Annotated in this window: 138 protein-coding genes, 9 pseudogenes and 1 riboswitch (1 of these 148 only partly in view); of the genes and pseudogenes, 25 read left to right on the top strand and 122 right to left on the bottom strand. The window is 41.2% G+C overall.

Annotated elements, in window-relative coordinates; all coding sequences use genetic code 11:
* A protein-coding gene (locus tag HT574_RS13590; RefSeq protein ID WP_017435193.1) for an SA1362 family protein crosses the window boundary here: on the top strand, positions 1-155 show its end. The gene continues 211 nt to the left of window position 1, outside the view; 155 of the gene's 366 nt are visible here — the last part of the coding sequence; its start codon lies beyond the left edge, outside the window; it ends in the stop codon at positions 153-155.
* Between the two features lie 97 nt (positions 156-252).
* Here HT574_RS13590 and HT574_RS13585 read toward each other — a convergent pair whose 3' ends face one another.
* The 9 genes and pseudogenes from HT574_RS13585 to HT574_RS13545 form a co-directional block, all read right to left on the bottom strand.
* Positions 253-1,134, bottom strand: a complete 882-nt coding sequence (locus tag HT574_RS13585; RefSeq protein ID WP_175245019.1) for a patatin-like phospholipase family protein — start codon at positions 1,132-1,134, stop codon at positions 253-255.
* An 89-nt stretch (positions 1,135-1,223) separates the two neighbouring features.
* Positions 1,224-1,652, bottom strand: coding sequence for a transcriptional regulator MntR (gene mntR / locus HT574_RS13580; RefSeq protein ID WP_175245018.1), 429 nt, complete (start codon positions 1,650-1,652; stop codon positions 1,224-1,226).
* 82 nt (positions 1,653-1,734) lie between these two features.
* On the bottom strand, positions 1,735-2,760 hold the full coding sequence (gene splB, locus HT574_RS13575; protein ID WP_017435189.1) for a spore photoproduct lyase: 1,026 nt from the start codon (positions 2,758-2,760) through the stop codon (positions 1,735-1,737).
* A 360-nt stretch (positions 2,761-3,120) separates the two neighbouring features.
* A pseudogene (locus tag HT574_RS13570) lies at positions 3,121-3,372 on the bottom strand (DUF2332 family protein); the annotation flags it as partial.
* A gap of 141 nt (positions 3,373-3,513) precedes the next feature.
* Positions 3,514-4,923, bottom strand: coding sequence for a glycoside hydrolase family 18 protein (locus tag HT574_RS13565; RefSeq protein ID WP_175245017.1), 1,410 nt, complete (start codon positions 4,921-4,923; stop codon positions 3,514-3,516).
* A gap of 117 nt (positions 4,924-5,040) precedes the next feature.
* Positions 5,041-6,828 (bottom strand): annotated as a pseudogene (locus tag HT574_RS13560) (vitamin B12-dependent ribonucleotide reductase); the annotation flags it as partial.
* 265 nt (positions 6,829-7,093) lie between these two features.
* Positions 7,094-7,636, bottom strand: a complete 543-nt coding sequence (locus HT574_RS13555; RefSeq protein WP_175245015.1) for a hypothetical protein — start codon at positions 7,634-7,636, stop codon at positions 7,094-7,096.
* A 123-nt stretch (positions 7,637-7,759) separates the two neighbouring features.
* Positions 7,760-8,545 (bottom strand): annotated as a pseudogene (locus HT574_RS13550) (ribonucleotide reductase N-terminal alpha domain-containing protein); the annotation flags it as partial.
* Between the two features lie 258 nt (positions 8,546-8,803).
* Positions 8,804-9,640 carry a lipoate--protein ligase family protein gene (locus tag HT574_RS13545; protein ID WP_017435182.1) on the bottom strand — a complete coding sequence of 279 codons (837 nt, stop codon included), beginning with the start codon at positions 9,638-9,640 and terminating at the stop codon, positions 8,804-8,806.
* A 191-nt stretch (positions 9,641-9,831) separates the two neighbouring features.
* Between HT574_RS13545 and HT574_RS13540 the strand changes: the two genes are divergently transcribed.
* Positions 9,832-10,206: a rhodanese-like domain-containing protein gene (locus HT574_RS13540; RefSeq protein WP_175245014.1), complete on the top strand. Its 375-nt coding sequence runs from the start codon at positions 9,832-9,834 to the stop codon at positions 10,204-10,206.
* A 169-nt stretch (positions 10,207-10,375) separates the two neighbouring features.
* On the opposite strand, the gene HT574_RS13535 is transcribed toward HT574_RS13540, so the two are convergent.
* The 5 genes from HT574_RS13535 to gcvT all read right to left on the bottom strand — a co-directional run bounded on the left by HT574_RS13535 (position 10,376) and on the right by gcvT (position 16,692).
* Positions 10,376-11,569, bottom strand: a complete 1,194-nt coding sequence (locus tag HT574_RS13535; RefSeq protein WP_175245013.1) for an ROK family transcriptional regulator — start codon at positions 11,567-11,569, stop codon at positions 10,376-10,378.
* Positions 11,570-11,975: 406 nt separating this feature from the next.
* Positions 11,976-12,701: an MOSC domain-containing protein gene (locus tag HT574_RS13530; protein WP_175245012.1), complete on the bottom strand. Its 726-nt coding sequence runs from the start codon at positions 12,699-12,701 to the stop codon at positions 11,976-11,978.
* Positions 12,702-12,779: 78 nt separating this feature from the next.
* Complete coding sequence (gene gcvPB / locus HT574_RS13525) at positions 12,780-14,237, bottom strand: aminomethyl-transferring glycine dehydrogenase subunit GcvPB (protein WP_017435177.1); 1,458 nt, start codon at positions 14,235-14,237, stop codon at positions 12,780-12,782.
* Complete coding sequence (gene gcvPA / locus HT574_RS13520; RefSeq protein ID WP_175245011.1) at positions 14,230-15,576, bottom strand: aminomethyl-transferring glycine dehydrogenase subunit GcvPA; 1,347 nt, start codon at positions 15,574-15,576, stop codon at positions 14,230-14,232. The genes gcvPB and gcvPA overlap by 8 nt, the downstream gene beginning before the upstream one ends.
* 21 nt (positions 15,577-15,597) lie before the next feature.
* A complete protein-coding gene (gene gcvT / locus HT574_RS13515; RefSeq protein ID WP_175245010.1) occupies positions 15,598-16,692 on the bottom strand; it encodes a glycine cleavage system aminomethyltransferase GcvT in 1,095 nt (364 codons plus the stop codon).
* 156 nt (positions 16,693-16,848) lie between these two features.
* Positions 16,849-16,937, bottom strand: a riboswitch (glycine riboswitch).
* 221 nt (positions 16,938-17,158) lie between these two features.
* Between gcvT and HT574_RS13510 the strand changes: the two genes are divergently transcribed.
* On the top strand, positions 17,159-18,829 hold the full coding sequence (locus HT574_RS13510; RefSeq protein WP_375154123.1) for a DEAD/DEAH box helicase: 1,671 nt from the start codon (positions 17,159-17,161) through the stop codon (positions 18,827-18,829).
* A complete protein-coding gene (locus tag HT574_RS13505; RefSeq protein ID WP_175245008.1) occupies positions 18,816-19,607 on the top strand; it encodes a YqhG family protein in 792 nt (263 codons plus the stop codon). Before HT574_RS13510 ends, HT574_RS13505 begins: the two co-directional genes overlap by 14 nt.
* 51 nt (positions 19,608-19,658) lie before the next feature.
* Here HT574_RS13505 and HT574_RS13500 read toward each other — a convergent pair whose 3' ends face one another.
* The 8 genes from HT574_RS13500 to HT574_RS13465 are packed head-to-tail and all read right to left on the bottom strand — an operon-like array spanning position 19,659 to position 23,222.
* Positions 19,659-19,838, bottom strand: coding sequence for a YqzE family protein (locus tag HT574_RS13500; protein ID WP_175245007.1), 180 nt, complete (start codon positions 19,836-19,838; stop codon positions 19,659-19,661).
* A 50-nt stretch (positions 19,839-19,888) separates the two neighbouring features.
* Entirely contained in the window at positions 19,889-20,281 is a 393-nt protein-coding gene (comGG, locus tag HT574_RS13495) for a competence type IV pilus minor pilin ComGG (protein ID WP_175245006.1), read from the bottom strand.
* A gap of 16 nt (positions 20,282-20,297) precedes the next feature.
* Complete coding sequence (comGF, locus tag HT574_RS13490) at positions 20,298-20,720, bottom strand: competence type IV pilus minor pilin ComGF (protein WP_017435170.1); 423 nt, start codon at positions 20,718-20,720, stop codon at positions 20,298-20,300.
* On the bottom strand, positions 20,717-21,040 hold the full coding sequence (comGE, locus tag HT574_RS13485) for a competence type IV pilus minor pilin ComGE (RefSeq protein ID WP_017435169.1): 324 nt from the start codon (positions 21,038-21,040) through the stop codon (positions 20,717-20,719). Before comGE ends, comGF begins: the two co-directional genes overlap by 4 nt.
* Positions 21,024-21,461 carry a competence type IV pilus minor pilin ComGD gene (gene comGD / locus HT574_RS13480; protein ID WP_175245005.1) on the bottom strand — a complete coding sequence of 146 codons (438 nt, stop codon included), beginning with the start codon at positions 21,459-21,461 and terminating at the stop codon, positions 21,024-21,026. Before comGD ends, comGE begins: the two co-directional genes overlap by 17 nt.
* Positions 21,451-21,750 (bottom strand): competence type IV pilus major pilin ComGC, encoded by a 300-nt coding sequence (gene comGC / locus HT574_RS13475; RefSeq protein WP_042408565.1) that lies wholly within the window; start codon positions 21,748-21,750, stop codon positions 21,451-21,453. The genes comGD and comGC overlap by 11 nt, the downstream gene beginning before the upstream one ends.
* 12 nt (positions 21,751-21,762) lie before the next feature.
* Positions 21,763-22,794, bottom strand: a complete 1,032-nt coding sequence (comGB, locus tag HT574_RS13470; protein WP_175245004.1) for a competence type IV pilus assembly protein ComGB — start codon at positions 22,792-22,794, stop codon at positions 21,763-21,765.
* Complete coding sequence (locus HT574_RS13465; RefSeq protein ID WP_375154122.1) at positions 22,791-23,222, bottom strand: ATPase, T2SS/T4P/T4SS family; 432 nt, start codon at positions 23,220-23,222, stop codon at positions 22,791-22,793. Before HT574_RS13465 ends, comGB begins: the two co-directional genes overlap by 4 nt.
* Before the next feature lie 599 nt (positions 23,223-23,821).
* Between HT574_RS13465 and HT574_RS13460 the strand changes: the two genes are divergently transcribed.
* Both HT574_RS13460 and HT574_RS13455 read left to right on the top strand, forming a co-directional pair.
* Positions 23,822-24,694 carry a methyl-accepting chemotaxis protein gene (locus HT574_RS13460; RefSeq protein WP_175245003.1) on the top strand — a complete coding sequence of 291 codons (873 nt, stop codon included), beginning with the start codon at positions 23,822-23,824 and terminating at the stop codon, positions 24,692-24,694.
* 18 nt (positions 24,695-24,712) lie between these two features.
* Positions 24,713-26,173 (top strand): aldehyde dehydrogenase family protein, encoded by a 1,461-nt coding sequence (locus tag HT574_RS13455; RefSeq protein WP_060476189.1) that lies wholly within the window; start codon positions 24,713-24,715, stop codon positions 26,171-26,173.
* A 344-nt stretch (positions 26,174-26,517) separates the two neighbouring features.
* Here HT574_RS13455 and HT574_RS13450 read toward each other — a convergent pair whose 3' ends face one another.
* The 26 genes from HT574_RS13450 to HT574_RS13330 form a co-directional block, all read right to left on the bottom strand.
* Positions 26,518-26,736 carry a hypothetical protein gene (locus HT574_RS13450; RefSeq protein WP_029761855.1) on the bottom strand — a complete coding sequence of 73 codons (219 nt, stop codon included), beginning with the start codon at positions 26,734-26,736 and terminating at the stop codon, positions 26,518-26,520.
* A gap of 69 nt (positions 26,737-26,805) precedes the next feature.
* On the bottom strand, positions 26,806-27,537 hold the full coding sequence (locus HT574_RS13445; protein ID WP_175245002.1) for an N-acetylmuramoyl-L-alanine amidase: 732 nt from the start codon (positions 27,535-27,537) through the stop codon (positions 26,806-26,808).
* Entirely contained in the window at positions 27,534-27,947 is a 414-nt protein-coding gene (locus HT574_RS13440; RefSeq protein WP_175245001.1) for a phage holin family protein, read from the bottom strand. Before HT574_RS13440 ends, HT574_RS13445 begins: the two co-directional genes overlap by 4 nt.
* Before the next feature lie 20 nt (positions 27,948-27,967).
* The gene (locus HT574_RS13435; protein WP_175245000.1) at positions 27,968-28,144 is read right to left on the bottom strand and encodes a hypothetical protein; all 177 of its coding nucleotides are present in this window, start codon (positions 28,142-28,144) and stop codon (positions 27,968-27,970) included.
* Positions 28,145-28,160: 16 nt separating this feature from the next.
* Positions 28,161-30,113, bottom strand: a complete 1,953-nt coding sequence (locus HT574_RS13430) for a phage tail protein (protein ID WP_175244999.1) — start codon at positions 30,111-30,113, stop codon at positions 28,161-28,163.
* 505 nt (positions 30,114-30,618) lie between these two features.
* Positions 30,619-30,831, bottom strand: coding sequence for a hypothetical protein (locus tag HT574_RS13425; RefSeq protein WP_175244998.1), 213 nt, complete (start codon positions 30,829-30,831; stop codon positions 30,619-30,621).
* Positions 30,832-30,870: 39 nt separating this feature from the next.
* On the bottom strand, positions 30,871-33,744 hold the full coding sequence (locus tag HT574_RS13420) for a DUF2793 domain-containing protein (RefSeq protein ID WP_217499534.1): 2,874 nt from the start codon (positions 33,742-33,744) through the stop codon (positions 30,871-30,873).
* A gap of 120 nt (positions 33,745-33,864) precedes the next feature.
* Entirely contained in the window at positions 33,865-34,698 is an 834-nt protein-coding gene (locus HT574_RS13415; RefSeq protein ID WP_175244996.1) for a phage tail family protein, read from the bottom strand.
* Positions 34,698-38,696, bottom strand: coding sequence for a phage tail tape measure protein (locus tag HT574_RS13410; RefSeq protein WP_175244995.1), 3,999 nt, complete (start codon positions 38,694-38,696; stop codon positions 34,698-34,700). Before HT574_RS13410 ends, HT574_RS13415 begins: the two co-directional genes overlap by 1 nt.
* 172 nt (positions 38,697-38,868) lie before the next feature.
* Positions 38,869-39,345, bottom strand: coding sequence for a hypothetical protein (locus HT574_RS13405; RefSeq protein ID WP_175244994.1), 477 nt, complete (start codon positions 39,343-39,345; stop codon positions 38,869-38,871).
* Positions 39,346-39,406: 61 nt separating this feature from the next.
* Complete coding sequence (locus HT574_RS13400; RefSeq protein ID WP_175244993.1) at positions 39,407-39,991, bottom strand: phage tail protein; 585 nt, start codon at positions 39,989-39,991, stop codon at positions 39,407-39,409.
* Positions 39,991-40,368 (bottom strand): hypothetical protein, encoded by a 378-nt coding sequence (locus HT574_RS13395; RefSeq protein ID WP_175245172.1) that lies wholly within the window; start codon positions 40,366-40,368, stop codon positions 39,991-39,993. Before HT574_RS13395 ends, HT574_RS13400 begins: the two co-directional genes overlap by 1 nt.
* A 37-nt stretch (positions 40,369-40,405) precedes the next feature.
* The gene (locus HT574_RS13390) at positions 40,406-40,804 is read right to left on the bottom strand and encodes a hypothetical protein (RefSeq protein ID WP_175244992.1); all 399 of its coding nucleotides are present in this window, start codon (positions 40,802-40,804) and stop codon (positions 40,406-40,408) included.
* Entirely contained in the window at positions 40,797-41,141 is a 345-nt protein-coding gene (locus HT574_RS13385) for a phage head closure protein (protein ID WP_175245171.1), read from the bottom strand. The genes HT574_RS13390 and HT574_RS13385 overlap by 8 nt, the downstream gene beginning before the upstream one ends.
* A complete protein-coding gene (locus HT574_RS13380) occupies positions 41,113-41,439 on the bottom strand; it encodes a phage head-tail connector protein (protein WP_175244991.1) in 327 nt (108 codons plus the stop codon). Before HT574_RS13380 ends, HT574_RS13385 begins: the two co-directional genes overlap by 29 nt.
* 10 nt (positions 41,440-41,449) lie before the next feature.
* Positions 41,450-41,698, bottom strand: a complete 249-nt coding sequence (locus tag HT574_RS13375) for a hypothetical protein (RefSeq protein WP_175244990.1) — start codon at positions 41,696-41,698, stop codon at positions 41,450-41,452.
* Positions 41,699-41,716: 18 nt separating this feature from the next.
* Positions 41,717-42,850 (bottom strand): phage major capsid protein, encoded by a 1,134-nt coding sequence (locus HT574_RS13370; protein WP_175244989.1) that lies wholly within the window; start codon positions 42,848-42,850, stop codon positions 41,717-41,719.
* 39 nt (positions 42,851-42,889) lie between these two features.
* Positions 42,890-43,633 (bottom strand): head maturation protease, ClpP-related, encoded by a 744-nt coding sequence (locus tag HT574_RS13365; protein WP_175245170.1) that lies wholly within the window; start codon positions 43,631-43,633, stop codon positions 42,890-42,892.
* Between the two features lie 19 nt (positions 43,634-43,652).
* A complete protein-coding gene (locus HT574_RS13360) occupies positions 43,653-44,786 on the bottom strand; it encodes a phage portal protein (protein WP_175244988.1) in 1,134 nt (377 codons plus the stop codon).
* A gap of 14 nt (positions 44,787-44,800) precedes the next feature.
* Positions 44,801-46,468 (bottom strand): terminase TerL endonuclease subunit, encoded by a 1,668-nt coding sequence (locus tag HT574_RS13355; RefSeq protein WP_175244987.1) that lies wholly within the window; start codon positions 46,466-46,468, stop codon positions 44,801-44,803.
* Positions 46,443-46,796: a hypothetical protein gene (locus HT574_RS13350; RefSeq protein ID WP_232509513.1), complete on the bottom strand. Its 354-nt coding sequence runs from the start codon at positions 46,794-46,796 to the stop codon at positions 46,443-46,445. Before HT574_RS13350 ends, HT574_RS13355 begins: the two co-directional genes overlap by 26 nt.
* Before the next feature lie 112 nt (positions 46,797-46,908).
* Entirely contained in the window at positions 46,909-47,220 is a 312-nt protein-coding gene (locus HT574_RS13345) for an HNH endonuclease signature motif containing protein (protein WP_175244986.1), read from the bottom strand.
* 37 nt (positions 47,221-47,257) lie between these two features.
* A complete protein-coding gene (locus tag HT574_RS13340) occupies positions 47,258-47,758 on the bottom strand; it encodes a hypothetical protein (protein ID WP_175244985.1) in 501 nt (166 codons plus the stop codon).
* 53 nt (positions 47,759-47,811) lie between these two features.
* Positions 47,812-47,991, bottom strand: coding sequence for a hypothetical protein (locus tag HT574_RS20650; protein WP_483874550.1), 180 nt, complete (start codon positions 47,989-47,991; stop codon positions 47,812-47,814).
* A 159-nt stretch (positions 47,992-48,150) separates the two neighbouring features.
* The gene (locus HT574_RS13335; protein WP_175244984.1) at positions 48,151-48,324 is read right to left on the bottom strand and encodes a hypothetical protein; all 174 of its coding nucleotides are present in this window, start codon (positions 48,322-48,324) and stop codon (positions 48,151-48,153) included.
* A 45-nt stretch (positions 48,325-48,369) separates the two neighbouring features.
* Positions 48,370-48,591 (bottom strand): hypothetical protein, encoded by a 222-nt coding sequence (locus tag HT574_RS13330; RefSeq protein WP_175244983.1) that lies wholly within the window; start codon positions 48,589-48,591, stop codon positions 48,370-48,372.
* A gap of 338 nt (positions 48,592-48,929) precedes the next feature.
* Between HT574_RS13330 and HT574_RS13325 the strand changes: the two genes are divergently transcribed.
* Complete coding sequence (locus HT574_RS13325; RefSeq protein ID WP_175244982.1) at positions 48,930-49,136, top strand: KTSC domain-containing protein; 207 nt, start codon at positions 48,930-48,932, stop codon at positions 49,134-49,136.
* Between the two features lie 196 nt (positions 49,137-49,332).
* Here the strand turns inward: HT574_RS13325 and HT574_RS13320 are convergent, their stop codons facing one another.
* Positions 49,333-50,184, bottom strand: coding sequence for a HEPN domain-containing protein (locus HT574_RS13320; RefSeq protein WP_175244981.1), 852 nt, complete (start codon positions 50,182-50,184; stop codon positions 49,333-49,335).
* 291 nt (positions 50,185-50,475) lie between these two features.
* Between HT574_RS13320 and HT574_RS13315 the strand changes: the two genes are divergently transcribed.
* Positions 50,476-50,991 (top strand): DUF1572 family protein, encoded by a 516-nt coding sequence (locus HT574_RS13315; RefSeq protein WP_175244980.1) that lies wholly within the window; start codon positions 50,476-50,478, stop codon positions 50,989-50,991.
* Positions 50,992-51,044: 53 nt separating this feature from the next.
* On the opposite strand, the pseudogene HT574_RS19665 reads toward HT574_RS13315, so the two are convergent.
* The 4 genes and pseudogenes from HT574_RS19665 to HT574_RS13290 form a co-directional block, all read right to left on the bottom strand.
* Positions 51,045-51,587 (bottom strand): annotated as a pseudogene (locus tag HT574_RS19665) (site-specific integrase).
* Positions 51,584-52,012: an ArpU family phage packaging/lysis transcriptional regulator gene (locus tag HT574_RS13300; RefSeq protein ID WP_175244978.1), complete on the bottom strand. Its 429-nt coding sequence runs from the start codon at positions 52,010-52,012 to the stop codon at positions 51,584-51,586. Before HT574_RS13300 ends, HT574_RS19665 begins: the two are co-directional and overlap by 4 nt.
* Before the next feature lie 24 nt (positions 52,013-52,036).
* Positions 52,037-52,228: a hypothetical protein gene (locus HT574_RS13295; RefSeq protein WP_175244977.1), complete on the bottom strand. Its 192-nt coding sequence runs from the start codon at positions 52,226-52,228 to the stop codon at positions 52,037-52,039.
* A 155-nt stretch (positions 52,229-52,383) separates the two neighbouring features.
* Positions 52,384-53,119: pseudogene (locus HT574_RS13290) on the bottom strand (BRO family protein).
* A 424-nt stretch (positions 53,120-53,543) separates the two neighbouring features.
* Here HT574_RS13290 and HT574_RS13285 point away from each other — a divergent pair.
* Positions 53,544-53,903, top strand: a complete 360-nt coding sequence (locus tag HT574_RS13285; protein WP_175244976.1) for a response regulator — start codon at positions 53,544-53,546, stop codon at positions 53,901-53,903.
* Positions 53,904-53,949: 46 nt separating this feature from the next.
* Here the strand turns inward: HT574_RS13285 and HT574_RS13280 are convergent, their stop codons facing one another.
* The 7 genes from HT574_RS13280 to HT574_RS13250 all read right to left on the bottom strand — a co-directional run bounded on the left by HT574_RS13280 (position 53,950) and on the right by HT574_RS13250 (position 57,110).
* Complete coding sequence (locus tag HT574_RS13280) at positions 53,950-54,336, bottom strand: hypothetical protein (protein WP_175244975.1); 387 nt, start codon at positions 54,334-54,336, stop codon at positions 53,950-53,952.
* Positions 54,337-54,600: 264 nt separating this feature from the next.
* On the bottom strand, positions 54,601-54,807 hold the full coding sequence (locus HT574_RS13275) for an XtrA/YqaO family protein (protein ID WP_161495972.1): 207 nt from the start codon (positions 54,805-54,807) through the stop codon (positions 54,601-54,603).
* Between the two features lie 59 nt (positions 54,808-54,866).
* A complete protein-coding gene (locus HT574_RS13270) occupies positions 54,867-55,025 on the bottom strand; it encodes a hypothetical protein (protein WP_175244974.1) in 159 nt (52 codons plus the stop codon).
* A 66-nt stretch (positions 55,026-55,091) separates the two neighbouring features.
* Complete coding sequence (locus tag HT574_RS13265; RefSeq protein WP_254698679.1) at positions 55,092-55,292, bottom strand: Fur-regulated basic protein FbpA; 201 nt, start codon at positions 55,290-55,292, stop codon at positions 55,092-55,094.
* A 15-nt stretch (positions 55,293-55,307) separates the two neighbouring features.
* Positions 55,308-55,508: a hypothetical protein gene (locus HT574_RS13260; RefSeq protein ID WP_175244972.1), complete on the bottom strand. Its 201-nt coding sequence runs from the start codon at positions 55,506-55,508 to the stop codon at positions 55,308-55,310.
* A 9-nt stretch (positions 55,509-55,517) separates the two neighbouring features.
* The gene (locus HT574_RS13255; protein ID WP_175244971.1) at positions 55,518-56,483 is read right to left on the bottom strand and encodes a DnaD domain-containing protein; all 966 of its coding nucleotides are present in this window, start codon (positions 56,481-56,483) and stop codon (positions 55,518-55,520) included.
* Positions 56,484-56,762: 279 nt separating this feature from the next.
* Positions 56,763-57,110, bottom strand: coding sequence for a zinc-finger domain-containing protein (locus tag HT574_RS13250; RefSeq protein WP_175244970.1), 348 nt, complete (start codon positions 57,108-57,110; stop codon positions 56,763-56,765).
* A gap of 145 nt (positions 57,111-57,255) precedes the next feature.
* On the opposite strand from HT574_RS13250, the gene HT574_RS13245 reads away from it, so the two are divergent.
* Complete coding sequence (locus HT574_RS13245) at positions 57,256-57,429, top strand: hypothetical protein (protein ID WP_175244969.1); 174 nt, start codon at positions 57,256-57,258, stop codon at positions 57,427-57,429.
* A 320-nt stretch (positions 57,430-57,749) separates the two neighbouring features.
* Here HT574_RS13245 and HT574_RS13240 read toward each other — a convergent pair whose 3' ends face one another.
* The 3 genes and pseudogenes from HT574_RS13240 to HT574_RS13230 all read right to left on the bottom strand — a co-directional run bounded on the left by HT574_RS13240 (position 57,750) and on the right by HT574_RS13230 (position 58,876).
* On the bottom strand, positions 57,750-58,271 hold the full coding sequence (locus HT574_RS13240; protein WP_175244968.1) for an XRE family transcriptional regulator: 522 nt from the start codon (positions 58,269-58,271) through the stop codon (positions 57,750-57,752).
* A 67-nt stretch (positions 58,272-58,338) separates the two neighbouring features.
* Positions 58,339-58,608: a hypothetical protein gene (locus tag HT574_RS13235; protein WP_175244967.1), complete on the bottom strand. Its 270-nt coding sequence runs from the start codon at positions 58,606-58,608 to the stop codon at positions 58,339-58,341.
* Positions 58,609-58,647: 39 nt separating this feature from the next.
* Positions 58,648-58,876 (bottom strand): annotated as a pseudogene (locus HT574_RS13230) (helix-turn-helix transcriptional regulator).
* Positions 58,877-59,048: 172 nt separating this feature from the next.
* On the opposite strand from HT574_RS13230, the gene HT574_RS13225 reads away from it, so the two are divergent.
* The 7 genes from HT574_RS13225 (at position 59,049) to HT574_RS13195 (ending at position 65,338) form a co-directional block, all read left to right on the top strand.
* Complete coding sequence (locus tag HT574_RS13225) at positions 59,049-59,492, top strand: helix-turn-helix domain-containing protein (RefSeq protein WP_175244966.1); 444 nt, start codon at positions 59,049-59,051, stop codon at positions 59,490-59,492.
* A 239-nt stretch (positions 59,493-59,731) separates the two neighbouring features.
* Positions 59,732-61,081, top strand: coding sequence for a thermonuclease family protein (locus HT574_RS13220; protein WP_254698678.1), 1,350 nt, complete (start codon positions 59,732-59,734; stop codon positions 61,079-61,081).
* Between the two features lie 272 nt (positions 61,082-61,353).
* On the top strand, positions 61,354-61,896 hold the full coding sequence (locus HT574_RS13215) for an ATP-binding protein (protein WP_175244965.1): 543 nt from the start codon (positions 61,354-61,356) through the stop codon (positions 61,894-61,896).
* 19 nt (positions 61,897-61,915) lie between these two features.
* Positions 61,916-62,992, top strand: coding sequence for a GNAT family protein (locus HT574_RS13210; RefSeq protein WP_175244964.1), 1,077 nt, complete (start codon positions 61,916-61,918; stop codon positions 62,990-62,992).
* On the top strand, positions 62,952-63,326 hold the full coding sequence (locus tag HT574_RS13205; protein ID WP_175244963.1) for an ASCH domain-containing protein: 375 nt from the start codon (positions 62,952-62,954) through the stop codon (positions 63,324-63,326). The genes HT574_RS13210 and HT574_RS13205 overlap by 41 nt, the downstream gene beginning before the upstream one ends.
* A 291-nt stretch (positions 63,327-63,617) precedes the next feature.
* Positions 63,618-64,103, top strand: a complete 486-nt coding sequence (locus HT574_RS13200; protein ID WP_175244962.1) for an ImmA/IrrE family metallo-endopeptidase — start codon at positions 63,618-63,620, stop codon at positions 64,101-64,103.
* A gap of 92 nt (positions 64,104-64,195) precedes the next feature.
* Positions 64,196-65,338, top strand: coding sequence for a tyrosine-type recombinase/integrase (locus tag HT574_RS13195; RefSeq protein ID WP_254698677.1), 1,143 nt, complete (start codon positions 64,196-64,198; stop codon positions 65,336-65,338).
* 64 nt (positions 65,339-65,402) lie between these two features.
* Here the strand turns inward: HT574_RS13195 and HT574_RS13190 are convergent.
* Both HT574_RS13190 and HT574_RS13185 read right to left on the bottom strand, forming a co-directional pair.
* A pseudogene (locus HT574_RS13190) lies at positions 65,403-65,624 on the bottom strand (ATPase, T2SS/T4P/T4SS family); the annotation flags it as partial.
* 189 nt (positions 65,625-65,813) lie between these two features.
* Positions 65,814-66,053, bottom strand: a complete 240-nt coding sequence (locus HT574_RS13185) for a DUF771 domain-containing protein (RefSeq protein ID WP_254698676.1) — start codon at positions 66,051-66,053, stop codon at positions 65,814-65,816.
* Between the two features lie 499 nt (positions 66,054-66,552).
* On the opposite strand from HT574_RS13185, the gene HT574_RS13180 reads away from it, so the two are divergent.
* Complete coding sequence (locus tag HT574_RS13180; protein ID WP_175244961.1) at positions 66,553-67,686, top strand: cation:proton antiporter; 1,134 nt, start codon at positions 66,553-66,555, stop codon at positions 67,684-67,686.
* A gap of 183 nt (positions 67,687-67,869) precedes the next feature.
* On the opposite strand, the gene HT574_RS13175 is transcribed toward HT574_RS13180, so the two are convergent.
* From HT574_RS13175 to HT574_RS13160, 4 genes are all read right to left on the bottom strand, one after another.
* Entirely contained in the window at positions 67,870-68,478 is a 609-nt protein-coding gene (locus tag HT574_RS13175; protein WP_254698675.1) for a replication-relaxation family protein, read from the bottom strand.
* Positions 68,420-69,595, bottom strand: a complete 1,176-nt coding sequence (locus tag HT574_RS13170; protein ID WP_309138304.1) for an FtsK/SpoIIIE domain-containing protein — start codon at positions 69,593-69,595, stop codon at positions 68,420-68,422. The genes HT574_RS13175 and HT574_RS13170 overlap by 59 nt, the downstream gene beginning before the upstream one ends.
* A 124-nt stretch (positions 69,596-69,719) precedes the next feature.
* Entirely contained in the window at positions 69,720-69,890 is a 171-nt protein-coding gene (locus HT574_RS13165) for a hypothetical protein (protein WP_171698550.1), read from the bottom strand.
* The gene (locus HT574_RS13160) at positions 69,887-70,270 is read right to left on the bottom strand and encodes a hypothetical protein (protein WP_175244959.1); all 384 of its coding nucleotides are present in this window, start codon (positions 70,268-70,270) and stop codon (positions 69,887-69,889) included. Before HT574_RS13160 ends, HT574_RS13165 begins: the two co-directional genes overlap by 4 nt.
* A 230-nt stretch (positions 70,271-70,500) precedes the next feature.
* On the opposite strand from HT574_RS13160, the gene HT574_RS13155 reads away from it, so the two are divergent.
* Positions 70,501-70,713 (top strand): helix-turn-helix transcriptional regulator, encoded by a 213-nt coding sequence (locus tag HT574_RS13155; RefSeq protein ID WP_017435162.1) that lies wholly within the window; start codon positions 70,501-70,503, stop codon positions 70,711-70,713.
* Entirely contained in the window at positions 70,700-71,176 is a 477-nt protein-coding gene (locus HT574_RS13150) for a PH domain-containing protein (RefSeq protein ID WP_017435161.1), read from the top strand. Before HT574_RS13155 ends, HT574_RS13150 begins: the two co-directional genes overlap by 14 nt.
* A gap of 377 nt (positions 71,177-71,553) precedes the next feature.
* Here HT574_RS13150 and HT574_RS13145 read toward each other — a convergent pair whose 3' ends face one another.
* The 34 genes and pseudogenes from HT574_RS13145 to HT574_RS12985 form a co-directional block, all read right to left on the bottom strand.
* The gene (locus HT574_RS13145) at positions 71,554-71,931 is read right to left on the bottom strand and encodes a hotdog domain-containing protein (protein ID WP_175244958.1); all 378 of its coding nucleotides are present in this window, start codon (positions 71,929-71,931) and stop codon (positions 71,554-71,556) included.
* A gap of 310 nt (positions 71,932-72,241) precedes the next feature.
* Positions 72,242-72,766, bottom strand: coding sequence for a hypothetical protein (locus HT574_RS13140; RefSeq protein ID WP_175244957.1), 525 nt, complete (start codon positions 72,764-72,766; stop codon positions 72,242-72,244).
* Between the two features lie 16 nt (positions 72,767-72,782).
* Entirely contained in the window at positions 72,783-73,679 is an 897-nt protein-coding gene (locus tag HT574_RS13135; RefSeq protein WP_175244956.1) for a DUF6731 family protein, read from the bottom strand.
* 126 nt (positions 73,680-73,805) lie between these two features.
* Entirely contained in the window at positions 73,806-74,501 is a 696-nt protein-coding gene (locus HT574_RS13130; protein ID WP_175244955.1) for an N-acetylmuramoyl-L-alanine amidase, read from the bottom strand.
* A complete protein-coding gene (locus HT574_RS13125) occupies positions 74,501-74,758 on the bottom strand; it encodes a phage holin family protein (RefSeq protein ID WP_175244954.1) in 258 nt (85 codons plus the stop codon). The genes HT574_RS13130 and HT574_RS13125 overlap by 1 nt, the downstream gene beginning before the upstream one ends.
* A complete protein-coding gene (locus tag HT574_RS13120; RefSeq protein ID WP_175244953.1) occupies positions 74,755-74,973 on the bottom strand; it encodes a hemolysin XhlA family protein in 219 nt (72 codons plus the stop codon). The genes HT574_RS13125 and HT574_RS13120 overlap by 4 nt, the downstream gene beginning before the upstream one ends.
* A gap of 14 nt (positions 74,974-74,987) precedes the next feature.
* Positions 74,988-75,215: a hypothetical protein gene (locus HT574_RS13115; protein WP_175244952.1), complete on the bottom strand. Its 228-nt coding sequence runs from the start codon at positions 75,213-75,215 to the stop codon at positions 74,988-74,990.
* Complete coding sequence (locus HT574_RS13110; RefSeq protein WP_175244951.1) at positions 75,212-76,321, bottom strand: hypothetical protein; 1,110 nt, start codon at positions 76,319-76,321, stop codon at positions 75,212-75,214. Before HT574_RS13110 ends, HT574_RS13115 begins: the two co-directional genes overlap by 4 nt.
* Before the next feature lie 2 nt (positions 76,322-76,323).
* Positions 76,324-79,137, bottom strand: a complete 2,814-nt coding sequence (locus tag HT574_RS13105) for a DNRLRE domain-containing protein (RefSeq protein WP_175244950.1) — start codon at positions 79,135-79,137, stop codon at positions 76,324-76,326.
* Between the two features lie 16 nt (positions 79,138-79,153).
* The gene (locus HT574_RS13100) at positions 79,154-84,739 is read right to left on the bottom strand and encodes a phage tail tape measure protein (protein ID WP_175244949.1); all 5,586 of its coding nucleotides are present in this window, start codon (positions 84,737-84,739) and stop codon (positions 79,154-79,156) included.
* A 13-nt stretch (positions 84,740-84,752) separates the two neighbouring features.
* A complete protein-coding gene (locus HT574_RS13095) occupies positions 84,753-84,896 on the bottom strand; it encodes a hypothetical protein (RefSeq protein ID WP_172418984.1) in 144 nt (47 codons plus the stop codon).
* 23 nt (positions 84,897-84,919) lie between these two features.
* Positions 84,920-85,261, bottom strand: coding sequence for a phage tail assembly chaperone G (gene gpG, locus HT574_RS13090; protein ID WP_254698674.1), 342 nt, complete (start codon positions 85,259-85,261; stop codon positions 84,920-84,922).
* 53 nt (positions 85,262-85,314) lie between these two features.
* Complete coding sequence (locus HT574_RS13085) at positions 85,315-85,893, bottom strand: major tail protein (protein WP_175244948.1); 579 nt, start codon at positions 85,891-85,893, stop codon at positions 85,315-85,317.
* An 11-nt stretch (positions 85,894-85,904) separates the two neighbouring features.
* The gene (gene gp17 / locus HT574_RS13080; protein WP_175244947.1) at positions 85,905-86,273 is read right to left on the bottom strand and encodes a tail completion protein gp17; all 369 of its coding nucleotides are present in this window, start codon (positions 86,271-86,273) and stop codon (positions 85,905-85,907) included.
* Positions 86,274-86,286: 13 nt separating this feature from the next.
* The gene (locus HT574_RS13075) at positions 86,287-86,673 is read right to left on the bottom strand and encodes an HK97-gp10 family putative phage morphogenesis protein (protein ID WP_175244946.1); all 387 of its coding nucleotides are present in this window, start codon (positions 86,671-86,673) and stop codon (positions 86,287-86,289) included.
* Positions 86,666-87,004: a phage head closure protein gene (locus HT574_RS13070; protein ID WP_175244945.1), complete on the bottom strand. Its 339-nt coding sequence runs from the start codon at positions 87,002-87,004 to the stop codon at positions 86,666-86,668. The genes HT574_RS13075 and HT574_RS13070 overlap by 8 nt, the downstream gene beginning before the upstream one ends.
* Entirely contained in the window at positions 86,982-87,188 is a 207-nt protein-coding gene (locus HT574_RS13065) for a hypothetical protein (RefSeq protein WP_175244944.1), read from the bottom strand. Before HT574_RS13065 ends, HT574_RS13070 begins: the two co-directional genes overlap by 23 nt.
* Entirely contained in the window at positions 87,185-87,460 is a 276-nt protein-coding gene (locus tag HT574_RS13060; protein ID WP_175244943.1) for a head-tail connector protein, read from the bottom strand. The genes HT574_RS13065 and HT574_RS13060 overlap by 4 nt, the downstream gene beginning before the upstream one ends.
* 18 nt (positions 87,461-87,478) lie before the next feature.
* Positions 87,479-88,612 (bottom strand): phage major capsid protein, encoded by a 1,134-nt coding sequence (locus tag HT574_RS13055; protein WP_175244942.1) that lies wholly within the window; start codon positions 88,610-88,612, stop codon positions 87,479-87,481.
* Entirely contained in the window at positions 88,609-89,376 is a 768-nt protein-coding gene (locus HT574_RS13050) for a head maturation protease, ClpP-related (RefSeq protein WP_309138302.1), read from the bottom strand. The genes HT574_RS13055 and HT574_RS13050 overlap by 4 nt, the downstream gene beginning before the upstream one ends.
* A complete protein-coding gene (locus HT574_RS13045) occupies positions 89,354-90,568 on the bottom strand; it encodes a phage portal protein (protein ID WP_175244941.1) in 1,215 nt (404 codons plus the stop codon). Before HT574_RS13045 ends, HT574_RS13050 begins: the two co-directional genes overlap by 23 nt.
* A 21-nt stretch (positions 90,569-90,589) precedes the next feature.
* Positions 90,590-92,305: a terminase large subunit gene (locus HT574_RS13040; RefSeq protein WP_175244940.1), complete on the bottom strand. Its 1,716-nt coding sequence runs from the start codon at positions 92,303-92,305 to the stop codon at positions 90,590-90,592.
* Complete coding sequence (locus tag HT574_RS13035; protein WP_175244939.1) at positions 92,286-92,651, bottom strand: P27 family phage terminase small subunit; 366 nt, start codon at positions 92,649-92,651, stop codon at positions 92,286-92,288. Before HT574_RS13035 ends, HT574_RS13040 begins: the two co-directional genes overlap by 20 nt.
* Before the next feature lie 126 nt (positions 92,652-92,777).
* Positions 92,778-93,122 carry an HNH endonuclease gene (locus tag HT574_RS13030; protein WP_175244938.1) on the bottom strand — a complete coding sequence of 115 codons (345 nt, stop codon included), beginning with the start codon at positions 93,120-93,122 and terminating at the stop codon, positions 92,778-92,780.
* Positions 93,119-93,520: a hypothetical protein gene (locus HT574_RS13025; RefSeq protein ID WP_175244937.1), complete on the bottom strand. Its 402-nt coding sequence runs from the start codon at positions 93,518-93,520 to the stop codon at positions 93,119-93,121. The genes HT574_RS13030 and HT574_RS13025 overlap by 4 nt, the downstream gene beginning before the upstream one ends.
* Positions 93,521-93,584: 64 nt before the next feature.
* Positions 93,585-93,890: a hypothetical protein gene (locus HT574_RS13020; RefSeq protein ID WP_175244936.1), complete on the bottom strand. Its 306-nt coding sequence runs from the start codon at positions 93,888-93,890 to the stop codon at positions 93,585-93,587.
* 46 nt (positions 93,891-93,936) lie between these two features.
* Positions 93,937-94,398 carry a hypothetical protein gene (locus HT574_RS13015; RefSeq protein WP_175244935.1) on the bottom strand — a complete coding sequence of 154 codons (462 nt, stop codon included), beginning with the start codon at positions 94,396-94,398 and terminating at the stop codon, positions 93,937-93,939.
* 470 nt (positions 94,399-94,868) lie between these two features.
* On the bottom strand, positions 94,869-96,104 hold the full coding sequence (locus tag HT574_RS13010; protein WP_254698673.1) for a hypothetical protein: 1,236 nt from the start codon (positions 96,102-96,104) through the stop codon (positions 94,869-94,871).
* Positions 96,105-96,274: 170 nt separating this feature from the next.
* Positions 96,275-96,394, bottom strand: a pseudogene (locus HT574_RS19960) (ArpU family phage packaging/lysis transcriptional regulator); the annotation flags it as partial.
* Between the two features lie 433 nt (positions 96,395-96,827).
* Complete coding sequence (locus HT574_RS13005) at positions 96,828-97,313, bottom strand: type II toxin-antitoxin system VapC family toxin (RefSeq protein WP_175244934.1); 486 nt, start codon at positions 97,311-97,313, stop codon at positions 96,828-96,830.
* 1 nt (position 97,314) lies between these two features.
* A complete protein-coding gene (locus HT574_RS13000; RefSeq protein WP_175244933.1) occupies positions 97,315-97,950 on the bottom strand; it encodes a Panacea domain-containing protein in 636 nt (211 codons plus the stop codon).
* Between the two features lie 168 nt (positions 97,951-98,118).
* A complete protein-coding gene (locus HT574_RS12995) occupies positions 98,119-98,580 on the bottom strand; it encodes an ArpU family phage packaging/lysis transcriptional regulator (RefSeq protein ID WP_375154121.1) in 462 nt (153 codons plus the stop codon).
* 104 nt (positions 98,581-98,684) lie between these two features.
* Complete coding sequence (locus HT574_RS12990) at positions 98,685-98,825, bottom strand: hypothetical protein (RefSeq protein ID WP_175244932.1); 141 nt, start codon at positions 98,823-98,825, stop codon at positions 98,685-98,687.
* 11 nt (positions 98,826-98,836) lie between these two features.
* Positions 98,837-99,331 (bottom strand): hypothetical protein, encoded by a 495-nt coding sequence (locus tag HT574_RS12985; protein ID WP_175244931.1) that lies wholly within the window; start codon positions 99,329-99,331, stop codon positions 98,837-98,839.
* Positions 99,332-99,888: 557 nt separating this feature from the next.
* Here HT574_RS12985 and HT574_RS12980 point away from each other — a divergent pair.
* Positions 99,889-100,224 (top strand): L,D-transpeptidase, encoded by a 336-nt coding sequence (locus tag HT574_RS12980; RefSeq protein WP_175244930.1) that lies wholly within the window; start codon positions 99,889-99,891, stop codon positions 100,222-100,224.
* Positions 100,225-100,241: 17 nt separating this feature from the next.
* Here the strand turns inward: HT574_RS12980 and HT574_RS12975 are convergent, their stop codons facing one another.
* The 17 genes from HT574_RS12975 to HT574_RS12895 form a co-directional block, all read right to left on the bottom strand.
* Positions 100,242-100,589 (bottom strand): hypothetical protein, encoded by a 348-nt coding sequence (locus HT574_RS12975; RefSeq protein ID WP_175244929.1) that lies wholly within the window; start codon positions 100,587-100,589, stop codon positions 100,242-100,244.
* Entirely contained in the window at positions 100,590-101,036 is a 447-nt protein-coding gene (locus HT574_RS12970; RefSeq protein WP_175244928.1) for a RusA family crossover junction endodeoxyribonuclease, read from the bottom strand.
* Between the two features lie 16 nt (positions 101,037-101,052).
* Positions 101,053-101,229 carry a hypothetical protein gene (locus HT574_RS12965; protein WP_175243687.1) on the bottom strand — a complete coding sequence of 59 codons (177 nt, stop codon included), beginning with the start codon at positions 101,227-101,229 and terminating at the stop codon, positions 101,053-101,055.
* A 120-nt stretch (positions 101,230-101,349) separates the two neighbouring features.
* Positions 101,350-101,517: a hypothetical protein gene (locus HT574_RS12960; RefSeq protein WP_175244927.1), complete on the bottom strand. Its 168-nt coding sequence runs from the start codon at positions 101,515-101,517 to the stop codon at positions 101,350-101,352.
* Positions 101,517-101,705, bottom strand: coding sequence for a hypothetical protein (locus HT574_RS12955; protein ID WP_175244926.1), 189 nt, complete (start codon positions 101,703-101,705; stop codon positions 101,517-101,519). The genes HT574_RS12960 and HT574_RS12955 overlap by 1 nt, the downstream gene beginning before the upstream one ends.
* Before the next feature lie 5 nt (positions 101,706-101,710).
* Complete coding sequence (locus HT574_RS12950) at positions 101,711-102,547, bottom strand: ATP-binding protein (protein WP_175244925.1); 837 nt, start codon at positions 102,545-102,547, stop codon at positions 101,711-101,713.
* Positions 102,495-103,397 (bottom strand): DnaD domain protein, encoded by a 903-nt coding sequence (locus HT574_RS12945; RefSeq protein WP_175244924.1) that lies wholly within the window; start codon positions 103,395-103,397, stop codon positions 102,495-102,497. The genes HT574_RS12950 and HT574_RS12945 overlap by 53 nt, the downstream gene beginning before the upstream one ends.
* Before the next feature lie 176 nt (positions 103,398-103,573).
* Positions 103,574-104,482, bottom strand: a complete 909-nt coding sequence (recT, locus tag HT574_RS12940; protein ID WP_175244923.1) for a recombination protein RecT — start codon at positions 104,480-104,482, stop codon at positions 103,574-103,576.
* 17 nt (positions 104,483-104,499) lie between these two features.
* On the bottom strand, positions 104,500-104,676 hold the full coding sequence (locus HT574_RS12935; RefSeq protein WP_175244922.1) for a hypothetical protein: 177 nt from the start codon (positions 104,674-104,676) through the stop codon (positions 104,500-104,502).
* An 11-nt stretch (positions 104,677-104,687) separates the two neighbouring features.
* The gene (locus tag HT574_RS12930; RefSeq protein WP_254698670.1) at positions 104,688-105,617 is read right to left on the bottom strand and encodes a YqaJ viral recombinase family nuclease; all 930 of its coding nucleotides are present in this window, start codon (positions 105,615-105,617) and stop codon (positions 104,688-104,690) included.
* A gap of 112 nt (positions 105,618-105,729) precedes the next feature.
* A complete protein-coding gene (locus HT574_RS12925; protein ID WP_175244921.1) occupies positions 105,730-105,921 on the bottom strand; it encodes a YqaI family protein in 192 nt (63 codons plus the stop codon).
* Positions 105,911-106,294 (bottom strand): hypothetical protein, encoded by a 384-nt coding sequence (locus tag HT574_RS12920; protein ID WP_175244920.1) that lies wholly within the window; start codon positions 106,292-106,294, stop codon positions 105,911-105,913. Before HT574_RS12920 ends, HT574_RS12925 begins: the two co-directional genes overlap by 11 nt.
* Before the next feature lie 195 nt (positions 106,295-106,489).
* Positions 106,490-106,624: a hypothetical protein gene (locus HT574_RS12915; protein WP_309138301.1), complete on the bottom strand. Its 135-nt coding sequence runs from the start codon at positions 106,622-106,624 to the stop codon at positions 106,490-106,492.
* A gap of 62 nt (positions 106,625-106,686) precedes the next feature.
* The gene (locus HT574_RS12910; protein ID WP_175244918.1) at positions 106,687-106,965 is read right to left on the bottom strand and encodes a hypothetical protein; all 279 of its coding nucleotides are present in this window, start codon (positions 106,963-106,965) and stop codon (positions 106,687-106,689) included.
* Entirely contained in the window at positions 106,962-107,720 is a 759-nt protein-coding gene (locus tag HT574_RS12905; RefSeq protein ID WP_175244917.1) for a phage antirepressor KilAC domain-containing protein, read from the bottom strand. The genes HT574_RS12910 and HT574_RS12905 overlap by 4 nt, the downstream gene beginning before the upstream one ends.
* 89 nt (positions 107,721-107,809) lie before the next feature.
* Positions 107,810-107,998, bottom strand: a complete 189-nt coding sequence (locus tag HT574_RS12900) for a hypothetical protein (RefSeq protein ID WP_175244916.1) — start codon at positions 107,996-107,998, stop codon at positions 107,810-107,812.
* A 21-nt stretch (positions 107,999-108,019) separates the two neighbouring features.
* Positions 108,020-108,274 (bottom strand): helix-turn-helix transcriptional regulator, encoded by a 255-nt coding sequence (locus HT574_RS12895; protein WP_175244915.1) that lies wholly within the window; start codon positions 108,272-108,274, stop codon positions 108,020-108,022.
* Positions 108,275-108,473: 199 nt separating this feature from the next.
* Here HT574_RS12895 and HT574_RS12890 point away from each other — a divergent pair, with 199 nt between their 5' ends.
* Both HT574_RS12890 and HT574_RS12885 read left to right on the top strand, forming a co-directional pair.
* Complete coding sequence (locus tag HT574_RS12890) at positions 108,474-109,133, top strand: helix-turn-helix domain-containing protein (protein ID WP_175244914.1); 660 nt, start codon at positions 108,474-108,476, stop codon at positions 109,131-109,133.
* A gap of 77 nt (positions 109,134-109,210) precedes the next feature.
* Complete coding sequence (locus HT574_RS12885; RefSeq protein ID WP_175244913.1) at positions 109,211-110,620, top strand: recombinase family protein; 1,410 nt, start codon at positions 109,211-109,213, stop codon at positions 110,618-110,620.
* 21 nt (positions 110,621-110,641) lie between these two features.
* Here HT574_RS12885 and HT574_RS12880 read toward each other — a convergent pair.
* A pseudogene (locus HT574_RS12880) lies at positions 110,642-111,085 on the bottom strand (ATPase, T2SS/T4P/T4SS family); the annotation flags it as partial.
* 201 nt (positions 111,086-111,286) lie between these two features.
* Between HT574_RS12880 and HT574_RS12875 the strand changes: the two are divergent.
* Both HT574_RS12875 and HT574_RS12870 read left to right on the top strand, forming a co-directional pair.
* Positions 111,287-111,982 (top strand): helix-turn-helix transcriptional regulator, encoded by a 696-nt coding sequence (locus tag HT574_RS12875; RefSeq protein ID WP_175244912.1) that lies wholly within the window; start codon positions 111,287-111,289, stop codon positions 111,980-111,982.
* A gap of 265 nt (positions 111,983-112,247) precedes the next feature.
* Positions 112,248-112,490, top strand: a complete 243-nt coding sequence (locus HT574_RS12870; RefSeq protein WP_017435099.1) for a DUF2626 domain-containing protein — start codon at positions 112,248-112,250, stop codon at positions 112,488-112,490.
* 47 nt (positions 112,491-112,537) lie between these two features.
* Here the strand turns inward: HT574_RS12870 and HT574_RS12865 are convergent.
* On the bottom strand, positions 112,538-113,640 hold a 1,103-nt coding region (locus HT574_RS12865; RefSeq protein ID WP_175244911.1), incomplete at its 5' end, for a class I SAM-dependent methyltransferase.

The following is a 113,640-nucleotide window of genomic DNA, read 5'->3' as shown; positions in this document are numbered from 1 at the left end:
AATCGAAAAAACTCCATCCCCAAGCGGTGAGAAAGCAAAAAACAAACCATGCACATTTAAAAATGAAACGGCCGCCGAGAAAACGGGCGACAACGACCCATTTAACGGTCATCGACGGAAAAAAAGGCAAAAAAAAGAATCGAGCGTCTTTCTAGCTTGATTCTTTTTTATTTTCGCCTTTGTTTTCTGCGGCATAGAACAAATACAGCAACACGATGCCGGGTGAAGCCGTCGTGCTCGCCTCCTGTTTCATTATGGCCATGTTTTTAAAAATTGTTCCGTTCTTTCTCTTCCATATTGAATTAAGCGGTCTCTCGTATCAGGGGTGACGGAAAATTCCGTGGATAAAACGTTTTCGACGGGGAGAAAGACAATATTTTTTTCATGGCGCCGTGAGATGTAACGGGCATCATGAGCTTCTTTCATGGCGACAAACAGCGCTTCATATAAATCAATCGCATTGTTAATTTCCCGCTTTGGCTTTTCCGCCAGCTTTGCGCTTAACTGTATGCCAAGGACAGGCCGTTTTTTTACCTTTTTTTCTTCATCGAATAAAAATAGAGGGAAGTTGCTAAGCACTCCTCCGTCGACGATAATATATTTTCCTTTCTTCGTCTGCAGTTTGACCGGTTCGAAAAAGTACGGAATGCTAATGCTCATCCGCACCGCCTTTGCGACAGAAAACGATGACGGATCCATCCCGTATTGCGGCAAATCATCCGGCAAAATTAGCATTCGTCCATTTGTTACATCCGATGCAACAAGATATAAACTTTCTTTTGGCAAATCAGCAAACGTTTTTATGCCCCGTGTCGCTAATACCCCTTCCAACCATTGCTCCAATGCTTCTCCTTTATACAATCCCATTCGCCAATAAATTCGCACCCATCTCCATACAGGAAATGGCAAAAGACATTTCCGCTCATCCAAAAAATACTGCAGTTCCAATCCATCCAACAAGTCAATCATTTCCTTGCTTGTGTAACCCGCGGCGATCAACGTGGCAATGAGCGCCCCCGCGCTCGTCCCAGCAAGCCGTCTCCATCGCAGTCCTTTGGCTTCAATCGCTTCATAAGCGCCAAGGAACGCAAATCCTTTTATTCCACCTCCGGAAAATACGATGTCAATGTCCAACCTTGTCTCCCCCTTACTTGCCGTTTGTATATATGTAAGAGAGAGAACCTCGATTTAGTACAGCAATAAAAAAAGAGCAAGATTCTCTCTTACTCTTCTGCCTGTTCATTACGTTTTTGAATGTTTCGAAGCGTCTCAATGCGGTTGGGATCTTCCTGAAAATATTGCACTAAATCGCCGATGCGGTCGATTGCATTCCAGCTTAAGTGATGTTCAATTCCCTCGACATCGCGATAAATATTTTCCTCATCCACGCCGATAATGCGCAGAAACTGTTCGAGCAGTTCGTGGCGATATACAAGCCGCTTGCCGATTTTCTTACCTTTCGACGTCAACACTAAACCGCGGTATTTTTCATAAACCAAATATTCATCCTTGTCCAATTTTTGCACCATTTTTGTCACCGAGGAGGGATGTACGGACAATGCCTCTGCGATATCAGATACGCGGGCATATCCTTTTTCTTCAATTAAAATATATATTTGTTCAATATAATCTTCCATGCTTGGTGTCGGCAATTTCTGTCCCCTCCCGTAAACCATTGTAAGAAAAAAATAGCAATCAGTATTATTATATCATGGAGGAGCAAAATGACAAGGATTACGTAAAATATTGCACCGCTGCTTCCGGGAAAAATTCGGCGATATAGCGGCGCATTGTCATCTCCAGCCGCTGGGCATCATCATCCGGGTACACGTATTTGCCGATTCCGTACCTCCCCCATTTATACTTGCGTTTGCTTTCATCAAGATCGAGCTTGGTTTTTGGATAACGTCTTTGGATCACCGCCTTAGCCGGCTTCGTAAAACGATGTTGAATCAATTCAAACGTCAAGTCAGACAAATCAACGCCTTGGAGCTGTTCGGACAAACGTTTAAACAGCTCCAAATACCCTTCTTCCCAGCCTTCGTGCATATAAATCGGCGCAATGACAAATCCAAGTTTATATCCCGCGTTCGCCACTTTGCGCGCCGCTTCGATCCTCGCCTCGAACGATGACGTGCCCGGTTCGAAGTTTTTAATGACATAGCGGGAGTTGACGCTGAAGCGAAAGCGAGTTTTTCCGTTATGTTTCGCATCAAGTAAATGATCCACATGCTCATATTTCGTGACAAAACGCAAGCGTCCATATTCGGTCGCGCCAATAAATTCAATTGCTTTTTTAAGCGAGTGGGTCAGATGGTCAATACCGACAATATCGGACGTACAAGCTGCCTCAAATCGGGTAATTTGCGGGGCTCGTTCGTTAATATACCTTTCTGCTTGCGCAAAAATATCGTCCAAGTTGACATAGACACGAATGTACGGTTTGCTTCCTAAAGTCGTTTGCAAATAACAATAATGACAATGGCCCATACAGCCAGTTGCCAGTGGAATCGCATATTCCGCTGATGGCTTTGATGTATCAAATTTCAGCGTCCGCCTCACCCCCACGACAAGCGTGGATTTTGCGTTCCGATAGCGCTGCAATTCATTTTCTCCTGGAATGCCACGCACTTGATTGTGTGACGTCGTTTCGCGAATTTCAATGTTCATGTTTTCAAATTTCTCTTTCAATTCTTTTCCAAGTGGATATGAAAGCGCTTCCGGCTCAAAATAAACAAGCTGCGGAACAAAAGGTTTCATCCGTTCACCTCATTTCCATTCATACTCACCCACCTTTAGTATGAACGGAAAATGGAAAAATATCGTATTGATGTCGCCTTGCAACTATATAGCAAAACCTTTGTTCATCTTTCACAATGCGCACGTTTAAACGATTCTATAAAGCGGACCGTTCAGGCGGAAGTGGATTAGAGCTCATGCATCATGTGCCATAGAAATGTAAACAACAAAGGAGAACGGCGATCACTGTTATCTTGCCGATTGGCGAATCATAAGCAGGAGAATTTTTCCTTCTTCTCTTTCCCCGCCCTTCACACAGAGCAATGCGCTTGTTCCATGTACTTGCTTGAAAACTATTCATAGGTGAAAATTCCCATATAATCAGCCACAATCAAGCTCCCAGCGAAACCAGCGGGCGTGTCCATCTGTTTCCCCTATGATTTTGTTGTATTCCTCGCCGTCAACAAAGTAGTCAAGATGCAATTTTACATCCCACATGTTGTTATATAAATGAAAGATGTCTCTCGTTTGACCGATCCCCTTAATCCGCTCCAGCAACATATGTTTCGCATCGTCTAGAATTTGATTGGCCACATGTGTATGAAAGACGCATATAGCGGTATCTTCTGGAATAAATATCATAGGTTGCCTCGAGCATTTCTTCCATCGTCCATCCTTCACAGTCAAAAAAGGAAAACGGAATATTTCAAACAAAAAAAGAGCGTGCTGCCGGAGTAGCCCGCTTACACGCACCTCGCCTGAAAAAACCATTTATCATAACTTACGAACGCGAAAATTATCTTCTAGTAATACCCAATTTTCCGGGAAAGAATAACCAAGCACCCAATAGCTAATTCCCCTTAGCTGATATTCTTTCGCCAAATCAAATTTCGCCTGGGCGCTGCGGGCATCCTCAAACCAAACTTCATGCGCCCGCCCTTGGCTGTCGACATAGCGGTAAAACGGCGATGCGGCGATTGGGTCGTATTGAATCGTTGCTCCATAACGAATGGCGCGTTCTACTGCTTCCTGCGGACTGAACGTCTCCGCCTCTTGCCCTTGTACATGCGGAAGCACCCAGTCGCGCGCGTAAATTTGAAACCCCATAAAAATTTTGTTTCTTGGTATCACGCTGACCGCGTAATCGAGCACTCTTCTAATTTGATGAATCGGGGAAATCGCCTGCGGCGGCCCGAGCCGGTATCCCCATTCATACGTCATCAGCACGACAAAGTCGACAATTCTCCCATGTGCCGGGTAGTCATGAGCCTCATATAACAGTCCTTTTTGCTCCCCGCTTGTTTTTGGGGCGAGAGAAGTCGAAACAAAGTATCCTTCCCGATGAAGCCGCTCCACAGCGCGCTGCAAAAATTGATTATACCGCTCACGATCAGACGGATAGACATTTTCAAAATCAATGTTCAACCCGCGATATCCTTTTTCCCGCATCGTACGGACAACATTGTCAAGCAGCCGGTTTTGCAACTGTGTATTGGAAAGGACCGTCTGAGCCAATCTTGACCCCGGATCTTTATACGTAAAATTGGTGATCGCCATCATCGGAACGACCCTTTCTGCCGTTGCTGCCTGAATGATGGCCGAATCATTGAACGGATCGAGTCCGCCATCTACTCTGATCGTGTACGCAAACGCAGATGCGTACGTTAAATGGCGGCCTACTTCCCGAACTTGCTGCGCTCCTTTTTCCCCTGGATCAATCGTAAACGCATTCACTTCAATGATCGGCTTAGAATGAGGAATCGTTAATACCATGCCAGGGAAAATCACATTCGGATCAGCAATCCGATTGACTCGCAGGATGTCTTGCACGGTCGTCCCATATCGCGCGGCGATTTGCGACAACGTTTCCCCCCGCTGCACCGTATGGGTCCTAGGCGGAATAAAAAGAACCGTTCCTGGATAAAGGACGGAAGGGTTGCTGATTCGGTTGGCCTGAACAATCGCATCCAACGAAACGCCGTACCGTCTGGCGATAGCCCATAATGTTTCTCTCGGACGAACGGTATGATAGCGATACGGAACCGGAATGACGAGCGCCTGACCGACCGCGAGACGGTTAGCATCTTTCAGCCCATTGGCCGCGACGACCTGGTCAAGCGGCACCCTGTAGCGTTGGGCAATCGCCCAAAGCGTTTCCCCTCGCTGCACAACATGGATCAGCATTGTTATCCCCCTTAGTCAGTAATTACGCCTTATATTACTATATTTTCTTTTCCATGCTTTCATGAATGAAAAAAGCCGGCCTCATGGTTGAAGCCAGCTTTCTCTACTTAATTTTGCTTACAGCCCGCATTTTAGCTGCGCACCGCAGCTCGTGCACGTGTTGCAGCCGCCGATTTCTTCGACCGTACCCTCGCGGCAAACGGGACAAATGTTGCCGACTTCAGAGCCGATCGTTACATCAGTCGCGCGTAAGTCTTGAATCGTATCGACGAGAACAACGGCGCGTTTTGTTTCTTTATCCTCTCCCTCTTCCGGAAGCAGTTCGAGCTGCTCTTCGAGCGTATTTTCTTCTGCTTTCAGCGTCAATACTTGCGCATCACGGCTTCCGTCCACATAGACCGTGCCGCCTTTTGCGCCGCCGCGCCATAAACGTTCGTATACCTTTTGCACTTGCTCAACGGTATATCCTTTCGGCGCATTCACCGTTTTCGATAGACTCGAGTCGACCCAACGCTGAATGATGCATTGCACATCGGCATGCGCTTCCGGCGATAGGTCCATCGCGGTCACAAACCAGTGCGGCAAGTTGTTCGGATCCGCTTCTGGATGCTTGTCTAAATATTCTTGAACGATATCGGCTTTCACCTCAATAAACTTGCCGAGGCGGCCGCTCCGGTAGTAAGAAAAGGAAAAATATGGTTCAAGTCCTGTAGAAACCCCGACCATCGTCCCAGTGGACCCTGTCGGTGCCACAGTCAGCAAATGCGAATTGCGAATGCCGTATTTTAAAATGTCTTGACGAATATCTTCCGGCATCCGTTTCATATAGCCGGTGTTAATAAACGCTTCCCGCAGTTTTTGCGTTTCCTCTTCCGTTTCCCCGACAAGGAACGGGAAACTGCCTTTTTCTTTGGCCAGTTCAATCGACGCGCGGTAAGCAGTCGTCGCAATCGTTTTGAACAATTCATCGACCAGTTTATTCCCTTCTTCGGAACCGTATTCTTTTTCGCAATAAATAAGCAAATCAGCCAATCCCATGACGCCAAGGCCGATGCGGCGCTCCCCGAGCGCTTGTTTTTTGTTTTCTTCTAGGAAATACGGTGTTGCGTCAATGACGTTGTCCTGCATTCTTACGCCGATTTCGACGGTGCGTTTTAATTTTTCATAGTCGACGACTTTCTTTTCTTTATCGACCATATTCGCTAAGTTAATGGCGGCCAGGTTGCAGACGGAATATGGTGCGAGAGGTTGTTCACCACACGGGTTGGTCGCAACCACTTTTTGACCGTACGCACGGGCGTTTGTCATTTCGTTGGCGTTATCGATAAAGAAAATGCCTGGTTCCGCGGAGTACGTTGCGCAAATATTAATCAGCTTCCAAAGCTCGCGGGCGCGAATTTTGCGGTACACGCGCACGCGGTATCCCATTTTCTCCCATTCACGCACATCGCCGACTTCGTGCCATTTTTCATTGTAAATCCGCATTTCTTCTTCCGAATACGTTTCAACATCCGGGAAGCGCAGTTCGTACTCTTCATCTTTTTCGACGGCTTCCATAAACTCTTTCGTCAGGCAGACGGAAATGTTGGCGCCCGTTAAAAAGTCCGGGTTATGTACCGTGTATGTCCCGCCTGTCCGTAATTTTTCTTCGGCTTCTTTAATAATTTCTTCACTGAAGCCGCCGTAACCCGGAACGTTTTTGTAGTTAACGATGGCCTGGTACATCGCGCGTTCCCGCTCGGTAAGCGGCGTGAATTTCAATTTGTCTTGTGCCGCTTTTTTAATGCCTTCGTCTTCCATATTTTCAATCAAGTAGCGCAAAATGCGCGGGTTTTGCATTTTCGATACGATAAATTCGATAATGTCCGGATGCCAGTCAGCAAGCATGATCATCTGCGCGCCACGCTATTTGTTACTCACTCGTTACCGAGTGGGCTAGGTCATTTCTGCCTAGCTCTCCGTCTTTCGAGCGGAGGTCAGACTATATCATCAAAGAAGAGAATGTTTCATACTTACGATTCAATTTTATATCTCCATGTTGATAAAGGTGATGGAACAATTTTTTTACATCTTTGATACTCGGAAGATCAAAGCATCCTTCTTTTTCAGTTAATGAATTAACATTTTGTGTAATACCTTTAGATTTCAAAAATTTCAAGATTCCTTCTAATTAATTGTCTTGATCCAGTTCTTTCATGTTTAATTCTTTTGCTATATCATAAAGTAATTGTTTATTTTCTTCTGCTAAAGTTAAGATAAGACGCTTTGATTTTTTACGATCAAATATTGTTCCATCACCTAAGATATAGCCAACTAAATACGCTTGATTTGGCGCTTTTATATCAGAGAAGTAATTTTCATTATAATTATATTTTTTGTTCGCTAATTTACCTGCTTCTCCAGGTTTCCTTATTTCAAACATTTTCATTTCTTCATTCCATCTTCTTAAAGTTCCTCTATTTATACCTAATATTCTAGCTATTTTAACTTGGCTATATCCTTTTTCATGGAGATATTTTGCTTTTCTCAACATCTCTTCTTTGTCTCGCGCCTCGTAACCTCGTTGCCGAGTGTTACGATTTACTCCTTCCATGGCTCCCACACTCCAAACATTTTTATAATTATATTCATTGTATGGGGAGCTGTAGGAAGTTTCAATAGTCGTTGAACCTTCATCTCCGTTTCCAGAGATGCTTGGCTGCTGGTTGCCCATTGTTACATCCAACTTGTTTTTAAACCATCACGCCTGCCGTCGCCGGCTACGTTGTGGTCAAGTTGGCTTTAGGGGGTTCCAGCAATTCGCGAGATTTTACTCCCGCCGTTTGGCGCGTGTTTAACGGGAGCCACCTTGTTCAACCAGGTGGGTCAATTTCGCAATATCATCAAGCCAGGAGACCGACCCGGACGATTTGCCGTTTACCCCGCGCGCCAGCGTGTTGCGCGGACGCAATGTCGAACCGTTCGTGCCGACGCCGCCGCCGCGGCTCATAATCTCCATCACTTGTTTGCGATGCTCGGAAATCCCTTCACGCGAATCTTTTATAAACGGCATGACATAGCAGTTAAAATACGTTACCTCTTTGCCAGACCCAGCGCCGTACAATACGCGTCCCGCCGGCACAAAGTTTAAGCTGACAAGTTCTTGATAAAACTTTTCAAACCACTCTTTCCGTTTTTCCTCCGTTTTTTCCACCGCTGCCAAACCTGTCGCATTGCGTTTGGCAATTTGTTCATAAAAGATTTCGAGCGGTTTGTCGATCACATCAAGCGAGCGGACGACGATTCCCGTCTCTGCTTCTTCTCCTTCAAGCACGTGCCGATATTCTTCCTCAACGAGCACTTTCGCTTTTTTCGTTTCCCAATCGATATCGACGATAAACCCCAAGCCGCGAGCCGGAAATTTCGGATCTTCTTTAATCGTCAATACGACAAAATCGCCGACTCCCAGCGTTAATTTTTCCGTATCTTTAAATGAGTAGCGATCCAACATCACTAAACGAGAAACACCTTTATGCGTAATTTTCATGTCCTCCGTAATCGGATGCACTTGTGGAAAAAGGCGAATATCCTCGTTCAGCTTTTCGATATCAATTTTCATTTTTTCTGAAGACGCGACCGTCATTCTTCAATCTCTCCTCTTCTTTCTATTTCTTCATCGCTTTTCTGCCTGCATGTTCTGTCCTTTCTACCTTACCATATTAACCATAAAAAAACAATATATAGTATGGTTTTTACTAAAAAACATACTATATATTGTGTTTAGGTCAACTGTTTTTCATTTTGTCAAATAAAAAAAACAATAGAAAACGGCGAAAAAGGGAGAGAAACGGAAAAATCCCGCCTTTTTTGCCGATAAATGAATGATTTTCCATGTTGCCAATCAGCGTTTGAAATTCCATTCATCGCTTTCATATTTCGTACGCGCCAACTTATGAACATATTCGAGCTCTTCCGGCGATAACGTATACGGTTCCAGCACGATATTGAGCCCTTTCTCAAATCCTTTATAAAACGCTTCTTTCGCTTCTTCGATCGTAATCTTGCGGTCGGTCAATTCGTTAATCGCCACCGCCTTGTTTTTAAAATTTCGCTGCAGGCGCTCTTTTACCCGTTCGTTTGGATATTTAAACAAACTGAAAAGCAAATCTTCATCTAAGTCAAGCAAAATCGAGCCGTGCTGCAAAATAACCCCTTTTTGCCGAGTCTGTGCGCTGCCGGCAATTTTGCGGCCTTCGACGACGAGCTCGTACCATGACGGCGCATCAAAACAGACGGCGGATCTTGGGCTTCTTAAATCGGCTTTTTCCTCTTCCGTTCTTGGCACGGCAAAATAGGCATTTAAGCCGAGAAAACGAAATCCTTCTAAAATTCCTTGCGAAATCACCCGATACGCCTCGGTTACCGTTTTTGGCATATCTGGATGCTCCTCGGAAACAATCACGCTGTACGTCAGCTCTTTATCATGGAGAACGCCGCGTCCTCCTGTCGGCCGTCTCACAAATCCGAGGCCATGGCGTTTTACCGCTTCTAAATCAATTTCCTTTTCGACTTTTTGAAAGTAACCGATCGATAGCGTCGGCGGATTCCAGCCGTAAAAACGAATTGTCGGCGGAATTTTTCCTTCGCTATGCCAATCGAGCAGCGCTTCATCAAGCGCCATATTAAACGATGGGGAACAATAGCCCGAATCAATAAAGCGCCATACTTCTTTTGCCATCTTTCAACCCTTCTTTTTTTAAGTTCGCGTTTACTAGTTTAGCAAACAAAACGGAACATGGAAAGAAAAACACTATATCGTGAAAAAAGTTCCTCTTTCCTTTCATGGCGTTGCTATGAAAATGCTTTGCTTCCAAATAGCAACCTTTATATAATAGATGTTAGCGAATGTACAAAAAGGAGGACTGGCTTGTGAAAGTACTATTGATCATTCTCGGCGCGATTGTCATTTATTCGGTCTACACCTACTTGATGCAGCGAAAAATAGTGAAAGCGTTGACGGAAGAAGAATTCCGCGCCGGTTATCGCAAAGCACAATTAATTGACGTCCGCGAACCGGATGAGTTTGCGGCTGGACATATTTTAGGGGCGCGCAATATTCCTTTGACCCAACTGCGCATGCGCATGAAAGAGCTGCGAAAAGATCAGCCAATTTACTTATATTGCCAAAACGGGTTGCGCAGCGGCCGCGCCGCGCAAATGTTGTACCGCAAAGGCTACCGTGATTTGTACCATTTAAAAGGCGGTTTTAAAACGTGGACAGGGAAAATCAAGAAAAAAGCTTAATGATCGTTAGAAAGGATAGATGGAAGCCATAAATTGCTTTCATCTATCTTTTTTTCTCGTTGTCATATAAAAAAACAGCAGGCACCTCTTTACTTTCTGCCAAAGTGAAGAATTTATGATACAAAAATAAGGTGCCCCAAAAAACTTTTAGGGCACCTGGTTTAGACTGCTAGGAAATGACTTCTAACTCCGAAGGCATCACTACTTTTTCTAATACGGAAGCCACGGCGCCGATCGCACAGCTTTTTTCCAATAACTGCGATGGAATAATGAACGGATCGTTACTATTTTTAACCAATATCCTTTTTTCGACTTCGTCCCGTGCCGGCTCCAGCACCCATTTGCCCGCCTTGCCAATCGTACTGCCAATGATGACGGCTTCCGGGTTATACGCATAAATGATATGTAAAATGCCTATCCCCAGGTAGCGGCCGACCTCCGCCAATATTTGCGCCATTTGCTTGTCGCCGCGTTCAGCCAATGCGCGCACTTTTTCTACGGAAAAGTCTTCTAGCATGGAATGATGATGTTCTTGCTCGAGCCGGCGCTGAATATACTTTTCTGACGCGTACATCTCCCAGCATCCGTTATTGCCGCAGTTGCAGCGAACGCCGTGAATGTCAATGACATGATGGCCGATTTCGCCGGCAATGCCATCAATCCCGCGGTATAGCTGGTTGTGAATGATGACTCCGGCACCGATCCCGATTCCGGCGCTGATATATACAAAATTCGCAAACTCTTTGCCGGCGCCAAACCATTTCTCGCCAAGCGCCGCCAGCTTTGCTTCGTTTTCGATAATAATCGGATAATTTGGCCATTGCTTTTGAAGAATGGAAGCAAGAGCAACATGATCCCAATGAAGGTTTGGGGCAAATATGACAAGTCCTTCCTCTGTATTCACAATCCCCGGCACGCCAATGCCGATGCCCATTATTCCATACGGAGTCGTTGGTGCATGGCGAATGGCTTCGTGAATCATCACGATCATTTTTTCAATGATTGCTTCCTGCTTTTCATTGGCGCGGAAATGGCATATCTTTTCCCAAATAATCTCAGCGTTTAAGTCAGTTAACACAGCATAAATGTAGTTGACCCCTAACTCTATGCCAATTAATGAGCCAGCCGCTTCGTTAAAGCGGAGCATGAGCGGCCGGCGGCCGCCGGTGGAAACGCCAATTCCGCTTTCACTGACAAAATGTTCGGAAATTAATTCATCGACTAACGCTGATACCGTCGCCTTGTTTAATCCGGTGATTTTGGCGATCTCCGCCCGTGAAATATTATTTTTTTCACGAATCAGCTTTAATACGATATGTTTATTGATTTTTTTGACGAGTCCTATATTTCCTGTTCGCACCATATACAGCCATTCCTTCTGCAAACTTTTTTAGCATGCCGCGCAAATAGGCGGATGAGCCTCTAGCCAATATCATCGATATCGGCTGTATTAAAAAAATTTATCCCGTGATCCATGACATATGCAAACGCACGCAGCAATCCTTTATCGTTTATTTTTTCCACGATCCGCCGATCGCCCGCGGCCAAAGCTGATTCCACTCCTACTAAATCGGTGTTCCCCAGTCTTCTATATTTTATCTTTTTCTTGCCTCTGTGATGTGCAAAATAAAAACGACTTACTGCTTCTGTTTCATAATATTAGTTTATATACTAAACTAACATAGTTTTTATGTCAATAAAAACAGATGAATTTATCTTCTTTGCAGAGAAAGAAACTATCTGTTTGAAGTTATGAAGCATTACTTTCATTAATCTAAAAGATGCACTTCGTCGCCGACATGAATTTCTCCCGTCTTGATGACAGAAGCATAAACGCCAAAATAATTATTTCGATGTTGAACGACCGTTCTTAATAGTGAAGGATCCTTTTCTCCTGTTTCCGGTTCAACGGTGATAATCATGCACCGTTCGCAATGCCTTTTTAGCTGAATTTCTACCTCTTGTCCAATTTTCAGTCGGCGGCCAAACCACGTTTCTTCAATAAAAGGAGCTTTATGAACTAATGACAGCAATAAATTCGGCCGAAATCGCCGATAATCTACCGGTTTTCCCCATATTTCCTCCAGCTTTTGTACAGAAGCGTCCGTTACTAATTGAATATGTTCTTCTTCAATTGCCCCAAAAGGAACGTGATCAGGAGTATAACGAATGAGGGAGACTTTCCGATTTGATTTTCTTTCGATTTCTTTTATCAGTTCTTTATCGCCCCATTGATAGCAGGTTCCGCCTGGAGCAACGATTTCTACAGCCGGATATTCCTCTAAACTTTCTTCACCGATAAATTTCGGGCGGTACTGGATCATTTCCGGAAATTGCGTGATCGTTAAAAACTTTCCCGGCCTCGTTTCATCCAAAAATACATGGCTTCGATCACCGTACAGCCCATAATTCATTACTCTCGTTTTTTGTACACTTTCTCCTTGAAACGATTTGACAGGATAACGCATGATTTCCTGTATGTAACCGATGAGCATCTTTTCACTTCCTTCATTTATAATATACAAAAACAAGCGATCCATTCCCAGCAGAATGAATCGCCTGCAGCATTCGCTTTATTGTTTTTGGTAGCGCAAAATCGGCTTGCGCGCCGCTGTCGTTTCGTCGAGGCGTTTGACAACGGTTGTATGCGGCGCCTCTTGTACGATTTCCGGATTTTCTTCCGCTTCTTTGGCGATTTGAATCATCGCGTCGATAAACGCATCGAGCGTTTCTTTCGATTCCGTTTCCGTCGGCTCGATCATCATGCATTCCTCGACAATAAGCGGGAAATAAACCGTCGGCGGATGGAAGCCGAAATCTAGCAAACGCTTCGCGATATCAAGAGTGCGGACGCCGAGTTTCTTTTGCCGTTTGCCCGACAACACAAATTCATGCTTGCAATGGCGATCATACGGCAAATCATAATATTCTGCGAGACGGCGCATCATGTAGTTGGCGTTTAATACCGCGTATTCGGTGACCGCTTTCAGCCCGTCCGGTCCCATCGAACGAATATATGTGTAGGCGCGGACGTTAATGCCGAAGTTGCCGTAAAACGGCTTCACACGGCCGATGGACTGCGGGCGGTCATAATCGAGATAATAGCCGCTTTCTCCTTTTTCCACGACCGGCTTCGGCAAAAACGGAATAAGGTCGGCTTTGACCCCGACTGGGCCGGAGCCTGGACCGCCGCCGCCGTGCGGACCGGTAAACGTTTTATGCAAGTTGAGATGGACGACATCAAAACCCATGTCCCCCGGCCTTGCTTTGCTTAACACCGCGTTTAAGTTCGCTCCATCATAATACAGCTTTCCGCCGGCTTCGTGAACGATATTCGCCATTTCTAAAATGTTTTCTTCAAACAAGCCGAGCGTGTTCGGGTTTGTCAGCATCAATGCTGCTGTATCCGGACCGACGACCCGTTTTAAATCTTCCAAATCGACAAGCCCATCCTCTGTCGACTTGACCGTCACCGTGTCAAAGCCAGCGACTGTCGCCGAAGCCGGATTGGTGCCGTGGGCCGAGTCAGGAACGATTACTTTCGTCCGCTGGAAATCACCGTTTGCCTCATGATAGGCGCGAATCATCATCAGCCCCGTCCATTCGCCGTGGGCGCCTGCGGCCGGCTGCAATGTCACGGCGTCCATGCCGGTAATTTCCTTTAAATGCTCCTGCAGGTCGTACATTAATTCAAGCGCGCCCTGCACCGTTTCTTCCGGCTGGAGCGGGTGGATATGGACAAACCCTGCCAAGCGGGCGACGTTTTCATTGATTTTCGGATTGTATTTCATCGTGCATGAGCCGAGTGGGTAAAAACCGGAATCGACGCCATGGTTTCGTTTCGATAAAGCCGTGTAATGGCGCATAATATCGAGTTCCGATACTTCCGGAAGCTCCGGTTCTTGCATTCGTATATAATCTGCCGGCACGATTTCGCCGATATCGACCGCCGGAACGTCCAATTCCGGCAAGCTGTACCCGATGCGTCCTGGTTTGCTGATTTCAAAAATAAGCGGCTGATCTTTATGCATGGCAATCCCCCAATTCTTTCACAAGCGTGTCGATTTCCTCTTTTGTCCGCAATTCCGTGACAGCGATAAGCATATGGTTCGCCAATTCCGGATAGTCGCGGCCGAGGTCGTATCCGCCGATGATGCCTTTTGTCAAAAGATGTTTGTTGACTTCTCCCACCTGTTTAGACAGGCGGATAACAAATTCGTTAAAGAACGGACCGGTAAACGGCACGGCAAAGCCGCGTTTTGCCAATTCATTTTTCGCATACTGCGCTTTTTGAATGTTCATCGCCGCCATTTCTTTAATGCCTTTTTTGCCGAGCGCCGTCATCGCCACCGATGCAGCAAGCGCGTTTAGCGCCTGGTTCGAGCAAATGTTGGACGTCGCCTTATCGCGGCGAATGTGCTGCTCGCGCGCCTGCAGCGTCAATACGAACCCTCTTCGTCCTTCTTCATCGGTCGTCTGCCCGACAAGCCGGCCCGGAATTTTCCGCATCAGCGCCGCTTTGACGGCGAAATAGCCGCAATGCGGTCCGCCAAATTGCATCGGAATGCCAAACGGCTGCACATCACCGACGACAATGTCGGCGTCAAACTGTCCCGGCGGGGTGAGCACGCCAAGCGCGAGCGGATTGCTGGCAACAACAAACATGCTTTTTTCAGCGTGCACAATCGGCTCAATGTCTTTTAGCGGTTCAATTTGTCCGAAAAAGTTCGGATATTGGACGATGACGCAAGCTACATCGCCAGCCATTTCCGACTTTAGCGCTTCTAAATCAGTAATGCCGCCTGCAAACGGAATTTCAATCACCTCAAGACGCTGTCCTTTCGCATACGTTTTCACGACATCGCGATATTCCGGATGAACGGCTTTCGACAGCAATATTTTTTTCCGTTTCGTGTGCGCAGCGCTTAACAGCATCGCTTCCGCCAGCGCCGTTCCGCCGTCATACATCGACGAGTTAGCCACGTCCATGCCGGTCAGCTCACAGATCATCGTTTGAAATTCAAAAATCGCCTGTAGCTCGCCTTGCGAAATTTCCGGCTGATACGGGGTATATGCCGTATAAAACTCAGAACGGGAAATAACATGGTCGACAATGGCCGGAATATAATGGTCATACACTCCCGCTCCTAAAAAGGAGACGTATTTTTTTGCATCGGCGTTCTTCGCGGCAAGTCCGGCCAATTCTTTGAACAACTCCGGCTCCGACTTCGCTTTTTTTATATTTAACTCGCCGCGGAAGCGCACGCTTTCCGGAATATCGGCAAACAAATCGTCAATCGAGTCAACGCCAATTACTTTTAACATTTCCTTCTTATCTTCTTCCGTCATCGGCAAATATCGATGCAGCACGTTTCATTCTCCCCTTTTCTATTACTTTGCCCGCTTATAAAACGGCGTCGCAATGACTTTTGCTTTTAGGCGTTTGTTGCGGATTTCCACTTCTACTTTGCTGCCAAGTCCGGCAAATTCTGTTTTTACCAGCGCCAAGCCGATATTTTTCTTTAACGTCGGCGATTGCGTTCCTGTCGTAATAAAGCCGATTTCTTCCCCTTTAACAAATACTTTATAGCCGTGGCGCGGAATGCCTTTGTCAATCATTTCAATACCGACCAGTTTTCGCGCGGTTCCCTCTTCTTTTTGTTTTTTCAACACATCTTTTCCGATAAAATCTATTTCTTTATTCGTTTTCACTGCAAATCCAAGTCCTGCCTCGATTGGCGTAATATCTTTTGACAACTCTTGGCCGTAAAGCGGCAATGCCGCTTCAAAACGAAGCGTATCGCGCGCACCAAGCCCGCACGGAATAACGCCTTCTTCTTTTCCCGCTTCTAAAATCGCTTCCCAAAGGGCGATCGCATCTTCAGCGCGGCAATAAATTTCAAATCCGTCTTCCCCCGTATAGCCGGTGCGGGAAATAAGCGCTTTCACTCCTTGGAGGTCGACATTATCTTGAAACGCAAAAAACTTGAGTGCGGATAAATCCAGATTGATTAATTTTTGCAGCACTTGTTCCGCAAGCGGTCCCTGCAGCGCAAGCTGGGCAATTTCCGCTGAAACGTTTTCTAACTGCACGCCGCCAAATGCGTGCTTATTCAACCAGGCAAAATCTTTCTCTATATTGGCGGCATTTACAACAAGAAGATATTCCTCGTCCGCTTTTTTATAAATTAATAAATCATCAACGGTACCGCCGTCTTCATAACACATTAACGTATATTGCGCACGGCCGTCTGTCAATTTCGCAACATCGTTCGTCATCATTTTTTGCAAAAACGCAAGGCTGTCTCTCCCTTTGACGACCAACTCGCCCATATGCGATACATCGAATAGACCTGCGCGTGTGCGCACTGCTTCATGCTCTTCTTTAATGCTCGTAAATTGGACAGGAAGTTCCCATCCGCCAAAATCGATCGTTTTTGCGCCGTAGCGTTCATAAACAGGAAATAGCGGCGTGCGTTTTAACATTTTGTTCCCTCCTCGTTTTTCCATCAACGCAAAAAGGACAGACTCCCCCCCTCATCATCATGAGTGGTGGGCTCTGTCCTGGCACCTGAAAGTTTCCCTATTTAAAATAGGTTTCCTCTTGGGTGGTTCACCGGTGGTGAACGCTCTCCAGAGCTGCGTCAAACAAGAGTCTTTTTGCCTGAGAGATTCGCGTTTCCGCTTGCTCCTTCGGCGCTACATCACGTAGTCTCTCCCCTTGTTCTCATCCGCCGCATATATAATTTTCAAGAAAACGGGCAAACTAATGAAGGTAAAAATCGAAAAATAACTTTTAACTTTCTAACTTTATACTACCATTAACAAACAGAGAAGGGCAATAACAAAATAAACGAACTTTTAAATATTAATAAATAATAAACGTTAGTAATTACTGGGATGTTTACATAAACAAAAAAATAAATATTCGTAGTAAGGGAAGGAGATGAATGTGATGCTAGACATTGAAATGGATGAGACGTGGAAGGAAGAATTTATCGAGCGGTTTGAAAAAGATGGCCCATGGGCGAGCTGGGAAATGTACCAGCTCGCATTGGAGGCGGCTATGCATTTAAGCGTGCCTGAATTTGACGGTCTGCAGGCGCCAAAGCATTTGCCGCACTTAACGCCGCTTCCGCATCAGCTCGAAGTCGCAAGACAGGTCGTCGAGAATATGAACGGAAAAGCGATCCTTGCCGATGAAGTCGGACTCGGCAAAACGATTGAAGCTGGGCTAATTTTAAAAGAATATATGATCCGCGGGCTGGTAAAGAAGGTGCTCATTCTCGTTCCCGCCTCTCTTGTATCGCAATGGGTGAAAGAATTGAATGAAAAGTTCTTTATTCCCGCCGTGCAGCAGAAAAAAAGCTATGTATGGGAACAATGCGATGTCGTCGTCTCCTCGCTCGACACCGCCAAAAAAAGCCCGCACCGCGAAATCATTTACAAACAGCAATACGACATGGTCATCATTGATGAGGCGCATAAGCTGAAAAATAACAAAACCAAAAACTATGAATTCGTACAAAATTTAAAAAAGAAGTTTTGTTTATTGCTGACCGCCACCCCGATTCAAAATCGGATCGAGGAGATTTTCAACCTTGTTTCTTTGCTGAAGCCCGGCCATTTAGGGAATGCCGAATATTTCGCAAAAACGTACGGCAAAACGCGCTCCCTGCAAACCAACGAGCATTTAAAAGCGCTAGTCAATAAAGTCATGATCCGCAATCGCCGCGCCGATACCGGCATCGAATGGTCGAAACGCCATGTAGAGCCGGTGCTCATCGAATTTACAAAAGAAGAACGCGAATTGTATGAGGCGGTGCAAGCATTAAATCATGATGGGGAATTGCTGTTTGGCAGTCAATTTTCCCTTATCACGATGCTAAGGGAGGCGTGCAGCAGCCGGGAAGCCCTGTTTCTTACCGTCAAAAATATGATGGACAAATACGAAGGCGATGTTCCGGATTCGTTCCATAAACTGATGGAAAAAATCAATGCCGTCACCACCAATTCGAAAGCGGAAAAAGCGCTGGAGCTGATTCGCTCCATTAATGACAAAGTCATTATTTTTACTGAATACCGGGCAACCCAGCTGTATTTGCAATGGTTTTTAAAGCAGCACGGCATCTCTTCCGTCCCGTTTCGCGGCGGCTTTAAACGCGGAAAAAAAGATTGGATGAAAGAGCTGTTTAAAAACCATGCCCAAGTTTTTATCGCCACCGAGGCGGGCGGGGAAGGAATCAACTTGCAGTTTTGCCGCCATGTCATTAACTATGACCTTCCTTGGAACCCGATGCGGCTTGAACAGCGGATTGGCCGCGTTCATCGCCTCGGCCAGACGGACGACGTCTATATTTATAATTTCGCGGTTAAAAACACGGTCGAAGAGCATATTTTAACGCTCCTATATGAAAAAATCCGCCTGTTTGAGCGGGTCATCGGCGAACTCGACGACATCTTGGCGAAAATGAACTTTGCCAACTTGGAGCGTTATTTGCAAGATGCGTTAGTTCACTCTAGAAGCGAAGGAGAAATGAAAATCAAAATGGAAAATATCACAGCCATGATTGAATTAGCCGACCAGCTTGCCAAAGGAGGAGAGCAGTATGCAGCAACATGAAATACGTCACTTTGTCGAGCGGTATTTCCGCGCTAATGAATGCGCAATTCTTGAAGCGAACGACGAATATATGACAGTGCAGCTGACGATCGAAATGGACAAAGAGTTAATGAACCGGCCGTTTTATTGGCATTATATCGAACGGACTGGCGGCACGCCGCAGCCGATGCAGCTGACGCTGATTACAAAACCAACGGAAAAGACAAAAACTCTGCAGGGGGAGCGGCTGCATTTCGGCTCACCGCGATTGCATCAAATTTTCCGCTCTGCGCAAAAACGCGGCAGCTTCATCCGTCTTTATGAAGAACCCGATGCTTTCCAGCACAAACACGTTCCGCTCCATCCCTGGCTTGGCTTGAACGTAAAAATTTCGTATCAATGCGATCGCAAGAAAGATCAAATTTTATCGCTCGGTTTGCACTTAATTAGCGGGACCATTATCGAATCATTTCATGAGCGGCTGCAAAAACGGAAGCTCACGCCGAAAATTCCTGATTACTGTTTTACGATTTCGCCGCTCATCAAACCGAAAAGCGGGATTGGTCGTTTAGAACAATATATTCGCAGCCGCATTGCCGCGGACGATCATACATGGGCGGAAAAAGCAAAAGAACGCTGGAAGGAAGACTTGGCGCTTCTTGACCACTTTTATGAAGGAATCGAAGAGAAGCCAGAATGTTATTATATTGAAAAAGAGGCGCTGGAACAGCAGTACAAGCCGCGCATTATCGTTTCCGTCATTAACGGAGGAATATTTTATTTGCTTCCTCGTTCTTAACGGTTTTTATGTAAAAAAAAAAGGAGCGTCCCTCTATACGAGAGCGCTCCTTTAGGAATGACGCCGAAATAGGAGGCGAAGGGAAAGGGGAATCATCCCAAACCAATGATACGCTAGCGGCGGTTTTTCTTGTTTTCGTTGTATTCGTTTCTTTTTTCGCTCTTCCTTCGGCAAATCCATATAAGCGACCAATTGTTGGGTGACAAACTTTACATAATCGTTTGCCGCCATCGATGCCACCCCCTTTTTATATTATCCTTTCCATTGCTGTCATTTTTTAATCATGGCTCGTCATTCTCCGTCCACTCGATAATATCGAGCGACGGAAGCAACACGAGAAAAGTGGCGCTATAGCGGATTCCTCCGCTGGAATAGGCGGAAACCGTTGCATGGATGGTCGTTTCATCTATCCTTTTCCACTGATAATCCGCTTTTCCAATCGGGTACAAAAATGTCCCTTCATTTCCCGACTGTAAATCAGAAAAGGAGGCTAGCTGTTTTTTGATGTCAAAGACAGCCATTTGCATAACAGACTCCACTTCAGAAGATTGTTGCTCATACTTCAGCGTTTCCATTTCTACCTCATACAGCGCGAGAACGTGAGCAAGCATAAGAAGAAAGAAAAACGAAACCACGACCGTCATCGGAAAAATGACACCACTCTGCTTGCGCATGCACACCGCCACCTTGCTAAAAAAGTCGGGAAAGAAACGCTTCATACGTTTTTCCGTCCGTCGCCATTACACGAAGAAAAATTCCGTTATTTGTCGCGGTATAGGCGACACTCTTTACAGACTGCAATGCCGTTTCGTTGCCGGTTCCGTTTACTTGCCGGCGGATGGTCGATTTGTATAGATCAAAACTGACTTGCTCCCCTGTAAACTTTTCTAAATATAATACCGTCCCGCTGCTTTTCCATCGTTTCGATTCGTTCAGCTCCCCCTGCAGTTGCTGCAGGAAAATGTGCCACTCCGTACGGTGAAATCCGTTCACATTATCATAGGTAAATAAACGGGCATCGAACAAAAACGGCAACAGCGAGGTGACCAATAAAACGATAGACAATACGGCAATCATTTCTAAAAACGTAAAACCTTTTTTTGCATGAATCATCGTTTTCCATACCCACACCTTTCCACGTTACGGCCTGCATAGTCGTTCCAGCGCACGCACACTTTCCACATGTCATTTTCTTCATAGTACGAATGAAGGACAAACGTAGTCCTTCCATCTACTACCGTTGCTTCCGGTTTCATATGTTCTTCATGCAGGGCGACAGACAATAATTGCTGCGCTTTAGCTTTTAGCGCTATATTTTGCCGCTCCATCACCATTTGCGTAAACAACGGCAGCAATACCGTTGTTACAGCAAGCAGCAGCGCGAGGGCAAAAACCGCTTCCATTAACGTAAATCCGCTACATTTTTTGCACATAAAACCTCCCTTTCCCAAGCAAAAATATAATTTTATAGGTACTGTCTTTTCCTTTTAATAAAAGCGCTCCCGCTTTATTCACATTTCCGTTTTCCAAAAAGAGAAGTGGTAGCGTCAGTGTCGTCATCTGAAACTCCCATGGATTCGGAAGCGTGCGGGTGAAAATCATTTTTCCGGTTTTCGCTTCCATCATCTGATACTCGGGACGGCTTTCCGAAAATATCACTGCCACCGGTGTTTTATGCGTCATCGCATATTGCTGCGCGTATAGTAAATCATCACGCAGCTGCGTAATGACATATGTTTCTGTTTTCTGCCGCACCAAGCTGCTTAATGAAGGAAGTGAAACCGCCATCAACACGGTGATGGCGGATAAAACGAGAAGCATTTCGGTAAAGGTAAACCCGCGATCACGTTCCACTTTCGCTTACTTCCCCGTCGCTATTAATTTGAATGGAGTGGCCGTTTGGGCATTTATCGGACTTAATGTACTTTCCATCGATCAGCTCCTGTACAGTAGGAATTTTGTTATTCTCCATCTCGTAAGCCTTAACCTGCGCTTGGACGGTATTGACAAACGCCGCGCATCCTTTATTGTTAATCATTCCGTTATGTTTGGTTATATTTGGAATGACAATCAACAATAAGACAGAAATAACCATTAATACGATTAGCATTTCGATTAACGTAAACCCCTTTTCATTCTTCATTGTCCTTCCCTCCTATAAATGATTCATCATGGAAAACAGCGGCAGCAAAATCGCCAAATACATGCAAATGACAAGCAAACCAACAAAAGATAGCAGCAGCGGCTGAATGAATTTCAACAACGTTTCCAGTCGTTCCTCGAACGCCTGAAACAATATTTCACCATAGTGATTTAACTCTTTGCCCAATTCCCCATTAGACTGGCCATGACGGATCACGAGCACCAGCTCTTGTTCGTAATAGTTGCAGACACCGATAACGTCATCTAGCGGAAGCCCTTTCGCCAGCTCGTCTTTGATCCTTCTTCCTTCCGCTCGTAAAAACGGCAGTGATTCTTGTCGTTCAAAAGCTTGGAGCGCCTCATATATCGACATTCCTCCCTGCAGTAAATGGCCAAGCTGCAGCGCAAACAGATGGGTGACATAAAGCTTGACCAAAGAACGAAGAAGCGGAATTTTCATCGCAGCGTGGATCTTGGCAGCAACCGCCCATTTTCGAAACGAGCCGATATAAAAAAGAAAACAAACGATACATAAAACAAAAACAACAGCAAACACATTAGGGACAATGGAAACGATGTGCATAAAAACAATGGATGCAGAAGATGGCGAAGAGGATAAAGTGGAAGAAACTTGGGAAAACCGTGGCAGCAACAGATGCCCAACAGCAGTCAACATTAATACCATAAAACACAGCAGCATGAGCGGATAGCTGCTCGTTTTGCGCAGCCTTTGCATATATTCTGCCTTCTGTATCAGCATTTTTCCCGCTTCAATAATGCCGCGCGGTAAATCTCCGTGCTGCTCTGCGAAAAACAAATAGCCGATTGCTTCGTGATGAAAAGGAAGCGAAGCAAGCGATTGGTAAAAAGGCAGTCCCGAACGAAGCCGGGAAAGGCATTGCTGCAAATCATGGCGGCGGGAAAGCGGCTCTTGAATCTCTAAAAATTCGAGCGCTTGTGACAGCGAATACCCTCTTTCTAACAAGCTTCCTAGCCGCACTAAAAACGTTCCTTGCTGATGTAGCGGCCATTTTCGTTTTTTCATTTTTCCCCTCCCTTAACGGCCGTGAGAGTGTGCGCCGGCAAAAACCCAAGCGCCATCCCTTTGCGAATGATATTTTCCAACGTATAGTAACGGCATACTTTGTTCCCTGTTTGCACAGAGCAAATAGCGTCGGATAATGCACTTCCATACAGCAGTTCATGCACAGCGACGCGGCGTACTTTTCGATATTGGCGGCAAACGGGCATGCAATGTTCACCGCAAAACGGACAGAGCAAATCAACAAGCCGCTGCGCCGTTACGGCGAGCAACGTTTGCTCAATATCTTCGAGCGGAATGCCGAATTCGCGTAAACGGTAAATCGCGCCAACCGCATTTTTCGTATGCATCGTCGAAACGATCAAATGTCCTGTCATGGCAGAGCGCACCGCAATTTTTGCCGTTTCGACATCGCGGATTTCCCCGACCATAATCACATCCGAACAATATGCAAAAATCAAAATGAATCAAAACATGTCTAAAACGTTGATATATCAACATTTCTTTAAAAACTAAAAATCACAACATATCATGTTAGATGTATTTTTTGTGGGTAAAATGTGGGTAAAATCTCGGGAAATAATTCGTTAGACAAAACTTGTTCAGAAGGTCGGAGTCTTACTCCGCCTTCTTTTTCTCTGTTAAAGAGACCTACTCAAAGCGATATAATATCCTTCTTGAATGCACACCTCGATCATCGTTCTGGACAGATATCACGTATCGATAAGAGTGTAGACGCGATACGGTTTCGTCATCAAGAGAACAGGTTTTACATTTGTTGGGAGCAAACAATCCATTTTCTTGATTCCAGATAACTTTTCATTTCTCTCCTTAAAGGCCTCATAAGGAAACGACAAATTTATTGGGTTGCACCGTGTCCATTTAAAAGTGGTATCTTCTCGCCTATTTAAGATAAAATTTACAAAACTCCTGCTGATCACGATCATATGTAATATTATTGCTAAAATTTTTCACATTAGTTCCGATAATAAGATTAGTAGAAAAAAATTTCTTAAGGAGGTGGCGTGAAGTGAAAAATGTGGCAGAAAAGGGAAAAACAAATGTTGAGGATATAGAGTTACTCGATGCGTTTCTAAAAGTGGCCCCATACTTGAACCAACTTGTACATGAAGACATTACGGTCGGAATTTATGACACAGAAAAGTTAATTGTTAATTATCCGGCTAAAACATTCTCTTTACATGTACAACCTGGTGATCCTTTACAAGAAGGCGACATCATCACAAATGCGATCAGACAAAACAAGCTTCTCTCTGCTATTGTTCCAAAGGAACTTTTTGGTGTTGACTTAATTGCAAAGGCAATGCCTATTCATGACCATAACGGTCGTATTGTAGGCGGTATTGGAATCGGAGTTAATATGGAGAAGGCTATGCAATTATCGGAAATCTCTTCTAATCTTTCAGCAGTCGTGGAGGAAGTAACTGCAACGATTCAATCAATGGCCGATTCCATCACCGAACTTTCTAATGAAATAACAACAGTTTCAGAAAAGGCTAAAGAAGTAGCCGAAAATGTTAGTAAAATTGAAGGGATTTCGAATTTGGTAAAAGAAATTGCGGATCGGAGTAATTTGTTAGGACTAAATGCTGCTATTGAAGCTGCAAGAGCAGGAGAACATGGTAGAGGTTTTTCCATTGTAGCGGATGAGGTACGGAAAATGGCCAACACCTCGAAACAACATGTCGCAGAAATCAATGAAAAAACAAACCAAATGAAGAATCTTATTAAGCAGCTAAACGATTTTATTCAATCAGTAAATGAAGAATCGAGTGCCCAATCAGCAGCTATTGAAGAACTGTCTGCTACAATGCAAGAAATCAATACAAATATCCAGATGCTTGCAGAAATAGCGAGACAAAATATTGAAATAGAGAAATAAAATTGGGGGGCTAAATTCATGGTAAATTTCAAGTTATTAAATAAGCAATATATCAGTGGAGAATGGAAAGATGGTACTAGCAACAGACAACTGGTAGATTTTAATCCATACAACAATGAAATCATTACAACATTTACATGTGCTAGCTTAAAAGACGTTGATGAAGCTTATCAATCCGCCAAAAAAGCCCAAAAAAAATGGCAACATACGAATCCTATTGAAAAAAGAGCCGTTTTTGAAAATGCGGTAAAATATATTGAAGAAAATAAGGAATCTATCGAAAACATCATTATCGAAGAACTTGGCGGAACAAAACTGAAAGCAGCTTTTGAAATTGATCTTGTTATCAATATTATCAAAGAAGCATCTACATATCCTTTTCGAATGGAAGGAAAAATTTTACCATCACCAGTTGATGGGAAAGAAAATCGCCTATATCGTATTCCGGTTGGAGTTGTCGGTGTGATTAGTCCTTTTAACTTTCCGTTTTTCCTTTCTATGAAATCGGTCGCTCCTGCATTAGGAGCAGGGAACGGTGTTGTCCTCAAGCCGCATGAACATACACCTATCACCGGTGGAACGCTCATTGCCAAAATTTTTGAAGAAGCCGGTCTTCCAAAAGGCCTACTAAATGTTGTTGTAACTGAAATTGAAGAAATTGGCGACGGATTTATTGAACATCCAATTCCAAGGGTTATTTCATTTACAGGCTCGAGTAAAATTGGAAAACATATCGGGGAAGTTGCTGGGCGTCATTTGAAAAAAGTTTCATTGGAGCTGGGAGGAAATAGTGCTCTGATTGTCTTGGATGATGCTGATATTGATCTTGCTGTCAGTGCCGCGGTTTTCAGCCGCTTTACACATCAAGGCCAAATTTGTATGTCAGCGAATCGCATTATCGTTCATGAAAAAGTATATGATGAATTTTTAACAAAATATGTACGTAAAGTGGCCAGTTTGAAATGCGGTGATCCAAGAGACCCTGAAACAATTATTGGACCATTAATGAATGAACGGCAAGTTCAAACGATTGTTAACCTTATTGAAACAGGTATAAAAGAAGGCGCAACACCTATTTTAAAAGGAGAAGTGAAAGGAAACGTTGTAGAACCAGTCATATTTACTGATGTTACGCCTGATATGACGATTGCCAAAGAGGAGCTTTTTGGCCCGGTTGTATGTATTATGAAAGTCGAAAATGACCAGCAGGCGATTGAGTATGCTAACAGCAGTGATTTTGGTTTAAGCGGTGCCATCCATACATCGAATATTGAACGCGGAGCGGAGATGGCGAAACAGATTGAAACTGGCATGATCCATATTAATGACGGAACCATTAATGATGAACCAGTAGTTGCATTTGGTGGAGAGAAAAATTCAGGTTTAGGACGACTCAACGGCTCGTGGAGCTTGGATGCATTTACAACTCTTAAATGGATTTCCATTCAACATACACCGAGAAAATACCCATATTCGTGATCATGATAGAGTCGGTATCCGTCGTTCACTAAGTGAGTAAATCGCTCATAACTCTTTGATACACAAAGGGTTATGAGTGATTATGTTTTCTCATGTATTCTTACCGGAGCTTCGAGAAGGTCATTGAAAAGCATTTTGATTGAAAGTCTTTTTTAAATTTTTTACATTTTTCTTACCTAAGCCAATGTTTCTATCGAAAAACTGATACAGATTGTTCAAAACAATCATCAAGACGATAACGGATAAAAACTTTCTAAAAATAGGAAAGAGAAAGTTGGGGAGCTTTTTCTTTCAGCTTGTCGACAAAGCTAAAAGCTCAGCCCTTCTCCGATGAGAAGGGCTTTTTACTTGGAATCATCTTCAGCGTCCTCGTGGAAAAACGGATATTTCAGGAGCATTTTCTGGAATAGACCTTCATCCTTGATTGGAAGTCGACGCTGCGGAGATTTATAGTAACATTTCTGATGCATGACAGTGTTGATGATGTCGAGGAAAATCTTATCGTCTGGATGGACAATCTCTGAACAAACGGGACAACGCAGTCGGCCGACGATTTCAAACATGGCATCACCTCCTCAATACTCCATTCCACAAAAAATAAAAAAAGCCCTGCCGGGTTGGCAAGGAAGCAATTATTTCAATAATCCAAGTCTATCTAAAATTACGGCCAATTGTGCTCTTGTAACCGGTTCATCCGGGCCAAATCGACCATCACTATGGCCTTTGATGATTCCTGTTTTTATTGCTTTTCGAATGCTTTCCTCTGCCCAATGGCCAGTGATGTCGTCCTTCACGGTATCTTTTTGCACTGTGATTTGCCCTCCTTTTTTCTTAAGTCCGAACGCCTTCTCAAGACCGATAACGTGACCGTAAGCGATTTGTTGTAAGAATTGATCCGATTTGAGCTTTGCCGCGTCGTTGGCGTTGTCAATGAATAGGTTCTCGGTCAAGATGGCAGGCATATTCGTTAAACGAAGCACGGCATAGTTGGCACGTTTCTTGCCTCGGTCTTTAACGTTGCCGATTGCTCGCATAATTTCGCCATGAATCACGTTTTGACATGCGATTGTTTTCGCACTGACGTTGCCGTTGTAAATGTATGACTCGAAACCTGTGCCGCCACCGGCGTTGATATGAACGGAAAGGAAGAAATCAGCACAGGCCTTGTTTGCGATTTCTGCCCGCTCTTCTAACGATAAGTAACAGTCAGAGGTGCGGGTGTAGATGACTTGTACCCCTTCATATTCACCTAACATATCACCTATCATTTTACCTATTTTCATCGTTAAGTCTTTTTCTCGCAAGCCATTGCCGACCGCTCCTGGATCACTTCCACCATGTCCCCAGTCAATGACAAATTTCATTTTTTATCACCCTCCTTACTTTTTCCTTTCAACACTTCAACTGCTTGCAACAGACGTTCCGGTACATCAATACCCATTCTTTTAGCATTTTCAAAAATACTTAACAATTCGTTTGCGATATAAAAAACGACAGTGGCATCTCGAAACATATTTTTTGTTCCAAGCGCAGTATCGACTTGATGAGCAAGAGCAACCATCACAAATATCATGACTTTTTTAGCAATCCCTTTAAATCCGATTTTGCTTGACAATGTTTTTTCCATAAACGCGGCGACTGTTCCGCTCCCATAATCAATAACACTACTCCAAAACAAAACGATAATCAATCCAATCGACTCACCAAAAATTAAACCAGCAAAACCGCCAAGAATAGCCGCGCTGGTTTTAAAAGCAACTTCTAATCGTTCCATTTTTTCGCCGCCTTTCTAAACTATTGCTGTTGAACCGGAGCAATCAATTTCACGCTTTGCTTATTGACGACAATATTGCCGATTGCCACCATTAAAATTTTCGGGTCATTGAGCTTCGCTGCTAAATCTGTTGCGTTGTAGTCTGTCATCTCCGCTGTAATCGTTGTGTTGTCGTGTAAAATGATTTGAACTGCCATAATACCATCCTCCTTTTTATACTGCTGTATATGGAATATATCCTACCTGTACCCCATTAAGGTACAGGTTTAATCTTCTGCCCGTTGTATATATTCCGAGTTGGATTGCTTGTCCGCTGCTAGGTTTTACATATTCATAGTCGGAATGAACATGCCCCGAAAAAGAGAACGCACTCGCGTGGTATCCGTCTAGTGTATCTGCGTTTCCTGCGCTGTTTGCGTATTGAACGCTGTACGGAACGTTTGAGCCATATATGACATTACTTGCACTAGAAAGATCTACAATCGCTCCGCCACCATAATAACTTCTGAAATAAATTCGGCTTCCGTAAAGATACAAATAGTCATTCGCTTCTATGTTTAGTGATGAAGTATTTGCAGGTGATTCGATAGATGCATCACTTCTGAATAATATCGTTTTTCCTCCTGAATCAAACAATGGGTCGCCGATTCGTAACGTGCTATTGACTCTCGTGATACCGTCGAGATTGATCTTACTTGCTTCAATCGTTACCATTGTTGCTGTCTGATTGATTCGTGACGCGATTTCGTTTCCGTTGTAATCCGAATAGCTGACTTTTGTTGCTATTTGGTTCGCTTGGACGGTCAATTGAGATTCAGCGCTTTGGATTCTTGAGTCTAATCCATTAACCTCGGAGTACACATTTCCTATTTGTTGGTCAACGTATTGGACGGACGCTTTCAATGCCACTGTTCCTGCTATAACCTCAATGGAAGATTCAACCGATTCGATTCTTCCGTCAAAATAGTTGTATGCATCGTCTATTACGTCGTCCGTATATGCTTTAGACTCAATTAAAACGCCATTCGCTTTGATGTCGATTTGAGAGTATGCAGCTTGTATCTCTTCATCTAATCGATTGTTGAGTTGTTGCACGGAAAGCACAATGTTATCCGCTTCAATTTGTAGCGTCGCGATACTTTCGTCGATTCGCTCGACTTCCATCGCAATGCGTTCGTTTGTTTGTTCGATTTTGGAGCGTGTTTCTTTTTTGTTTTCCTCGATGTCTACTTTCGTTTCCGTCAAAATATCGGTAAATACACGTTTTTTGTTAGATAAGGTAACAACCGGACTGCGCTTGTTAAACGGATAGCGCTTGATTTCCATCACGCGCGTTTGAAAATCAATGCCTAATGGTTCATAAATCACCCATACCCGATCGCCAAGACCAACATCGAAACCTAATTGTGATAACTCTAATTCAATGGTCACTTCCGGCACGTCAGCGAGTTCCTGTTTCAGTCGCTCTAACAGTGATTCCGCAATCGTGTATCGCTCGTCTTTGATTGGCTCCGCCCATCTTGTTCCGTATATCGCTTCGTTTGGCGAATGGTACTCGACGACAAGCCCATTTGCGCCATATCCTTTGATCGCAGTCGCAAGTTTAGTTGTATCTACCGATTTTTGGAGTGTCTTGATATTGTGCTTATACCGAAACTGCTCGTCTTTATCCTCCCCTATTTGTTTAGCAAAGCGCAAATGCCTGCCGGGCATGATTTGCACTTCACACCCGAATGCATCGCAAATCTGCCTAACGAGTGCAACGACGTTCCCTTCACCAAAATCCGGTATAAACGCGCTGCCTGTCACGTTGACGTTTTCAAACGTCCATCCTGTTCCAGCAAGGGAATACTGTGCAAATTCATCCAACGTGTGTGTACCGCCGTATGTTCCTTCTTGATAGTGGTCAACCAAGTCAAAGAAAATGTGCTGTGCATGGACTTCTTTGCTTGTGCGCACCTCATTCATCTGCTTGATACGGAATTCGTGACCGTCAAGCTCGACAATTGATTCTTCTTGCACAAGCGGATAGGCGTATCGGTTGTTTTCCGTATTGGAACAAACAAACTTTATAGAATATTCGCCGTTTACCTGTTCCGCAACCTCTACGCCTTTTGCGTCGGGTAATAACTCGGTCTGCCCTTGTAAACTCGTAACAACGAGCATGTGTTCACCTCCTTTTTAGAGCAAAATAAAAAAGCCCTATTTAGGGCTTTGGATGAGATTATCTTGGCGAAACACTACCGCCACGAAAAATCATTGGTTTCCGTGATGATGTGAATCTGTCGCAAACTTCATCGACTCTCGTTTTCAATAGGTGAATTTGACATATTTTTTGATGATCGTGGTAAAGACATTTTTTACAAACCTTTTTTGGATTGTCATGCTCCTTAATACCTAAATTTTCTTTGATAACATCCCGTTCGTTCTTCTTCATTTTTCCCACCAACCCCGGTAATATTTAGTATATATATACTATATATCGGTGGTTTTTTGTTACTTTTATACTATGAAAAAATAAAAAGGAGCTATTACAAGCTCCTTTTGGATTATTTATATAAAAGCGTCATTTTATTAGTCCGTGTACCCTTCTACTCTCAACATACTTTGATACGGCTCCGGTACATCAGAAAGCCGCTTCATTCCTTTTTCAATAAGATAGCGATATAAATTAAGCATTTTCTAGCACCTCCACTCTTTGTTTTAATGATTCAATTTCTGACAGTAACATAACGATCAATTCGCCGAGTTGATCGTCGTTTTGAAGCGCGACCACTAAAGTACTAGCAATATCCTCAAGTGCTGGTGGAGTTTCTACTTTATCCAACTCCTCCGCACTCACTCCGTTTTGAATCAGCCACTCACGCAACGCTTCTAAATCCATTCCATTTCACCTCCTCATGAAATAAGCGTTAGACGGATATTATCCGCCTAACGCTTTGATTCTTTTATATAGCTCCGCAATCGCCCGTACATTCACGCTTACTTGTGCCGCAATATCACTCTGCTTCGCTACCACATCGTCAACAACCGACTTCAAGCTACTATCATAGTTGGCTGTAACTGTAAGGATGTTGGTTGTAAATAGATGACGGTCAAGTACGAGATAGGTGACGGTGTATTCGGCTGTTGGGTCGTAATCGTTTTGTGGAATTTGCGCCCATCCAATACCACTTGTAATACGTTCAGGAAAGTAACTTCCTATTGTCCATTTTTTATCCACAATACCGTTTTTGAATATGTTAATGATTTTTGTAGCTCTATTTTTTAAATAGTTTCCACTTACATTTTCTACGTTAATGTTATATTTTCCACTATATAGTATAGGCGTTACCTTCTCCCGTACAATCACACCTGTCCCGACTTGTACCTGCGTAACACCATTCACAACTAGATCGCCTTCTACTTTATCTGTTACAATTTCTGTCACAGGTGTTGAGCGTACATATGATAGCTTGTAATACGAGATTTTCCCTTCTGAAATCGTTGGCGCTGGTTCAGCTGGTACGGTCGTTACCGCACGGCTTAAATCGCTATCACCGATTGGATACCATGTTTTTGTACCTGTGCCATCATACGGAACTCCATATGTGCCGTTGCACATGCGCCATCCCCAAAAATACGCTCTCATCTCAGCAAGGTTTGGTGTGTAGTTTTCACCCCAACCAGAATCGACGTTGGAAATAGATAAGACAACGGCGGAGCCACTGGAGTATGCATCATCTGGTGCAACCATATTAGATGTTCCGATAGTTGGACTATTTCTCAAAGGTTTTCCATCGTATTTAATGACTTGGACTGTTTTTGTACTTCCATATCCGGAAGGAGGCGCATAGGTGGTAGTATAAACAGACTTGAAGCCAGGTAATTTAACTCCACCGCCCCACGCTAAATTGCCATCTAACACCAAATCCTTCTCAATCCATTTCGTAACCTTCCAATCCTGTCCTTCTTTCCATAAAATATCTTTTTTATCGGATAATGCACCGAGTTTCACTTCAGCAAACAAATATGATGGATTGCGTGGTACGAATGGTTTGGCTTGGTTTCCAACTGTGAGCATCGGGTTTTTAATGGTATAAGGGTTCGATAAAGTCGCCGCGCTATCGCCAGATCGTATAATAATAGTTATCAAGTCAGATGTAGCCGTAAAAGAAAAACTGTTTGCACCTGTGTAAGCGTTGAGAAAGCTGCCTGTGCGAGCATCCATAACTATGGCTTGTTGTGTTTTGTCTTTTTCCCAACTAAATGTGTATTGTTGTCCCTTTATTACGTTCACAGTGATTTGTAATGCTTGAGCAGTCACGGTACTGATTTCATATGTGATTTCATATGGATTTGATACTTTCTCAACAAGACTAGCATGTTTTGTCCACTCACTAAATGGTGGCAACAAGTTCTCGCCTTCCGCAATCACATACGGATTTTGAACGTGTTGAACGCTTTCCACCATCGGATAACGACGCATAACTTCATTTTCATCCCACGTTGTAAGGATATTTGCATACTCTGTCGAATCAACTTCATATAATGGGAATCGTGGATTCAAAAGCTGAGTGTCTGATTTAAGTTCAATTTCGAGTTCAACATAGTCAGTATAAATTACGCTTGGCGTTGTACTATTCGATGGTTCGGCGTAAGCAATGAAATGTACAAAACCATTATTATCAATTCTGTCAGTCAGGCTTCCAATTGGTCTAGATAATAACCCTATCTGCGAAAGTGTATGACTAACTGCATATTGCCCGCTCCAATTATTCAAAGTAACGTCCCAAAAATCTAAAGTGGCCTTGTTACCTGATGGACTACTACCGTAACCGTACCAAGAACAAGAAACTCTAGTAAGATTTTGTTTTAACCACATTACTTTCCCTGCCGTATCGGAAGCAGGAATTTTTCCTACGTTTCGTTCGATGGCTTCAATAAGGTTGAAGGAGAAAAGGTGTTGAGCTATTAAACCACTAACTCCTGAACTTGTTTGTTGATATCCTACTATACCATCTTTCTTTGCGATAATGTTGTAATCTGATTGTAAAAACTCTGCCCATGTTCCCGTAGGAGTTTGAAGCGTAGATGCAACTCCTACACGCTTAGCCACATGTGGGTTCTCCACTGTACTTCCTACGACTTTCCCTTCAAAATTCGATACACGAATCAAAATCGGTTTCTCGTCTTTGCCTTGAAACTTTGCTACACCAGAATAAATCGTACCATCACTGAATTTAACTTTCGATTTTTTATCTGAAAGGACATAATATTTTGTTGAATCAAGAATGTTTTGTGATACGTTAACAAGTGTACGACCTTCGATTCGGATGTCTAATGGACTATTTTGTGATGAGTTGATAACATTGAGCCCATGACCAATGACAGTAGATTGTTTATTTTGTTTTGAGAGTTCGTTTGCAAGATTATTAAGAGCCATGCTGTTATATTGTTGTGTAAATTGCCATGTGCTACCGTCATAGCGATAGATTTTTCCGTCATCTAGTGTCATTACTGTCCATCCGAGTTGTGGGGAAGGGTAGGTTGTTGCAATTGCCGAATACGTTGCTACAGGAGTTTTCCATACAGTTTTGTTTTGGTCGGCAACGGATTTAGCGTAGTCGCCTTGTTGCTGTGCATACAATCCTTTTTCATTCGCAAAATTTCCTTGTGTTTGCGCATAATCCCCTTGTTGCGCCGCATAATCGCCTTTATCTTGTGCATAATCCCCGCTAGTCTGCGCATAAATCGCTTGTGTGTTTGCTTCCTCTGCGGCTTCAAGTGCTTGTTGTGCCGCTTCTCCGCCGATCATTCGTATATCATGCTCGATGTCGTCAAAGTTTGCGTTGAGGTCGTTTCTAAAGTTTCGATCGAACGAGTCGCCAATATCACGGTACGGATATCTCATCAACATGCTGCATCACCGTCCTTGTTATAAATAATAAAAACGGAAGTCAAACGAGATTTCGAAAGGCCCCGTTGCTCCCGTTATGGTGAAGTCGTTCCATCCTGATTTCAATGTGATTAGTTTTCGGTTCGTGTTTCCGAAAATGCTCGCCCCGTTTTTCAGCGACCGCACGCCGTCAAGGGTGATTGTGTCCCCTGCTTGCGTCGTTCCCGTGTATTGCCATGTATCACCTGTTGTCGCGTTTGTAATCGTCAGATTCGCAGACGCTCCTGTGAATTCAATTTTTAACGGCAACACACGCGGGTCAATGTCAATATCACCAGCGTTGTAAATACGGAATGATGTTGTTGTGTGCGTATATTTCAAATCATTCGATTCAATCAATCCCTGCCCGATTTGCCACAATTCACTGTCGAAAGTGAACGGGTCGAGGGTTGTTCCTACCGATTCTAAAAAGACGGAATGAATGACAAAATCAACATTAAACTCTCCATCTTCTAATGTTAAATAATCTATATCAAAGTCGTTTGCTACCTTGACTTTCATTCTTTTGCCTGGTTGTAAATCACGTATAATATACAATTCCTCTAGAGGGTTAAAAATCCGAAACAATTCATCCCGGAATAAATCAAAATCAGTGTAATCCATTGCTTCGACCATGATTGTCGTTTTAACTACTCTTTCTTTTAATGTGGTTTCAAGAAGGACAGACCCGTGTCTCCCTTCTACTGTTTCTGTGATATGTTCAGGAGAAGGGGAAAGAATGCGGAAAGAGCTGACCCATAAATTTTTTTCGTGTAGATCGATAATCGAACCGTCTTTATATAGAATCTTGAAATTAAAGACGCTCTTATCCATCACTTGACACCTCTAAAAATTAAATTACTTGTTGTAGCATTCCCCATCATCTGGTTGATATATGGAAATTGATTTCTTGCAATCTCGTACCCATCTAATTCAGTAACGACTGTTATGTGAATTTCTTGTTTCCCAACGAGACTGTTGGCAAGTGTTTCACCTAAACTTTTTCGGTACTCACTTGTTGCGGCAATCATCGCGCCGATTTTTCCGAGAACCCTATCGGTCAACGGCATGATCGCTTCTGGTCCAGCTTCTCCGACTCCTTGTAGTCCTGCATTTGCTGTGTTAAAGATCGTTGGTTCCTTGAAAATACCGCCTTTTGCGTTCCAGCTTACTTTTATCTTCGGTACAGACGGTGGTGTTAAGCTAAACTTCCCTTCGATGCTGAATCTCGGTAATTTCGGCAACTGGATTTTCGGTATTTTTAGTTTCAATCCACTGAAAAATCCTTTTATTTTATCGATCGCTGTTTTAATCGCATCTCGCGCCGTTTCAACAGGTTTTATCATCGCACTTTTAATCCCGTTCCAAACAGTGGTTGCCGTTGATTTAATGCTGTTGAAAACATTTGAAATCGTGGAACGGACTCCATTGACGACATTAGATACTATTGATTTGATTCCATTCCAAACGTTTGAAATGACTGATTTTATACCATTCCAAACGGAGGACGTGACGCTTTTAATGGTGTTCCATACGCTTTGAATGATCGTTTTAACAACATTAATTGCTGCTGAAATGATTGTTTTGATCGTATTCCAAACCGATGATGTGATATTTTTTATTGCATTCCAAACACCGCTCCAGTCACCTTTCAGAACAGATGTAAACAGCTTGATGATATTCGTAATGATTTGAATGGCGTTTTGGATGATTTTTAGAATCGCCGGAAAAACAATTTGAACTATTTTTAGGATGAATTGAATAGCTGGAACTAAGACCGTTCTTATAAAGGTAGCCGCTAACTTTAGAACTGTAATAACAATTGGGATAACCGCCTGGATGATCTGCAAGATCACCGGAAAGACCGTTTGAACGGCTTGTAAAATCAACGGGATAACCGCTTTAGCAATTTGTAAAATAACCGGAACAATTGACAGCAATACTTGCAAAACAATCGGGATGACCTGCTGTATGACTTGCAAAATAACAGGGAATACAGCTTGTACCACTTGAAGTAGCGTTGGTAAAACGCTAGATACGATTTGTAAAACAACAGAGATAATTGCTTGAATCAGCTGTGTGATGACCGGTATTACGGACATAACGATTTGCAAGATAACCGGCATTATAGATGCAAAAGTATTAGCCAATTGTGGCAGTAACTGTGCAAAGATTGGTGTAATACTTTGGGCGAGTTGGCCAAATACTTGACCTATTGTCAATCCAAGTTCCATCAACGCTTGACCAAGCTGAGCAAATGTAGGTGCCAACTGCTGAAAGCCTTGAGCTAAAACAACCTCAGTTTGTTGAAATTGCGGCGCTAATTCCGCAAACATCATAGAGAACTGATCGAAAACTGGCTGCAAGGCCACCAAGACATTACTTACTAACGATAAGATACCTTGGAAAACTGGCGTCAGTGTCGTTAACAAACTTCCTCCAGCTTGAACGATGGATGTAAAAACGGCTCCTAAACTAGATGCTAAACTTGATAATGATGGACCAATAGAGCTTAATAGACCTGTCACAGTCTTGACTAGTGAAGCAAATACTGCCCCTAGTGAGGAGCCTATTTGTTGAAAAACAGGCTGGAGTTGTTGAAAAGCATTCATAATTTGCGCTAAAACAGGCTGTACAGCTTGGACAATTGAGTTCCAAGCATTCGAAATGACTTCTCTTGCCTTCTCGTTTTGAGCAATAAACATGATGAGATGCGGCAAAAACATCATAAACAGCGTTCCAAGCAGTCTGAACGGTCCTAAAAGTAATCCAAATGTTTTCCCTAATATTCCTACACGAGAGTTGGCGATAGTTGCCGCTATCCCTAACCTCGAAAGTGAAGCCGCATAAACATTCGTGGCTGTGCCAGCTTTCGTTGAACTTTCCCAAGTCAATGTTATTCGTTTGGTTAGTATTCCTAAACCTAGCGCAAATTGTCCGACCATTGCGATTAATGGTCCGATAGCTACTCCTACTAAACCTAAAATTACAATTAGGTTTTGAATAACTGGATGCAAGCCATTAAATTTATTGACTAACCTTTCGATATAAGGGATGGTGCCATTTAATATGTCCAGTACCCTTGAACCAAACGGCGCCAAAGTGGATTGCAATTTTCTGAATGTCGCTTGTGCCTTTTGGCTAAGCGACTGCTCCATTGTATCTCCAAGCTCTGAGATGGCACTTTCATAACCTCTTAAAGCATCCGTCTGATTATCGAGTGAATACATTACATCTGCTTCAAGGTCTTCCCATTTAGTCCCGAAAAGAGCCACGCCGATCTGGTTAGCCTTAACTTGGTCATCCATCTTTTCTAGTTCAGGAATAACGGCATTGAACACATCAGCAACAGTCGCTTTCCCGGCCAGGAAATCTTCCCATACTTTTTGAGTGTGTGAGCTCAATTGAGCCATCGCATCGGAAGTTGTTTTAGACCCGTCTTTGATACGGATCTGGAACTCTTTCATTGCATCGTTGATATAGTCAAGGTTATACGCCCCGTTTTTAGTACCGTTGATGAGAATACTGAAATATTCTTCGGCACTGAATCCCATTTGTTTGAACAGTGGAGCATATTCTGATACATTGTCAAATAACTCGTTAGAGAAGTTCAGACCGTTTTGTGCGCCTTTTGCCAGCAAACCAAACGCTTCATCCGCGCTCATCCCAAAATTGATCATTAATTGATTAGCGCCACGAGTAACCTCATTGACATCTGCCTCGAATACTTTTGCTAAATTAAGCGCATTTTTTGTAGCCTCTTGCAGTTCTCGCCCGGAGCCGATATCACGCATATTTTGTTTGACGCGCCCCATTGCCCTTGCCACTTCATCGGCGCTTTCTGCATATCCACTTTTCCAAACAGCCATCATGTCTGCTTTTAGTTGTTTTGCTTCATCACCTGTTGCCCCTAAAGCTGCAATAAGCTGCCTTGTAGCTCCATCGATGTCGGTTGCAGATTTCACAGAAATGGCGCCAATCCCCGCCATTGCAGGCATAACGGTTGCTGTTAAAGCCTTCCCTGCATCGCTCATTTTGTTCCCAGCATTTTCAAAAGACTTTGCTACTTGATCAACTTTTGAAGCAGCTTTTTGCATTTCGGCTGTTTGCTGGCTGAGGGCTGCTTTTGTTTGGGAAATTTCATTCGCCAGTTTTTGTTCTGCCGTTTTTAGCTTCAAAAGTTTAATTTCAAGCTGCTGTACTTCAGCAGAGTTTTGACCATATGCTTGTTTTGCCAATTCTAGCTGTCGTTCAACGTTTTGAACTTGTTTTGCAGCTAACTGATGTTCAGTTTTTAGTTGAGATAACTTTAATTTCAATTTATCTGTTTCGCTAGCATTGGCGCCTAACTTCGCTTTTTGTAAATCAAATTCTGCAGCAGTTTTGGACAATTGTGCAGAAAGTTGTTGTTCTTCTTGCTTCAACTTATTGAGTTCTTGCGCTGTCGAACTAGTTTGCTGAGATAGGCGAGAAAGCTCTTTTTCAGTTGCATTGATTTGATTAGCCAGTCTTTGTTCAGCTATTTGTGCATCCAGCAAGCTCTTAGCCATTTTATTAGCTTCTTGTGAATTTTCACCGAAAGTAGCTTTTACTTTGGCTAGTTGCTGTTCTGTAGCTTGAACTTGTTGTTTGGCATTCTCATATGCTTTTTTCAAATAATCTAATTTTGCAGTCAAGCGATCAGATTCAGTGCCATTTTGTTTTAACTGTTCCTCTTGAAGCTGGAACTCTTTGCGGAGTTTGGCACTCTCATTTTTCATCTCTTGAATTGCTTTATTGAATTCCTGATTAAAGACCCTAAACGTGACTTTCGCTTCTGAATCTTTAGCCATGCTTTCTCACCTACCTCCTAAGCTTCTTTTGGATTGTTCCGCCATCCCTCAAATGCAAGCGCTCCTTGATATATGCGCTCAACACTCGCAATCGGCTCATGCCAAAAAGTTTCCGAGTCGATTCCTGCTCCAAGACAATACAAAACGTACAAATCCTCCACACACTCAATTTTTAGCGTCGGCGGTTTGACTTTTTTCCGTTTTTTAAGCTTTTATTTGTGCTTTGTTGAAGAGCTTTCGCAAATTGGTTTGGATCCGTTGACATCAGGTCGACAATGAGATCCATGTACAGTTCCATTGTGACGTCGATTGGTTCATGATATTTCTGCAAAAACTCATCGAAAGAAAGATCGGTATTTTTGTTTGCGCCGATGAATGCCAAATAGATAACCTGTTGCATTTTGGTTTCGTCAATTTGATCAAAAATAGAAGGATCTAAATCATTACCTCTTGTCAGCGCTTCAAGTCCCTGCATCTTCAAAAGGCTAGTAAATAGTGAACTCTCAATTAACCCCATTTCCTTACCTTTTTTGAGTGCATAGTTTGTCAAAAAGACAGGATACGTTTTTTCGTTAACGAATACTGTTTCAAACTCACCATTAACTTCTCTTACCTCAACGTCTTTGAGCGTAACTTTTCTCACCTTCATTTGATTCCCCTCACTTTCTTGATTTCAAAAATAAAAAGCCCCCTAAATAGAAATCAGGGGCTTATGGTGTCGGAACAGCTTTAACTAATTCAGGTGTAAATTGCGTATGCCATTGATTGGCGACGGTAGGATCTTCTAGTTCGTCCACGAATGACTCATAATATAAATTCCCTAAACTGTCCTTCAATGCAGTAAATTGTAATTCAAGCATAGCTACTTCATCTGCGCCGTTTTCAATTGAAATTTTAAATCCAGTGTTATTTGAGCAATTCGGGAAAGCAATGAGCTTCACAACATCTTCAAACTCATCAATCACATCTGCTGTGAGAACAAACTGTTTTCCTTGTGAAAGCTCGCCATATGCCCAAACACCCGGTTTTAATCCGTCTGTTTTCAATCCAAAGAAATCGCGAGCTACTTGGACAGGGATATGTGCGTTCACAGTCAGATTCATTTTATTTGGCTTGAATTTCCGCTTAACTTCAACACCTTCACATCTTTTCACAATCTCAATACCTTCTGTCTCTCCCTCAATCGTCCCAACGCAACCAAATTTTGTGCCTGGCTGCTGTGTCCCGTTATCAATGAACTGAACACTTGCATTTTTAATCGATACGGCATCAAATTCCTGAATAACAGTAGGCATTATGATTCCTCCTCTAGAATTTGATCAATTTTTTCATGCAATTTAGCTAGTATCTTCGGAGTTGCAGCCTCCAAACCGCGTTCCATGAAACGTTGTTCAACCGGGTTATGTGCCCCCCGCCCTTCGTTTGGAAAAACAAGATAACCAAAGCTGCCTTTTTTGTTGGCAGCTCCGCCTCTTGCTTTAATCACAAAACCGAGATTAATCTTTTCACTTTTGCTCCAGTTGCTGTGTTTCGCGTGTTTCTTGTTTCTGATTTTTCCCTTTCTTGTCGAAACAGGGATGAGCTTCGTAATTTCTTCTGTGGCTATTCTGATACCGTCGGTATGCAGAACATCATTTGTGGCACTTTCCATTTTGTCTGGAAGCTTCGCCATTTTCATTTCTAAATGTTCGATCGCCTTATAATCCAATTCAAACTTGACACTCAATTGGGATCACCCGCCTAAAAACAAGTGTCACCCGATCAACGTATCGATCAGTGTCTTTTTCCTGTAGGCGCTCCTTAATGGTGTTGACGAAATTAACACCTTTTATTGATGACACGACGGAAATAATATCAATCGTTTGTTCATCGACATCATCGCGATTTTCCGAATAGTAATAGACATAAATATCTTGTGTGACTTTTTTAATATCGTTCGTCGTGCGGAATTCACCGGTTTCAAAAACAAAACAGTTGTACTCTGACAATGCTGCTTCTTCATCCTCAGCGATTTCATCCTCATAAACCGGAAGGCCAAAATGATTTTTTAAACCGTTGACTAATTCATCGATTTGCTCACGCATAAACCTTTTGGTTTTTTCATTCATTGATCGCACCTACTTCCTGCAGGTAAAAATAGAGGTACATTCCGTCTGAATCGACTGTGATGACATCATACTCAATATTGCTTATCACAACTTTTAACTTATTTTTGTTGATGGTTCGGAAAGAAGGCGGGTATAAAGTTTTGACTTTCCGATCCAAACTAGCCCCCATAATGCCGGCCATGTGATAATCTTGATCGCGGCATGACATTTCTTTGAATGCCAGTTTTCCTTTTTCTGTAAACTTTTCTCCAATACGTTTGCCGGTTGTTGAACGCTGCGTTTGTTTATGTCCATAAGAAAGAAAACCATCATTGAACGTCTCCCGATACGGTTTCACCGCCACGGATGACACCTACTTTCCCTATGGCCACATGGAGTATTAATCGTGACAATTCATGTTGAAAGTTCTTTTCAAATTCATCGGTTGCGTTGTTATAAACATAACGGCACCGCTCTAACAAAATATCTTTCGGCCATTCTTCTTTTGAAAAATCAAAAGACGCATTTGTCAATTCGGACAAATACGTCTCTGATCGCTGGATCAACTTTTTTAAATACTCGTCCTCTTCATTCCACGTGATACGCAGCCGCTCTTTCAAATCAGAAAGCAATTGCTGAAGCACTTGTTCGCTCATAAAAAATCACCTACTTTTTAGCAGGTGGATTCTTTCGTGTTTTGTTACTTTTCTTCTCATCAGCCGGTCCTTCTACTTGCTTTTCTTCTTCTACAGCAGGACCAAGAAAAGGGATTTTATATTTGTTTTTCTCACTTTGAAGATATTTTACCCTTTCCGGATCCGCGTCAAATCCTTCTTTTGGGTATATCTCACCTTTTTTATACAACGTGTTTTTGTGATATTTTTCAATGAAGTCATTTAAAACGGGATATTTCATGTTATTTCACTCCTTTCATTATGGAGTTGGTGTTTCCACACCGAGATTCGTAATGTCGAATACTAAGAACGATTCGTTATCTTTCGGGCGACCATTTGCATATTGTTTTGTGACATACACACGCTCGTCTTCAATGATACGCACTTCATCGCTGTATTCGATTTTCCGAGAAGAGCCTACACCCAAGAAATAGTCTTTTCCTAAACCAGCAATAAGCTTACCTTGCGGAACAGATACCGATTGAATAACTTTTGCTGGAATCGGCAGCACTCCATAAACGTAAGTGCCGTTTTGAGTGAGAATCGTTGTTTCAGGAAAGATTTTTTCCCAATAATCAAGAGGATTGACCACAAATAGCACTTGATCTACTTTACGTTTTCCACCTTTTGTTAATGGAGCCATAACTTCTTTACCTAATGTTTTCGGTTTTAAATCTGTTAAAGCAATTGCTGTCTTGTCTGGATATACACCATCGACAACTGCCCCAGCAAGGTCTTTCATCATTCCAATCGGCTGTTCTTTGCCAGTTCCTCGAATGACCGCATCTTCCAAACCGATCGCCATAGCTTCAGTTAGAACAGTACGCACATATCTATCCAGCCAAACTGGCCCTAAATCCAACATGGCTTTTGCAACCGGAATGAACGCGGAAAGTTTGAATAGTTCCGTGCTAACTTTTTCAAACCCTTCGTCGAGGATTTCTCTGATTTCCGCAGTCAGTTTGCCCCACCAAGCTGTCGGAATGTCCCCTTTTTTCAAAATCCATTCCGTGATCCCTGTTGTGTTAACGAATTCGATGTTTTGCAATAATTCGTGGTCACGGACCAAATCTTCAAATACACGGTCAATAACAGTTGATGGAACAAGTTTTTCCACCCCGTCAAAACCTTGCCCTTGAATGACTTCGTTATAATAAGCCATTTCTTCTTTTGTCAGTGGCTTAAGCCCTCGGGCAGCCATAGCTTGTTGATCGGTTAAATCCTCATTTACTGCCTTTTTCGCTTCTGCGATGATGCGTTCCTGAATCGAATTAGCGAACTTCGTAAGAGCTTCTGCCAATTCTTTTTCATCGCCGCTGTTTAGTGCTTTCAAGAGATTTTCTTTCATTTCTGCTTCATTCTTTGCTTTGCGATCTAAGTTTTCAATTCCCATATGGATACCTCCCAAAAATTTTGAAATAAAAAAACACCGTCAGTTGTTCTCTGACCGTGCAAAAGAACTTAAAAATTGATAGATAAGATTGGCATTATTTTTATGTTCTTTCTTTGTTGTCTCTCCTTCTCCGGTGAACGCGGCAATTTGCCGTTTATATTTACTTAAAATTTCATCTTTTGCTGATGTTTCTTGGCTGGATTCTTCATCCGGCATTTTGATTTCATCGGCAATTTCATCAGCAAAACCTAACGCCAAACACTCTTCCGCGGTAAGCCATGTTTCCTCATCTAACAACCTTTCCAATTCGGAACGCTCCCCAATGAAACGGGAAGTATAGCTTTCTGTGACGGCCGTATCGATTTTCTCTAAGTCATTCGCAATCTTTCTGAGTTCCGCGGCATTGCCGTATGCAAATGTCCAAGCACGGTGAATCATCATCATCGTATTCTTTGGCATAATGATTTTGTCACCAGCCATCGCAATGACACTTGCGCCGCTTGCAGCATAGCCGTCAATATGGATGTTAATTGTAGCTTTGTGATTTTTTAACAAATTATGAATAGCGATAGATTCAAACACATCCCCACCGCCGCTGTTAATGTGGACATTAATCGTCTTCGCTGTGATGCTATCCAGCTTAGCTTTTACATCCTTCGATGAAATATCGGCAAACCAACCGGAACCAATAGACCCATAAAGGTACATATCAGCTTCGTTTGACTCCGCTTTATTAAACACTTCAAAACGTTTGTTGATTTTAGGCAGTTCCATCTTTTTCACCATCCTCCCTCACCTCCTTTCAAGTATCAGCTTCTTGATAGTTTTTGGTTACGTATCGTTTGTTCGCCCATTCTTCGTCGATCGGCTCCTTACCTAGCATAGTTAAGATGTCATTAATAGATAGACCACCAATAGCAAACAGCTTATCTGCAGCTGTAGCTAATTGAGTAATATCTACAACCTTCAAGTTATTCGTATCCACTTTCAGATACGTTCGTTTGAGATATTCTTCCTTGGTATACATCTTTCGATTAAATTCATCTTGAATCAATTCCGCAATCGGTTTGATGCAAAACAAAAGGAACGCGTCCATTTGTTTTTCGATATCGGCCACATCCCCTTTCAGGAGTCCACGAGGGACATGAAAAGCCATGGCCACATAGTTAATGACGTCGTTAACTAGCTCTGCAATATCACGGCTTGTACTATTCTGTGCTACGCCGCTTTTGCTGTCGCTCATATCCTCGAGTTCATATCCCTTTTGGAGTTGAAACCCGACACCAGGCTTGTCCGCGTTGAACCAGTCGGACAATTGTTTTTCAAACATTTGGTCGATCAGCTTTTGTATCTCCTCATCTTGTGGCCGTAGGAAATCACCCTTAATCAAAATTCGCTTGTTATTTTTCCGTTTGTAATATCCAATCGCCGAAGCAATCAATTTGCCGTAATCGTCATATAGCCCGTTAATTACTTCCATAATGTTCCGATCGTTCAGTTTAAAATATAAGACTTCCGATTCACGAAAGACTTTTTGAAAAGTTAAATCGCCTATCTGAACCTCTGTATAATAATTTTCTTTCAATGTAAATTCATTTTTTACCCAACCATCAGCGATATAAAGCTGCTCATTTTGCATAATCACTAAGCATTCATTTTTCATAATTAAATGATTGACCAAGCTGTGTATAAACTCTGATGCGTTTTGATTCTGATTGGGCTGCACATTCAACAAATAATAATTTTCTCCGCGCTTTTCTTTGCCGTTCTCAAATGTCTGGAACTCGCACCTGGTTAACGTGTTGGCAATCAAATCAATGCATGTCTCAACAGCCAATCTTTTGTAATATGCGGTTGTTGATAGTGTTTGAAACTCCGTCAAAGTAATCGAACTTTTGGAACCGAACAGCCCGCTAATCCAATCTAAAAACCCCACTGTCTCACCACCTTTCAGGTGCTAAACGACCGGAAGATTCTACTGATGTTTTCTTTCGTGATCGGAATTGATTCTTGTAATTCAGAATCAAAATTCAACGCATGTAAAAAAGCGAAAAAACCATCCGTTTTCCGCTTCTCTTTATCGATTTTCTTGTATTCAATATTTCCGTTTGCTTTTTCTTCTTTGTACACATTACCGACATACCAGCGCATAAGTGGATCATCACCAAACACGATGGTATGCTTCACGAACATTTCATCCACCAAAGGAGCAAGCATCGAATGCGTCGCTGGCCCTCTTCTTACAATCTCAACTTCAAAGCCAGCGTTTTCGAAAGCCTCTTTCAAAATCGACGAGCGATACAAGTCCATCGCCACTTTTTTGATATAGAACGTTTTGCCCATCTCTACAAACCAATTCACGACATGCTGGGCACTAATGGATTCGTCGTAAACAACGGTGAGTAATCCTTTTTCGATTGCTAGGTTGATAATTTCTTGATTGATATCCTGCAGCTTCGGGGCTGTATGGTGCATGAATGTATGTTGTTTCCAATACCGCTTGCCGTTATGTTTGAAGAGTACACCAACCGCGCAAAAGTCTCTAATTTGTGCAAAGTCTACCGCACCGATTGCTTCCATGCCTTTTAAATTTTCCGGGAACGGTTGATTGGTTGCCAATCGATCTTCATATGTCGCAACCTCTTTTCGCGTATCGTCAACCGGCATGTTCATCCGCTTTGTCATGAATTCAATTCGAATAGCTGCATTAATTTTGCCAAGCTCATATTCTTTTCTCATTTCATGCTGCAGATGTTTATTGTACCGGTATGAAGGATTCGCTTTTTCCCACTTTGATTCATCTTCAACTTCTTCCTCTTTATCTAACTTGCAAATGAATGGGAATAAAGTTGAGTTAGGCATCTCTTTATTTAATACCATTTGCGCTTCTTCTTTTAGGTCATCCAAAACACCGCCTCTTACATACCCATCCGTTGTAATATAGAATGTCCGTGGATCCTGTTTCTTTCCTAAACCGGAAGTAAAAACTTTTATATTGTCGTAGCTTTCGTATTCATGTACCTCATCAAAAATAACGGTTCCGCTTCGCTTGCCGTCTTTTGTCCTGGCGTTTGACGTGTTATATTCCAGCTTTGATCTAGTTCCTCGATGTTGAATAAGTGTCTTCGATTTGTAAAATGCCTTCTTCACTTTCGGCCAATTGTCTTCCAGGACATTATAAACATCCATGAAAGACGTTTTAGCCTGGTCTTCTGATGTAGCAACAATATCGATGTCGTAATTTTTTATCCCGTGATGGCCGGTTGTCATATAAAAAGAATTCCATGCGACATATCCGTTTTTCCCAGCACCACGCCCGAGCAAAATAAAAAAGCGATCGAACATTAATCGTCCGTCGTCATATCGCACACCGTATATAAAAGCGTTGATAAACTTTTGCCACGGGAAAAGCTTGAACGGAAAATATTTCGCTGGAATCTCTACTGACTTTTCAATCGCTTCATGGTCAATCACTACATTTGGTTGATCGAGCTTCCAACGCAAGAATTCCATCAGCTGCTTTTGTTCTTTACACGCCTCAATCTCTCCCTGCTCGACCATCCGCATATATTCATCGATATACGGATGATATTTATACGTCTTCGAACTCATCGTCATCGCCATCACTGTTGTCTATTTTTTTGAGCAAATTGAAAAGCTCTTTGTAGGCTGCCGTATATCGATTCATCATGGTGTTGTATGACTTTTGAGCAGGGTTCTCGACGAGCATTTTTTGCTTGCCGTTTTGGAAAGTATACGTCGGGCCTTTTGATTTGATCTCATCTTCCAAAATCTCCAGCTGGATCGTCATGAAAGCGACCCTTTCAATTAGCCCTTTTGCCACCTCTTTTTCGCGATCCGGCAGCTCATCGAACACTGCATTGAGGCGGTCAACTTCTCTTTGGATGAGTTCATCCTGTTTTTTCCTGCTTAATTTGGCCATCATACCCCCCTCCCCTCGCGTGAGATTTCGCAAAAAATTTTTTTCCTCTTGGCCCCCTCCCGTTGAACAACTCCCCCAAAAAGGGCGAAATTTTTTGACCGGGGGGTATTTGCATTTACCATCGTTCCTCATTCACAAACTTTTTCTTCTTGATGTATTTATCTAACCTTTTGTGTTCTTCGTTATGACATCTAATACAAATGGATTCAACGTTATCAAGATTTAAAGCAAGCTCTGGATGCGTCTTTACCTCTTTTTTATGATGAACATTTTGAGCTCGACTATATTTACCCTTCCGTTTACAAGACTGACATTCGTAATGATCACGCTCTAACGCTTGCAATCGTAGTTCCTTCCACTCTTTAGATTTGTAAAATTTCATGAGATTATTGGTTCTGATTAGATGGACAATCTCTTCTGTTTTCATACAATCAACTCCAAATAAAAAAGCACCCCGAAGGATGCTATTTTTGCAAAGATTGAAATGCATTAAACACAGCTTGCCCTATTCCATATAAAGTTTGAATGGTCCCGATATCCCCTGCAAATTCACCAATTTTCCTCATGACTTTTCTATATTTACTTTCTGCTTCTTCATTTGTCCTTGACTTCATTATTTCCATTATTTCTACGAGCAATTGAAATAGTTCATCTTGCTTTTCAATATTCTTTTGTAATAAAAGCGTAACTTCTGAAAGAAACGCCGTATTTTTTTCTATTCCTTGTAAGGCGTTTAATACAGCTTTTCTGTACTCGAGTTCTTCTTGTTTTTCACGCGCCTTTTGTTCTGCGATCTGTTGTTGTATCTCCTTCATATGATTTACCGTTGCATTAAATTGATCGCTGATTCGATAATTTAGTGATTCCGGGTAAGTAAATTTTAATCGTTCGCTCAAGTTTAAATCCTTAAACATTTCTTTAATACGTTCTTGTGATTGTGATATTTTTTTAAAATTATCATCCATCCAAACCCCACCTTTCATCGAAAATCAATTCGACAAAAGGTGAAATTCCCCTGCTAGATTTCATCAAAATTCAACTGATTGTCCTTTAACACTTGATACAACACATTGGCTACTCTCCGCACCACTTCTTCATCATGTTCCTCATATCCAGCTTCATAAAAGATAGCGTGTAGGAGTTCATGAATAAATACTTGTTCTTTTCTGTCCTTGCTTAGCGTCTTTTCTAAACGAATTATTCCACTTCGATATAGTACTTATCCAAATAATTCATGATCGCTTGCAAGTCCTTCTTCTCCCCTCACTTCATACGTCACGCCGGCCATTTTGACTTTGCTTGGAATCATTGTTTTCCCTCCAAATAAAAAAGCACCCGATTATTCGGATGCTCTAATTTACATATCTTTTAGAATTCGTTCACGCACAGTTTCGATAATATCTTCTAACATATTTGCCTTTTCCCCTTCGTTTCCTCTGTTAATTATTAGACAAATATCATATAAAGTTTGTCTCATTTCTCCTTCGCTCATTCTTTCAATAGCTTTTTCCAATTGGTTTTGATAACTCATCTATCCCCTCTCCTTCCGCTTGCTCATATCGGCAAAAAGATGCCATTACAATTCTAAAATTTTCCCCGAAAGAAATACTAATTCACCATCGTCCGCCTTTTGTGCTTTATATTCCTTTAATCGAATATACATTTCGCTTTCTAACCATTTTGCAGTTTGTATAATGTCTTGTGTTTCATAATTGTTTCTTGTTTTAAATTCCAACTCAAAAATTCCCTCATCTGAACTGGCTTCTCTAATTTTGCTTAACAAATATGATCTACTCATATCATCCTCTCCCCTCCCGCCTACTCTATTCGACAAAAGGAGGAATTTTCCTACAAAATTTATTCGTCAATTATCGACATTCAATACAGCGATTTTTTAACTAAAATCGCTGCAACAACAACAGGTAGTAGCCCTTTTACTACTGAGCTGGCAATTTCATAAATAGGACTCAAATCAATTCCTAACATCATTTCACCTCCCTATTTTATGTACGGAGCTTTTCCAATGGTTCAATCATAAACAGTGCAATTAATCCTTTTTTACTATTTCTTTCGACTCAAAAGAAGGAATTCACTTCCTTTTTGAATAAATTTGTAAAAATAAGGAGGTGAAATGTCATGATTATGCATCCTGTAGTTTCATCAAATTTAAGAGCTGTTGGATACGATCCGGTATCACAAACGTTAAGAATTGAATTCCATGACGGCACTTATGATTATTACAACGTGCCAGAACATGTTTACCGAAATCTTATGTCAGCTCCTTCAAAAGGGAGGTTTCATGCTTATTTCATCAAAGATGTTTACCAATACAAACGATTATAACTTGTTAACTACAGGAACTGGTCGAGGAGACCAGTTCTTTCATAATCATAAAACAAAAACGCCACCCCGATCGGAGTGACGCCCTGCTTCAAATAAAATATCCACGATACAATCATAACACGTCCAAAGCAAAATAATCTGTTATCTTTCTGCCAAAAATCTGCCGTTTTTCTGCCACTTTTTATTTAAATTCTTCTTACACCTTATCAAAAGAAGGAGCCATAAACACGATTTCATCTAAACGACTAAAAATGCATTCTTCATCTAGTCCATATGTTTTTAACAGAATTTCCACAAAAATTGTTTTTAGTTTAAAATACTTGTCATATATATCTGGTTTAGACAATAATTTAACCAATTCCTTAATTTCTCCGTGTACCGCCTTACTTCTAACATTGTAAATATTTTTTAAAAAGTTATATATTTCTTTTCGCTCATTAATATCATTTTTTAGCAATAAACTTGCGTGAAGGGATAACTTATGTGATAAAGAGGTATCTCCTTTAACAAGTAATGACTCTAATCCAGTGATAAGATGCATAATACTGCTTTCTAACAATGGATTCGAGCATGCGCTTATGTACTGATCGTACGCGTATCTCCATCTAGTATGTTCAAAGTTCCCTGCCTTTCTTTCTTCGATTCTTTTCCTATTAACTTCTATCGCTATTTCATGAATACGCTTTAGTCGTTCTATCTTCTCTAATGTTAATACTGCATGTGTTTCATAAACCTTAAAATTGTCATCTTTTACTGCGTGAAAATTAAGGAGCACTGTATTAAAAAATTTTAACACTTCATACAAGCTATCGTCACAAGATAAGCTGCATCTTGCAACCCTAACATTTACTTCTGGTAAAGCCAAACGTAGTGCTGTATAGAATAATAACCCGCTCGATTCAAACCTATTTCCAACATCGTCGTTAGTAACCATTATTGTTCTCGTCTCATGATTTGGATATTTTTCCAACGAAATATAATCGTTTATTTTGTAATAAGCTGCATCCAGTTCTATGTTATCTAATGTAACCAAATGTTTCTTCATCATTTCACTCCCTTTGTATTGATCTCTAAAAATTTAATTACCCATATCTTCTATTTTGTGTAATTGGGTAATTCGCCGAATCCCTTGATATTCCTGCATTTTCCCCATATACAAAAATGAATTACACACTTCATATTTTATGTGTAATTAGTAAAGAAAGATATATGTTAAAAAATATAGTTGATTTTCTTCTTAGCTAACCAATTTTAGATGTACAAGGAAATCACATTGTTAAAAAAGAAGTATAGATATAAAGCATTTTTACACAAAAATCTTTTAAAGGGGATGGTTACTATGTCCAATAATCAATCTGTAGCTTCGGAATATCTAAGAATTGTTAAAACACGATTTGAAAGTATGAAAAATACAGCAGAAAAGGCATTTGAACAACTTGATGACCCAGACTTATTTTGGTCACCTAATGATAACTCCAACAGTATAGCAGTAATTGTTAAGCATATGAGTGGAAATATGGTTTCACGGTGGACAGATTTTTTTCATTCAGATGGTGAAAAAACATATAGAGATAGGGATGGAGAATTTGAAAATACCATTTCAAGTCGTGAGGAGTTATACGAAGTTTGGAATAAAGGTTGGGATGTATTCTTAAAAGCTTTAGACACGATTAAAGAAGAACATCTCCTTCAGATCATTTATATTCGAAGTGAACCTCATACGGTTATCGAAGCTATTGAAAGACAAATGTATCATTATTCTTATCATATTGGGCAAATAGTTTATATCGCGAAACAACTTAAATCTGATAACTGGAAGAGCTTAACAATTCCCAAAAAGAAAATAAATAATTGACTTTCGTGATAGCTAAACAAGACAGACAAAAAAAGACCGATTTATTCGGTCTTTTAAATTTTAAATTTCGTCATAGCTCGGTCCATCGAATCTTGGTTGACACCAATATACTTTAATGTAATCACTGGTGACGAATGATTAAAGATTTCCTGCAACATGGCCACATCTTTCGTTTGTTGGTAAAAGTGATAACCAAATGTTTTGCGAAGCGTATGTGTTCCGATCTCGTCCAAATGAAATCGCTCAGCAACCTTCCGCAATATTTTGTATGCCATGCTCCGGCCTATTGGCTTATTATGTCCATTGCGGCTTTTGATTAAATATTCGTCATCTTCTTTTCATTCAATGTACCAATTCAACTCCCGCTTCGGTGAAGAAGTAATACGGATCCGTTTCTGTTTGCCGGTTTTCTTTTCACGAATGCTGATATGTGTGCCTTTTACATCGCTGACTTTCAATTTTAAAATGTCGGAAATGCGAAGCCCTGTATTGATTCCAATTAAAAACAATATATAATTTCGCTCGTTCCGTTCTTTCAAAAATTGCTTAATCGCTTCAATCTTCTCCGGATCGCGAATCGGCTGCACAAAGTTCATTGTTTATACACCTCGATCCGGAGGGCAAAGGCCAGCTTGTAGAATGCCCGTGACTTGATGCGATAATACTTTCGCTCACTCATACCAAGATCATTGTAAATTTCGTAATCGTACATATCATCTTCTGATATATACCGCCGGATGATAATCGCCCGTTCCCATTTACTTAAGCGATTGATTGCCGCAGTCACCCGTTTAACATATTCATCGCGTTCCCGTTCATAATCAGCATTTCTTATAGCCATTTCTTCGGTTGAGGAATGGAATTTGTTTGTATTGGAAGGAGGAACGAGCGAATACTGCTGGGTAACCCGTGGCAACTGATCTAAGCTCAATGTAAATAAAAACATACGATACTTTTCTAATGCCGCTTCAACCGCTTTTTTCGTCGCTTTGCGATCAATTTCATCTAATGGCTTATCCATCTTCTCAACCTCCGAAATGAATGATTAACACTGACGAAAAGCGCCACCTTTGGCACGACGATAAATAGGGCGATTAACACCCATCAGTTCTTTTAGTTCCCGCTCAGTTAATCGTTCTTTGGAGCGTTTTGGTTTAGGTTCTTTCTTATGCTTGTCTGTTCGGAGCATCTTGTTTGCTTTCATCCATTTTTGTAATTGCTGCTGGATGGTTCCCATGACACATTCCTCCCACCATGTTTGCTGCAAAAGAAAAGAGGACACCAATCATACAGAGATAGCCATGCTACTCTGCACAATCAGTGTCCTCACGCTCTCGGTCTTGGACATATTTGGTTCTATTTCCATTATATCAAAATACCGAAAATGAACAATTAGACTGCTGTCTTTTGCAGCAATATTCTAAACGTTTCTCTTCCCTTTGGCGTGACAAGGGTTTGTACATCGGCTCGTCCATTTCGTTCCCATTCCTTCAACTCGAACAAGGATGGAACATATTGAGCATAAGGCTTTAATTTTCCTCTTTGATCGCGGTAAATATACTTTTTCGCCAACAGCCAATCGATAAAAGCCTTTGGTTTGATCTTTAACTCCTTGGCCGTATCCCGAAAATTAGTGAGCAAACGCCGATCGACAAGCGCATCAAAGTAGTCTGCCTTGGGCTTCATCGCCGCAATTTGTTCGTTTTGTTTCCTTACTGTTTCTAGTGTTGTGCGAAATAACAACTTCGTCTGCTCGTCCGCATGTTTGAGATACGTTTCAATAAACATGTCTTCGTTTGCTACATAGCCACCTGTCTTCCTAATCGTTGGAATGACTTCATGGGTGATCCAGCGCTTAAACTGTTTAGCCTCTGATTTGCGACTTCCTAAAATGAGCGTGTATAAACCAGGCTCATTCACAATGAATGTTTCTTGTTTTCTTCCCAACGAATCGGTGACCGGAATTAAACTCCGCTCATCCTCATCAAGCCTCTGAACTGCTTTTTCGCGCGTCAGAAATATCAAGAATTTCGCAAACATCCTTAGCAACAAACCAAACTTCCCCATCTTTTATAATCGTACGCACCTGGTTACCGCTATAAGTAAATATTTGTTGTAGCTGATTCATAAGAATCCTTCACCTCTGAATTTACATTTTTCGACTTTTATTTACACTAATCGATAAAGTTTTTGTAAATATTTTTTAAATATTAAACAAAAAAACTCAAATTATACAAAATAATGTCGATACAAATAATGTAAATATATACATAAAAATGTTTATATATCACAAGGAGATATCATCGATGAGTGATGCACTCCACTATTTTATTGAATTAAGGCCTTTTTTAATCACCTTGTTATTATTCATTTTTCTAAGTTTTTTACGAGATAAATGATGTGACTAAGTTTGAAACGATTTCGGAACTAATTAAACATTGTTCGAATGATCCTAAAGCCTATGCAGAAGGAATGCTCCTTTTTTCTCCTTATCCCAATCATTTATGCATTTTTAGCTATTGTCACAGCATGTTTAGCGAAAGGTGATTTAAATGCTTAAAACTGCATTAATTGCTGACAATTCAATGTCTATGAGAAATTTATTAAAGAATCTCCTAACCGATAATGATTACCAAGTTGTCGCTGAGGCATCTGATGGTAGTAGTGCTGTATCTCTTTACAAAGAAAAAACACCTGACATTGTTATACTTGACTTAACGATGCCTATTATGAACGGATTAGATGCTTTAAAAAATATTTTAAAATTTGATCCAAAAGCAAAAGTAGTAATTTGTTCATCGATGGGACAAAAAAGCTTTATTATTGATGCTCTGCAAATAGGCGCTAAGGATTTCATAATCAAGCCTTACTTTAACAAATTAATTCCAGCTTTAAATAATTTATTTAGGTAATTACGCGCTGCTTTATAGAAAGAAGTGCTTTTTTGAAACTCACTTGCTATTTTGTTTCCTTCACAAGTCTCTCAACGTGTATATCTTTAGCACCCGCATCAGAGCAAATAAGCAATGTGTTCTGGTCGATATAGTAAAACGCATAATAATAGTCGCTCACAAAATCGTTGACGCTAAAAAAAAGAGCTCTATCGTACTTTCCACAATAACGAAGATAGTAGCCTTTCTGCATTCTAAAAGATGTTCGGGCTTTTTCACCTAGTTGTTTCACGAAGTCGCCAGGATAAAGAATACCGTCACCAAGTTCAACAGGGACCGCTTTCACTTTGTCCCTACTGACTTTTGCGTACATTGCCCCTTTTGTATAGAAAAAACCTTCTTGCTGTTCATGCTCCTGGTTTTCAAGAAAGTCAAAAATCGAAAGTTGCTTCACGTTTCCACCCCCCTCTTGGCAACAAAATTACTCTTGTGTTTCCTTCACTACTCCAAAAACTCAAAAATATCTGTTTGCCCTTCTGGAACCACGAACTGCTGTGCTTTTGCTTGTATGCGTAACTCTCCGGATGACACTTCGCAAAGTGCTTTGTCCGTCTTGCAAACAGGACATTGCAGAAAGTGATGTTCTTCAAAACTTTGCGAAACAGCGAATAAAACATCACATTTCTGACATTCGTAAACGTGAACGAGAATTTTCACCTCAAAACAACTCGCTTTCCTCATATTTGATTCGGGCAGTTTTCCCTTTTGCCGTTTCAATGATCGTAAAGCCATGTTCTACTGCTTCCGCTACTTTCGCCTTCCCTTGAACTCCATCGATAACAAGAACAAGCACCTTTCCTGGAACAACAGGATGCGAAACGGTCATGTTATTTATATCAATCTGCAACTCTTGTGCTCTTTTCACCGGAACCCCTCCACATATGGTATAATTGTGGTGGGCGGTCGGGAGAAATCCCGGCTTTTTTATTTCGTCCGCTTTCGATTTTTCGGCCAGCGCCAATCAATCGACCGGCGATTGTCATGGTCGTAATATTTTGGACGAGGACGTTTTCGGTAAGCTTCCAATTCCTCCAGTGTCAGATAACTAATCGTGACTGGACCGTGTAATGATTTACGACTCATGCAATCTCCTCCAATCGACGTTTGATTTCATTGCGTGCCAGCTGCTTGTAGCAAGCAGGGCAATCTTCATAGCGTAGAATGGTCACTAGTTGCTTGAGCGTCGCCTTGGACCAATCCATCGTGCCCCTCCCCTTCTACACGTTCGTATTCCCGCTGAATTTCTTCCAGCGTCAGTTTAGAAAATGCCCTTCCATCCGCTGCTAGAAAAACACCTTTCCGACGCAGACGCTGAATCAATACATGCTTCAGCAGCAATCCCAAGGTCATTCCTCCTTCCGCTTATTAGGTGGAAAAGAATCGATCTAACCTTGATGCAGGGTACGCTTTTCTGTTTATGCACACCGTGACGAGGTTCGATTTTGTAATCCCGTATCTCTCCAAGATATCAGGCAAATCAGTTTCGGAACGGATGTTGCCGGTAAAGCCAATAATCGTTCCGACATCATTCCGGTATTCCAGGCGAATCCAAAATGGGTATCCCATATCGTTCACCTATTCGCTATCGTGGTATTTTTTCAGTCGTTCTTCCAACTCACGCCGCTTTCGCTCTAACTCTTCTGGATCATCAGACTCTTTGTTGTTTTCGTATTGCGAATAGTCGGTATTCAGCCAATCTGGAATCATTTCCGTTCGCATTGGCTTTTTAGATCCGTTAGAGCCATTTCGTTTTTTTGCTTGCTGTTCTTTGAAAGCCATTTGCGCAGCGCGAACTTGTTCGACTGTTCGATATCCCTTTTCGGACCAGTCACGCAAAATGGATTCGACGTATTTCCATGTTTTCACGCCATTTTCAACTGCTATTTTCATAGCTTCTAAGACCAATTCCTCCGATGTGTCGGCAATCCAGTTTGCAATTTTCTCACCTATGTAACTGCCAATCACTCCAAAACCATTTTGTTCAAAAAAGACAAATGGATTTATTGATTCGCGCGCGGATGTTTCTACTACTACTTCTTTATTTATCTCTGTAGTATTCTCTGTAGTAATCTCTGGTATTGGTCTGTTCAAATTGAGCAGATCGTCTGTCCAATTTGAGCAGATGGACTGCTCATTTTGAACAGATGGACTGTCGATTTCGTCAGTCGACTGCTCATTTTGAACAGTCGAGGCGTCATATTGAGCAGTCCTCTGTTCAAGCTGAGTAAGCTTCTCATAATCAATGCGATACCATTTTGTTTTATCGATTTTGGACTTATTAAAATTACCGACAATAATAAGCCCCTTTTCTTCCAACTTCGTGATAATACGGCGAATCGTGCTGATGGACCAAAAAGGAAACTGTTCTCGCCATTCTTCGTATGTGTTATAGACCCATTTGTAGCCGTCATGTATGTTAGTACTTTCCTGTAGCCAGTAATGTAGTTGCTGCAATATGATTGCTTCGTTCAATCCGATTTCCGCTGCCAACGAAGGCAATATAACCAACGGCTTTTCATCTAAAAGAAGTCTTGTTGACATATAATTTTGAACCCCCCTTCCCTTGAAAAACGCTATCTATTGTGGCATTATCGAAGTTAGTTAATAAATTCCGAAATGAAAAACTGTATATCACTGTTTCCAAGCTGATCGGCTATTTCCAAGGCAATTTGACGGCACTCAGAAACACTCAAGGCATATACAAGTGCTGTGTGAATCGTTTGGAAATGGCCATTTTCTTTTGTTGCGAATTCCACCTCAAATAGCATATTTTTTCATGAAGCATACATTGTAATGGGTGCTTCAATATTAACCTCCTTTCTAGCTAACGTGTTGGATACCGCCTTTCTTTTTCAACCGCCAAAGCTTGTTGTAGATAGATTTCTTATCTCGATTCAATTCTTCTGCCAGCTGATTAATCGTCAAAATGTGTTGATGGTGCCATAAGTAAAGCTCTTCTTCGTTGGTCCATTTTCCTGTTCTCTTTGTTCCTTCTGAAATATGGTCCTGCTCTAGCATGGATGACAACTGACGCATTTGCTTGCCGATGGGACAAGTCGTTAGACATAAGCTGTTTCTGCTTTCATTACGCTCTCTGCATGAAGAACAATGCGTATCCAGCAGCTTAGTAATTTGCAAGCGAATCTGTTTTTTCTCCTCCCTGGTCACTTGTTACCATCCTCTCACTATATTGCGGATGCATAGTCTAGTTCCTACATGTCTACATGTACAGAAATGTGTTGTCTCGCTATGTTTGATTCCTCCTTTCGAATCTGGATCAAATGTGCTAATGCACATCGACCGGAGTGCAAGCATGCTGGCAGGCTGGGGACACACCCGCCGGCTTGCACTGCCGTCGACAAGCATTAGCTTGCCGAACTTGCCTTGTTCTGCAAATGATGATACAATGAACTTAAATTTCGGGCTGGTTTTAACAATGGCAGTGAGCGATCAGCTTACTGCTTTTTCTTTTAGTACGAATTGCTGATAAAGTTTTTCTTTCGCTGCTAACTCTAACGCCGTCAACAGTGTTGGATTGCTTCGTAGTTCCGCACAGATTTTCCGAATTTCCGATGCTTTCATAGACGGCTTGCCGAAAGTACTGCGTACATTACCACCACTCCTTTTTCGACTTCTCCAGGCGTGCATTTAATTGTTTTTTCCACTCTAAAAGCGCTTTGCCGTATTCACTATTCAGCTGCCTTTCACACGAGAGTCGCAAAAACTCGCTGGTGTACTAATGAATCGCTTCAATATCCGTCATCTCCGCTAAATTTGGCAGTTTCATCATTTTGCTTTCCCCTTTCTTCATTTTCGGATGAATCCTTTCGCTTGAAGTTTCGCACGATGCTTTTGCCACATCTTGAACCAAGAAAAGCCGTATTCGATGCAAATGACAGCAACGTATTGAGTGAGTGCGACAATGGCATCGATTGCCTGTAAGACAGCTTCCTCGAGACGCTGTTTGTCAAACTCTCGTATGGATCGAGGATGATTGGCGACACAAACGCTTTCGATCGCTTCAAGTGCTTCGGTGAGTTCTTCACGCGTTTTCATCGCTACACTCGCCCGATGGAGATCGACCATTTCTCCATCCAGTTTCACAGGTCCCCATCCGGTGTATTCTGCCGCTGCCTCGAGTGCAACCCACGGATTGTTATGCTTTTCTGCAAAGTATTTCGAGATATTCGGCTGCACCCTGTATCGGCCGTTTTCTTGATGCGACACAGATTCGCGAGATTCATAGATTTCAAAGGATAGCTGCTGCTGAGTCATTTTCGCCGCTTTCCGTGCGGCTTTGACCGCGTCGGCGGCTCTACCACATTTCATCTTCACTTGTCTCCTTTCTACCAATCTTTACAAATTTGCATGATATGCTATGGATAGAGAAGCTTACTTAAGCAGTCGGTTGCTCTTTAATCCATGCAATTAAAAACTCCTCACATTCTTTTGCTGGGAAATACCATTTACCGCCGATTTTGTACTTTGGGAAACGCGGATCATAAAAGAATTTTTCCTTTATGTTGTTCTCGCTCATGCATGTTTGGCGACAGAGCTCTTTCATATCCCAAAATGTGTGGCGATGTTCTAACTGATCGAGCCGTTTTTTGAGTTCGTCTAGGAACAGTTTTTCTATCTGCTTCTCATCCAATTGTACGGTCAACATGGTGTTTCACCTGCCTAACAAATATCTCTGTTAGCCTCCTTAGGCTGATGCTGTTCCATCACGTTCCTTAAAGGAACATTCATCTTTAAAAAAAATTGTCCAGCTAAAATCGAGAACTGAAGCAATCTTCTTAGCAACCTTAACAGTTGGTGTTTTTGTCCCATTTTCAATATGAGTGTAATAACTTCTTGAGATTTCACAGTTTTCAGCAACTTGACTTTGAAGTCATCCCTTTTCTTTCACGTAAATCTTTAAGCCATATTCTCAATTAATTTCACCACCTTTTGTTCCTTTTAGTAACTTTTGTTTTTATTATATGTCCCTTATAGTAACACGTCAACACTTTTTTATCCTTTTAGGAACATTTTTTAATTCCGCTTTAAAGTTTCTGTAGGTAACTTTATAATAATTAGTATAATTAGGTAGATTGTGGTGATAGTATGAAAACCTTTGGAGAAAGGTTAAAACATTTACGCGAGAAGAAAAAACAAGAAAACCCAAAGTGGACTCAAGAATATGTCGCCGACCTTGTTGGGGTAGCACGAACAACATATACAGCGTATGAACGGGGCACTAAACAACCTCAATTAGACACGGTAAATAAATTAGCCGATTTATTCGAAGTTAGTGCTGACTACCTCCTCGGTCGCACGGATAATCCAAATCCGCCAGAAACGGATGATATTCCAGAGGAATTAAATACGCTTGCAAAAATTAATCAGCTCATCAAAAAATACGGCATTGAACAAATGGGCTTCTTCGATATCGAGAAGTGGAAAAGCCTATCGGAGGAAGAGATTGAGGAGATCATAAAACACTTCGAGTGGGTTGTTCATAAGGCAAAAGAAAAGAATAAAGCAGCAAGTGAAGACACCGAAGATTGATTTAGTTCTGGTGTCTTTATTTTTTATAGAAAAAATGGGATATGACCAGAAAACAAAAACTAAATTAATGCAGCAATTGTTGATGAAAACACCGAGGGCTAAATATTAAGTCTTCGGTGTCTTTTTATCTTTTTATTTAAACAAAACGTAAATTTATCTTGAATATTATAATAAATTTTTTTACTATTTTTGTAGTTAGATTTTACTAGATATATAATACTCGGAAGAAGGTGAAGAAATTGGCAAGGAATAAGAGTAAAGGTACGATTGGTTCATTACTGTTGTTGATTATTATTATTTCTGTCATTTATCAAATCTTGAAATGGACTGTTCTGAACATCCTAGGAGTATTAGGACTTGTTGCTGTTATTGCTGGATTTTATTTTTCATTTGCAAGAACAAAATACAACCTTACACTGTATTGGCCTGTTTTTGCTATAGTGAATGGATTTTTCCTTGCACTGTTTTGGTTCTCTTTTAAGGAACCACTCTATACTCTAGCCAGTTTATTACTTTGTTCATTCGTATACTTCTTAATTACGACAATAGTTATGCTTATCCGGAAAAATGTAATGTGGAAAAGATTCTCCGGTATTACAGCTGCTTCGTTGGTATTATCTATTATCTTTTTATTGATCTCGCCTCAACCTCAAATAGAAACAGCAAAATCTGAAAAAACCGTTAGTAAACAAGAAACCAGTAAAGAAGCTAGTGAAGAAAATAAAAACAATGATAGCAAAGTTGTACCGGCAGCTACTGCATCTGTAAATAATGATGAAGAAAAACAAAAAGCGCAAAAAGAAGAACAAGAAAAGCAAGAAGCTGCTAAGAAACAACAAGAAAACCTTGCGAAAAAATTTCGTTTAGAAGCTGTAACTGTTGCGAGAATCGTCGATGGTGACACTTTCGAACTTACCGACGGAAGAAAGGTTCGTCTCATCGGTGTGAATACGCCAGAATCAACAACTAGACATGAACAATATGGAAAAGAAGCAAGTAACTATACATCTTCGAAACTAGCTGGAAAAACAGTTTGGCTGCAAAAAGATGTTTCTGAAACCGACAGATATGGCCGGTTATTGAGAATCGTTTGGCTGCAAGTTCCGAATGATGATATGAGTGAAAAAGAAATTCGCTCTAAAATGTTTAATGCCGATCTTGTCTTAAACGGATACGCAGAACCATCTACGTACCCGCCTGATGTAAAATATGCTGATTACTTCAGAAAGTTCGCTCGTGAAGCACGCGAGGCAAATAAAGGATTGTGGGCATACGGTGAATATGGAACCACAAAGGGCGATTTAGATCCAAAACAATCTAACAGCAGCACTGCTTCATCATCGTCATCATCAGCTAAAAGCAGCAGTTCAAATAGTAGCTCAAATCATAGTAGCTCAAGTCGCAGTTCAAATAGCGATTCGAACAGTAATACAAACAATACCAGCACACCTGCATCTAGTGGAGGAAATGAGTATTTTGCAAACTGTACAGAACTGAGAAAAGTTTATCCAAACGGAGTTCCATCGAGCCATCCAGCTTATCAGCCAAAGATGGATAGAGACAAAGATGGTTATGCATGTGAAAGATAGATGTCAAGAGGACCTTTATTAAAGTAATAATCATTACTTCTGAAAGAGAAAAATAAAAAAGATTAATGCATCTAGGATAAGGCATCTAAGATAAACAGGCGCATTTGTTTATTTTAGATGCCTTTATTATTTTATGGGAGGGATAGTATTGAGGATCAATCGAATACTGCTTAAGGGAAATAAAACAAATTATTTAAACCTCAGCAGCGCTCGAAGAATAAAATCACAGAATATGAAATAACTTTGCACACTCTTAATAAGGGGAGATTTTTGTGCGAAAGATTATTTTTGTCGGTGGAATACACGGCGTAGGCAAAAGTTATTTTTGTAATCAGTTAAAACAAAAATACAATACAGAACATTTTTCTTGTAGTTCTTTAATTTCAGAATTCAAGAAACAACAATTCGATAAAAAAGAAGTTGAAGATGTTCAATCCAATCAAAATATTCTAATTAATGCGTTGAACACTATCACTTTCAATGATAAGCCATTTTTCTTAGATGGACATTTTTGCTTATTAACACCAGAAAAAGATGTAACTCAAATTCCATTTGATACATTTTTAGATATTTCACCACAAGCCATTATTGTTTTAAAAGATGATCCCGAAAGAATCTATTCTCGTCTTATTCAGAGAGATAAAGTAAAATATGACATCTTACTGCTTCAAAAGATGCAAAATATAGAGTTAAATTATTCCAAATTCGTTAGTCAGAAATTATCAGTGCCTTATTTTGTTTATGATGTAAATAATCCAGATGAATCAATACATAATTATCTTGATAATTTGTTTAGTATTCAAAAAATAGATTAATAGAAGGGGGATAAATTACATGGGTAAAAGCGATTTCTTTAAATATGATTTTTTCAAAAACATTAATCTATCTGATCCATTCTTCGACTCACTTAAAGAAGATTATAAAGAATTTGAAGAATGGTTCAGAAAAAAAGCCAATGACAAAGCTTATTACTATGAAGACGAAAATGGGATTCAAGCGTTTCTATACTTAAAAATAGAGGATGAAGCTTTAACAGACATTACTCCCCCACTTCCAAAAAACAAACGTATTAAAATTGGCACTCTAAAAATCAATCCACATGGAACAAGATTAGGAGAACGATTTATTAAAAAAGCTCTAGATCACGCTGTTGTTAATGATATAAAAGAATTATATGTAACTGTTTTTGAAAAACACAAATCTCTTATAGAATTGCTAAAGAAGTACGGTTTTGAACATGTTGGTTGGAAAACAACTAGTAACGGCACAGAGTCAGTAATGTTAAAAGATTTAAACAAGTTCACCGGCGATATTTTAAAAGATTATCCATTAGTATCGATTGGTAATACCACTCCTTATTTACTTAGTATCTATCCTAAGTATCATACAAGGCTCTTCCCTGATTCGATTTTACATAATGAATCCGGCTATGATTTGATAAAAGATATTTCACATACCAATAGTATAGAGAAAGTCTATATTTGTTTGATGGATGGTGTATTAGATATCAAACCAGGTGATCCAATTGTCATCTATAGAACCACAGATATACCAAAACGTGCAGAATATAGATCAGTAGCGACTTCAATATGCGTTTTAAAAGAATTAAAAACTAAAAATGATTTTGATTCTTTAGATGATTTCTTAGAGTACTGTTCGAAATACAGTGTTTTTAATCAAAATGAGTTAACAAGCTTTTTCAATGAGAAAAAGCTATATGTGTTAAAAATGACTTACAATTTGGCATTGAGTAAAAGACTAATTCGCAAAGATTTAATTGAACTATGTGGACTTGACAGAAAAGCTTATTGGGGTATAATGAGGCTTACAGAACAACAGTTCGAAAGAATTGTTAAATTAGGTGGTGTCAATGAAAGTTTTATTATCAATCAAACCAGAGTTCGTCGATAAGATTTTCAGTGGAGAAAAAAAATATGAATATCGCAAAAATATCTTCAAAAAAACAGATATCGATACTATTGTTGTCTATAGTACCAAACCGGTTGGGAAAATTGTTGGTGAGCTTAAAATTGATTGCATTTTAAATGAGTCAATTGAGGACTTATGGAACAAAACTCATCAAGCTTCTGGAATAAGCTACGAACGTTTTAAATCTTATTTCCAAAACAAAGAAAGAGGCTATGCAATTAAAATACGTGAAACTAAAAAATACGAAAAACCCCTTTCTCCAGTAGAATTATTTACAAACTTTCATCCACCTCAGTCGTTTTGTTACATTGAATAATTTTTTCTAAGAGCCCGTTAGCAGGCTCTTTTTTTAATTTAATCACATATATATTTTTGTTACTCCAAACAATACTTACTTAAATTTCACGAAAAACCATACCAACACTCCCCCCTAAAATGGAACTTGATTTATCACGGTTTTCTGTAAGTAAATAGGTCAAGTGCAAAACGTCCCCCATTATCATATTTGTCGTAACAAAAATTAAAGCTCTTCCAACTAAGAGGATTTTTTCTTTTTATTGCTAAACCAAACATTTGTTCCTATAATATCCTTAGGAGGGGGACAATTATGGAGCTACGCCGCTACTACACGACCGCGTTGGAAGACTGGGTGACCAAGTTTTATACACGACTAAACATTTTTTATCCTTATCAAATCGATCCATCGTTTATTGCTCAAACGATGAACATTTTCTTGCGTGAAAAACCTTTTCCATCAACACATCAAGTTGTGGGCCGCTTTCGCTGTATTGTCGTCGACTCACGACTATCGAAAGAGGAAAAGCGAGAAGCCTTCTTCCATGAGCTATGTCACATTCTCCGTCATGTCGGAGTCCAGAGCATGATGCCAGAGGCTTTTCGTGAGCTACAGGAACGGGATGCAAATCATTTTACGAAATATGCTGCTATTCCCTTTCACATGTTGAAGTTCATTGACTGGGACGAGCCACACATAATTGAGCATATGGCCAATATGTTCAAGGTAACCCCAGAGTTATGCGAGGAGCGATTAGAGCAAATAAAAAACCGCGTCCAACACATGAAATATTTGTAACATCAACCTATATAATCGCAACGTTGTAATGTTTAGAGAGGAGATGAATAAGAAATTTTGGTATCAAAAATTTAATTTATTCGTTGGAGGGGATGATCATGGCTAGTATCAGAAAGTACAAAAACAAAAACTCCAAAAAGTACATGTATGAATATCGTATAAAGTACACGGATCCGGTAACGGGGAAAATAAAAGAAAAATCGAAACGCGGTTTTGCTTCAAAAAAAGAAGCAGAATTAGCTGCTGCGGAAGTGGAGAAGAAATTGTTCGTTGGTGATGTCGACGTAGTAAAAAACAGCGACATTACCGTAAAGGATTGGATTGAACAGTATTTAGAACTGTATGAGGGACAGTGGCGAGAAACCACACGCAAGACACGAAAAACACGATTGTATAATCATATCATCCCTGCGTTAGGTAACTACAAGTTACAAAAACTAACGAGAGCGCAGTACCAAGCGTTTATCAATAAAGAGTTAGAAACATTAAAAGAAAGTACCGTAAAAGGCATACATGGACTGTTTATGACGATCATAAACAAAGCAGTGGAGCATGGAATCATCGATCGGAATAAATTTCAAGGCATCTCTATTTCCAAAGGCAATGAGGAAGAGAAAATAAAATTCCTTACCAAAGAAGAAGTACAAAAACTTTTGATGGTGGCAAAAACATTCGAATTTGACGAATACATGGCTGTTTTTATTTTGCTGCGTACGGGGTTACGAAAAGGCGAGTTATTAGCTCTTACGTGGGATGACATAGATTTTGACAATAAATTAATGGCCATAAACAAAAATAGAAACCACCTCGGAACCTTCCCACCAAAAACGAAGAAAAGTAACCGAGTGATTTCTATGGACAATAAGCTCACGAAAGAATTAAAAAAATTTCAATTGTGGCAAGCAAAAAACAAATTACAGTTCGGAAGATACCAGTTTAACAATTATGTGTTGGTTGATCGGTACAGCGTTCCGTATCATGAGTGGAAAATAAATTCAATTTTAGAGAATATGGCTGAAAAAGCAAATCTTAATAAATTCGGTCCGCACGCACTCCGCCACACCCACGCGGTTATGCTATTGGAAAGTGGAGTGGATATCAAAACAGTCAGCGACCGGCTTGGACACACTAAAATAAACATGACTGCTGACGTTTATTTGCATGTCTCCCGCAAACAAGAGGACGAAGCCGTATTGAAATTAGAGAAATATTTAGATTCATCGTTTGGTGGGTAAAATGTGGGTAAATAGATATGCAATAGCCATAAAATCATTGATAAATCAACATTTCTGCAATTCATACCATAATCACATCCGGATCATGGCGCAACGCGGCTTTCAAGCCAACCGCATACGTAATTCCCGCTTTTTCGTTAATCTGCACTTGCAATAGATTGTCAATCCGCTTTTCGACCGGATCTTCCAAGGTGATGACATTGCGATGCCACTTTTCCTGACAAATCCGCAGCAAAGCATATAAAGTCGTCGTTTTTCCCGATCCGGTAGGTAGAGTAACATAAATACAATTTCTACAACTACTTTATAAATCGCATGATTAATGGGTAATAAAGAAGGCCGGAGTATGAGTCCGGCCTTCTTTATTTTAACAAACTCTCTGTTAAATTTGAGTGTTGATTTTTAGACCACGGAGGTCTGACCGAAGTTGAGCACACCTTTCGAGGATCTTCATTTTCCACGACGTCACGTAATTTTATTTTGTGTTCTTTTTCATGAATATGTCGCGAAAATACTTTTCCAGGAATTCTTCCATCCGCGAAGCGATGAAGCACCAGCGTTCACCCTTCTTCTCAGGGTAGTACACAAAACCGCCGTTTTCTAAATCAAGCATTTGTCGGTAGCGAGGATGAAGAAGGATATTTTCTTTCAACCAGTCCTCGCTGTATCCAGTACGCTCTTTGAGATCCTGCATGGACCACCATACTTTGCTCAATCAAGCCACCCCCCTCGGCAGGATAATAACCATGTGTCAAAAACGATTGATATTTCAATGGATAAATGGATATTTCCTTTTATATCGTGCAAAATCCGTGCAAAATTATTTTCGATTTTGCATTAGAGGTTAAGAAGGTGGGAATCTTACTCCACCTTCTTTTTTACTCACTATTACTTGCATAACACTTCATATTTAACAACATACTCCCTGCACCAAGCACCCAGCTTTTCTTTTCGTTCCGGTGAAACAAATTGCCGGATATGAATATGCAATAATCTTTTTTAGCTGAGAAGGAAAGGATAGTTTAGTTCATACAGCGGAAAAGTAATGAATATTGAAATCTTATCTAAAGTACGATATAATTTCAATAAAATTGTTAATAATATTGTATTTGAGGAGGAGTCTGTCACCAAGGGATAACTATGTCCCTTAGTGACAGGCTCTTTTTATTTGAAGAAAATCATAAATAATATTAATGAAAGGTGGGGATTTTTAGGTGTTAATACTTCAGTTAGCCATCATTTTAGTTGCTGCCAAAATAGCTGGGAGCCTAAGTGTTAGATTGGGACAGCCTTCAGTTCTTGGTAAACTCCTGATTGGAATTGTACTAGGACCATCGGTTTTAGGATTAGTGAACGAGACAGAAACCTTGGCAGAATTAAGTCAAATCGGTGTTATTTTGCTGATGTTTATTGCTGGGTTGGAAACAGATATTAATGAATTTAAACAAACTGGGAAAGCCTCCACTTTCGTAGGTTTTGGTGGCATTATCGTACCAGTTGTTTTGGGCTACTTTGTCGGAATAATGTTGAATCTTACCACGATGCAATCCTTGTTTTTAGGGCTATTGCTTTCGGCTACCAGTGTAAGTATTTCTGTTCAGGCACTTAAAGAGATGGATCAATTAAATAGCCGCGAAGGAGCCGCTATCTTAGGAGCAGCTGTTATCGATGATGTGGTAGGAATTATTGCTTTGGCATTCTTAATGAGTTTTGTTGGTAGAGATGTTAATTTAACCACGGTTATTTTAAAAAAAATATTATTTTTCGCAGGAGCCATTTTGGTTGGTTGGAAAGTAGTTCCTTGGTTTTTGAATAAGTTTTCATCATTAAAAGTAACAGAAACTGTAATTTCGTCTGCTCTAATTATCTGTTTTGTTTATGCATACCTAGCAGAATACACAGGTGTCGCGGCAATAATCGGAGCATATATAGCAGGTGTGGCTATCAGTGTAACAAACTTCAAACATGAGATATTTGAGAAGGTTGAAACAATTAGTTATTCTATCTTTGTTCCTGTATTCTTTACTTCTATTGGTGTCACTGCCCAATTTTCTGGTATTACTCAAAATTTAGGTCTAATTGTTTTATTAAGTATTATAGCTATACTAACAAAATTAATTGGTGCATCTGTTGGAGCAAAGTTGGCTGGATTCAATTGGAATAGCTCACTGGGAATAGGTTCAGCAATGGTGTCCAGGGGGGAAGTAGCACTAATTATTGCAACTATTGGTTTAGAATCTAAACTGCTAACGCAAGATATGTTTGCTGTCATCGTTGTTGTGATTCTGGTTACAACGATTGTTACTCCCTCAATGATGAAATGGTTTTTTTCGAAATCTAATTCCTAACTAACTAATAAAATTTATCAATATTTGGGTAGAGTTTTCTTTTACTCAAATGATCCTTTTTCAACTAACTCGGCTTTATAAAAGGAGAACACATATTATACATGACTAATATGTGCTCTCCTTTATTTTTTTTAGCTTTTTAAATTTAGGTCTTAATAAGATTGCCTCTGCTTTTTATTCTCCTCAAAAATCCTGCTTACACAACACCTCATGCGGAATTTCATGTTGCCTACACCATTTCTCTAGGCGTTTTTTCCGCTCTTGAGATACTGTGTACCACAGCAAAATTGGTTCCCCGATCTGCTGGCATTGTATGAATCGGAACAAATACGCGTACTTCTCGACTTTCCGTTTGTTCTCAGCCATCTTTTGCTGAATATCGACTTCCAAGAAGTATATCTGCCCATGATACGTGAACCGCGCGTCAGATACAACGCTGTATTCCTTGCCACCTTCTTTCCACCTTGTTTTCGCTTCCGGCTTCCAGTCCTGCGGATAGTGGTAGAAGATATAGATGTCGTTGCGCATGACAATATGCTGCAGTGGGCTGTTTCCTGTCACAATCACTTGGCCACCTATCATTTCTGCGCCTTTTTTGTTTAAGTAATATACATATTCTTTTAACGCTTTGCGGTTCACGTAATCGCGTATGGACTGCAGCACCCGATTCGCATTACGTTTGCTTCCCAGGTCGAACATATATTGAACTTGCGAACGGCTTAATGCACCTAGGTTATTCAAAGCATATAGTATCTTCATTTGCCGTTCGCTGAGTTTTTCTAACTTTAGCAACGCGGTACACCCCCAGCCTTTTCATCATTTCGTCATCGGAAATAAAAGGTGTTTGTACAATGCGTAATTCATGCGTTTTCACGATTGCGCGGCCTGGAATATCCGATGGAAGCTCTTCTGCTCCGTAGTCGTCGATTGCAACCATCGATGCGTAGCCAGCAGGAAGCCGATAGGTGATTTTGAGGTCTGCATTTTGTTTGATCTGCCGAGGTAACGTGTCGCTAGTAGGATATTGTGTACAGAAGATGAGTCGGAGTCCAAGAGCGCCGCTGATACGTGCAACTTCTCCAAGAATATGTTGACATGCGGCAAGCATATCTCTTTGTTCTTTTATCATGAATTTGTCTGGCGCGAGCTGCGCTCCTTCGTCAACAATGACGAACAATCGCTTCTTGATCGGTGTATCAACAATGTTAGACCATCCATTTTGGCAAAACTCCCTCATGCGCTGCTCCATGAATGTTTGGACAATGCGCAGTGCTTCAAAGGCTTCGAATGGATTGCTGGACACTTCGATGACTTGTTTGAGGTTTCGATATCGACCAAATTCTAGACCACCTTTCATGTCGAGTATGAGGAATTCTACATCTTCTGGGTGATGCTCGATGAGGTAGGTCATCATGTTTTTTAGCATGACTGTTTTTCCGAATCGTGTGGTTCCCGCTATGGTACAATGCGGAGTTTTGTCGAAGTCGTGGAAGTGCCAACCTTTCTCATTGCAGCCAAGTGGCACAACCCAGCCTTTCATGTCTGGAGCTTCGCTATACGGCACTTTTGCCGGAATGTCGTTGTTGAAAATGTCGATGCATAACCACTTCTTGAACGTGACTTCAACTGGGCGATCTAGAGTGGCAGCAAGTATTTCTTCGACTGGTTCCAACGCTTTTTTAGGTAGCCCTAACGGTACGCGATACACATAACGCACACAGTAGTCCTTTTGTTCTGTTGCAACAAGTTTCGGATAGACAAACTCCTTCCCCTCGACCGCTCCGACTTTCAAATTACGAAATACGGTATCAATTACTCGTTTCTCTTTCTGCTTGTTCTTAACTCCGGACAAGATTGCTGCTGAACCAGCAAGGACAGGGATCGCTAACAATTCGAACAAGAAAAACACCTCCAGAAAAAAGAGATAATATCCCAATCATCGGGAATATTCCCGAAAGCTCGTTCATACGCATGGTAATAGGGTTTCAAATGGACCCACTCTCCGTCTGCAGGGGAATATGCGCGGGAACATGTCACAAGAACAAAATAGACAACTTGTGTAAGAAGTAGAACAAGCTCGCGCATATTCCCGCTTGCATTCCCACATTGAGCACGAAAGACACGCTTTCCTTGTCTACCCATCCTTTGTTCTCCGCGTAAGCTATTCCGATCAGAACAAGCCCTCCGCCGATCACTTCGATCATTTTCGCTGCCTCCTCATGTTGTATTTCACAAAATCCTCGTCATCCATCATCTGTCTTGCGTACTCCGCGATCAATGACTTGGGAATCTGAATGTATTCTTCTTTGTCATCCTCGATGTGCCCCAGCTCCCTGCCGATCCGTTCATAAAGCGAATAATATCCTTTGAACTCTTTATCATTCACTTCAAAACGCTGGATGTAGTCGAATAGCTTCTGTTTCTTCTCCTTCGTGTCCGCGCCGCGATACAATTCACGAAGATAGTCTGAACTATGCAAGTATGGTGTGCGATCAAGATATTCAAACTCGTTCATTTTCCGATGTCGTTTTCGATATTCAGCGTAAGCCTGGAAGATGCTCCGCAATCCCCCTTCATGTTCCAACTGACGTTCCTCCCCTCATTCCCTTTTTCTCTGAAATCTTGCATGATTGGCTGATTTGAAGGAATTCAGGTATGCTACGTGGAATTCTGTTTGGTATGGTAAAGAGTATTCGGGAGAGATTGTCCAATATATCTTGTCCTTCTAATTTTCTTTAATTTTTATTCCAGAATTCTTGAACAGGAATTTGTCCATTCTTGTCGAATGGGTAATACTTAAGTAGGTGAATACATATGTATCGGAACAGAATTGCCTATTGGGCTGCGGAAAAAGGACTAAAACATAAAGCACTTGCTAAACAGTGCGGTGTGTCTATACAGACCTTTTCAAGCTGGGTAAATAATAAAACGCAGCCAGATTTGATTAAGGCATATCAACTGTCCAAGCTTTTAGGAGTTACAATGGAAGAATTAATTGAGGAGGAACACGAAAATGGCGAAAATTGATAAGTTGGTTAAAGAAGCGTCTCAATATTTGGAGCCAAATGAACCTATTGTCGCGAGTGTTTTAGGTGCTTATGAGACAAAAATCATGGGAAAAGATACTCTCAGAAATGGAGTATTTCTGGCAACAGATCGCCGTATTTTGTTTTATGGTAAAAAGATGTTTGGTTACGATTTGGAAGTATTCCCCTATGCTAATATTAGCTCGTTTGAGATTAGTAAAGGCATGTTAGGGCGTTCTATCTCATTTTTCGCTTCAGGAAATAAGGTCAAGATGAAGTGGATTAATCAAGGGGAAGTAGATAAATTTATTGAGCATGTTAAAGAAAACGTTGGGAAAAAATCTGAAGCAAAATCATCATTAAGTGCAGCTGATGAAATTAAAAAATTAGCCGAATTAAAAGAGGCAGGAATTTTAACAGAAGAAGAATTTGAAGCGAAGAAAAAACAATTGTTAGGTATTTAAGCCCCTCTCGATGAGAAGGGCTTTTCATATGGAATCATCTTCATCGTCCTTGTTGAAAAAGGGATATTTTAGAAGCATTTTCTGAAATGGACCTTCATCTTTGATTGGGAGTTTACGTCGCGGAGATTTGTAGTAACATTTCTGATGAATGACACAGTGTTGATAATGTCGAGAAACACTTTTTCGTCTGGCTGAACCGCCTCCGAACAAATGGGACAACGCAATCTGCCAACGATTTCGAACACATAGTCACCTCCATGATAAATATTTCCACAAAAAAATAAAACGCTCTGTTAAATTTTAATGTTGATAATCAGATATAATTTAGGGAAACCCAATATTCTAAGGGTTTCCCATTCTAACGCTCCAGTTAGAATTTAAAGTATTACACCTGAAAAATTGCCTTTTAATACTACTTTTTCATTCTGATTTTTACATAAAAAGGATGCAATAATAGCTGTTCTATTATTTTCTTGCCTTTCGTATTTTTCAATTTTCACTTCACAAATTATTGTATCCCCCGTAAATACAGGTCTTAAAAACTCAAAATTCATCGTACGAGCCAGTACGTTATAATCTCCACCTACTTTTGTTGGCAGAGTCGCCGTTAGTAATCCTTGAACTACAAGTCTCCCCTGTTCATCTGGAGTAATATGGTGAATCCCTTTATCGCCTGAAATCTCTGTAAATAATTCAACATCCCTTACTGTAAAAGTCCGTTCAAACGTAATTATATCTCCTACTTTTAAAGGCATATAAATCCCCCTGAAGTTTAAATACTGTTATGGTTAATTATAATCTGAATATTACGACAATATTAAACAATGTTCAACTTTCCGACCGTTAGTTAAATAAGCACTACACATCGGAAAGGTTCAAATATCAACATTATCTTTAACAGAGCCAAATAAAAAAGCCCTGCCAGAAGGCAGGGTATAATTCCAATGTGGATTGCATAAAAAAGAGCCTACCAACTAAGATAGGCAGTTGTTTAGAACATCCTATTCCTTGTACACCGCTGATGAATCTGAAATAAAAGGGCTCACTAGTAGGTTTGGGTAATTTTCAAGAAGTGGTGTTATCTTTTTTAAAAGCATTTTCTTTTTTTGGTGTATAAACCATCTTTGAATCTTTTTTTTCATGTTCTTTATATTCTTTAGGAATCGTGGAAAGAATATTCAGCATTATATTTAATATTCTGAATGATGAGAGTAAAAAATGAATAACCATAAAAAACCAAACTGAAAATATTAGATCTGCTTTCTTACCATCGTAATCTACAAATAAATATGCGATTGTCGAACCTAAAGCTAATAATATTCCAGAAATAATTGCTTCTCGAATATAACATGTTAATAAATGTTCAGCTTTACCTTCTCTAATACGTTTCATCACTTTGCTATTAGTGATAGCAATTAGAATCGACACCATTGCTGCTAAAAAGCCGATTACAATTGAGCTTACAGTTACAACAGAATTAAGTACTGGTTCAATTTTCGGGATGATATTAAATGTAATATGTTGATTATAAATAATAATGGCAAATATAATTGAAATTCCAATTGGATAAATCCTCTCGAAAATCCTCATTTTATCACGACCTTTATTAAATGGTTATTTGGTCTATATATTCCTTGCGGCCTCGATATAATTCAATCATTTTGTTTATTAACTTATCATGTTCCAAAGGGTTTTCTCTGTCTATTTTAAAGTAGGCATGGTCTCCTAAACGATCCTCGATTAAATCAAATTTTTCAACTGGAGATTCCTCATCATCTTTTTTTCTAATTTCCATCTTTTTTACATTCTCATCTTTTGAAAATTTATTTAATAAATCATAGATTCCTTTTATACTACTACTTTTTTTAGACTTTCTATCTAAGCTTAAAATAATCTTAACATTCACTGGGTCTGGTGTTTCTTCAATGTTTCGGGTTAGTCCTGTTAAAGTTTTTTTCACATCATCTGTAGCATTTTTAAAATCTGCAATACTTATTTCTATTCCTCTAAATAGATCATCGCTATCAATTCGGTCAAGCGCTTCCGGACTAACAATTGGTTTCAGAAATATATGTAGTCCTGGCTCATTATATGCTTGGTTAAAATAATGAGCAATTCCTGATGGTGACAAGCTGTATCGGTTCCTTTGAATCATTATTACTTGGTTACTAGGATCGTAAAGCGCCGAAACTTCTTCACCTAAATATTGACCTTCTTCTAATTCCAGAAAATCTAAATCACCATCTTCAGTTGTTATTGAAACAGAATCATCTTTTCTCATTCGAACAAAATGTAGGGCCCATAAATCCCCTCTCTTACCTAAATTTTGAAGTCTAGCACTATCATTATAAAATGAATATGTTCGATCAGGTATTTCAATATTTTCTGCCTGTTCTAATATAGGACTAAGGTCAAATAATCCTTCCCTTTCAACATTTTCATTTCTTTCAAACCAACGTCCATATACTTTAAAATAATCAAAGTTAATTTTCTTTGTACCCATAAAATCCCCCTCTTATCCATTTTTCTTCAAATATTAAAATAACTTATACATTTTTTAAAGAAAAGGGGCTATTTTTAGTTTAAAAAAATTACAAAAAAGCCTACTCTGTAATGTTGAGTAGGCTCTCTATTCTTTAACGATATAAACATTAAAGCCTTTCCTCTTAGCTTCTCTCGCTAATCGTTTGGCGTTGTCTTCTGATGAGAAGGCTCCAATTTGGACTTTAAACAGCCCTCTATTTGACGGTTGGTTTACTTGTTGTTGAACTGTTATATTCTCTTTCTTTTTTAATCCTAATGCTTTCTCAAGACCAACCACATGACCATATGCAATTTGAAGCATGAACTGTTCGGATTTCAATTTTGCTGCGTCATTTTTATTGTCGATGAACAAGTTTTCCGTCAAGATAGCCGGCATATGCGTTTCACGTAGTACCGCATAGTCCGCGCGTTTTTTGCCACGGTCTTGCACTCCGCCAATCGCCTTCATGATTTCTTGATGAATCACATTTTGATAAGCAATCGTTGCCGCGCTGACACCACCGTTATATACATAACTTTCGAATCCGGTTCCGCCACCGGCGTTGATATGGACGGAAATAAAGAAATCCGCTTTCAATTTGTTCGCGATCTCTGCACGTTCACATAATTCTATGAATCGGTCATCGGTACGGGTGTAATGTAATTCCACCCCTTCGTATTCGGCGAGCATACGCCCGATGTGCTTCACGATCGCAAGTGTAAGGTCTTTCTCCCTCAAGCCGTTAGCCACTGCGCCAGGATCGTGACCACCATGTCCAGCGTCAAGAACGATACGTACCATTATCTATCCTCCCCTTTCTCTAATGCATATTTGATTGTCGCTACCGTACCGATGCCATATAAGGCATATCGCAAACCGTTAATTAGCACATCAAAAGAAAAAGCGCTGCTCTCTAAAATGGAGAAAGCAACGCCAAGTACAGCTGCAACAATCGGGATATAACGGTTAGGAAGGTTGGACGCTTGGCGAATCGCATAAAGCAGGAAAGCAAACGCTACATATGCCGTAAATTCAATCGAAAGAATAGTTTCCATCATTGAACGCCTCCTTGAATGATAAAAGTGAGTAACGCTCCTACAATACCGCCGATAATTAAACGCAAAATCCATGTTGTGTTGCTTTTGATCGCTGAAATATCTTCACGCATGTCTTTAATGTTTGATTCCGCCACCGCTAAACGAGTTTTAACGTCGACCATGTCATCACGAAGCATCGTCACATCTGCTTCTAGTTTTGCAACACGTTGTTCCATCGAATCACACCTTTCTAGACAATTTTCCCTACAACAACACCTTTGACTACCATCACTCTGTCATTCGGTTGAGGTGTATACGACGACAAATACGGATACGCCTTGCCGGACACCGTACTTTCCCCGTCAAAAATCAAACGAGGGCGACCACTTGTGTAATTCGGATCCACTCTCGCGAATTGAATGATTTTCTCTTGTTTTGGGTTCATGAATGCAGAAATAAAAAACTCGTGGTCTATCATATAGACACCACCTTGCGGACTTCGTGCTTCATTCGAGCACCTGCTTTGAGTGGCATTGTCCATCCGGTTTCAACATACTTGCCTTTGATACCGAGAGGCGAATAGTCAACCTCCAATACGTCCATGTAGTCATGCAACGGATTTAGCGCCGTTTCAAACGTCAGTTTTCCATATACTTGCGACGCTTCAAAAGCAATGCGCTGGACATAAGCATCCAAAGATTGCTGATCGGCAATGTCTGTCACTTCCCGATAGTCAACGATCGTGCGACCTCGATTTACGGTACTTGTCGGACTGTTCGGGTTGCTGTTAGTGTACGATGACATCAGTGACTGCTCCGCGTTCGAGCATATGACTACCCATTTGTTTGGTACATTGAAAAGGTCCAATTCCTCTTCCATACCAGCATAAATTATAGATAATTCGTCATCCTTGTATGTGTATTCCGCCGTGCGGATGGAAGGACTACGATATGTCATGCTAGTGAAGTATCCATACACATCGACATGGAGAGGTGTATAGTTGATGGCCGTTAGTAGCTCATTGATTGCTTTTAATTTTTCCTTTCCTGGCTCAAATTCCACATCGACAGGTAGCACCTTGTCTGTTTGCTCGATATTATGCTTTGTTATGCCAGCACTCGCAAGAATATCGATGACCGCTTGCCGATAGTTCGTGCCTGCTGGAATCGTATAGCGAGTGTCAAACTTGTCATCTCGCAAAATCAGTAAACCGTCGTATGCTTCTACATCACGATACACCGATTTGTTTTCGTCCTTCCTCGTTGGACTCGACAAAAGAAAAATACCGAGTGGAAACTCGATATATTTCCCGTCTCTCATTCTCAAAAGAGCAAAAGGCTGAATACGGTCAGTTAGCCAATTGATGTCACCTTTGTCTTTTATCTTGAACCTTGCTGTCCGTTTAATTGAATCAAGGGAAGCCATACTGACTTCCCCATCTACAACTGAATCCAATTCTCCGATTTTGTTGTCATTCATATCTAGCAAATCATACCGAAACTTGAAATGCCTTTGACCGTATTTTCCATGCAACGCATCGATGATTTCCTGCCGTGAATAAGGATAGTTGGCTAACGACAACATGTCTATACTTCCTCCGTGTACGATACTTCTTCAAACGTGAGGCTGACAGTGTTTCCATATGTCTCATCATCGACCGGCAATTGGAATGCATGACAGAACATTTTTCTACCTCTAGCATCACGGTAGCAAAGTGTATTTTTTGAACGAATCAACCTTTCAATAGCTTCTCGATCATCACTATTTTTCAATACGGTTATCTTCACGCTGACAGAACGTTGCTCTGTATCGTCGTATTCAGCGATTGGAAGCCTGCGACCAGCAAATTGCATCATTGCCGCAGTAGGTTGCCAGTTTTCGCTGCGATCACTCACGAGTTTGAATTGGTGCAGTGTTTCTAAAGGATTGTCCGCTTCGTGAAGCCATACACCAGTCAATGAAATGGATTTGCTCACCACAGAGCTATCTGAATATGTTCCGTTGTCGCCCCATGCACGCACAAAGTATTCATAAACTTGTCCAGATGCAGGAGTGTAATCGATAAAAGAAGCATCCGCCGGTATGTTAGTTGCGATTCGTGTCCACGTTGTTTCGCCTTGTTTCCGGCGATATAAGTCGTTGTAAGACACATTCGGCTCCGTTCCGGTTGGTGTCGGGTTATCAATCGAAACAATAATAATCCCTTCTCCTTTTGTAGTTGTAACAATCGGTACTGCTGGCGGCGTGTAGGAAACATGAATGTTTGACGTTACAAAATCCGACCACAAATTGTCCGCATTTTTAATCGCCACTTGAATTTTGTAGTCAGTGTTATTTTGCAAATCGTACAGTACCGTTTGAGCTTTGTTCGTACTGTTTGCTTGAAGTTCCCACAATAAATTGTCGTTGCCGTCCAACACCTTCACATGATAAGCAGTTTGCCCAACAGAACTCCATTGAACAGTTGGATTCGCAACAGGAACGATTGCACCATTAGCAGGGTCAATAATCGTTGGATTCGCTGGCTTGTCTCCTGCAAAAAAGGCTTGGATGTCAGAATACGGGCTTGATAACCATGCTTGGTCATATGTTCTTACACGCCATTCGATTGTTCCTTTCGGGAATGTACCAGCTGGAGCGTCCCAATACTGATTCGTCGTTACTTGGCTAACATCATTCCACGTTGTATCCCCTTGTTTCCGCCATTGTAAATCGAATTGTGCTTGCGGATCACCGTTTGCATCGTTGTGTTGCCAAGATAGACGAATCACGGAACCACGGTCTTTCGGTGTTCCTCCACTTGGTGAAAGATTCGTTGGCACAGTCGGCGCAACGTTATGCTGTATCGTGAAGACACCATCGCTCTCATCCCACGGGCCGTATGATGTGCCGTCATAAGCACGGATTCGGATTTTTGCAAGTGAAGTTTCCGGTTCGTTGGTAAAATCATACTCAAATGATGTTGCGCCCGGTGGTGTTAAAGGAACGATGTCTTTCCAAGTTTGTCTGTTGTCAGTTGTGAGTTGAATTTGATACCGTAAAGATCCTTGTGCCGTCTCTGCGTCAGTTGACGGATTCCAAGTAATTGTGTGCTGCGCGTTCCACGTTTCCCCGCCGTTTGGGCTTGTGACGGTTGGGGCGGTTGGGAGTCTGTTATATGTAATTGTCAATGTTGGATAGTCACTAGTCGAAACTCCAGAATAACCTAATATAAATATATATTTAGGGTATTGAGCTGGAACTGCACTTCTCTTTACGCCAATAGCCGTATAAGAACCAACTTTTGACGGTAAAGTTAATGGTATGGTTATTCTAGTATTAGCTGATGTGCCTGCAGACGAAAAAGAACCAACTTTATTATTGTAAGATGACGCCATATTATTCCATGTAACAGTACTAGGGTCTACACCAGAACCTAAATAGTGAACTTCATGCACTGCTCCAGAACCTTCATATTGTGATGTGTAAGTAATAGAAAAACTTGAATTAGTAATTATTGCGTCAGATGGGATGCTTGACGTATCGTAACGGAAATATGCCCTCGATTCAGTTCCGGTGTAATCATAACCAGACATAGCGGAACCACTATTATAAGTCCGACCATTAGGATTGTTTGAACTGATATACGCTTCTGCACCGGCAGAGGATGCTGTTACGGTAGGGTCAATCTCAATCGGGTAGGTTAGCCCCGTAACATCGGCTTCTAAATCAACGAACGTTTTATCCCCTTCACGCCTTACCGTTTGCGATACATCTCTCTTTTCCCCGTTAGCATCTTGTAACCATGCGGGTTGTAGTTTTAAATTTCCGGCTGTCAAATCATCCTCTAACGGGCCATCCACCTCAAATGAAAAAGAAAAAGGCGCACGGTCACTCTTTAGAATGATCGTCTCTTTTACACCGTTCGGCATAACTTCAAGACAAACATCCGTGTCATTCCATGCGTCTTGATAGTGAACACAGTTCTTCTTTCCTTCCTCCAGATAACCTTTCGCCGGGCTGGCTCCGACCGGGATGAATCGCAGCTTGGTCGACCCTTTCCCGATCGTATACCCCCGTTTAAAGTTTTTTGGAATCCGACAGTCAAATGGCACCTTCAATCCCTGATAGTCCGTCATATCACGGTCAAGAATGTTTTTCTTTTTCATTCGTTGCGCCGCGTCTTTCATGACACGGAACACATCCGCGCCTTCTTTTGCAACAGGAAAGTCGATTTGGTCAAGGTCAGCTTCATCGTACAAGTCAGTGTTAATGTTGTGCCAATTGCCATTTTCATCTTGGTAGTGAATATCGTATGGATAAATCTCTGTTGTATATGAACCATCGAAGTTTATCCATGTTTTTGAGTTCCGGGTGCGCTTATTCAGCATTTCCCCGACTCTGAAATTTTGAGTTGGCATAAATACACCTCCCTCCTTACGCCTGTCTAACTTTCATTCCGAGACGGTTGAAAAAGTCGACCACTGTTTGAATCTGCAGTAAATCGTTTACTGGGATCGTGACATCGATATGGACGTTTCCATGTCTGGAGACATTGTTGTTTGAATTTTTCTCGAGAAATGATAATAATTTTTCTAATTTCTCTTCTAATTTAGGTGTTTGAACTATGTTTTTAACTGTTAAAGTACCACTATTTATTCGTATTGCTTCAGCAGCATTACTGATCGTAGAAGCAACAGACGAAAAATCGGGCATAGCAGCAAGCGCCAATTGTTTTGCAGCCGATGCAACGCTTCCAATATTTTGTATCATACCCTCTATGATACCAGCAGGAATCCAGCGCCCTACTTCGTCCCTCATTCTTTGCGAAGGCGACTTAATTTTGAGCGTGGTTTTCATCGTACTCTCGACGATATTGGCGATTTCTCTCGCTTTTTGCTGTAAAGGTCCAATCATCGAATTCAACCCATCGATGAGCCCTTGTACGGTGTTTTTCCCTATGTCAGCCATGCTTGCTGTCATAAGGTTAAGTTCGTTCTTCGTTCCCTCGCTGATTTCTTTAATTTTAATAATCCATTCATTTTTATGTTGTTCTAACTGTGCATTTGCCTGCGCGCGTAACTCGGCTATTTTGTTATTGTATTCTATTTTCACTTGCTCAAGCTCAATGCTCGCAGTATAGCGTAGCTGTTGAATTTTCGCTTGTGTTTGCTGACGCATGCCCTCAAGTTCACTGATCGCTTGAGTCTTCGCAAGAGCATTTTTCTCGCGCCACAACTGAACGTATTGCTGCAACTCTTCATCAGAAAGAGAGTTCAACGCGGATATCTCGTCAACGGCTTTAGGACCCATATCCTTCAATTCTTGCAGCAATCCTTCATCAATTCCTCTTGCTGCAAGAGAAGCGATATTGGCTTGCCAATCTTTGAACGCATTGACTTGGTCAGAAAGATTTTTTAGCAGACCTTGGCCGGTTACGTCGTTTTTCCGTTTGAATTCATCAAACAACCCTGCGAAGCTATACAACGATTTCGTGCGATTTTCAACGGCTTTCTCGTATTCTTCCGTCAGTTTTCTTTCTTCTTCTGCGAGACGGTTGTTGATCTCTTTTACTTTTGTTTCGTATTCTTCACGAGCTTTCAACTCGTCTTGGTATAGTCGTTCATTTATTTCTTTTACTTGTTGGGCATATTCGTTGTTCGCTTTTAAGAGCTTATCGTTGATTTCTTTTTTGATGCGATAAATATTCTCCTCTGCCTCCGCACGTTTTTGGCTGCCTTCCGCCCATCGTTGTGCCACTTGCTCCCACGCGCGAAGTTCTTCCAGCAACGACAACTGATTGAGGCGTTTCCGTTCCTCAATCCACTTTTTCTCACTTTCAAAAATCTCTTGATCGACTGCCCTCTTGGCATCACGCAGTTTAAGAGAAACTCGTTTGCGTTCCTCTGCGTTTAATTTAAAATTCTTTAACACGTAGTCCCAAATAGCAACTTCGTCTTTAGCAATAATGTTTTCAAGTTCACGTTGCTTGGAAATCCAACTTTCCACTGCTTGTACACGTTCAGCAGCACCAAGTTTTGCAATCTTGGTCATTTCTCTTCGCTGCCAATCGCTGATTTGAATGGCTTTTCTGTAATCAGGTACAAGTACGTCTGACATTTGTCGCGTGGTCTGCATTAACTCTTGTATTGTTGCGTTCGCCATCTTTTTGGCAGCATTTGTAGCAGATCTAGACTGTTTTGTCACTCCGATAGCAAATCCTTCAGTAAAGTTCTTTCCTTCTTTTTCAGTTTCCTTTGACGGTGAATGTGAATCGATGGCTTTTTTCAACGCCGAAAGCGCAGTTTTTCCAAGATTCCACGCTACACTCCAAACGCTTCCATTTTTTGATAAGATCGCATTTATAAATCCGGAAACAAATCCCTCACCAGCATCTCTTCCATCATGGCTCTTGAGGCCCTTCTCCGCTGCACTTGACACACTGCTACCGGCGGATTGAGCATTTCCTTTTTGTGAAGACAACCCACTTGCAAAAGTCGATCCTGCTTTCTTTCCGCCACCGCCGTCTGTTGTACTTCCAAGTATTTTGGAAACAAATGAGCTTATGGCACTTGCGATAGATTTATTACTACCTTCGGTTGATTTTAATCCCTGTCCGTGTTTTGTACCTTTATCTGTACCATGCTTTTGTGCGTCGCCTTTACCTTGCGACAATCCTTCATCAGTTGATTTAGATACTTTTGCCCCTGCGCTTTTATTCGCCCCAGCTATGCTTTCTACACCTTTTCTGTGGTTGTCGCCCTTATCCTTGCCGTGTTTCTGAGCATTTGGTTTGTTTTGTGATAAACCTTCATCGGTGTTCTTTGAAACCTTCTCGCCAGCTTTTTTATTGTCATCAACTGTACTTTCTATGCCTTTTTTATGTGAATCTCCTTTATCTTTACCTGCTTTTTCTGCTTCTTTGTTTCCTTTTTTCATTTCAGCAAGCGTTTCATTGACCATTTGTTCGGCCGTTTTTACAGCTTGCTGTCTGGTCATACCCATTGACTGTAGAAACGCAGCAAGGTCTTTCTGATATTGAGATTTCGTTTTTTCTGAGAAATCAGCTGTTTTCTTGAGAACTTCTTCCGTATGGGCTTTCCAACGCTCAATATACTCTTCGTCTGACTCTTCTACTTGAACGATAAAACCGTTCATGTCCGTTAAAAATTTCTTTTGCCGTTCAAAGATTTTCCCGGTTGCAATGTCGATGAGTTTGCCACGCTGATCAAGGTGAGATGCCAGGTTGGATAATGCCTTTTCGCGCTCTTGGGCTGCTTGAGATAGCATCTGGTTTGTTTGCGCCTCTACTCCTGCCATCAATTCGTTGTAATCTTTTAGCTCCATTCTGCCTTGGGCAAGAGCTTGTTCAAAAAGTTTCTGTTTATCAGAATAATATTTATTAGCTGCTTCAACAGATTTTTTATAAGTCTCATTGATACGCTTTACATATCCTTCTGCTTCATCAAAAAGAATCTTTCCTTGCTTATCAGTAATAGATTTTTGAATAGCTTGCAGTTCTTTTTGGGACTGAGCAAATTCTCTTACTCCACCCTCCATCACTTTGAGCGCTTCTTGATATCTTTTTGCAAAATCAGCCGGCATTCTGGAAAGATCATTGTTGTATTTCTCATGAGCTTCTTTTAAGGTATCTAGTGCCTTTTTGTATTCTGCAATATCCTTATCAAATTTCTTAATAATATCATTACCCACTTGTTCCGCTCTTTTTTTACCTGCATCACCGGCAATGCCATAAACATCATTAATCGCATTGATTAATTTCGTCTTTTGTGTTTGCAGAGCCGCAATGACTTGATCCGCCATTTTTGAAAATGCGTCAACAACCTCTTTGGAAGTTGCTCTCGCTTTCTCACCGGACATTGTTTGAAGCTCAACCATTTTTAATTTTGCGCCTTCATAAAGATCGGTATAGCCTTGGACAGCTTTTTTTGTTCCGGCGCTTAGGCCCTCTCCATAACGAATAGCCTGTCTTTCGGCCTCTTCTTGTTTCTTCCGCAACTGTTCTGTCTTTTCATGTGCAGCAAAAAGTCCAAGTCCCAAAGCTCCCAGAGCTGCCGTCACTCCCACAATAGCAAGACCGATTGGACCAGAAAATGCCATCAGTGCTCCAACAGCTGCAGTCAAGGTTCCAACGACTCCAACAACTCCCATTATGGCCACACCGAGCGCTCCTGTTTTAGCAATTACTTCTTGGGTACCAGAGTCAAGGGAATTCCATTTTTCAATAAGCTTGGTAACAGAATTGACCGCTCCCTCAAGTGCCGGTGTGAGTGCTTCTGTTAACTTTATTTTTGCCGTTTCAAGTGCACCATTCATATTGTCTACAGCACCGGCTAGGTTATCTTTCATTGTGGCAGCTGCTTTTTGGGAGGCTCCGTCAGATTCTCTTAAGGCTTGTGTTAACTCTGCAATTTGTTGTGGCCCTGCATCAACCAAGTTTAAGAAGCCCGTCATTGCTTCCGTACCGAATATGGTTTGGAAAGCATTCATTTTCTGTTCTTGAGTGAGGTTTTTTGTAGAATCCCTTAGTACCCTAATTACTTGGTCTAAAGGAAGCATTTTGCCCTCAGCATCTTTGATGTTGATGCCTAATTGTTTCATTACACCAGCCGCTTCATCTGTTGGTGCAATTAAACGTGTCAGTCCCATACGTAACGATGTACCGATCTGTTCAGCCGCCATTCCCCGATCTCGCATAACCACGGTTGCTGCTGCCAGTTCTTCGACAGACATTCCTAGCTGTTTTGCGATAGGCGCAGCGTATTTGAAGGAATAGCCCATGTCTAAAATGGATGCATTAGAACGGTTTGCGGCCATCGCGAATACATCTGCGATATGAGCTGATTTGGAGGCTTCTAGCCCGAATCCTCGGATGGCGGCGGCCATAATTTCAGAAACAGTGGCCATATCTTCTCCGCTTGCCTCGGCTGCAGCAATTACACCAGGCATAGCAGCAATGATTTCATTGACTTTGAAACCAGATGCTGCTAATTGCTCTTGGGCTTGCGCCACTTCGGTGGCTGATTTTGTTGTTTTAGCCCCAAGATCCAAAGCTTGGTCCTTCAACTGCTGAATCTGCTCGGCAGTAGCATCGCTGATCGCTCCTACTCGGCTCACCTGTTTGCCAAATTCCATTCCAACAGAAACAGCATCTTTCATGGCAAACGACAAGGTTGCAAAGCCGGCGCCAGCAGTAATAGCAACAGAACCACCAATATGCTGCATTTTGTTGCCGATGGTGTCCATGTTGGAAGTGAATTTTCCCCAAACAGTGCTCTGTTTGGCCACTTCCCTTTCCATCTGGTTGAGCTTTTGGGTGGTCTGCGTGAGCTCATTCTGTAGAGCATTCAGCTCAGCTTTCGCCTCATCTAATCGAATAGCCAGTTGCTTTGTTTCATTGGCGTCTTGTCCTTTGGCTTGTGCAACTCTTCTATATTCATCTTCCAGCCGGCTCACTACTTGTTGTTGCAACTCAATCTTTTGATTGAGAGACTGAATTTGCAACCCAGCTTGCTTCAAATCATTCCCGAAATTTTCAGCAGCACTGGACGCCACTTTAAATTCTGCATCAACCTTCTGCATAGCTAAAGACAGGGATTTTATATCGTTCTCAAACTGCTTGATGCTCTGATTTTCTTTGAACTCATTGAGCTTTTGATTAGTCTGTGTTAGCTCGTTTTGCATTTTGTTTAGCTCGGCGGTAGCGTAGTTTAACCGCTTTGCTAAATTTTGAGTCTCAGTGGCGTCCTGTCCTTTTTTTGTAGCTGCGTCTTCGTATGCCTTTTTTAACTGATCGACTTTTTGTTTTTGGAGCTCAATTTGTTTCGTTAAATACTGAATTTTAGCCTCTGACTGTTTGAGAGCGTCGCCCCAAACTTCCACACTCGTCCGAGTTGCCGCAAATTCAGATTTTACTACCTTCATTTGCTTGGCAAGAGCGCTCATTTCACTGTTAAACTCTTTTGAGTTTGAATACAACCTTACCCGTATATCTTTTGCCATCCCATCTCACCCCCTAGCCAAGCACTTGGTCAATGTAAACCACTTCATCTTTTTTCACTTCCTGTTTTCTGCGCGCTAAAAGTTGTAAATGATAAACAATATCCATATCGTCGATTTGGTTTTGTGTGAAGCCGATCTCCAACAGTGCGTTATACATGTCGAGAACAGCTTCACGCAGAGTTAGTTTTTTACTTCTTTGCTTTCTTCATCTTGTACTAACAGAGCACTAGCTTGTTCAATGTTGCCAATGACATAGTTCACGACCGCAAAGATTGTTTTAATGACCAATCTTGAGTCCAAACCTTCTTCTAGTTGGTTGACGTCGAATTGATTCCCAAAGGCATCGCAAACAAATTGGAAATATTTATCGAAATCAAATTTTTTACTATCTCCAGATTCGATTTCTTCCGCAATCTCAGACGCTTGTCTGAACAGTTTCCCGGAGATAAAGGCTGGCGTTACAAAACGTTTGTTTTTTCCATCTATTCTCAAGGTGATTGATAATGATTGCATTTGTTCCATCCTCCTTCAAATAAAAAGAATTAAAAAAGAGAGAGATGATTTGCATCTCCCTCTTACGCTCCTGTTTGATTTAATACAGAACCTTCATACACGACTTGATCAAACCATTTGTTACCTTGTGTAAATTCAGTTCCATCTTCCGCTTGTGCTTTCCAACGACCATTATACTGAAGTGGCATGAACTTCAATTTCAGTTTTGCCGTTTGCGGTGATGGCTTTCCTTCTTCCGTTTTACCCTCAATCGGCAACAACTCCGGCTTTCCTTTTAAAAGCCAGTAATAGCGATATCCACCGGTTGATACTTTCGCTCGGAATCCAAGAGCTAGCTCCATCGTTTCATCATGGATGCTGGCAAACTGGACACCGTTCTCAACTGTATGACCGAAGAGCTTCTGCTGAATGTCAAGTGGAAGGTCTGTGGCTTCCATTTCCACATCGATGTCCCCAATAGTATTTAATACCGCATAAGCACTGTTGTCGGCATACACGGTTTCACTCTCCGTCTTTGGATCTACTTTGATACTCACCGCACCTGGTACGGCTTCTGGAGTCGCATATTGAACCCCAGTCGCATCGTCCCTGATTAATTCAGCAATATGAAACATATCAAGACCGCTAATAATTTTACCCATGTTCAACACTCCTATCTAAAAATTTTTTGGTATCGCATCGCTTTATGGTACACACTTACATCTTCTTCATACAGATCAACTGAACTGTATCTCGAATATCCTAGAGACTTCATCACCTTATCGACTTCTTTTGCAATCGGTGTTTCTTTTGAGACGGTTGATTCGTTTGTAAAAATGCTGATCTGAAATCGTACTTCTGACGTGATTGCTTGGTTATCTGCAAACGAATCGTCAGTATTATTAATTTCGTAATAAACAATTCTTGGAAAAGCGTTGACATCTTTCGCTTTTCGATTGTGGAATCCTCCTGTGCAAAGTGAAACTAAGGCTTGATTCGCCTTTAGACCCGCTAATAATTCTGATTTTGCGTCAAAACTCATGGGGATACCCCCTTTAAGCCCTATCAATCATATCCATATACACCTTTTCCATTGCATCCAAAGCCTCTGCTTCACCTTCATCAGCGCCCTTCTCTATGAAGGGATACGGAGGCATTTTGGACGTTCCATACTCAAGGAATTTCGCGCGCCAATCCACTTTTTTATTCGGACCAATAGTCACGAATTTCCCTTCGTTGGTTTCTTTTGGTCTGGAGACGGTGATATTATCTTGGATATGAGGTTGGTCTTTGCCGCTACGATTGACGTTTTCACGCTGATGCTTGGCGATGATTTCTCCGCCCACTTTCAGCGCCTGATTATCTACCTTGTCTATGTCATCAGCAAGTTTCTCAAAAAACTGCTCCAATTCATCGATTCCATCAAATTCAAAGTTAGCCATTGATACCAACCTCATTGCAAATTATCTCAAAGTATGCCTTTGAATTTTTCGCATAATCAAAATCAAGTACTTCAAAAATACGACTATCGCATACAGCTCGCATATCACGCTTCAACTGCTTATTTGTTCGAATAGTGATCTTTCTAGGTGCCTTAACGCCGATAGCACCAGCAATCATAACTTCTGGATTTCTCATACTCCCAACGCCGTCAATGGATCCCCAGACGGTAAAAGCATCTTCCCAGTCACCCTCTACCCAATTGCCTTCACCATCCTGATATTGAACTTTCCTCTGGAAAATGATGCGCTTATTCAGTTTTGCGATTTTCATCGGCGCTCTTACCCTTACCTTTTTCTCTTTTATTTGTGGACTGTTTTATTTCTTCGCCAAGAAATCCCTTGCTTTGCAACTCTTCCGCACGCTCTACATCGTTCGTGAAATACATCGAACCTTTTGGATAATACTCTTTTGTAAACCTATCGATAAAATCATTTACAACAGGGTACTGTTTCATGATGTGTCACCTCCATAATCCTTCAACTGCAATACAATGCTCTCAAAAGCAAAATTCAACTTGTCCATTTTCGCGCTCGGATCGCGATTTTCATAATGAAGCGCCACATACAACATGACGGCCAACTTATAAAGAGCGCTGTCCGATTCAGGAACGCCTGCATTATTCAAATATTCTTTTGCGCCATCAATAAGAAGAGTGAGGATCGAATCATCCTCACTCCCATCGATACGGAGATAATTTTTCAATTCATCTAACGAGAGATTTGACATCGCTAACCCCTCAATCTATTAAGCTTGAGGAGCCACTTTTGCAATACGGAAGGCGGATTTTAGCTTGATTTGATGGTCAAACCAAGCCGTTACAACGAACTGTTCAATACCGGTTTTCACATCTTTGTCCCGCTCATATAGTGCTGCTAAATCATAGTTGAAGTGGGAGTATGAGAAATCACCAACAATTGGATAAACGGCAGAATCACAGAACACGACCGGTTTACCAAGAATTTGTTCCGGTTGCGCTGTATAAAGCGTCGCGTTTCCGTTCGCAAGGGTTTCGATAATATCCGCATAGTCTTGATAACGCACCACAATTTTCGCATTTTCACGATAATCTTCATGTAAATCCGCAATCGCGTTCTTAATAGCTTTGTATAAATTTTCTCCAGTTACTTCCTTGATGCCGGAAGCATAGAAAGACATGTGTTCTTCTCCAGCTTTCGGAGTTGTCGCAAATGCGACTTTTTTCTCTTTTGCAGCCACGCCAGATTGAAGTGCACGCTCTACATACGACACAAGATTTGCATCTGAACCATTGAGAACAGTCTCCGAAATTCCGGCAAAAACCTTGAATTTATAACGTCCGAACGTGACAACATCCCCTGTTTGTTCTAATTCTTTCGCTGTTTCAGTATCATTAATGAAGTCGTCATCATCTAAAGAAAAATCCAATTTCGGAATTTCCAGGTTTGTAATCTGCGTTACAGTCGAAAGTTCACGCAACGGATTTTTCACAAATGGTTCCGTCAAAATTTCTGTAGAAAGAGTTTTTGGCAAGAATTTTTCACCGCCGGTGGAGTTGCGATCACCAAGCGCTGCGCGTACATCAGCTGAAACTGATTTTCCTTGCATCGTAGCACGAATCAATTCAGCTTTAGCTTTAATGGTACGTTCTTTTGGATCAGAAATCGATTTTAAGTCATTGTTTGCTTCAAATTTTGCTTTTTGTTCCGCTTCTAACGCATCATGTTGCTGTTTAATAACATCAAAACGCATTTTTAAGTCGTCACGGGATTTTTGCAACGCTTGAATTTCTTCCATTGTAGCATTCGGATCAATCGCTTTTTCCGCTAACTGATTTTCAACTTTTTGAAGCTGTTGACCAATCGTAGCCAAGTTTTGCTTTAATTCATAAAGTGTTTTCATCTCATCATTCCTCCTAAAATGGTATTGATATAAGCTAAATTTGCCTTCGACTCTTCCGCAATTCGTTTACGAATCGCCATTTCTTCGGCTGAAATGACTGTTTTTTGTTGGTTTTTTCCCTGATTTTTCAGCTGTTTAGGAACGTTTTTGTATTGTGAGAACAGCTCATCGCTGATAGATGCGGCAATTTGACTAGCCTCTAATACGACATCACATAAGCCATGTTCATACGCTTCATCTGCTGAGAGCCATGTCTCAGCATCAAGCATTTCCTGTAATCTTTCTTCTGTGAGCTTGTCCCCGGCTTTTTGTAGGTATGTTTGTTTGACGGAATTGCCGATACGGTCTAAATCATCCGCTACTTTTCGCAATTCTGCCGCATTTCCGTATGTCCAAGTCCACGGATTATGAATCATTAGCATCGCATTTTTTGGCATATGGATGGTGTCACCAGCCATCGCAATGACACTCGCAATCGATGCCGCTAAAGCATCGACATAAACATTGATTTTTGCTTTATGCCGCTTAAGCATGTTATGAATAGCGACTCCTTCAAACACATTCCCACCAGGACTGTTGATATAAAGATTAATGGTGTCTACATCGCCCACCGCATCTAGGTCCTTTTTAAAACTTGCGGCAGACGTATCTGTTTCATCCCATTGATAACTAACAATGTCGCCATAAATAAAAATATCTGCCGAATTTGAACCATCAGCAGACATTTTTATCTCCCAAAACTTAGTTTTTTGTTGCGTTCCCACCCGTGTTCACCCCCTTTCGTTGTGATGGATCCATGCTCATCGGATACAAGTCACCACTAATCCACAATTTGTTACCTTCTGGTTCCGGCGGTAAATCCTCAAGCTGTCGTACCTCGTTCGGCTTCATCCAACCGGAACGAATTGCCTTGGTGTAGTAATCCGATTGCGTAGCCGTATCGCCTCTCAACAAAGCATTTACGTTGAATTTAAAATAAAAACCAGCCTGTCTTTCGGCTGGTGTAAGCAATTTTCGATTAAATTCCTGCTCATATTGACGTACAATGGGCATTAATGTAAGCTGAACAAACTCCCTCATCATCTGTTCCATGCTGGAGTAGCTTTGTCCCTCACTGTCATTCAGCATGTGAACTGGAATGTTGAACACATTCGCTACCCGTGAACGAGTAATTCGCTCTGACGTAAAAATATCAGCTGCAATAAATTTTCTTTCAATCGGATCGATTTCCACGCCCGGTTCTTGGAACAAAATCCCGCCATTATCTCGATAAAATCTCTTAAAATCCTCAATCACTTGTTGCCGCTTCTTTTCATCCACATTTGCTCCATACTTTAAAATAAACGAATTCGGAGCACTCTGCATTTCCTTTAAGCTAAACTCGCGAACTGCTTTGTCAAAATCATTTGTATTCGTTAGAACTTTTATAGGATTAATTCCTTTCAGTCCCCCAGCCCCAATAATGTGCTTAAAATGGAGTATATCCAAGTTGTGAAAATAATAGGTACCGTTGTTTCCAATCACTTGATACCATAATTCACCGTTTTCCGTTTCAATTACAGGCTCTACATAAGCCGGATCCAACGGTGTAAGCCGCTCTACCTGCCCTCGAATATCACGTCCAATTAGCGCATAGGAATTTCCAGTTTGATTCCTTACAGTTTCTAACAATCTAATAAACTCAAACGACGTCATATTCGGATTTGGAGAGTTAATGAGAACATCGGCCGCCTGATTGACGGCTAAATCATAATTTTTATATAGCTTTAACGGCAACATAGCCAAGCTGTTAGACAACCTAGTAATTACACTAAAAATCGTCTCATTTGTGGCCAAAGTGGAGTTGTCAATTCCCCAAAATATACGGCCAAACCAATTGGAAAAGTCAAATCTATCGCCTTTCCAGCCAGTAATTGCCCCTCTGATTGCATTTTTAATCCTTATCACCCATCGCAAAATATCACCACCTTTCTAGGCTCACTTAAGCAAGTCGCTCATCGTAATTACACTAATATTTCCATCACCTTTAGACGCAGTCATTCTTTTCATGACTTCTGTATGAGCGTTTAAAAAAGCCATAAACCCATCAATTTTACGGTATCTATTCTGCTTTGTCGGCAGCCAATTGCCGTTTCGATCTTCTACCAGCTTCACATTATTGATATACCAACGGAAAAGTCTGTTATTGTTGAAGATTACTTTTCCATCTAAAAATAATTCCTTTACATCTTTCAACGCTGGACTTAATGTGATGGCACCTTGCCTTACCACTTCTGTTTTAAACCCGTAATTTTCAAGGTCTTTCACTAAACGGAAAGCATTTGCAGGGTCATAAGTAATCAATTCGATGCAAAATCTTTTGGATTGCTCTATAAACCAATTCAAAACTTTTTCATATTCCACATAATCGCCTTCGCAAATTGTTAAAAGCCCTTCTTTCTCCCACTCGTGGTATGGAATTTTTTCGTTATCGGCAATTACCTTTTTTCTCGGAATCCACGAATGAGATAAAACAAAAATCTCCCTTGTATCCAACCAAAATTCAAGACACGCACTCGTGAAGTCCTCTGTTTGAGAAAGGTCAAAACCGCCGATGCAAGACATCCCCACTAGTTTCTCGATGTCTATCGTCTTATTATTCCGTTTAATAACCTCATAATCCAAAAATGATTGTTCATCTGACTTCACAAAGACGTTTAACCGTTTCGTAATGAAGTCGTTTCGCTCGGCTGGAATGTGCTTTCGAGCGTTCCATTCTTCGATAAGCGTATCCAAGTCAAGAGTAACTCCAATGTTCGGATTCGCTTTAATCCAATTTTTCGGATCTTCAATATCATCGCCTTCATCAACCTCTGCAATAAAATAAAAAGAGCGCTCATCTTCAATGACGCCATCGAGCACATCCGCTGCTTTGCTGTAATAATCAACCAATGGTCCATCGAACTGATACCCAGCCGTTGTGATATAAAGTATTAACGGTTGCCTGCGCGCTCCAGTTGAGTTTTTTATCACGTTGATCAGTTTATAGTCTTTGTACTCATGAATTTCATCGAAGATAGCAAGATGTGCATTCAAACCGTCTAATTTCTCGCTATCGGACGCCTGTGGTTCTATTTTGGAGAAGGTCTTATCATAGTGAATAGCATCTCGAAGCACACGGAAATGTTTGGACAATAAATGAGATGCCTTAATCATTTTCTGACATTCATCAAAAATTACCCTTGCTTGCTTCATACTGTTGGCCAAAAGATAGACGTCAGCACCTTTTTCTCCATCTTTCGAACATCCGTAATTCGCTAATCCGGACACTATTGTTGATTTTCCGTTTTTTCGCCCAACAAACACAAGACCTTCTTTAAAACGACGAAGACCTGTATCTTTGTGTATCCAACCGTACAAAGAACCAATAATAAAATGCTGCCATACTTGTGCAACCAAGCTTTGAAAATTTCCTTTTGACGGACGACAAAATGTTTCAATGAATTTAATCGGGCGATGCCCTTTTTCTTCGTCAAATATCCAAGGAAAATCTTTTGTGCCTTGTCGCTTTAAATCATTTAGATGTCGTTTACAAGCTAACTTTACTTTTTTACTTGCAATAATCTTTCCTTTAACCACTTGTTCCGCGTACCAAGTGGTTAACAGTTTTTCTGATGGTTTCGTCAATATGACATTAGAATCTTTCAAAATCATCCACTTCCACCACCTCCGCGACTTTCTTCTCGGAGGCTGGTGTTAATTTCAGTTCAGCTTGAAGCTTCCGCTGCTGCTCAACGATCTTCAGGATCTTGTCAACCGACTTGTTCTCCCGGAACATTTCCTGAGAGCCGTTTTTGAAGAGTTCCATAACACCGCGTTTCTTGATGTCCTTCATATGCTCCTGCTTGAGTTGTTCCAAGAGAACGATGTTATCCACGATCATGAGGGTCCGGTCGTTGAGGTTGTTCTCCTTCTCTAGTTCCTGGATGAGAATCTGGAACAAATTCTTCGCCTCTTTATTCTTGATGATCTTCTTCGGTTTAATGGTTTCTTTGTCCATCTCACCACCTCCCCCTCCTTGTTTTATACCCCCCTCGCGTATGGAATTCATCCGCGCGCGAAACGAAGGGCCGCGGCCGGTCTGGCGACCTCCTGCCCCCACTTTTTGGGGTAGGGGGGATACCCCCTAGGTTATCAACGGGTTGGCTTCTGACTTGATAACCCTTACTTTCCTTGGCTTCTTTTCCTCTTTTGCCTTCTTTCCTTTCTCTGGATGCTCCTCATTGTGACAGGCATTGCAAAGACTCTCCAAGTTTTCCGGGTTCAATGCTTTCGCCGGATTGTCTTGGAGATGTTCTTTATGGTGAACTACATCAGCCGCTCGAAGGATTCCTTTCCTCAAACACCGCTGACACAAGTAGTTGTCCCGCTTGAGGACATATTCTCTGCATTTACGCCAGGCTGCACTGTTGTAGAATTTCTTTGCTTCTTTATTGCGTTTGTACTTGTCGTAATATTGCTGTTGATTCATCGTCTTCTACACCATATGGAATCATTTGAATTCAGCTTAAACAAATGCTTCAGCTTTGTTTTGAATCTTTGAATAAGCGTTCTCCGGCCACAACCTGATGGAATTCCTAAACATGTAAAGTCTTTGGCTTGTGATAGGCCACAGCCGCAGACATAATTAATCACGTCTTGTTCAGATTCTTTAAATGGATTGCTTAGCTTAATTGCCTTGCAAACCGGTGAACCATTTTCATAATCTCCATACTCAATTTCAATATTAGGCAGTCCAAGATGTTTTTCGTCTTTCGTACGCCAATCGAACGATACCCTTACTTTTTTAGTGATTTCCTCCCCTTTATAAAACACACGTGGCACACTTCCGTACTCATCTAATTCAATTACGAGCAGTTTATCTTTCATTCATATACATCTCCTTCACTAGAATTTTCGTAAACCATGTTATCCCTCCAAATAAAAAAGCACCCTAATTGGATGCTTCATAACGTTCCCGTAATTGATTCATTTCTTGTTTGTTCCGCTGGACTAATTCATCTATGCGACGAACGATTTGTTTTACCTTATACTCATTCGGAGTTGTTCTCGCTTTAGCCCATAACTCATTTATCCTGTCCTGCCTTGCCCTAATCTTTACATTAGTGTAGAACGAATGATATTCATGTTTGCAGTTAGGACAAATAAAATAAGCCAACTGAATATCACGTTCAATGATTCTTGTTTGCAGATTGACTTCCAATTCATTCTGGCAGTAATCGCATTTAACGTTGGACATTGGCCCTTCACCTCACAAATAAAAAGCACCCCGAAGGATGCTTTGCTTAGCTAAATTGTTCTACCCATTTCTTTCTCTGTTCTACCGTGCGTTTTAGCTGATCTGCATACAATTTTGGAATCTGTTTGATATGCTCCAAGGAGAGCATTATTTTTTCAAAATCATAATTAGAAATAAATGTGTATATACTCATATCTTCTTTGTCATTCAACGAGTATTTGGTAATAACCTTTACTTTTCCTTCTTCCAAAGAATATACATAGTATTCATTATCATCATATCCGATAATAGGACCGCGTACAGTTAAAAGATCAATTTCAGGATGTGAAAAATAAATCCCTTTGCTCTTGATATATTGAATAAAGGGATCTAACTCTTTTAACTTTTTTAAAAATAGATCATACTGTTTTTCCATTAACGTATAATTTTCGTCCTGTAACGCTTTTATAATTTCATCATTTTTCTTTAGGTACTCTTCAATATCTTGGTTTTCTTTATTTAACTCCATTCATAAACCACTCCTTTCGTCCTACTCAATACGACAAAAGGAGAGGTTTTCCTACATCGCTTTTTCGTCAAATTCCGACATTCGTACACACCGCACAAATGGACAGGAAACAAGATATGGCACTTGCCACTTCGCCCATATGCAGTTTTTGCACTTATGGCGTTCGTAGGCACGTTGGGCTTTTTCTTTGTCGCTGTATGGATACATAACCATAAACCTCACTTCATGCTCTCGTGGTAGCTTCCATTACATGAGCTTATTGTTTCCTGTTTTGCGTTTTTAAATTCACTGCAAATAAAAAACGCCACCCCGATCGGAGTGACGCCCTGCTTCAAAATATCTCACGCTATCATCATATCATGTCCGAAGCAAAATAATCTGTCATCTTTCTGCCAAAAATCTGCCTTTTTTCTGCCACAAATCTGCTATTCGTCCCTTGCCTTTAACAATGGATTTCTAGTTTCTTTCTTTTATCGTTGATCCGAGATAGTTGCATTATTATTAAGTGCACTTAATAGAGCAAGATTGTCATATGGAGGACCAAATGTTGTACCTGCAAGCAAAACAATATCAAATTCATTCGGTGGGGTTCCCCATGAGTTTCCTAAGAAGGTTGTGAATGCACGGTCTACTAAAAATCCTCCTTTTGTATTGTAAACCACATTATTGTTAATAGGACCTGTCACATTCGGATTAATATACATTCCTGTCCTTAAAGAATGGAAAGTATTATTCATCACCGAAATAGCAAGGCCTCCTTGAGATACAACGGCTCTGTTAACAACCCAGCTGCTCATAGGCAATGGTTGAGGTGGTCCGTAAATGGTATTATTGATGATCGTCGTGTTATTCCCGCCAATTTGGATAAATTCTTTTTGATAAGGAATATCGCTTGTCATTGTTAAACCATCGATTGTCGTATTCGGCGCAGTAATTAGCATTGCAATAATGTCTGCTTGTAAGAATAGAAGGGTACCTGGTTCTCCTTTTAAAGTAATTCCAGCCTTATTGACGACAATTTGTGATGTAATTGGATACGTTCCACTTAGAATATGAACAGTTCCACCTGGATTCACCGCGGCAATTCCTTGAGGAATGGTTCCAAAAGGATTTGCTCTACTACCATTTCCACCAACAGCACCAGCTTGAACATAAATATTATCCAAATCAACGACCTGATTTACGGCTTGATCAAGAGCAGCTTGGACACTAGCAACGGAAGGGTAACCTAAAGCAGGCCGATTATCAAGCAATTGCTGGGCAACATCGTTTTTAGCTGTTTCTGATAATGTGTTATATTCTGTAAGATCCAATCCAAGCAAAGGATTTTCGATGGCAGCTCTCATTTCCGGAACAGTTGTTGCGGCATTCACAGCAGCTAAACCGACAACTTGATTTACGGCTTGGTCAAGAGCAGCTTGGACACTAGCAACGGAAGGATAACCTAAAGCAGGCCGATTATCGAGCAATTGCTGAGCAACATCATTTTTAGCTGCTTCTGATAACGCGTTATATTCTGTAAGATCCAATCCAAGCAGAGGATTTTCGATGGCGGCTCTCATTTCCGGAACAGTTGTTGCGGCATTCACAGCAGCTAACGCAATGTCTGCTGGCAGAGGTCTATGCACTTTCACGATTTGCATATTGGTACAACTACATGTCACCCTCACCTGTTTCATATTTGTTCTTTTCTTATGTTCTGACAATATATTTCACCTACTTTCCACTTTATTAAGATATTTCAATATATGAGCAGAATCATAAATTAGTTATAGGCTAAGAGTTTATATTATCAAAATCAGACGATTTAATATTCGGAGAATGAGATAACCGAATGGAGATATTCTCTCTGGATCACGAATCGGCTGCACAAAATTCATTGTTTATACACCTCGATCCGGAGAGCAAAAGCAAGCTTATAAAAGTCGCGTGATTTTATGCGATAATATTTGCTCTCGCTCATTCCCATCTCATTGTAGAGCTCGTAGCTGTACATTTTCCTCACCTCATGGATATCTTGTCCACCATGAATCGAGAACTGTCCTTCACGCACCGAGGAAACAGGCACGAAACAATAAAAGAAGCTTGCCATTTTGCCCATACACACGTTTTGCATTTATGTTTCTCATATTCCTCTTTCGCTTTTTCTTCTTCTTCATCGTATCGTTCCATGCCTGTCACCTCGCTTTCTGATTTAGCACATGTTTTTGTTAGAATACCTATTGATAGCATAATAAAACGCCACCCCGATCGGAGTGACGCTAGGTAAAAAAGCCTTTTGTTGGGAAGTTTCACCCTGCTTCAAAATATCTCACGTTATCATCATAGCATGTCCGAAACAAAATAATCTGTCATCTTTCCGTCATTTTTCCTTCATTTTTCTTTCAGTTTTCTGTCAAAAAATAAACACGCCAAAAAGATGGCGTGATCTATCCAGTAACCTCAACTTCTTCAATTACAACAGGTTCAGTCAACCAGCTTTCAACTTTTAGGTTTGGTTCCGCCTCTTTGATCCTTTGAAAATCGCTGTCTATACTTATTACAGTTAAATTATGCGCAAGTGCAACTGATGCTATCCAAAGATCGTTCTCGCTGATTCCCGCATCTTTTAGAGTGTATTTTCTTTTTTTCTTCTTTTCCTTTGGCCCGAATTTTTCTAACACTTTTGCTTTTAATTCACCATAGTATCTTGCAACACTTGGATCGCATCTTATAATTTCAATTTTACTGAGAAACTCACTAACTTGAAAGAGATTTTCTGTAGTTTTCTCTGACCTATACGCCATAAAATATAGCTCTGACTCGACAATAAAGCAGGTTTTAATGTGTTTATGATCTGTTTCTCTTAGTTTCTGAGCCATTACTGGATCGTTATCTAGGATCCTACTGCAATGATTGGTATCTAGCAAATACATCTTAGTTGAATTTAGCCTCTATTCTGTTCTTATACACGTCTTTTAGGCATTCTTCAAAATCATCCCCTTGCCAAGCACCAAGAAATCTCAGCAAAGGGTTAGCAGTAGGCTCCTCTTTATCCAGCAATAACTCTAATCTCGGTTGTGGATTAACAGTTATACAGTGCCACTCATTATTTTTTACTTTCTTCAAAACCTCACTGTAATAAACAATCATCGATTCTACTGTTATTATTTCATTTGAAGGAGCATCATCTGGAAGACCCTTTCTAGCCTTTTTCCATGGATCTTCTTCATGCGTTAAAGCTTCCAATTGATCAGCATTATAACAACCGTAAATTTCCCAAATGGTGTCTAGATGCTGTTTCTCACCATCTTCTAAAGAAAGTTGTTCTGTATTTGTTTCCGTTATTGGTAGATAACCATACTCCCTGTACCAATCATAAACTAAGTAATTCACAGGTCCGTGCGACCAAGCTTGGAACGTACTATTTGGAAACAATGGTTTTCTTTTTTTGACCAAATACCAAGCTTGCGCGTAGAAAAGAATTTTTTGTAACTTCTTAGGGGTTATTTCATATTTTGTTCCTGGCTTACTTAACCCAATGAAATATTTAGCAGCGTCTAGAATATTCATATTATCCCCCCCTGTCCCGTTCCTTACTTCTATAAATAAATAATAGTAATAATTGGGTATTTTATCAATAATAAACTATTGCAAAAACATAAAAAATCTTATATAATACCATATCTTGTGTTTTTAATTAAAAACAATACTATATATTGTTATAAATAATGAAGCACCTTAAACAGGTGCCTCTTCTTCTTTGTAAACTTCAATCCGTAAAGCAAAAGCCAATTTATAAAACGCCTTCTCACGGATACGGTAAAACCTTGATTCACTGATTCCCATTTCATTGTATACCTCATAATCATAAGGCTCTTCCAATGTCATATATCGCTTAATAATCAATTCCCGCTCCATCTTGTTCAATCGATTCACCGCGCGGCGTATTCTCTCCATGTACTCATCGCGTTCTCGTTCGAAGTCTACTTTTTTGATTGCCGCGCTTTCTGTAGATGAATGAAAAGCATTCGTGTTGCTTGGCGGCACGAGAGAGTACGTTTGCGTCACGCGTGGCAGGAATTCGTCCGGAACCGTCAACATATACATGCGATATTTTTCAAGTGCTGCCTCTACTGCTTCTTTTGTTTTTTCTCCGTCCGTGTCACGCAAAAAAGACAGTTGATAAAACCGTTTGCCCACTCGGACCCCTCCCGTGTATAATATGGTCGAGGAACGATATTTTACCTTCATTCTTTTCTCTTTTGACCGGGAGAAGTCCGGTCTTTTTTATTTAGGTCCGGAGCTTATAATTTGCAATTCTGCGTTGCCGTCGGATCATATTGATTCACAAGCTTATATCCTTGCAACTGGTACTGTCTTACTTTCCATTTTCGCTTCGTTCTGACTTCCTTATGTGTTTTTGGATGGCGCAAGATGTAGATCATTCCGCTCCTCCTCACTCAACAAAATCGAAGATACTCATTTGCTCGAAGTTTTCAGGTATTTCCTCTTTTGTTTCACTTTCAAGCGTTTCCGTTTTAAAAACGGCCTCGTTTGTTTCATTTTCTTCCGCATTCACTTCTCTAAAGTCCTCAAACCAGTGCAACGGAAAGCAGCCGATGCACTTTTCTAATTGCCGATCACGAAACACATACGCATGTGTTCTTGCTAGCTGCAAATAATACATTCCTAACTTAACCTGCTGGTATCCTCGTTTTCTCCAAATGAGCTTTGCCGCATAGATTTTTGAACTGTCCAATACCGGAACATTGTCCACAGCTGGCTCCGGTGGCCATTCGTCTTCTTGAACGATTTGAAATAATGATTTATGAAAACATCCTTGATGGGCACTTGTCTTTGGAAGCTTTGAAACGTAATAATGATCGGGACCGTTTGAGAAGAGAAAATACTTTTTTCCCTGCTCAAGAACGGTGGATACGCCTGTATCCACGCAAACTCCTTGCAACAAGTTTTTCACCTTCTTTTACAACTCAATTTATCTTTTTTGTATACCTTGTGATATCTGTCCGTTTCAAAAAGTCCCACTAGTACATTTAATGTTTATAAACATTTATAGGAGGTGATTTTCCATGTTTTGTCCTAGACCAGTTATATGTCCACCTAGATTTGCGGTGCGAGACTGTTTCATTCCTCGTGTAGTCCCTTTTATCCATCCAGTTGTACACATTAATCGTCACAATATCGTCAATGTTCCTAGACATATTGTTGCTCCTATTACAAGAAACGTGGTTGTTGATCCTGGATACCCTACTCATTGCTGTTAATCCCCACGAATGCCCTACTTTTATTTAGTGGGGCATTTTGTATAATAACTAAGAAGGAAAAGACGATTTACACATTAATGAATAATATATGTGTCACAGACGAAACGAACTGTTCATTAAGCAGTTTTGCTTTCTTTTCTTTTTAACTGTTCAATCAATTCCTATTAATTAACAAGTGCCTGGGTTACTTCATACAATATTCAAAAAAATGGAGTTGTTCTTCATGGTGAAATGGATTGACGTATCTACATCACAACATCAATTAAAACTTTTTGATGGAAATAGGCTTATAAAAGCTCACCCAATTGCAGTTGGAAAAATATTGACACCAACACCTTCCGGGACATACACGATTATCAATAAACAACGTAATCCCGGCGGACCATTTGGAGTGCTTTGGATGGGATTGTCAAGACCTCATTATGGTATACACGGAACAAATAACCCAGCTTCAATCGGTAAGAATGTCTCACATGGATGTATTAGAATGTTTAATCATGATGTTCTAGAATTATCATCTAGAGTTCCAATTGGTACTAGGGTTTTTATTCATAAATGACAAGGCTGTCATCCTGCTCATCTCATGTTTTGCCTTGCAATCTCAAACACTCGCTCCCTATCCTCAAGCGATCGCCATACCCAGTGTTTTCCCTTTTTCTCGTACAGATCGAACCAATACTGCTCAAAATCCGTACGCTCTGTATATCCAGCGTGGGAACGGCCATCGTGATACAACTCTACACGGACCCACTTGTATACGTCGTCACACCGAATGATCGCTGCGTAATCGTCGCTTGTTCCCCATTCCCAGTCTTTCATATATCCAAGCACTTCCCAGCCGGGAAAAACGCTCTGTATCCTTCTCAATGTTTTATCATCGACCTTCTCATCCTCAACAAAATCGAAAATCGTCAGCTGGTTCATTTATTCCCTCCTTTCGGGAGCAGTTTGTTGCTGCTCCTCTAGTGGAACAATAGTGATTTCCACCCTTGGTGTCTCGCTGTACCATTTGGAAATATGTAAGTCTACCACCTGGCTGTCATCCTTCCAAATGACGTTTTTGAGTGCATCCTTTATGGATTTCGCATAGTTATCTACATCCGGTTTACTTGTCGGACGCAGCTGACCAGCTTCGGCCGATGCCTTTTTCTTTTTGCTGAAACTTTTCAAGGTAGGCTTGTACACCTTAACAACAAGAGATATAGGTCCCTCGAGTAATTTTTCAGGACGATGTTCAGAAGCTACTAATTTCACGTATTCCTTGAAATTTCTCGATTTTTTCGGGTCATACATCCGGATATGACCGTCAATCATGGTTGCTCGAGGTCGGCCCTGTGCGACAGGCTCGCCATAGACAGTGAAGCTAATCATTGTGTCTTCACCTCATTTAGTTATTTAACATGTACCATCCGTAGAACATTGCAAGTACGATAACAATTCCGAATATCCATTTCAATAGAGGAGGCAGTGATTCAAAAATGATGACTGCACCAAAAAATATCAACGCAATGATCGATAATAATGTGAGCGCCACTAAAACGATTAATATTTCTATCACAGTCATCTCACCACCTATCAAACGCCTATATTCGCCTTGTGCAGCGTTTTTTTCTCGTTCCAATAATTATTTTACATTCTCACAAAAAATGCTCGAAATTTGTCGAAATTTGAAGAGAGATAGGCATCATTGTTTTGCTTTCTCGGTTGCCAATACAAATCGCAACGTGTAGTAGGCCAAGTCGTAAATAGATTTACCTTCATCCTCTGTGATTCCCATATCGATGAGTTGACGAATCATCATTTGACGTTTGAGTTCCTGGGTGTATTGAACCTTTTCATAGAGGATGCCCATCAGCAACATACCTCCTTTTTCAATCGTTCTTTTGCTTCACGAAGCCGTCTTCTGAATTCGATCATTTCCTGCTCGAATTCGTGTCTGGCACGTTCGGCATGTTCGCAATCGCAAGCCGTCACCAAGCACGCGCCGTTTGCTACTTTTGTGTATAGCTGACCCGTCCCGTTACATTTCACGCATGTCATTGTTCTTACGCCCCCTTTAATCTGAAGTCTTCCCCCTCAACTTCGTGGAGATATGGACCACATTGTCCTATCAATCTACTTGCTGCAGCATATCCGATTTTTTCGCTTAACGTTCCGCGATCTTCGTTGCTATTAAAGACGATTGGCCTTTGCTTCCGATAACGTTCGTTGATAATTTGGTAGTACAACGCTTCTTTCGCTTCCGACCATTTTGCCTTGCCTATGTCATCCCAAACTAAAACATCTGCATCAATGGCACCTTGCAGGAGTCGATTGAGCGTTTCTCCCTCATCGTTCATCCTTTTAGCTTGAGTGAGCTCGTCCATGAACGAAACATCAGAAACCACTAGAACATTGAATCCATCTTTGATAAGGCGTTTTGCAAGAGCGATCTGCAAATGCGTCTTCCCGATCCCAAAATTGTTATGTTGTTGTTTAACAACGGACCGTTCCTCGATTGGCAATTCTCTTAGGCGCTGTTCGCCAACTTTGGCAATGAAACCCAAATTTTTGTCAGACAAAATTTTCTTTGTTGTGCCATCCTCTTGCTTGATAACAGCGAATTCGTTTAGGTAGCTAATGGTCGCATCATACATATCTTGCTGATACTGCGTCGATCGCTTGAAACTTTCAAAATTCGCATGGATAAACTCATCCGGAATGAGCGCTTGCTTGAACCGACGTTTCCATGCTTTTCTTTCCCGGCATTCACACGGCTTTGCAAATTCATAACCTTCCTCATCCTTATAGAAAATGAATTCCGTATCTTTACATTGGGAACATTCGTATTCATCCTCCCCAGGCTTTTCGTGCTGCTTCGGCTTCTCGGAGGATTTGCTCATAAGACTTGCCTTCTTTTGCAGATCGGCTAACACCTCTGCGATGCTTGTGAACCGTGCCATTAGTATCCCCCTTATCCAAATCTTCAATGGTTTTAATCCCCTGCTTTCTCCATGCGTTCAATTTGTTGTAGACAAACTTCCATGTCTTTCCGTTTCCTCGTGCTGCATCTTTAATGGCTTCTACAATCATTTCTTCTGGATTAGTAAAGCCAAAATTATCGATAACGTCTTGTATGTCTTCACGGAGAAATTCTGTAATATCTTCTTTCTCCAAAATCTTGCTTTTTTGAAGAAGGTCTAAAATTTTGTCCACAGTATATTCATCATCCTCTTTATTAATTTTTTTATTAATTATTTCTTTTATATCTTTTATATCTTTATTAGATAGGCCAGATGTGGCACTTCTCTCGGACAAAAATGGCACTTCTCTTTGTTCAGAAATGCCATATTTGGCACTTCTCTCATCATGAGATAGGCCATTTTTGTCCTCTCTCTCATCGAGAGATGTGCCATTTTTGGCACTTCTGTTTTTATGGATAAATTTCTTTGATTTCCTAACTTTGTAAATCTCACCGTACGGAGCACGAACCGTTTCGATGTAACCTTCATCTTTTAGTCGAGCAATATTTCTTTTCACGGTCCGTTCGCTTCCACCAAGTTCCGCAGCGATTTCTGCAAGTTTCACAGGTTTGCCGCCGAGTACGATGCCCCAAGTCTCACCTTCTTCCTCTATTTCCTTTGTGACTTTAGAAATGAGCCACAAAAACTCCCAAATTGCTGATCCAATCCTTTCTCTATGCTGCGCTGTCAGTAAACCTGAATAAACAGGGAAGTAAAAACTTTCGGGCATCGTATCACCTCGGCTTTCCTATTTCTTTACACAAATCACATATCGACCTTCTACACGAACCGGCTTCAAGCCGGGATGGCTGCGCTTGATATATCCCTTGATGTACTCGATGTAGAGTTTCTTGTTGCCAGCAGCCATCCAACGGAAACAATGTGGGATAACAATTCGGTATTCCATCATTCGATGTCAAAGCTCTCCTGTTCGAAAGCAATTGGTTTTTCCTCTTCTTTCGGCTGTTCTTCCTCTGCAGGAACCTCAAATGCCTCTGCGTCAATGTACTCAACGCGTTTTGGTTCTTCCTTGAAACTCGAATGAACTGTTTCATCAGCTGCAATATGATTCTGAATTTCTACGCTGATTGGCATATATTTGATAAGCTGTTTGATGACCGTTTTCTTGGCCATAGATTCATAGTGATCTTTCCAAGGGCCGTAAATTTCACCGTTCTTGTTTCTTGACTTACTGAACTTATCTCGGATCTGATTGATTTGTTCCACACTCATGACCGTGAAGGCATAACCGCCATCTTTGAAACGAGCATAAGCATAGAAGCATTTCAGGTTTCCGCGTTCCCCGTCAAGCTTTGGTTTGTGGTAAAGCTTTTCATTCAGGCCATATTCAAACTCGAATTCATCATTTTCATAGACTTCATTTGCCACAATACTTGTCACTTGGCCGGATCTTCTCACCAATTCGATCAGGCCCTTATATCCAATAACAAGCTGAACTTCTTTCACCCAATATTCTTTTCCGTCCGGCCCTTTCTTCTTGTTGTTAAACGGCACCAAGTAACAAGAGCCAAAGGCATCAGGTTCAAGGCCTACTTGGGCTGCTTGCATCACAGCACCAAGTAAACTTTCAGGTGTGCAATCACGAAGTGCCGGATTTCTTCTAAATTCCGTGACAGCCAAACGGATCAAGCGATCAGCGTTCAAGTGTTTTGGCAGCGCCATTTCAAATTGTGGCTTGTATTCCATCATCAGATCCATCAGGGTTTTTGGTTTGTTTTCTCCTTGTTGGGCAAGCTGTTTTTGTTCTTGCTTTGCAATTTCTGTTTTCAACTTATCCGCTTGTTTAGTTGCCATGATTTTTCCCCTTTCCATTACTGTTTTTTAAATTGATTTGCAGCCGGGCAGGTGGCCCAATGTGGAACCCTGCCCGAAACAATTTCGCCTTCATCCGAAACAAGCACTTTCTTTTCAGGATCACACGGCATCGCTTTTCCATTCGGCGTTTTTACCCAAACGATTTCAGCACCGCAACCTTTGCATTTTGCCAAAGCAATTCCCCCTATTTGACCACGAATTGCGATTTTCGTCCTTCGGTGACGTACTTTGCATAGATATCAGGGTGATCTCTTTTCAGGGCATCTTTATCGAATTTTTCAACAGTGTAACGCGTCCAAGTGATCTTCCGCCCAGCCACGAAGCCATATTTCTTTTCACCCATATAGCTTTTGATCTCGTTTTCGATGGCCTTCTTTTCTTCCGTCAATTCATCAATCATAGCCTTTAGTTCATCCCGTCTTTTCAACTTTTCGGCAAAGTATCCCGGCAAATCAATGCTTTCTTCAACGTGTTCAGGATACATGGCGGCCAATAGATCACTTGATGCTTGGGATCCATCGAAGGCCGGAGGAACTTTAGGGATCACATGATTGTTCCAAAACTCATAGGCTTTCCGTTCAAGAATGGCAATCAGTTCATCATCCCGTTCGATCTCAAACATTCTGAACTTGTTTCCACCGATTAAAACGGCCAAGTGCCACTTCTGAAAGCCCGTTATGGCCATATACCATTGACATTGGACAAAATAAGCATCTGGAACACTTTCTTCATTCCATTGATCCTTCAAATATTCACTGGCCGTTTTGCATTCAAGTCCTTCTTTCCGGCCTACAATCAACCGATCCACATTTGCCAAGAAGTACGGATATTTTTTATGTCGCAAGATGGCATTTCTTCTTTTCACTTTCAGGCCCGTTCTTTTGCTGAATTCTTTGGCCACCACTTCTTCAAGCACCGTGCCCCAATATGCTGCTTCCCCGGCTTCTTCTTCCGGCAGTTCACCGATCTTATCAAGATAAACTTGCATAGGACTTTTATATTTGTTTAGGCCCACGATTGCCGCAATATCCGAACCACCAATCCCTTTCCGACGAGCCTGCAGCCATTCTTCATGGTTCATTTCACTTGTGTTTGTGAGAACAACAGCTTCCAAGCTTCTCCCCTCCATTTGATTTTTGGTGGAGATTCCTTTATGATGAAGATAGTTACCTCAAGGGAAAGCCCCCTTCATCCCTGAAACGTCTCACCCCCCAGTGAGGCGTTTTTTATTCAGCGATTTTGCGTGTAGCGCCTAACACTTGAATGAGATACTGATGAATGTTTTCTTCAAGAACGATCTCCCCGTCTGGAAACTCATAGATGACATCGCCGTAAAGGATCTCGTCGTTGAAAGCGTCAATTCCCCAATGAGGGCTTTTAAGCCGAACCGGACGAGTCATCGAATTTTCAACTTGCATGGATTCGCCCCCTTTTTCTATTGAGTTTTGTGAGCTTTTGTCGAACAGAAAAGTAGGTCCGACCGAGCTTTTCAGCCAGCTGCATTTTTGTCATATGGTGCTGGTTCATGAGGATGAATTCCTCTTCCTCCTTCGTCCAGCGCCGCATCACAAGTGTTTTCTTTTTCTGCTTTTGCTTTTGTGCTGGCTTTTTCTCTGCCACTTTCGGCTGCCCACCCAATTTCTTCCCCAGCTCCTGCATCCGCTGTCCGATCGGGCAGCTAGAGCAAACGTGAATACTGGCGTTAGTTGCTGAACGAAACTGGCAGCCCTGGCACTGATCGAGGAGCCTGGCGATCTGCAACCGGATGAGTCTTTTCTCCTCCCGTGTCACTTCTCTCCCACCTTTCGCATAGATATTTAATGTGCCTCCTTGCGTATGGATTAGTAATGTGATGGATGTGCTAGTGCACATCGTCACAGCTAGGAGTAAACGTGATAGGTGAGGATGGGCACCCTGTTTACTCCCAGCCATGACGACAGGCACTAGCCTGTCTTGTTATCAAGATTTGAATATGGTAGAATGAAATTACTGCATGGTAGGCATCGCTAGACGGCTAGTGTTGGAAGTGCTGGCCGTTTTTTCTTTTTGTAAAAAGCGCTTGTAAAGTTCCTCTTTCGCTTTTAACTCCGTAGCCATAAGGAGAGCTGGATTTTCTCTCATTTCCTTGCACCATCTACGAACCTCTGAAACTTTCATTAGTCGGCTTGCAGTGAAACAAACACTCATTGTTCATTCCCCTTTCTCAATTTGATGGAACTAATGACCGCAATATCCACGCCGCGCTCCTTCAATATCTCGACGAGCTGCACTAATTGATCATGCTCCTCTTTCCGTTTGATAAGCTCGTCCCAATCGCGTTTACAGCGAAGGAATTCCTTCACCCATTTCTCCGCCTCGTCCAAGTCGCGCCCGAACTGAGCCACACGAGCACGGGCAAGGCAATAGTCGCAGCAATCGAGCAGTTTGGCAGCACGTTGCATATCACCTGGGAGGACGTTCATGATGCCAGTCCCTCCTTTTGCAACAGAAGCCGGAATGTCTCTCTCCCTTTCGGCGTAATCAATGTCTGAACGTCCGCTTTTCCGTTTCGAGCAAACTCCTTCAATTCAAATAATTCCGGCACATACGGCGCATAAGGGTTGAGTTTCCCTTTCTGATCCCGATAAACAAATTTGTTTTGCAGAAGCCAATTGATGAAGAACCGCTCCTTGACTTTCAGTTCTTTTGCAGTGTCCCGGAAATTCGTCAAAAGATTCCGATCAACCAAGGCGTCAAAGTAATCCGCTTTTGGTTTCATGACAGCTATCTGTTCGTTCTGCTTGCGGACGGTTTGAAGAATACCGCGGAATAACATTTGTGTCTGTTCATCAGCGAAAGGCAAGTAGGTTTGGATGAACAAGTCATCGTTAGCAACATAGCCGCCCGTTTTTCTGATTGTTGGAAGGACTACTTCAAATATCCACTTTTCAAATTCTTCAGCCTTCTGTCTGATTTCTGGGTTTTTGCTTTGATCGGCCGCTTTGACTATTAATCGGTATATATCTCTTTCTGGGATAACTTTCACCGTTTGTTCTCCGCCGTTAGTAAGGATGCGGTAAGTTACCGCCCCCTTGCAGTGGTTTGAAATTGCTTCATGTGGTCGGCTATACCCCAATACTTTTGCAACATCATTGCCAACAGCGTGCGGGTTGTTGTTAATCTCGACGAACCGAACATCCCCAAACATCGGATGATTAAAAATCTGTAATTGATTCATCGCTTCTCTCCTCTCCATGCCTGTCCAAGTTTCTTTCTAAAAAGAAGCTTTAGAGGGCGAATTCAGATTTCATTTTGTCAATATAGAACTCATCCACACTGGGCAGTTTCGTTTTCGTTCACCTCCTTTGCTCGCACCAGATTTCCGTTTTCCAAAACCAACTCTCCGCGTTCCAGTGCAGCCAAAATGCGAGGAATGGATATTTTCATGAAGAATTTCGTCATTTCTTTCATGGTTTCATTACTAATAGCAGGTCGATTGCTTTGAGTTGCTATCATTACTCCTCTCCTCTCTGTTACTTATGACGCGTTTTCTTGTTTCGTTTTCGAAACTTGAGGTTCAATAAAAAACTCGTCTGCACTAATACCTAGAGTCATGCAAATTAAGCGAACCTCACTCAAAGAAAAGTCTCCCCCGGTTCCGTTTAAATTTTGATTAATCGCGTATCTTGATTTATTGAGTAATTTAGCCAAATCAGCTTGTGTCCAACCAATTTCATTTAAGTATGCCTTTAACTTCGTATAAGGAGCATGACGTCTTTTTACTTCATCCACGCTGTTCCCTCCTCTTGTTTCGTAATCGAAACTTAACTCTGATTAAAATATATCATCTATGAGTTTCGAAATCAACTACTTTATTAAAAATTTTTTATAAAAAATATGGCGGTATCGAAACCGATATGGTATAATTTGTTTAGATGTATCTAAACATAATCGAAAGGTGCATAAAAATAATTGAAAGAAGGTGAATAAAATGGCGTATTCGTTTGGTAAAAAACTAAAAACATTAAGAAAATCAAGGAATTTAACACAAGAAGGATTGGCAAAAGCTCTCAATACAAAATATGGAACAAATTTCAATAAAGGGATGATTTCTAAATGGGAAAATGATAGAGAAGAGCCAAGAATCGATTCAGTTCGCTATATAGCCGATTTTTTTAATGTTTCATTAGATGAAATTCTGGGATTAAAGGATAATGAAGTAAACATATATGAAGTGGTAGAGAATGATTTCTCAAACATTGTAAACCTTCCTATTGTCGGAACAATCGCTGCTGGACAACCTATACTAGCTGCTCAAAATATCGAGGGATATATGCCAATCCTTTCTTCATTTCTTAATAAGTACAAGGAATATTTTTATTTAAGGGTAAAAGGAAACAGCATGAATTTAGAGTTTCCAGATGGTTCTTATGTTCTTGTGGAGAGAACCAACGAAGTGGAAAACGGTTCAATCGCCGTTGTGTTAGTAAACGGCTATGAAGCCACAGTAAAAAAAGTATCGATAAACAAGAATATCATCACTCTTATTCCAATGAGTAACGATCCGTCTTACCAGCCACAAATATATGACATCACGAAAGACGAAGTTAAGATTATCGGGAAAGTTGTACAAGCTGTGAAAATTTATTAAATTTCTAGCGCTAGAAATTTAATCTCAAGGGTGAGTTACCTCTCGCCCTATTTTTACAAAGAAAGGAGAGAGCGTTCATGACTGTAGGTATTTATATTCGTGTAAGTAAACAAGAACAAGCGCTAGAAGGTTATTCCATCGATGCACAAAAAGAGCGACTAACAGCATATTGCAAAGCACAAGGATGGACAGACTACCGATTTTATATTGAAGAAGGTATATCAGGAAGAGATACAAACCGACCAAAATTACAACTTTTGCTGGAACACATTAAAGGTGGACAAATTAAAACACTCTTGGTTTATCGACTCGATCGCTTGACGCGTTCCGTTATTGACCTACACAAACTTTTAAAATTTCTTCAGGATCATGGATGCGCATTCAAATCTGCGACAGAAATGTACGACACAACAACAGCAAATGGAAGAATGTTTATGGGTATTGTCGCCCTACTCGCGCAGTGGGAATCAGAGAACCTTTCAGAACGGGTTAAGATGGCGTTAGAACAAAAAGTATCTGAGGGAGAACGTGTCGGAAACATCCCTTACGGGTTCGATTTGACAAAAGATGCAAAGTTAGTAAAGAATGAAAAATCTATCGTTGTGTTAGACATGATCGAGAAAGTTAAAAATGGATGGTCATTAAACCGGATTGCCAATTATTTAAATCTCGTTAATAATGATCGAGAATGGAGAGCGAATACCGTTTTACGCATTTTACGAAATCCTGCTCTCTATGGAGCAACAAGATGGAACGATAAAATTTTTGAAAATACGCATGAAGGCATAATAAGTAAAGAGGAGTTTCTAAAACTTCAACAGATATTAGATGATCGAGCAGTGCATCACAGAAGAGATGTGAAAAGTACGTACCTTTTCCAAGGAGTTCTTATCTGCCCTTCTTGCGGACGCCCTCTTTCTGTCAATCGCTATATCCGAAAAAGAAAAGACGGCTCTGAATATCAAAGTGCAGTTTACCGATGCCAAGCTTGCTGGAAAGAAGGTAAGAAGGTTTTCACAATTGGTGAACAGCGATTTTTAGAGGCTTTGAAGGAATACATGAAAAACGTGGAGATCAAGCCTATAGAACCACCTGAGGAGGAAAAAGACGAGAAAGCTTTTTATCTTGAACAGCTGAAGCAAATTGAAAGGAAAAGGGAAAAATATCAACGTGCTTGGGCTGCTGATTTAATCAGCGATGAGGAATTTGAACAACGTATGTGCGAAACAAGGGAAGCTTATGAACAACTCAAGAAAAAACTTGACGAATTTAAGGACGAGATAAAGGTAGATCCAGAGCAATTAAAAAACATCGTTTTCGCTTTTAACGCAACATTCGAACATCTTACACAAGAGGAAAAAAGAGAGTTTATCTCACGGTTCATTAGAAGGATTCATTTCAAAGCGATTCCGAAGCCTCCAACACGGCCAGACCGATACAAAACAGGGAAACCTCTCATTGTAATTACTGATGTGGAATTCTATTAATCGCAGTTGTTTTTATGTAACGTTAGCAGTCGGTCCGGTGCAAATGATTAATCCTTGCGGCTGTTGAAACAGGGAAAGCAATATGTTGGTAGAGTGGGCAAATAGGGAAATTTGTGACTGTGGCAGGAAAAAACTTTGTGGAAGAAGCCGGATGACGAGGCTTTCATCGTAGAATGTCGGCAATGTGGAAAGGCGTAAAGAAATGATTTCCCCTTGCTGGTTTGTCTCCATTGCTCCGCTTTGCGGCCGACGGCGTTCGCCAATGTCCATACCTGCTAAAAATTTAAAATGGGTAATAAGCCGCTCGCATGTTTCTTTTGTCAGCGTCGCTTTTTCGATCAGCAGTCCATCTAAGCGAAAACGCACTACCGCATCGTTCTTCCGCGGAACGATATGAATATCCGAGACGCGAAGCAACCCTGCTTCCATGAGAAGACGGTCCGCCAAATATTCAATCTCATTCATTCGTTCATACCATTCCTCCTTTCGCTATATTGCTACATATTTCGACTTGCTCTCGCCTTTTTCCTGCATTACAAATAAAAAAATTTCATGAACATTTTATGAAATTTTTACGATATTTATGTTGGTAGTGATAAATATCATTCCTTGCCGAAAATCATTTTATTATAATGACCATAGGAATATTATTTAGGAGGAACCGTTATGGAACAAACATTAAAAATTACAAACGTATTGGCTGACCCGACGCGCTATCATATTTACGAGTATATCGCCAAAAAACATAAGGAAGTATCTGTTCAAGAAATAGCTGACGTATTTAACATCCACCCAAATGTCGCCCGTCTTCATTTAACAAAGCTGGAAGATGTCCATATGATTGTTTCCGAAACGCAAAAAACCGGAAAAGGCGGACGGCCAAGCCGCCTTTACCGTCTATCGGATGAAGTCATTCAGCTTCATTTTCCGTTTCGCGATTATCATCTCCTTGCCAAAATCGCGATTCAAGCGATGATGAAGCTTGGTGATGCGGGCAAACAGGCACTTTACGAAACAGGAAAAAACTTTGGCAAAGAACTTGTCGTCCAGCGCATTCCACATGATCAATCCCCACAGCAGCTAACGTTTGCCGAAAAAGCAGCCATCGTGAAGGAAGCAGCAGAAACGGCAGGATTTTACCCTGCGTTTGAATATAATGAAAAAGAAGAAAAAATATATTTACAAATTTTTAACTGTCCGTTTAAAGAAATCGCCCTTCAAACGCCGGAAGTCGTTTGCCAAATGCATCGCGCGTTTTTGCAAGGAATGTTTGAAGTGCTTTTCCCAAACATAGAACTAGTAGAAATGGAGAACATGACAAACGGCTGCGATTATTGCTTGTATCGGGCAAGTTTGACCTAATAAAACAAGGACATGATGCACCGCTTTTCTGTCATTATCGGCAGAAAAGCGCTTTTATGTTCTATATAGTTGCAGCCTAATGATTCGCCTTTTGTACCTTTTACAGAATCATGAGGCTGCCGAATGTAAGTCTACGCCTTGCCGCTGCCGGCAACACAACGGCACAATATGAGGGCAGATAGGGAAAGCGTTATTTACATTTGCCATTATTGTACATTATAATAAGTAAAGATGGGGATTTGCACTTAAAAAGGAGGGATACATAATGGATCGCATGTTCCGCGTCCTAGCATTTTGGACGGGAATTTTCGCAGTCATGTTTTATCTTGGACATATGCACCAAACATCGCTTATTTTCTTTGGTCAAACCGTATTTTTCCTCTTTCTCGGTTATTTAAAATTAACAGAAAGAATGTACATTTATATTTTCGGGGCATACTTAACCATTTTCTTCGCGGCCTTTACGTATTGGACAACATTTATGATGATCCCGGGAATGGGAGAATGAAGAACGAGCAGGAGTCTGTTTCTCCTGCTCACTTTCTTTGCCTTTCATTAGGAAAACAGCAAAAACTCTTGCTGCACCCATATATCATCCCAGCAAAGCTGCATACCTTTTTGCTGGATCATCACATGAAAGGCGCTGCTTATTCCTTCGTCCATGATCAAGGACCGAAGCGCCCGGTTTTGTCGGTTTTTGGAAGAAAATGGATTGGTGTCATCGTGTGTTACTAAATATTCCAATATTCCAGCCGCAAGCAAAAAGCGGTCCTGCCTGACGAGCGCAACATACTCCCATCCCGCCTGTTCCCCGTACATTCGCAGCGCGTCCCATTGCACGTGCGCTGTTATATCCATCTCCCCAGGATACATAAGCGGATCGGTGATGAGACGGTGGCGATAATATCCGCGCAAGCTTCCCTGCTGTCTTGCTGGCCATTGCAACTCCTTGTCCGTATAGCCGTAATCAATCGTTATCATTACACTATTCTGAAAAAACGCAGAGGTTTGCAAAAGAAACTGTTTTATCGCAAGCGGTACTTCTAAACGCTGCCCGTTCGCTAAATAAAGCTGCCGCTCATGTAAATATTGAAAAATATCTTCATTATCTAGCGGGTATTTTTCCTCGATCAGCTTGCCGTCGTTCACGGTGACAAAACATTCATATATTTTTCCATTTTCCTTTGCGATTACGTGTACCGGAAACGCATCAAAAAATTCGTTGCTAAAAACGATTCCCGTAAACGAAGGCATATGTTGTTTGAGTTCCTTTAGATCTTTATACTGCATCACTTTTTCTGCAGCATCGCCAAGCGCTTGCAGCTGCTTTGCCCGCTGGAAAGGACTTGTTTCGACAATGATATAAGATAGTTGTTTGTATGTGTGCGGACTTTTTCTCTTCCATTCCTCTAAGACCGCGCGCGCAAATTTGCCGTCTCCGCCTCCAAACTCGCAAATATGCGGCAACACGCCTCCTTTTTCTACTAAACGAAGAAAAAAAGAAGCAAACAGCTTGCCAAATAGGTCGGAAACATAGCTGTTCGTAAAAAAGTCTCCGTCTTTTCCAATTTTCGTTCTTTCGCTCATATAATACCCGCACCGTTCATCATATAAAGCAAGCCTCATGTAGTCGGCATACGAGAGATCGGAAGAGCGTC

It is taken from the genome of Parageobacillus sp. VR-IP (genome assembly GCF_013357975.1).
Taxonomy (GTDB): domain Bacteria; phylum Bacillota; class Bacilli; order Bacillales; family Anoxybacillaceae; genus Saccharococcus; species Saccharococcus caldoxylosilyticus.
The sequence above is the reverse complement of the archived record's forward strand: the minus strand, read 5'-3'. Positions and strand labels throughout refer to the sequence as shown.

Coding starts and splice junctions, on each gene's coding strand:
- splB (WP_017435189.1), bottom strand. CDS start 2,760: ATGAAACCTTTTGTTCCGCAGCTTGTTTATTTTGAGCCGGAAGCGCTT.
- HT574_RS13565 (WP_175245017.1), bottom strand. CDS start 4,923: ATGCTGATCCATGTTGTGCAGCGAGGGGAAACGCTTTGGGCGATTGCC.
- HT574_RS13555 (WP_175245015.1), bottom strand. CDS start 7,636: ATGGGCAACCAGCAGCCAAGCATCTCTGGAAACGGAGATGAAGGTTCA.
- HT574_RS13545 (WP_017435182.1), bottom strand. CDS start 9,640: ATGGCAAAAGAAGTATGGCGCTTTATTGATTCGGGCTATTGTTCCCCA.
- HT574_RS13535 (WP_175245013.1), bottom strand. CDS start 11,569: ATGGTGCGAACAGGAAATATAGGACTCGTCAAAAAAATCAATAAACAT.
- HT574_RS13530 (WP_175245012.1), bottom strand. CDS start 12,701: ATGCTCATCGGTTACATACAGGAAATCATGCGTTATCCTGTCAAATCG.
- gcvPB (WP_017435177.1), bottom strand. CDS start 14,237: ATGCATAAAGATCAGCCGCTTATTTTTGAAATCAGCAAACCAGGACGC.
- gcvT (WP_175245010.1), bottom strand. CDS start 16,692: ATGTTAAAACGCACGCCGCTATTTCCTGTTTATGAACGCTACGGCGCA.
- HT574_RS13505 (WP_175245008.1), top strand. CDS start 18,816: ATGCAGCAACATGAAATACGTCACTTTGTCGAGCGGTATTTCCGCGCT.
- HT574_RS13500 (WP_175245007.1), bottom strand. CDS start 19,838: ATGGCGGCAAACGATTATGTAAAGTTTGTCACCCAACAATTGGTCGCT.
- comGG (WP_175245006.1), bottom strand. CDS start 20,281: ATGCGCAAGCAGAGTGGTGTCATTTTTCCGATGACGGTCGTGGTTTCG.
- comGF (WP_017435170.1), bottom strand. CDS start 20,720: ATGATTCATGCAAAAAAAGGTTTTACGTTTTTAGAAATGATTGCCGTA.
- comGE (WP_017435169.1), bottom strand. CDS start 21,040: ATGTGCAAAAAATGTAGCGGATTTACGTTAATGGAAGCGGTTTTTGCC.
- comGC (WP_042408565.1), bottom strand. CDS start 21,750: ATGAAGAATGAAAAGGGGTTTACGTTAATCGAAATGCTAATCGTATTA.
- comGB (WP_175245004.1), bottom strand. CDS start 22,794: ATGAAAAAACGAAAATGGCCGCTACATCAGCAAGGAACGTTTTTAGTG.
- HT574_RS13465 (WP_375154122.1), bottom strand. CDS start 23,222: ATGGTCGGGGAAATCCGCGATGTCGAAACGGCAAAAATTGCGGTGCGC.
- HT574_RS13455 (WP_060476189.1), top strand. CDS start 24,713: ATGGTAAATTTCAAGTTATTAAATAAGCAATATATCAGTGGAGAATGG.
- HT574_RS13450 (WP_029761855.1), bottom strand. CDS start 26,736: ATGTTTGAAATCGTCGGCCGACTGCGTTGTCCCGTTTGTTCAGAGATT.
- HT574_RS13445 (WP_175245002.1), bottom strand. CDS start 27,537: ATGAAATTTGTCATTGACTGGGGACATGGTGGAAGTGATCCAGGAGCG.
- HT574_RS13440 (WP_175245001.1), bottom strand. CDS start 27,947: ATGGAACGATTAGAAGTTGCTTTTAAAACCAGCGCGGCTATTCTTGGC.
- HT574_RS13435 (WP_175245000.1), bottom strand. CDS start 28,144: ATGGCAGTTCAAATCATTTTACACGACAACACAACGATTACAGCGGAG.
- HT574_RS13430 (WP_175244999.1), bottom strand. CDS start 30,113: ATGCTCGTTGTTACGAGTTTACAAGGGCAGACCGAGTTATTACCCGAC.
- HT574_RS13425 (WP_175244998.1), bottom strand. CDS start 30,831: ATGGATTTAGAAGCGTTGCGTGAGTGGCTGATTCAAAACGGAGTGAGT.
- HT574_RS13420 (WP_217499534.1), bottom strand. CDS start 33,744: ATGATCGGCGGAGAAGCGGCACAACAAGCACTTGAAGCCGCAGAGGAA.
- HT574_RS13415 (WP_175244996.1), bottom strand. CDS start 34,698: ATGGATAAGAGCGTCTTTAATTTCAAGATTCTATATAAAGACGGTTCG.
- HT574_RS13410 (WP_175244995.1), bottom strand. CDS start 38,696: ATGGCTAAAGATTCAGAAGCGAAAGTCACGTTTAGGGTCTTTAATCAG.
- HT574_RS13405 (WP_175244994.1), bottom strand. CDS start 39,345: ATGAAGGTGAGAAAAGTTACGCTCAAAGACGTTGAGGTAAGAGAAGTT.
- HT574_RS13400 (WP_175244993.1), bottom strand. CDS start 39,991: ATGCCTACTGTTATTCAGGAATTTGATGCCGTATCGATTAAAAATGCA.
- HT574_RS13395 (WP_175245172.1), bottom strand. CDS start 40,368: ATGGCGAAGCTTCCAGACAAAATGGAAAGTGCCACAAATGATGTTCTG.
- HT574_RS13390 (WP_175244992.1), bottom strand. CDS start 40,804: ATGAATGAAAAAACCAAAAGGTTTATGCGTGAGCAAATCGATGAATTA.
- HT574_RS13380 (WP_175244991.1), bottom strand. CDS start 41,439: ATGAGCGAACAAGTGCTTCAGCAATTGCTTTCTGATTTGAAAGAGCGG.
- HT574_RS13375 (WP_175244990.1), bottom strand. CDS start 41,698: ATGAAATATCCCGTTTTAAATGACTTCATTGAAAAATATCACAAAAAC.
- HT574_RS13370 (WP_175244989.1), bottom strand. CDS start 42,850: ATGGGAATTGAAAACTTAGATCGCAAAGCAAAGAATGAAGCAGAAATG.
- HT574_RS13355 (WP_175244987.1), bottom strand. CDS start 46,468: ATGACGATGAGTTCGAAGACGTATAAATATCATCCGTATATCGATGAA.
- HT574_RS13350 (WP_232509513.1), bottom strand. CDS start 46,796: ATGATGGCCAAATTAAGCAGGAAAAAACAGGATGAACTCATCCAAAGA.
- HT574_RS13345 (WP_175244986.1), bottom strand. CDS start 47,220: ATGAAAACAGAAGAGATTGTCCATCTAATCAGAACCAATAATCTCATG.
- HT574_RS13340 (WP_175244985.1), bottom strand. CDS start 47,758: ATGGATGATAATTTTAAAAAAATATCACAATCACAAGAACGTATTAAA.
- HT574_RS13335 (WP_175244984.1), bottom strand. CDS start 48,324: ATGAGTTATCAAAACCAATTGGAAAAAGCTATTGAAAGAATGAGCGAA.
- HT574_RS13330 (WP_175244983.1), bottom strand. CDS start 48,591: ATGAGTAGATCATATTTGTTAAGCAAAATTAGAGAAGCCAGTTCAGAT.
- HT574_RS13325 (WP_175244982.1), top strand. CDS start 48,930: ATGATTATGCATCCTGTAGTTTCATCAAATTTAAGAGCTGTTGGATAC.
- HT574_RS13320 (WP_175244981.1), bottom strand. CDS start 50,184: ATGATGAAGAAACATTTGGTTACATTAGATAACATAGAACTGGATGCA.
- HT574_RS13315 (WP_175244980.1), top strand. CDS start 50,476: ATGTCCAATAATCAATCTGTAGCTTCGGAATATCTAAGAATTGTTAAA.
- HT574_RS13300 (WP_175244978.1), bottom strand. CDS start 52,012: ATGGATAAGCCATTAGATGAAATTGATCGCAAAGCGACGAAAAAAGCG.
- HT574_RS13295 (WP_175244977.1), bottom strand. CDS start 52,228: ATGGGAACCATCCAGCAGCAATTACAAAAATGGATGAAAGCAAACAAG.
- HT574_RS13285 (WP_175244976.1), top strand. CDS start 53,544: ATGCTTAAAACTGCATTAATTGCTGACAATTCAATGTCTATGAGAAAT.
- HT574_RS13270 (WP_175244974.1), bottom strand. CDS start 55,025: ATGAGTCGTAAATCATTACACGGTCCAGTCACGATTAGTTATCTGACA.
- HT574_RS13265 (WP_254698679.1), bottom strand. CDS start 55,292: ATGACCTTGGGATTGCTGCTGAAGCATGTATTGATTCAGCGTCTGCGT.
- HT574_RS13260 (WP_175244972.1), bottom strand. CDS start 55,508: ATGGGATACCCATTTTGGATTCGCCTGGAATACCGGAATGATGTCGGA.
- HT574_RS13255 (WP_175244971.1), bottom strand. CDS start 56,483: ATGTCAACAAGACTTCTTTTAGATGAAAAGCCGTTGGTTATATTGCCT.
- HT574_RS13245 (WP_175244969.1), top strand. CDS start 57,256: ATGCTGGCAGGCTGGGGACACACCCGCCGGCTTGCACTGCCGTCGACA.
- HT574_RS13240 (WP_175244968.1), bottom strand. CDS start 58,271: ATGAAATGTGGTAGAGCCGCCGACGCGGTCAAAGCCGCACGGAAAGCG.
- HT574_RS13235 (WP_175244967.1), bottom strand. CDS start 58,608: ATGTTGACCGTACAATTGGATGAGAAGCAGATAGAAAAACTGTTCCTA.
- HT574_RS13225 (WP_175244966.1), top strand. CDS start 59,049: ATGAAAACCTTTGGAGAAAGGTTAAAACATTTACGCGAGAAGAAAAAA.
- HT574_RS13210 (WP_175244964.1), top strand. CDS start 61,916: ATGGGTAAAAGCGATTTCTTTAAATATGATTTTTTCAAAAACATTAAT.
- HT574_RS13205 (WP_175244963.1), top strand. CDS start 62,952: ATGAAAGTTTTATTATCAATCAAACCAGAGTTCGTCGATAAGATTTTC.
- HT574_RS13200 (WP_175244962.1), top strand. CDS start 63,618: ATGGAGCTACGCCGCTACTACACGACCGCGTTGGAAGACTGGGTGACC.
- HT574_RS13195 (WP_254698677.1), top strand. CDS start 64,196: ATGATCATGGCTAGTATCAGAAAGTACAAAAACAAAAACTCCAAAAAG.
- HT574_RS13165 (WP_171698550.1), bottom strand. CDS start 69,890: ATGATCGAAGTGATCGGCGGAGGGCTTGTTCTGATCGGAATAGCTTAC.
- HT574_RS13155 (WP_017435162.1), top strand. CDS start 70,501: ATGTATCGGAACAGAATTGCCTATTGGGCTGCGGAAAAAGGACTAAAA.
- HT574_RS13150 (WP_017435161.1), top strand. CDS start 70,700: ATGGCGAAAATTGATAAGTTGGTTAAAGAAGCGTCTCAATATTTGGAG.
- HT574_RS13145 (WP_175244958.1), bottom strand. CDS start 71,931: ATGCCTTTAAAAGTAGGAGATATAATTACGTTTGAACGGACTTTTACA.
- HT574_RS13140 (WP_175244957.1), bottom strand. CDS start 72,766: ATGAGGATTTTCGAGAGGATTTATCCAATTGGAATTTCAATTATATTT.
- HT574_RS13135 (WP_175244956.1), bottom strand. CDS start 73,679: ATGGGTACAAAGAAAATTAACTTTGATTATTTTAAAGTATATGGACGT.
- HT574_RS13130 (WP_175244955.1), bottom strand. CDS start 74,501: ATGGTACGTATCGTTCTTGACGCTGGACATGGTGGTCACGATCCTGGC.
- HT574_RS13125 (WP_175244954.1), bottom strand. CDS start 74,758: ATGATGGAAACTATTCTTTCGATTGAATTTACGGCATATGTAGCGTTT.
- HT574_RS13120 (WP_175244953.1), bottom strand. CDS start 74,973: ATGGAACAACGTGTTGCAAAACTAGAAGCAGATGTGACGATGCTTCGT.
- HT574_RS13115 (WP_175244952.1), bottom strand. CDS start 75,215: ATGATAGACCACGAGTTTTTTATTTCTGCATTCATGAACCCAAAACAA.
- HT574_RS13110 (WP_175244951.1), bottom strand. CDS start 76,321: ATGTTGTCGTTAGCCAACTATCCTTATTCACGGCAGGAAATCATCGAT.
- HT574_RS13105 (WP_175244950.1), bottom strand. CDS start 79,137: ATGCCAACTCAAAATTTCAGAGTCGGGGAAATGCTGAATAAGCGCACC.
- HT574_RS13100 (WP_175244949.1), bottom strand. CDS start 84,739: ATGGCAAAAGATATACGGGTAAGGTTGTATTCAAACTCAAAAGAGTTT.
- HT574_RS13095 (WP_172418984.1), bottom strand. CDS start 84,896: ATGTATAACGCACTGTTGGAGATCGGCTTCACACAAAACCAAATCGAC.
- gpG (WP_254698674.1), bottom strand. CDS start 85,261: ATGGAACAAATGCAATCATTATCAATCACCTTGAGAATAGATGGAAAA.
- HT574_RS13085 (WP_175244948.1), bottom strand. CDS start 85,893: ATGGGTAAAATTATTAGCGGTCTTGATATGTTTCATATTGCTGAATTA.
- gp17 (WP_175244947.1), bottom strand. CDS start 86,273: ATGAGTTTTGACGCAAAATCAGAATTATTAGCGGGTCTAAAGGCGAAT.
- HT574_RS13075 (WP_175244946.1), bottom strand. CDS start 86,673: ATGGCTAACTTTGAATTTGATGGAATCGATGAATTGGAGCAGTTTTTT.
- HT574_RS13070 (WP_175244945.1), bottom strand. CDS start 87,004: ATGAAAATCGCAAAACTGAATAAGCGCATCATTTTCCAGAGGAAAGTT.
- HT574_RS13065 (WP_175244944.1), bottom strand. CDS start 87,188: ATGAAACAGTACCCTGTTGTAAATGATTTTATCGATAGGTTTACAAAA.
- HT574_RS13060 (WP_175244943.1), bottom strand. CDS start 87,460: ATGTCAAATCTCTCGTTAGATGAATTGAAAAATTATCTCCGTATCGAT.
- HT574_RS13055 (WP_175244942.1), bottom strand. CDS start 88,612: ATGAAAACACTTTATGAATTAAAGCAAAACTTGGCTACGATTGGTCAA.
- HT574_RS13040 (WP_175244940.1), bottom strand. CDS start 92,305: ATGATTTTGAAAGATTCTAATGTCATATTGACGAAACCATCAGAAAAA.
- HT574_RS13035 (WP_175244939.1), bottom strand. CDS start 92,651: ATGGACAAAGAAACCATTAAACCGAAGAAGATCATCAAGAATAAAGAG.
- HT574_RS13030 (WP_175244938.1), bottom strand. CDS start 93,122: ATGAATCAACAGCAATATTACGACAAGTACAAACGCAATAAAGAAGCA.
- HT574_RS13025 (WP_175244937.1), bottom strand. CDS start 93,520: ATGAAAGATAAACTGCTCGTAATTGAATTAGATGAGTACGGAAGTGTG.
- HT574_RS13020 (WP_175244936.1), bottom strand. CDS start 93,890: ATGTCCAACGTTAAATGCGATTACTGCCAGAATGAATTGGAAGTCAAT.
- HT574_RS13015 (WP_175244935.1), bottom strand. CDS start 94,398: ATGGAGTTAAATAAAGAAAACCAAGATATTGAAGAGTACCTAAAGAAA.
- HT574_RS13005 (WP_175244934.1), bottom strand. CDS start 97,313: ATGTATTTGCTAGATACCAATCATTGCAGTAGGATCCTAGATAACGAT.
- HT574_RS13000 (WP_175244933.1), bottom strand. CDS start 97,950: ATGAATATTCTAGACGCTGCTAAATATTTCATTGGGTTAAGTAAGCCA.
- HT574_RS12990 (WP_175244932.1), bottom strand. CDS start 98,825: ATGATCTACATCTTGCGCCATCCAAAAACACATAAGGAAGTCAGAACG.
- HT574_RS12980 (WP_175244930.1), top strand. CDS start 99,889: ATGGTGAAATGGATTGACGTATCTACATCACAACATCAATTAAAACTT.
- HT574_RS12975 (WP_175244929.1), bottom strand. CDS start 100,589: ATGAACCAGCTGACGATTTTCGATTTTGTTGAGGATGAGAAGGTCGAT.
- HT574_RS12970 (WP_175244928.1), bottom strand. CDS start 101,036: ATGATTAGCTTCACTGTCTATGGCGAGCCTGTCGCACAGGGCCGACCT.
- HT574_RS12965 (WP_175243687.1), bottom strand. CDS start 101,229: ATGACTGTGATAGAAATATTAATCGTTTTAGTGGCGCTCACATTATTA.
- HT574_RS12960 (WP_175244927.1), bottom strand. CDS start 101,517: ATGGGCATCCTCTATGAAAAGGTTCAATACACCCAGGAACTCAAACGT.
- HT574_RS12955 (WP_175244926.1), bottom strand. CDS start 101,705: ATGACATGCGTGAAATGTAACGGGACGGGTCAGCTATACACAAAAGTA.
- HT574_RS12950 (WP_175244925.1), bottom strand. CDS start 102,547: ATGAGCAAATCCTCCGAGAAGCCGAAGCAGCACGAAAAGCCTGGGGAG.
- HT574_RS12945 (WP_175244924.1), bottom strand. CDS start 103,397: ATGCCCGAAAGTTTTTACTTCCCTGTTTATTCAGGTTTACTGACAGCG.
- recT (WP_175244923.1), bottom strand. CDS start 104,482: ATGGCAACTAAACAAGCGGATAAGTTGAAAACAGAAATTGCAAAGCAA.
- HT574_RS12925 (WP_175244921.1), bottom strand. CDS start 105,921: ATGCAAGTTGAAAATTCGATGACTCGTCCGGTTCGGCTTAAAAGCCCT.
- HT574_RS12915 (WP_309138301.1), bottom strand. CDS start 106,624: ATGAGAGAAAATCCAGCTCTCCTTATGGCTACGGAGTTAAAAGCGAAA.
- HT574_RS12910 (WP_175244918.1), bottom strand. CDS start 106,965: ATGAACGTCCTCCCAGGTGATATGCAACGTGCTGCCAAACTGCTCGAT.
- HT574_RS12905 (WP_175244917.1), bottom strand. CDS start 107,720: ATGAATCAATTACAGATTTTTAATCATCCGATGTTTGGGGATGTTCGG.
- HT574_RS12900 (WP_175244916.1), bottom strand. CDS start 107,998: ATGATAGCAACTCAAAGCAATCGACCTGCTATTAGTAATGAAACCATG.
- HT574_RS12890 (WP_175244914.1), top strand. CDS start 108,474: ATGGCGTATTCGTTTGGTAAAAAACTAAAAACATTAAGAAAATCAAGG.
- HT574_RS12885 (WP_175244913.1), top strand. CDS start 109,211: ATGACTGTAGGTATTTATATTCGTGTAAGTAAACAAGAACAAGCGCTA.
- HT574_RS12875 (WP_175244912.1), top strand. CDS start 111,287: ATGGAACAAACATTAAAAATTACAAACGTATTGGCTGACCCGACGCGC.
- HT574_RS12870 (WP_017435099.1), top strand. CDS start 112,248: ATGGATCGCATGTTCCGCGTCCTAGCATTTTGGACGGGAATTTTCGCA.